Origin of the sequence: Mycobacterium sp. (assembly GCF_046330795.1) — a bacterium.
Lineage (GTDB): Bacteria > Actinomycetota > Actinomycetes > Mycobacteriales > Mycobacteriaceae > Mycobacterium.
Genome location: NZ_JAXLSA010000005.1, coordinates 170,979 through 286,321, shown reverse-complemented (window position 1 = coordinate 286,321; position 115,343 = coordinate 170,979). Strand labels below are relative to the sequence as shown.

Below are 115,343 nucleotides of genomic sequence, written 5' to 3'. Positions count from 1 at the left end.
CGCGGCCGTCCGGGAGGACCAGTTCGCCCTGCGCGACGGCGCGGTCCACGTCCCCAGACTGGTCCGCCGTACCGGCCCGGCCAACTCCGCACCACTGCAATTACGCGGTGACGCAACCTATCTGGTGACCGGTGGGCTGGGCTCGATCGGCCTGGAGATTGCCGGCCACCTGGCCGCGCGGGGCGCCCGGAGTCTGGTGCTGACCAGCCGGCGCGCCCCGGGCGAGGCAGCTCAGCAGCGCATCGACGCCCTGCGCGACCAGTATGGCGCCGACGTCCGGGCCGTGACCGCCGACGTCGCGGACGCCGATGACGTGACCCGGCTGCTCGACCTCCTGCGCGCCGAACTGCCGCCGCTGGCCGGGATCGTGCACGCCGCCGGTGAGATCGGCACCACCCCGCTGGGCGCCCTGGAGGATTCCGAGGTCGACCGGGTTCTTTCCGGAAAAGTCTGGGGTGCTTGGTATTTGAGTGAAGCAACCGCCGATCTGGAGTTGGATTTCTTCGTCAGCACCTCCTCCATCGCATCGGTGTGGGGCGGATACGGCCAGACCGCCTACGGGGCAGCCAACGCCTTCCTCGACGGGCTGACCTGGCGGCTGCGCGGTCGCAGCATCCGCGGGATCAGCGTCAACTTCGGCCCCTGGGCCACCGGCATGGCTGACGAGCAGTCCCGCGCGCGGCTGGCCGAACGCGGGATCAAGACAATGTCGCCGAGCGACGCGCTGACCGGACTGGCCGATCTGATGGCCGCCGACGGAACCGCGCAGGGAGTGCTCGCCCGGATCGACTGGGAGCGCTTCCTGCCGCTCTACCAGCAGACCGGACGTCGTTCGCTGATGACCGAGCTCGAACGCGAGATACCCGAAATCGTTTCGGCGCCAACGGCTTCGGGCAAGACCGAACTGGTGGAACGGCTCACCAACGCCCCGGTCCAGCAGCGCCGGAAGCTGCTGCTCGACCACTTGCGCAACGCGGTCGCCGACGTCACCCGCGTCGATCCCGCCGAGATCCGGGAGGACGCCGGGTTCTTCGACCTCGGCATGGACTCGCTGATGGCCGTCGAGATGCGCCGCCGCATCGAAGCGGGGGTCGGCGCCGAGATCCCGGTGACCCTGGCGATGGACCACCCCCGGCTGTCCGACGTCGCCGACTATCTGCTGGACGACGTCCTGGGGCTCGCCGAACAGTCCGCCGCGGTGCGGACCCCGCTCACCACCGCCGTCACCACCCGCACCGATGAGCCGATCGCCATTGTGGCCGTGTCGTGCCGATTCCCCGGTGCACCCGACCCCGAGGCCTTCTGGGAGGTCCTCAACGAGGGTGTCGACGCGATCCGCGAGGTGCCCGAGGACCGTTTCGATATCGACGAGTTCTACGACCCCGACCCCGACACACCGGGAAAGACCTACACCCGCTTCGGCGGATTCCTGGACGGCATAGACGGTTTCGACCCCGAGTTCTTCGGCATCTCCCCGCGCGAGGCGGTGTGGATCGAACCACAGCAGCGGCTGATTCTCGAAACCGTCTGGGAAAGCCTCGAGCGGGCCGGGTACGGGCCCTCGGCACTGCGCGGCAGCCGCAGCGGCGTGTTCGTCGGGGTGGCCGCCAACGAGTACGCGCACCTGCTCTCGGCCGAGCCGATCGACAAGATCGAGCCGTACTTCATCACGGGCAACGCGCTCAACGCCATCTCCGGGCGGGTCGCCTTCGCGCTCGGGTTCGAGGGGCCGGCCGTGGCCGTCGACACCGCGTGCAGTTCGTCGTTGGTGGCGGTGCACCAGGCGTGCCAGGCACTCAAGTCCGGCGATTGCGACCTGGCGGTGGCCGGCGGCGTCAACGTCCTGCTGTCCCCGGTGACGGTGATCGCCGCGTCGCGGGCCCGGATGCTGTCGCCGGTGGGACGGTGCAAGACATTCGACGCCTCCGCCGACGGCTACGTGCGCAGCGAGGGCTGCGGCATCCTGGTGCTCAAGCGGCTCGGCGACGCCCAGCGCGACGGCGACCGGATCTGCGCGGTGATCCCCGGCAGCGCCGTCAACCAGGACGGCGCGTCCAGCGGCCTGACGGTGCCCAATGGCGGTGCGCAGCAACGGCTCATCACCACCGCGCTGGCCCGCGCCGGGCTGGTGGGCGGCGACGTCGACTACCTCGAGGCGCACGGCACCGGCACCCCGCTGGGTGACCCCATCGAGGTGCAGGCCGCCGGCGCGGTGTACGGGGCGGCGCGCGACGCGGACCGGCCGCTGCTGATGGGCTCGGTGAAGACGAACATCGGTCATACCGAGTCGGCCTCCGGCGCCGCCGGCCTGATCAAGGTGGTGTTGTCGCTGCAGCATGAGATGCTGCCGCAGAGCCTGCATTTCGACACCCCGTCACCGCACATCCCGTGGGACTCGCTGCCGGTTCGGGTGGTGGACAAGGCAATTCCGTGGGAGCCGAGCGGCCGGCCGCGCCGTGCCGGGGTCAGTTCCTTCGGGTTCACCGGCACCAACGCGCACGTGCTGATCGAAGAGGCCCCGGCGACCGCCGACGAGCCGACGGCGGCCCCGACCGACACACCCGACGTGAATGTGCTGGCGCTGTCCGCCCGCTCACCCGAAGCACTCATCGAGCTGGCCCGGCATTACGACACCTGGCTCGAATCGCACCCGGACGCCGACCTCGCCGACGTGTGCTTCACGGCGGGGACCGGCCGGTCGCACTTCGAGCACCGCGCGGCGCTGGTGGTCGATTCGGTCCAGTCCGCCCGCGACGCCCTGTCCGACCTGACCGAGAACCGGCTGCGGCCCGGGGTGCTGCGTGGCGAGCACGCCAACCGCCCCACCACCGCCTGGCTGTTCACCGGGCAGGGCAGCCAATACCCGGGTATGGCGCGGGAACTGTTCGACTCCGAGCCGGTTTTCGCCGAGACGGTACGGCAGTGCGCCGCCGCGGTGGCCGACATCGTGGAACGGCCACTGTTGGATGTGCTGTTCGGCACCGACCGGGACACCGGCGACGATGGAAAGTCATTGCGGCACACGTCGTATGCCCAGCCGGCGCTGTTCGCCGTCGAGATGGGGCTGGCCCGGCTCTGGCAGTCACTGGGCATCGAGCCCGATGTCGTACTGGGCCACAGCGTCGGGCAGTACGCCGCCGCCTGCGTCGCCGGGGTGTTCAGCCTCGAGGACGGCGCCCGGCTGATCGCCGAACGCGGCCGGCTGTTCGGCAGCCTGCCCGAGGGCGGCCGGATGGTGGCCATCTTCACCGATCCCGAGCAGGTCGAAGAGGCCACGACCGATTTCCCCCGGGTGTCGGTGGCCGCCTACAACGGACCCAACACCGTGCTGTCGGGCCCCGGCGAGGACCTCGAGAAGATCGTCGACCGGTTCGGCGAGGACGGGATCCGCTGCACCTGGCTGGAGACCAGCCACGCCTTCCACTCCGAGCTGCTCGATCCCGTGCTCGACGAATTCGAGTCCTACGCAGCACGACTGACGTTCGCTGTGCCCACGCTGCCGCTGGTCTGTAATCGCACCGGCGCCGTGCTCACGGCCGACACCCCGCTGGATGCCCAGTACTGGCGGCGGCATTCGCGCAATCCGGTGCAGTTCGCGGAGAGTGTGCGCACGGTGGCCGCGCTGGGCTGTTCGGTGCTGATGGAGATCGGTCCGCAACCGGTGCTCACCGGGGCGGCCGTGCAGGTCTGGCCGGAACATCTGGCCGCACCGCGAGCGATCGTGTCGCTGCGCAAGGGGGTTCCGGATCGGCGCCAGATCCCCGACGCCACGGCGGCCGCCTATGTCAGCGGTCATCAGCCGAATTTCACTGCGCTGCAACAGCATCGAGCACACAAGCTGGAGCTGCCCACCTATCCGTTCCAGCGCCGCCGGTTCTGGCCGAGATCGGCCGGCATCAGCCTCGACGGTCCGGCGGTCTCGGGAATCCTGGGCGCCGCGAAGGATCTGGCCTCCGGTGACTCCGTCTACACCAGCCGGCTGTCCGTCAAGACCCAGCCGTGGCTGTCCGACCACGTCATCTACGGCACCGTGGTGGTGCCGGGTGCCACCTACGCGGCCATGGCGCTGGCTGCCGCCGGTCCACCGGCGCGGGTCAAGGATGTCTTCTTCTACGAGCCGATCATCCTGCCCGAGAAAAGTTCCCGTGAGGTGCAGCTGACGCTGCATCCGTTGCCCGACGGCAGCGGCTCGAGCTTCCAGGTGCACAGCAGGCCGTACGGGGTTCCCGACTCCGAGTGGTCGCTGAACGCCGAGGGCAACCTGGAGCAGGGCACCGGCGAGGAAACGCCCATCGAGTTCGAGGATCCGGTCGACACGGCCGTCGAGCGTCTGGAGCGGATGCGCCCGCAGGAACTGTTCGAGACGTTCGCCGACATGGAACTCTCGTGGGGGCCGAACTGGTCGGGTTCCCTGAAGTCCCTCTGGCTCGGCGAGGGCGAGGCCGTCGGCGACATCACCGTCGGCGAGGAACTGGCCGAGCACCTCGGAACCGAACCGATGCATCCCGTGCTGCTGGACCTGTGCACCGGTGTCGCGTTCCCGGCGTTCCCGGCCCTGCTGGCCGCCGAACAGGGCGTACACGATCTGTTCCTGCCGCTGCGTTACGGGCAGGTGCTGCTGCGGGAGAAGATGCCGCGGCGGTTCTATTGCCGGGCCCGCTGGCACGAGAGCGCGCTCGACAGCGAGACCCAGGTGTTCGACCTCGATTTCGTCGGCCGGGACGGTCAGTTCCTGGGCGGGATCCGCGAGTTCACGGTCAAGCGCGCCCCGCGTGAAGCGCTGCTGCGCGGCCTCGGCGGCGACGCCTCGCGACTGCTGTACACCCTGGGCTGGCACGAGGTGCCCGCGACCGCCGCCCCCGACGATGCGCCCGCGCCGCTCAGCGGCACCTGGCTGATCGCCGGGTTCGACGAACTGGCCGCGCAGGTGCCCGGGTGCATCCCGCTGGACCGCAACACCGATCCCGAACTCCTGGGCCAGGTGCTGACGGACGCGCAGCAGCGCGGCATGGGCTTCGCCGGGGTTGTGTGGCGGGCCGCCGGGGCGTCACCCGGCGAGTCCACCACCGCCGCGGCCGCCCGGCTCGAGGCCGAGGTGGCCAACCTGCTCAGCGCCGTGCACACCGTGCAGGGCGGCCAGGTGAAACTGCCCGGCGGCCTGTGGATCGTGACCGAACGCGCGGTGGCCACCGAGTCCGGTGAGCCCGTCGACCCGGTCCAGGCGGCCCTGTGGGGCCTCGGGCGCACCATCAGCAACGAGGAACCCGCGATGCGCAGCCGGCTGGTCGACACCGACGGCTCGCCGGAGGCCGCCCGCGCACTGGCCGGCCTGCTCGGCGCTCCCGTCGACGAGCCCGAACTGGCTGTGCGCCAAGGGAAGATGCTGGCCTCCCGACTACTGCCATGGGCCCGCAGCGGCCACCTCACGGTGCCCCGCACACCGGACTTCGTGCTGGCCCCGACCGAACGTGGCGCCATCGACAACCTGCGCCTGACCGAGACCGAGGTGGCACCGCCCGCCGAGGGCTATGTGCAGGTGCGGGTCGATGCGGCCGGGCTGAACTTCCGCGACGTGCTCAACGTCCTGGGCCTCTACCCCGGCGATCCGGGGCCGATCGGCGGCGACTTCGCCGGCGTCGTCACCCAGTTGGGCGACGGCGTCACGGGAGTCGAAGTGGGCCAACGCGTCTACGGCTCCATGCAGGGTGCGTTCGCCAGCCGGTTCAACGTTCCGGCCCAGTTCCTGGCGCCGATCCCGGACGGGATCAGCGCGGTCGAGGCTGCCACCATTCCCGCTGCGGCGCTGACGGTGCGGCTGGCGTTCGATTGGGCGCAGCTGAAGCCGGGCGACAAGGTACTGATCCACGCCGCCAGCGGCGGGGTGGGCCTGGCCGCGATCCAGATGGCACAGCAGCACGGCGCCACCGTGTTCGCGACGGCCAGCACGTTCAAGCGCGACACGCTGCGCAAGCTGGGCGTGAAGTACGTCTATGACTCGCGCACAACGGATTTCGCTGACCAGATACTGGCCGATACGGTCGGCTCGGGTGTCGATGTCGTCCTCAACTCCCTGACCGGCGAAGGGTTCATCGAGGCGACGCTGCGGGCCACCGCCCCCGGCGGGCGTTTCGCCGAGATCGCCAAACGCGACATCTGGACCGCCGAGCAGATGGCGCAGGCGCGTCCCGACATCGATTACGAGATCGTGGCATTGGACACGGTGATGTTCACCGAACCCGATCGCATCCGCGATCTGCTCACCGAGGTGTCCGACGGTCTGGCTCATGGCCAGTGGGCGCCCCTGCCCGCCGAGATCTACCCAGTGACCGAGGCCCGTGCGGCGTTCCGCCGCATGCAGCAGGCGCGGCACATCGGCAAGATCGTCCTGCAGGTCCCGAAACCGCTGACCCCCCAACCCGATCGGACCTATCTGATCACCGGCGGACTCGGCGCCATCGGTCTGCACACGGCGTCGCACCTGGCCCAACTCGGCGCCGGGGACATTGTTCTGACCAGTCGGCGTGCCCCCGATGCCGAGGCCGCGCAGGCCATCGCCGAGATCACCGATCGGTACCGGTGCCGCATCCATGTGTTCGGCGCCGACGTCGGCGACGAGTCCGAGGTCGCTGCGCTGCTGGACCGGATTCGTGCCGAGCTGCCGCCGCTGGCGGGCGTCGTGCATCTGGCCGGCATCCTCGACGACGCGCTGCTGGCCCAGCAGAGTGTCGAACGATTCCGGACGACGTTGGTACCCAAGGCATTCGGTGCCCAGTACCTGGACCGCCTGACCAAGGACGACGATCTGGACTTCTTCATCGTGTCCTCGTCGGTGTCCAGCGTCTTCGGCTCCCCCGGCCAGGCCAACTACTCGACGGCGAATGCACTGCTCGACGGCCTGGTCGCCCGGCGCCGGGCAGCGGGCCTGCCTGCCACCGGCATCAACTTCGGCCCCTGGGCCGACGGTGGGATGGCCTCCTCGGATGCGGCACGCGCCAATCTCGGCGCGCAGGGCCTGATTCCGCTGGAGCCGTCGGCGGCGCTCAGCGCGCTGGCCGCCGTCGTGGCCAACGGAACCGGGCAGGCCACCGTCATCAACGCCAACTGGCAGCGGGCCGCGAAACTGTTGGGCGCGTCCCGCCCGCCGATCCTGGACCTGGTGCTGCCCCGGGCCGCCGGTGAGGTCATCGGCGACAGCGAGTTGCTGAAGCAGTTGCAGGAGATCCCGGTGCCACAGCGCGCCGCCTTCGTGACCGAGTTCCTGCAGCAGGAGGTGCAGCACTTCCTGCGGCTGGCCCAACCGCCTGCCGCGACCAGCCGGTTCCTGGACCTCGGGACCGACTCCCTGATGGCGATCGAACTGCGCAACCGGTTGCACAGTCAGTTCGGTGGAGCGTTCACGATCAACGCGACGGCGGTGTTCGACTATCCGACGATCGGTGGCCTCGCCGAATATCTGGTGGCCCAACTGCCGGATGCGGGCGGGGAGACCGGGGCGGAGATCCCGCCGGAAACCCCCACCGAACCCGAGGAGTCCGATGTCGCCGGGCCTCCTGCTCGCGGAACAACACCACTCGCTGAACCCGGCGAGTCCGATGTCGCCGGGCCTCCTGCTCGCGGAACAACACCACTCGCTGAACCCGGCGAGTCCGATGTCGCCGGGCCTCCTGCTCGCGGAACAACACCACTCGCTGAACCCGGCGAGCAGGGCGCCGAATCCTCGGACTGATCCCGTGTTGACCGGTTCCACGCCGGTGTGTCGGATGTGATCTCCGTAACGGTTTGGCCTGCGTAACAGCGGCCGACCGGCGGTTTTGGCTGTGGTTCTGCCCGCCAAACCCACCGGTCGGTAGAACGACGGATGAATTCGCCGTCATGGACTTGCGTTCAAGTTACCGGCCGGTATAGTTAGGCCCAGGTTACTGGTGGGTAACTTATCTCGGTCCGTCTTCGATTCGGTCGTGGAGTACCCAACCAACCATCAATTCAGGTGGCAGTCTCATCGAGGAGGAAGTCCGTGAGCCACTACAAGTCCAACGTGCGTGACCAGGAATTCAACCTGTTCGAGGTATTGGGCATCGACAAGGCGTTCGGCCAGGGCAAGTTCGCCGACCTGGACGTCGACACGGCCCGCGAAATGCTCAGCGAGATGGCCCGCCTGGCGGAGGGCCCCGTCGCCGAGTCGTTCAGCGACGGCGACCGCAACCCGCCGGTGTTCGATCCCGAGACCCACACCGTCACGCTCCCGGAGAGCTTCAAGAAGTCGGTCCGCGCGATCGTCGACAACGGTTGGGACAAGGTGGGCCAGGACGAGGTCCTCGGCGGCACGCCGGTTCCCCGCTCCCTGCAGTGGGCGATGGTCGAGCACATCCTCGGCGCCAACCCCGCGGTCTACATGTATGCCATGGGCGCCGGGCTGGCCAACATCTTCTACAACAACGGCACCGACGAGCAGAAGAAGTGGGCCGTCATCTGTTCCGAGCGCAACTGGGGCGCCACCATGGTGCTGACCGAGCCCGATGCCGGATCCGACGTCGGCGCCGGCCGGACCAAGGCCACCCAGCAGCCCGACGGCAGCTGGCACATCGACGGCGTCAAGCGGTTCATCACCTCCGCCGACTCCGATGACCTGTTCGAGAACATCTTCCACCTGGTGCTCGCCCGCCCCGACGGCGCCGGGCCGGGCACCAAGGGCCTGTCGCTGTTCTTCGTCCCGAAGTTCCACTTCGACCATGAGACCGGCGAGCTCGGTGAGCGCAACGGTGTGTTCGTCACCAACGTCGAGCACAAGATGGGCCTCAAGGTTTCGGCCACCTGCGAACTGACCTTCGGTCAGCACGGCGTGCCGGCCCAGGGCTGGCTGGTCGGCGAGGTCCACAACGGCATCGCGCAGATGTTCGACGTGATCGAGCAGGCCCGAATGATGGTGGGCACCAAGGCAATCGCCACGCTGTCGACCGGTTACCTCAATGCGCTCGAGTACGCCAAGAGCCGCGTCCAGGGTGCTGACATGACCCAGATGATGGACAAGACCGCACCGCGCGTCACCATCACCCACCATCCGGACGTACGCCGCAGCCTGATGACGCAGAAGGCCTACGCCGAGGGTATGCGCGCGCTGTACCTGTACACCGCGTCGTTCCAGGACGAGATCTGCGCCGAGGCCGTTCACGGCATCGATGCCGATCTCGCGTTCAAGGTCAACGACCTGCTGTTGCCGATCGTCAAGGGCTTCGGCTCGGAAACGGCGTACGCGAAGCTGACGGAGAGCCTGCAGACCCTCGGTGGTTCCGGCTTCCTGCAGGACTACCCGATCGAGCAGTACATCCGCGACGCGAAGATCGACTCGCTCTACGAGGGCACCACCGCCATCCAGGCGCAGGACTTCTTCTTCCGCAAGATCGTCCGCGACCAGGGCAAGGCGCTGGGCTACGTGGCCAGCGAGATCGACACGTTCATCCAGAACAAGTCGGGCAACGGCCGGCTCAAGGCCGAGCGCGAGCTGCTCGCCACCGCCCTGGCCGACGTGCAGGCTATGGCCGCCACGCTGACCGGCTACCTGATGGCCGCGCAGGAGGATCAGGCCAGCATCTACAAGGTGGGGCTGGGATCGGTTCGGTTCCTGCTCAGCGTGGGCGAGCTGATGCTCGGCTGGCTGCTGTCGCGTCAGGCCGCGGTCGCCATCGAGAAGCTGGACGCCGGTGCCACGGGTGCCGACAAGTCCTTCTACGAGGGCAAGATCGCGGTGGCGTCGTTCTTCACCAAGAACGTGCTGCCGATGCTCACCAGCACCCGCAGCATCATCGAGAACCTCGACAACGAGGTGATGGAACTCGACGAGGCGTCCTTCTGATCGCAACCTGATCGCATCGACGAAGTGGGCCCGTGTACCTGGTACACGGGCCCACTTCAATGCGTCCGCCCGGCTTCGTTGGGCGCTAGCGGCTTCTAAAAATAATATTGACATATTATTTTTAGAAGGGAACGCTGTCTTCATGCCCTCCACCGCATCGACCCGTCGCAGCCAGGCCGAGCGCACCGCGCAGACCCGGCGCGCACTCCTCGATGCGACCTGTGAAGCCCTGGTGGACGTCGGGTTCAAGGCCACCACCACCGCCGAGGTCGCACACCGTGCGGGCGTCTCGATCGGCGCACTGCAGAGCCACTTCAGAACCAAGAACGAGCTGCTCACCGCCGCGGTTGCGCACTCGTTCGATCGTCGGATCGACGAGTTCGGGCTGTTGATGGCGAATCTGGATCCGGCCTCCGACCGGCTCGATGCGGCAATTGACCTGCTGTGGTCGATGTTCTCGCAATCGACGTTCACCGCCTGGCACGAGCTGTGGGTCGCCGCACGCACCGACCCTGGCCTGGCCCGTGCCGTGATCGACATCGATCGACAGTTCGCGGCCGCGTGCGATCGCGCTTACGCCGAGATCTTCCCGACCGGCAACGCCGACAACACCGAGACCCGCCAGCAGCTCCAAACGGGGATACACATGGTCTTCGCGCTGATGAACGGATTGGCGGTGGGGACGTCGCTGGACGGCTACGACCCCTACCCCGTCGATGAGGTGCTGTCCGCATTCAAGGCGATGGTGCGCCCGATCATTTCCAGCGAGCAATCATGAACGTCAAACCCGCCGTGCGCGCACGCCGCATCCGGTTCTCCTACCCCACCGGCTCGCTGGAGCGGCACTTCGTGCGCGGCGACCTGCTGATGAGCCACATCGTGGCGCACCTCTCCGCGACCTTCCCGGAGGGCGAAGATTTCTTCATCCGGTCGGTGCGCCGCTTCGCCGACCAGATCACCGATCCCGAACTGAAGTCGCAGATCCAGGGCTTTATCGGACAGGAAGTCACCCACGGGCGTGAGCACCGCGCGTTGAACGAGCGCCTGCATCAGATGGGCTACCCATCCCGTCGTATCGATCGGGGCACCCGCATGGACTTGGCGGCCTTCGAGCGCCGCCTCGCGCCGCTCACCTGTTTGGCGATCACCGCGGCGCTGGAACATTTCACCGCGGTGCTGGCCGAGACCCTGCTCACCGATGAACGCGCGCAGGAACTGCTGGGGCCATCCGAGGTACGGGCCATGCTGTTGTGGCACGCGATCGAGGAATCGGAGCACCGGTCCGTCGCGTTCGACGTCTACCAAGCGGTGGGCGGCAGCGAGCGTCGGCGCATCTGGACCATGCGCATCATCAGGCTCACCTTCACCTTGAACGTGGGTTTCTTCGCCACCGTCTCACTCCTTCAGGACCCCGCCAGCTACCACCCGGTCCGACTGTTCCGCAGCCTCGCTCGGCTGCGACACTCGCCGTTCCTCTCCCGTGCCGTGCTAGCTCGGCTGCGCGCGTACACCAGGCCCGGGTTTCATCCCGACGACATCGACAACACCGCGTTGCTCGAGCATTGGACGGCGGAGTTGTTCGGCGAACGCGGCGTACTGACCGACCACCTGCGGTGACGGAGCCGGACAAAAGAGGGCGGGTTCGGGAGGACAATTGAGGGCGTCTTCATTTCTCGCGCGTCCGGCTCTCGCCTCTGTGCCGGCACTTCGGATCAGTCACTCCCGAACCCGTCGTGCCGATGACTGTACGCCCGCATCGGGGCACGCACCAGAGCTTGGCGGACGGAAGTTTTCCTCAGTTGAGGGGTGCCGTCGCTGGAGCCCCCTCGCATCCAGCGACGGCTCTTCCCCCAGCGAAAAGACCTGGAGAAAGAGGATGCTCCGTGTTGCCGTCGGGTCGGGGGGTCAGACGGCAACACGGAGCTATCCGGTACATCGGATACCCGGCGGCGGGCGTTACAAACCTCAGATTTCCAGAATTGCCGTCACACCCTGACCCCCGGCGGCACACACCGAGATCAGGCCGCGCGCCGGCTTGCCGGTCTCCGCTTTCTTCTGGGCCAACTGCTTGGCGAGTTGGGCGACGATCCGCCCGCCGGTGGCCGCGAACGGATGGCCGGCGGCCAGTGACGAGCCGTTGACGTTCAGCTTGGACCGGTCGATCGGGCCCAGCGCCGCGTCCAGGCCCAGCCGTTCCTTGCAGTACTCCTCGGACTCCCAGGCGGCCAGGGTGGCCAGCACGACCGACGCGAACGCCTCGTGGATCTCGTAGAAGTCGAAGTCCTGCAGCGTCAGGCCGTTGCGCGCGAGCAACCGGGGCACGGCATACGTGGGCGCCATGAGCAGGCCGTCGGCACCGCTGACGTAGTCGACCGCCGCGGTCTCGCCATCGACGAAGTAGGCCAGCACCGGCAGGTCGTGGGCCTGTGCCCAGTCCTCGGAAGCCAGCAGCGCCACCGACGCACCGTCGGTCAGCGGGGTGGAGTTGCCGGCGGTCATGGTGGCGTCGCCGTTCTTGACACCGAACACCGGCTTGAGGGTGGCCAGTTTTTCCGGGGACGAGTTGGGCCGCAGATTGTCGTCGCGGTAGAGGCCCAGGAACGGGCTGACCAGGTCGTCGAAGAAGCCGGCGTCATAGGCCGCGGCCATGTTGCGGTGGCTCGCGGCGGCCAACGCGTCCTGGTCGACCCGTTTGATCCCCATCTTCTTGGCGGTGATCGCCGCGTGCTCGCCCATCGACAGCCCGGTCCGCGGTTCCCCGTTGGTGGGGATCTGCACGCCGATCGACGCGGGCAGCTTGCCGACCAGCTTGAGACGTTCCACATTGGATTTGGACCGGCGCAGGCCGAGCAGGGCGCGGCGCAGGTCGTCACCGAACGCGATCGGCGCGTCGGACGTGGTGTCCACACCACCGGCCGCGGCCACCTCGTAGCGGCCCCTGGCGATCCCGTCGGCGGCGGCGATGGCCGCCTGCAGACCGGTTCCGCATGCCTGCTGCAGGTCGAACGCCGGGGTGTACGGCGACAGCGAGCTCCCCAGCACACATTCGCGCATCAGGTTGAAGTCCCGGCTGTGCTTGAGCACCGCGCCACCGATGACCATGTCGAGGCGCTGCCCGGTGAGGTTGAACCGGTCCGCCAGGCCGTCGAGGACCGCGGTGAACATGTCCTGGTTCGATGCCTGGGCATAGGCGCCGTCGGAACGCGCGAACGGAATCCGGTTGCCGCCGAGGACGGCAACACGTCTGGTCTGCTTCGATGCACTGCTGGTCACGAGAATTCTCCCGTTGATTCGGTTCTGGCCGGCAGGGGTTTGAGGTCGTCCCGCCGTTTGGTTCATAATAACCACAGTTCTTACTTTCAAGTAAGTTAGTCGTTGACATCACGCCGTCCCATGAGAGGTAGCGCTGTGGCTCCCAAGCTCCCGACCGACCTGTACTCCCAGGTCGTCCTGTCCGCCCCCGGCTCATTCCTGGCCAAGCAACTCGGGATCCCCCAGCCCGAGACCCTGCGTCGCTACCGGCCCGCCGAACCCGCGCTCGCCGGCCCGCTGTTGATCGGCGGCGCCGGACGGGTCGCCGAACCGATGCGGGTGGCCCTGGCCGCCGACTACGACCTGGTCGGCGACAATCTGGGCGGCCGCTGGGCGGACCGGTTCGGTGGTCTGCTGTTCGACGCCACCGGCATCAGCGGGCCCGCGGGGCTGCGCGCGCTCTACGAATTCTTCACTCCCCTCCTGCGCAACGTCGGGCCGTCCGGGCGGGTCGTGGTGGTGGGCACCACCCCGGACCAGACCGGTTCGGTCGACGAGCGGATCGCCCAGCGCGCGCTCGAGGGGTTCACCCGGTCACTGGCCAAGGAGATGCAACACGGGGCCACCGTCTCGCTGGTCTACCTCGCCCCGGACGCCAAGCCCGGGGCCACGGGCCTCGAGTCCACCCTGCGGTTCCTGCTCTCGGCGAAGTCGGCCTACGTCGACGGACAGGTGTTCTACGTCGGCGCCGCCGACTCCACCCCGCCCGCCGACTGGGACAAGCCCCTGGCCGGCAAGGTCGCCATCGTCACCGGCGCGGCCCGCGGGATCGGCGCCACCATCGCCGAGGTCTTCGCGCGCGACGGCGCCTCGGTGGTGTGCGTCGACGTCCCGCAGGCCGCCGATGCGCTCGCCGAGACGGCAGCGAAGGTCGGCGGGACGGCACTGGCCCTCGACGTCACCGCCGATGACGCGGTCGACCAGATCACGGCGCACCTGGGCGAACACCATGGCGGCCACGCCGACGTATTGGTCAACAACGCCGGCATCACCCGGGACAAGCTGCTCGCCAACATGGACGACGCCAAGTGGGATTCGGTGATTGCCGTCAACCTGCTTGCGCCGCAACGCCTTACCCAGGGTTTGGTCGGCAACGGCGCGATCGGGGACGGCGGCCGGATCATCGGGCTGTCCTCGATGGCAGGCATCGCCGGCAACCGGGGTCAGACGAACTATGCCGCCACCAAGGCCGGGATGATCGGACTGACCCAGGCGCTGGCGCCGGAACTGGCGGAGCAGGGCATCACCATCAACGCGGTGGCACCGGGCTTCATCGAGACCAAGATGACCGAGGCGATCCCGTTCGCCACCCGCGAGGTGGGCCGGCGGCTGAACTCCCTGTTCCAGGGCGGGCAGCCGGTCGACGTGGCCGAGACCATCGCCTACTTCGCCAATCCAGCATCGAATGCCGTGACCGCCAACACCATTCGGGTGTGCGGCCAGGCGATGCTCGGGGCGTGAGGACCGAGCCATGAGTGCACTCAGTAATCTGGTCCGAGCCGCGGCGGGGGCCCTGCCGTTCATCCCGCGGGGCAGCACCCTGCCGGACCGCACCATGACGGTCGGCGAGTTGCCGATCGATCGGGAGAACGTCGCCGCCTACGCGGCGGTCACGGGGCTGCGCTACGGCGACACCGTCCCGCTGACCTATCCGTTCGCGCTGACCTTCCCCACGGTGATGGAGTTGATCACCGGATTCGACTTCCCCTTTCCCGCAATGGGTTCGGTGCACGTGGAGAACCACATCACCCAGCATCGGCCCATTGCCGTCACCGACACGGTCAGCATCCGCACCCGTGCGCAGAACATGCGCGAACACCGCAAGGGTCTGTTGGTCGACGTGCTGACCGACGTCGCGGTGGGCAACGACACGGCCTGGACCCAGGTCACCACGTTCCTGCACCAGCAGCGCACCAGCCTGTCCGGCGAACCCAAGCCGGAACCCGTCAAGCAGCCGAAATTGCCACCACCGAACGCGATCCTGCGCATCACGCCGGGCCAGATCCGGCGCTACGCGTCGGTGGGCGGGGACCACAACCCGATCCACACCAGTACGGTCGGCGCCCGGCTGTTCGGATTCCCGACCGCGATTGCGCACGGAATGTTCAGTGCCGCAGCAGTTCTGGCGAACATCGAGGGCCAGATCCCGGATGCGGTCCGCTATTCGGTCAGGTTCGGCAAACCCATCCTGCTACCGGCCAGCGCCGGGCTGTACGTCGATCGCGTGCAGGACGGCTGGGATCTGGCGCTGCGCAATATGAGCAAGGGCTACCCGCATCTGACGGGTGAGGTCCGCGCGCTCCGAGAGAGTTAGTCGGCGACCGGGACGACTTCGTCCTGGTCGTCCTGATCGCGGTCGGCCGGCCGGCCCTTCAGACCGCGCCAGAACAGGTTGATCAACAGTTCCACCGCTTCGTCGACGTCGACGTCGCCGGCGCTGACCCGGGTGGCGACCGCCTCACCGGCACCCACCAGGGCGATGGCCATCATGTGGAAGTCGGTGTCGGGCTCCGGATTTCGCGTCCCCGCGCTGACCATGCGGGACACCAGCTCGATGATGCGCTCGCGACCCTCGCGCACCGTGTGCGCGAACGCCTGTGAACTGGTGGCCTGCGTGTACAGCACGATCCAGGACGCCCGGTGGGTGTCGATGTAGTTCAGGAACGTGCCGATGGCGTTGCGCAACAGTTCCTGCGGCGCCAGGCTGAAGTCGATCTCGGTGCGGACCACCTCGATGAACCGCGCCAGTTCACGGTCCAGACACGCCCCGAACAGATCCTCCTTGGATCCGTAGTACAGGTACAGCATCGGCTTGGAGATCTCGGCCTTTGCGGCGATCGCGTCCATCGAGGTCTCGTGATAGCCGTTGATCGAGAACACCTGAACGGCGGCGTCGAGCATCTGCTGTTCGCGAACGGCCCGGGGCAGCCGCTTGGTTCCACCGGCCATCACGAAGACCTACGAACGACGATGCTCAGCAATGCGGATTCGTCCCCTTCATGCCGACCAGCTTTGTCACCGCATCCTCGACGCGCTGGGCGGACAACTCGCCGGAGTTGACCGCACTCTCGAGCCGGTCCAGCACCGCGGGCACCTCGCCGGTGCTGACCCACAGCGCGACGTCCGCGCCGGCCTGCAACGCGCGCAGCACCGCCTCCGCCACGCCGTAGCGCTGGTTGATGGCCCCCATCGACGACAGATCGTCGGTGAAGACGACCCCGCCGAACGGCGGCCCGCCGTACCCGCCGCCGCGCAGCAGGTTGTAGGCGGCCGGACTCAGGCTCGCCGGGTCGCCGTCCGTGAGCCCGGGCACCTGCATGTGCCCGACCATCACCGCGACTGGACCCTCCGTCGTCAGGGTGCGGTACGGCACGAGGTCGTTGTTCTGCAGATCGCCGACGGGCGGGGTGGTGACGCCGCCGGTGTGCGAGTCACCCGAGGCGTGCCCGTGACCGGGGAAGTGCTTGAGGACCGGCAGCACCCCGGCGTCGCGCAGACCCTGGGCGTACGCGCCGGCGTACGTGGTGACCGTCGCCGGATCCGATCCGAACGAGCGATCGCCGATCACCTCGTCATCGGACTCGGTGGTGACGTCGGCCACCGGGGCGAAGTCCACCGTGATGCCCATCCCGCGCATCTTCTGGCCGCGCGCGAAGGCGATGTCGTGGACCTGTTGCGGTGTCATGGTCTGGGCCAGCACCCGCGGCGACGGCTGGCTGCCGATCAGCCCGGCCAGCCGCGAAACCCGGCCGCCCTCCTCATCCACGCTGACCGCCAGCGCCAGCGGGCCGGCAGCTGCCGCGATATCGCCCAGTGAACCGTCGGTCAGCATCGACTTGTCGGTCCAGCTGCCGATGAAGATGCCGCCGACGTGATTGTCGGCGACCACCGCTTTCGCGTCGCCGGCGTTGCGCACTCCGACCATCAGCAGCTGGGCCAGCTTGTCCCGCAGCGGCAGCGACTCGACGTTGCACGCCGCCTGCGCCGGCGCCGCCGGAAGCTGATTGGCCAGGGGTGCGGCCGAGCCGGGCACCCCGGGCGTCGCGGCGGCTCCGGCGGCCGGTGATGCCGGCTTCGCCGAGGGGGTTTGCGCAGGTGAGCAGCCCCCCAGGGCCACGCCCAGAGCGGTGGGCAGCGTGATCGTGGCGGCCAGGGTCCGGGTCATTACGCGGGTCGATGGCATCCGTCCATGCTGTCATGCGCGCCACCGATCTGTCCCCGGTGGGCAAGATTGGGGCGTGACGGTCATCCTGATCGCCTATGACGGCACCGCGAACTCCCGCCGGGCAGTGGAATACGCCGGCGCCTACCTCAGCGTCCGACGGGCATTCGTCCTGACGGTGTGGTCGCCGATGCGGGCCGGCGCCGACCCGGTCTCCGTCGACCTTGACGGACCGCCCGACCCCGCGGATGCCGACGACGAGGACCACCTCGACATCGCCTTCGCCGACGCCCAGCGCACCAACCTCGAGGGCACCGAATTGGCCCGTTCGGTCGGGTTGTCCGCCGAACCGTTGTGCTTCCCGGTCTCCGGCACCGTCTGGCGGACCATCATCACCGCAGCCGACAACATCAACGCCGGACTGATCGTCACCGGCACCCGGGGCAACACCGGGTTGCGTTCGCTGATGCAGTCCAGCGTCGCCGACCGGGTCCTGCGGCACGGCCGGCGACCGGTGCTGATCGTGCCGCCGGGGCCCGCCTGAGCCCCGGCTCCGGGATCGCCCGTGCTACGTTGGCGCCAGTCCAGACCCGCTGCGCTGAGGAGCCCACATGACCCGGTTCGTGGTGCCGGCTGCCGTCGCCATGGTGGTTGGTCTGTTGCTCGGCGCGGCCGCGGTGTTCGGGGTGACGCTCATGGTGCAACAGGACACCAAGCCGCCGGTTGGCGCGGGCGACCCGGCGTCCTCGGTGCTGAACCGCGTCGAATACGGCAACCGCACCTGACCTCATGGGCCTGACGGCCCGTGTCGCACCGGCCCGTCCGGGAGGGCTGTCGCGCCGCTGGCTCGGGCTCGTCGGCGCCGTCGCACTGGTCCTGACGTTCGCGCAGTCGCCCGGCATGATCTCGCCGGACACCAAGCTCGACCTGACCGCCAACCCGCTGCGGTTCCTCGCCCGGGCCGGCGACCTGTGGAACAGCGCGCTGCCGTTCGGGCAGGCGCAGAACCAGGCGTACGGCTACCTCTTTCCGCACGGCGCCTTCTTCCTGGCCGGCGACCTGCTCGGCCTGCCCGGCTGGGTCACACAGCGGCTGTGGTGGGCGCTGCTGCTGACGGCGGGGTTCTGGGGGCTGCTGCGGGTGGCCGAGACGCTGGGCATCGGCAATACGCCGGCCCGGGTGCTGGCCGCGGGTGCGTTCGCGCTCTCTCCGCGCGTGCTGACGACGCTGGGCTCGATCTCGTCGGAGACACTGCCGGTGATGCTGGCGCCGTGGGTGCTGCTGCCGGTCATCCGTGCCATGCGCGGAGATTCCAGCCCGCGAGTGCTGGCCGCGCGCGCCGGTGTGGCAATGGCGTTGATGGGGGCCGTCAACGCGGTGGCCACGCTGACCGGGTGCCTGCCGGCACTGATCTGGTGGGCCTGCCATCGGCCCGGCCGCGCGTGGGCCCGGTTCAGCGCATGGTGGGTGGTGTCGGCGGCGCTGGCCGTGACGTGGTGGGTCATCCCGCTGGTGCTCCTGGGCCGGATCAGCCCGCCGTTCCTGGATTTCATCGAATCGTCCGGGGTGACGACGCAGTGGACGTCGCTCACCGAGGCACTGCGCGGGACGTCGGCCTGGACGCCGTTCGTCGCTCCGAATGCGACGGCCGGCGCGTCGCTGGTCACCGGGTCGGTGGCGATCCTGGCGACCACCCTGGTCGCGGCCGGTGGCCTGGCCGGGCTGGCCCTGCGCTCGATGCCGGCCCGCGGCCGGCTGGTGAGCATGCTGCTGGTCGGGCTCGTCCTGCTCGGGCTCGGCTACTCGGGTGGACTCGGCTCGCCGGTGGCGGCGGCGGTGCAGGCTTTCCTCGATGGCCCGGGCGCACCGCTGCGCAACGTGCACAAGCTCGACCCGGTGCTGCGGATCCCCATCGTCCTGGGTCTTGCCCACCTGTTGAGCCGCGTGCCGCTGCCCGGCAGCGTGCCACGGCCGGTGTGGATCGGCTCGTTCGCACGTCCCGAACGCGACAAGCGGGTGGCCGCTGTGATCGTGGTGCTGGCCGCCCTGGCCGCCGCGACATCGCTGGCCTGGACCGGCCGGCTCACTCCGCCGGGCAGCTTCTCGGCGATACCGGACTACTGGCACGATGCCGCCGACTGGCTGACCGAACACAACACCGGGGCACCGGCACCCGGGCGCGTCCTGGTGGCGCCGGGCGCGCCGTTCGCCACCCAGGTGTGGGGCAACAGCCACGACGAGCCACTCCAGGTGCTCGGTGAGAATCCTTGGGGGGTAAGGGATTCCATTCCCCTGACACCGCCGCAGGCCATCCGGGCGCTGGACTCGGTGCAGCGTCTGCTGGCCGCCGGACGGCCCTCGGCCGGTCTGGCCGACACCCTGGCCGGACAGGGCATCTCCTACCTGGTGGTGCGCAACGACCTGGATCCGGAGACATCGCGGTCGGCTCGGCCCATCCTGGTCCACCGCGCCGTCGACGGTTCTCCGGGACTCACCAAGGTCGCCCAGTTCGGCGATCCGGTGGGCCCCGGGACCCTCGACGGATTCATCGCCGACAGCGGGCTGCGGCCGATGTACCCGGCGGTGGAGATCTACCGCGTTGCGCCGCCCGGCAATCCGGCGGCACCCTACCTGGCCGATGCGAGCCGGCTGCCGCGGGTGGACGGCGGACCGGAAGTCCTTCTGCGCCTTGATGAACGGCGCCGGCTGTCGGGTCAGGGCCCGCTGGGGCCGGTGCTGCTGACCCAGGACGCGCGGGCGGCGGGGATCCCGCTGCCGCCGTCGGCGGGAGTGATCGTGACCGATACCCCGGTCGCACGTGAGACCGACTACGGCCGGGTGGACGACCACTCCTCGGCGATCCGGGCACCCGATGATCCGCGACGCACGTTCAACCGGGTTCCCGACTACCCGGTGCCCGGCGCCCCCCTGGTGTACGGCGGGTGGTCCGGTGGTCGCCTGAGCACGTCCAGTTCGGCGGGTGATGCGACGGCGCTGCCGAACGTCGCCCCCGCGTCGGCGGCGCCGGCGGCCATCGACGGGGACTCGGCCACCAGTTGGGTATCCAATGCGTTGCAGGCGGCGGTGGGCCAGTGGCTGCAGGTCGACTTCGACCACCCGGTGACCAATGCGACGCTGACGCTGACGCCGGCGGTGTCCACGCTGGGCGCGCAGGTGAACCGCATCGAGATCGCGACGGCCAACGGCACCGCGACCCTGATGGTGGATCAGCCGGGCCGACCGGTGGCCGTCGCACTACCGTACGGCGAGACACCATGGGTGCGGATCACCGCCACCGGTACCGAAAACGGTTCCTCCGGTGTGCAATTCGGCATCACCGATCTGGCCATCACCCAGTTCGACGCCAGCGGATACGCCCACCCGGTGAACCTGCGGCACACCGCTGTGGTCCCCGCTCCCCCGCTGGGCGCACCGGTGGCAATGTGGGATCTGGGTTCGGACACGCCGGGCCGAGGCGGCTGCGTGTCGGCCCGTGACGGCGTGCACTGCGCCTCCCCGCTGTCGCTGGCGCCCGAAGAGCTGGTCAACATGAGCCGCACTCTGACGGTGCCGCAGCCGATTTCGGTACGGCCGACCGTCTGGGTCCGGCCGCGCCAGGGCCCCGCCCTGGCCGACCTGATCCGTCAGCCGGGCACCACGCACGCCGAGGGCGATTCCGATTCGTTCGACGTCCTGGGCACCGCGTTCGCCGCCACCGACGGCGATCCGCGGACCTCCTGGACGGCGCCGCAGGGCCTCGTTCAGCACCACAGCTCGCCCACCCTGACGCTGACGCTGCCCGAACCCACCGAGGTGGGTTCGCTGCGGGTCACCCCCAGTTCGTCGGCGCTCCCCACCCATCCCACCCTGGTGGCTGTCGACCTCGGCGACGGCCCGCAGGTTCGATCCATGAAACCCGATGGGGCCCAAACACTTTCATTGCGCCCACATTTCACGAAGACGATCCGGGTCAGCCTGCTGGACTGGGACGACGTCATCGACCGGACCGCGCTCGGATTCGACCAGGTCAAGCCGCCCGGCCTGGCCGAAGTGGTAGCACTGCGGCCCGACGGGACCCCGATCGCGCCGGCCGACGCCGCCCGCAACAACGCCCGCGCCGTCACCATCGGCTGCGACGCCGGGCCGGTGCTGGCCGTCGCGGGCCGCTTCGTGCACACCTCGATCCACACCACCGTGGGCGCCCTCCTCGACGGCGGGCCACTGGCCGTCACGCCGTGCGACCCGCGTCCCGTCGACCTACCGGTGGGCTCCCAGGAACTCGTCGTCAGCCCCGGCGCGGCCTTCGTCGTCGACGGGATCCGGCTCACCGGACCGCTGGGCGATGAGTTATCCAGTGCCCCAACCACTCCCGCTGCCGTCGGCGGCTGGGGCGCCGATCGTCGGGAACTGCGATTGCCGCCCTCGCCCGTGGCGCGCGTGCTCGTGGTTCCCGAGAGCATCAACCCCGGCTGGAGCGCACGGACCCAGAACGGCATCGCGCTGACGCCGGTGCCCATCAACGGCTGGCAGCAGGGCTGGCTGGTACCGGCCGGCACATCCGGAACCGTCATTCTGACCTTCGCGTCCAACGCGTGGTACCGCGCCGGCCTGACCGGCGGTCTGGCACTGCTGCCGGTGCTGCTGATCCTGGCACTGCTCCCGGCGCGCCGGATTGCGCCCGGAGCGCCGGTGCAGCCATGGGCACCCCGCTGGCTGGCGATGGTGGCGGCCGTGACGGCCGGCGGGCTGATCTCCGGGCCGATCGGCGCGGCCGTGTTCGTCGCCGCCGTCGCGGTGCAACTGGCGCTGCGCGGGTCGCCCCGGTGGCAGCGGGTCTGGACGCTGGGCCTGGTGTCGGGCGGGCTGATCCTGGCCGGCGCGGCGCTGTCGCGATATCCGTGGCGGTCGGTCGACGGATACGTCGGGCATTCGGCGGGCGTGCAGGCGCTGGCGCTGATCAGTCTGGCCGCGCTGACCGCATCGGTGTTGTCGCCCGAACGTACGTCCGGGCGAGAAAATGCGAATGAATCGCGCCCGAACGTCGATCTCGACCCACCCGGCGCCGGCGCATAATCCGGCGCCGAACCCGACGGGCCACATGTCGCCGGGCCTCGCACTCGCGGAACCACACCGCTCGCCGAACCCGACGAATTGGCGGAATCCACTCGTACTTCTCCGCCCATACGTACGTTTGGGCGGTATGACGCAGGTTCAGACGGCGCGGGGGGCAATCGACGGCGGCGACCTCGGCGTCACCCTCATGCACGAGCACGTCTTCGTGCTGTCGCCGGAGATGATGCAGAACGATCCCGGGGTCTGGGGCGACGAGGACAACCGGGTGGCCGACGCGATCGTCCGGCTCAACGAGCTGAAGGCGCGCGGAGTGGACACGATCGTCGACCTGACGGTGATCGGCCTGGGCCGCTACATCCCACGGATCGCGCAGATCGCGGCGGCCACCGACCTCAACATCGTCGTCGCCACGGGCCTGTACACCTACAACGACATCCCGATGTACTACCACTTCCAGGGCCCGGGGACGGCACTGCAGGGCCCAGAACCGATGACCGAGTTGTTCGTCCGCGACATCACCGAGGGCATCGCGGGAACCGGGATCAAAGCCGCAATCCTCAAGTGCGCCACCGACGAACCCGGCGTCACCCCGGGCGTCGAGCGGGTGCTGCGCGCGGTCGCCCAGGCCCACCGCCGCACCGGCGTGCCGATCTCGACGCACACCCATGCCGCCACCCGGCGCGGGCTCGAGCAACAGCGGATCTTCGCCGAGGAGGGCGTCGACCTGACGCGGGTGGTGATCGGGCATTCCGGCGACAGCACCGACCTGGACTACCTCGAGGAACTGATCGCCGCGGGCTCCTACCTCGGCATGGACCGCTTCGGTGCCGACGTCTACCTGCCCACACCCGAGCGGGTGGACACCGTGGTGCGCATGTGCGAACGCGGCCACGCCGACAAGATGGTGCTCTCCCACGACGCGTCGTGCTTCATCGACTGGCTGCCCGAGGAGGCGGTCCCCGTCGTGCTGCCGAACTGGCACTACCTGCACATCCACAACGATGTACTGCCCGCGCTGCGCGAGCGCGGCGTGACCGAGGAGCAGATCACCACGATGTTGGTGGACAACCCCCGACGGATCTTCGAAACCCAGGGTGGCTACTGACATGGTGGCGGGCCTGGAGAACACCGCGCCCATCAGCACCCAGATCTCGCTGATCGCCCAGGGATTCCCCGACGCCCCGGCGATCACCTGTGCGGGCCGCACCGTCACCTGGACCGAACTGGACGCCGACACCAACCGGCGGGCCCGGGCGTTCGCCGACCGCGGGGTCGGCGTCGGCGACTACGTGACCATCGTGTTGCCGAACTCCATCGAGTTCCTGCAGTCCGCGATCGCCTGCTGGAAGCTGGGCGCGGTGCCCCAGCCGCTGCCGCCGCGGATGCCGGACATCGAGTTCGAGGGCATCCTGGATCTGCGGCCGCGCGCCCTGATCGTCGGACGCGACGACCCGCGCGGCCAGATCCCCAGCCTGGCCGCCGGATTCGAACCGGGCCCGCAGTTCTCGGCCGACCCCCTGCCCGAGGCGGTGTCGCCGGCCTGGAAGTGCATGGCCTCCGGCGGCAGCACCGGGCGCCCGAAACTGATCGAGGTGGGCGGCGACAGCCGTTATCCGGGAAAGCTTTTCGGGCAGGCACTCGGCGCGGTCGAGGGCGATGTCAGCCTGTTCTCGGTGCCGATGTCGCACAACACCGGCATGGTCGGGGCGACGGTGGCGCTGCTGATGCGCGGGCACCTGATCGTGATGCCCAAGTTCGACCCCGCCGAGTTCCTGCGGCTGATCACCGAGCACCGGGTCACCTACCTGGCCACGGCACCGACGATCCTGCACCGCGCCCTGCAGACCTACCGGGCCGACCCCCAAGCCTACGACCTGTCCTCGCTGCGCCGGGTATGGCACGTGGGCGCGTCGTGCCCACCCTCGGTCAAGGATGGCTGGATCGAAATCGTTGGGCCAGAAGCACTCTGGGAGATGTACGGCGGCACCGAGTTACAGGCGCTGGCGGTGCTCAGCGGCACCGAGTGGCTGGCGCACCGCGGCTCGGTCGGCCGGGTGGCCGTCGGCCAGATGAAAGTGCTCGACGACGACGGCAACGAGTGCGCGCCCGGCCAGACCGGTGAGATCTTCATGCGGCCCGCCCCGGGCAGCGACCCGACCTACCGCTACATCGGGGCCACCGCCAAGACGCATGCCGGGTGGGATTCCCTGGGCGACCTCGGCCACTTCGACGAGGACGGCTACCTGTACCTGTCCGACCGGCGCGTCGACATGTTCACCGTCGGCGGCAAGAACACCTACCCCGCCGAGATCGAGGGCAACCTGTGCGCCCATCCGGATGTGTTGTCCTGCTTGGTGGTCGGCGTTCCGCACGACGACCTGGGGCAGGTGCCCTATGCCATGATCCAGCTGGCCGAGGGCGCCGACCTCGACGCCGACGGGGTCCAGGCGTTCCTGCGGGAGCGCCTGGAGAACCACAAGGTGCCCCGAACCGTCGAGTTCGTCGACCGGCCGCTGCGCGACGACGCCGGCAAGGCCCGGCGCTCCGCCGTGCGGGACGAGATCATCGCACGCCAGCGCGGCTGAGCTCGCCGCCACCCGATATCACTGCGCGACAACGGGTTCCGGTGCATCGGTGACCGAACTGTCCAGCGGCGGCACCCGCTGCAGCCGGCGGTACTCCCAATTGCGCAGGGCCTGCCGGCACGGATTCTCCACCAGCGCGTAGCTGACGGCCGCCATCGCGAACCCGAAGACCAGGGTCAGCGCGAGGATCACCACCATGTCGCCGTCGAAGACGAACCGGCCGACGACGGGGAACGCCATCGCCAGCGCGGCCAGGTGCCAGACGAACAGGCCGTAGGACCACCGGCCCAGGGTCACCATCACCGTGCTGCCCAGGATGCGGTGTCCGGTGTCGGGGCGGTCGAGCACCAGCGGGGCCAGCAGCACGCCGGCCAGCACGGCGCCCATCGCGGTCCGTACCACGAACTGGCCCAGGGTGGCCGGCGTCAGCCCTTCCGGCCCGGCCAGCGGCGACGCCGCGATCAGGTAGGCCACCAGGCCGATGCCGGCCATCAGCCAACGGTTGCGCGCCCACCGGTGCACCCGGCCGACCGGGCGAACGGTGAACTCGGCCAACAGCATTCCGGCGGCGAACCACGACGCGTACGCCGGCGGCCAGTTCAGGAAGTTGATGCCCTGCGGAGTGTGGATCGGCAGCAGCCCCCACGCCAGGCTGGCGACGGCGACGACGGTGATCGCCGGAACCCGCGCGCCGACCGGCAGCCGGCGGGCCAGCAGCGCCAGCAACGGCAGCACGAGGTAGAACGTGACCTCCACCGACAGACTCCACATCTGGGTGAGTCCCGCGGTCAGCGTCAGCGGGACGTAGATCTGGGTCAGGGTGAGATTGGCCAGCCAGACCGTCGCACTGGCCCCGCGGGCATCCGGCAGCAGACACAGGATGACCACGACCGCCACCAGGTAGCCGGGCATGATGCGCACGATCCGCGAACGCAGGTAGTGCGCGGTGGGCGGGCGTTGCCGCATCCCCTGCGCGGCCGCGGCGTGACCGCGCCACAGCAGGAAACCCGACAGGGCGAAGAACACCGCGACAGCCATGTCGAACCGGCTCAACAGCCGGCCGCCGACCCCGCTGTGCTGCCCGGTCTGGAACGCCACGTGCGTGATGACCACACCCATGGCCGCACAGGCCCGCAGACCCTCGACCGCGGGCAGGAAACTGCGGGTCCCGCCGATCCGGTCCCCGTCGAGTTCGGGGGCGCGCCGCGAGTCCATGACCACAAGTGTGCCGGTAGCTGCAGCACACCGGGGCCGCGCCCAGGTTTGTCCTGTTAGGGTCGGCGGTTGAAGTCCACATCGCTGATTGCCTGGCGGACCGACGGAAGGTGCGCGCGTCTTGAACCGAGCAGTCCTGTTGCGCTACGTCGCGTGCGTCCTCCTGGGGCTCGGTGCGGCCCTCCTGATCGCCGCGCTGCTGCTGTCGACGTACACCGCCGGCAAGATCAAGCGGATCCCCCTGGACCTGGGTATGACGCTGGTCAGCAACGGCACCGGCACCGCACTGGACCCCGCGTCGCTGACCGGTGACCACTTCGTCGTCGACAAGGGAGTTCCCGTCGTCGCGCAGCAGCAGCTGACGGTCGAGGCGCCCGCCGACGCCGACGTGGTGACCTTCCAGGTCGGCTCGACGGTGCGGCGCACCGACCGCCAGCAGGACATGGGCCTGCTGCTGGCCATGGTCGACACGGTGACCCTGGACCGCTCCACCGCCCTGGCCGTGTCCGACGACACCCATCCCGGCGGGTCGGTGCAGAAGCCGCGCAGCATCGAGGACACCAAACCGCCGACGAACATCCCGCTGCCGCACGAAGGCCTGTCCTACCGCTTCCCGTTCGACACCGAGAAGAAGACCTACCCGTACTTCGATCCGATCGCGCAGAAGGCGTTCGACGCCAACTACGAGGGCGAGGACGACGTCAACGGGCTGACGGCATACAAGTTCGTCCAGAACGTCGGCTACGACGCCGACGGCAAGCTGGTCGAACCGATCAAGTACGCCTCCCTGTACAAGGACTCCGAGGACGCCGTGGTGACCGCCCGCGCCTCGCTGTGGGGCCTGCCCGGCGACCCCGACGAGCCGATCACGATGACCCGGTACTACGCGGCCAAGCGGACCTTCTGGGTCGACCCGGTGTCCGGCACCATCGTCAAGTCCGAGGAACACGCCAACCACTACTACGCCCGCGATCCGGTTCGGCCCGAGACGACCATGGCCGACTACACGGTCACGTCCACCGAGGCCACCGTCGAATCGCAGGTCGCCTCGGCCCGCGATGAACGGGACCGGATCGCGCTGTGGTCGCGCATCCTGCCCATCACCTTCACCGCCGCCGGTCTGATCGCTCTGGTGGCGGGCGCCCTGCTCGGCTCCTTCGGCGTGCGCGCCGAGGTCGCGGCCCAGGGACCGGAGTCCGACTCCGACGGCGGGGGGTTCTTCGCCGGCCGCCGCGACGCGGACACCGGGCCGATGCCGGCCGCGGAGGCCGAGACCGAGAAGCTGCCGACCCAGCGCCCGGATCTGCAGTCCGACCAGGGTTCCAGCTGACCCGGCGCCAATTGGCGGTGCCGGGGTACGCGTTCCTGCTGGCACTGATCGTCGTCGCCCCCCTGGCGGCCCCCGGCTATCTGCTCTTGCGCGACGCCGTCTCCACACCGCGCTCGTACCTGTCCGACGCCGCGCTCGGTCTCGGCGAGTCGGCTCCGCGCGCGGTCCCGCAGGACTTCGCCGTCGCGCTGGCCTCCCACGTGCTCGACGGCGGTCTGGTGGTCAAGGCGCTGCTGCTGTTCGGGCTCACCGCGGCCGGTTGGGGCGCGGCACGCCTGGCCGGCGCGGTGGCCCCCGACGCCGGTGTGCCGGGCCAGTTCGTCGCCGCGACGGTGGCGATCTGGAATCCGTACGTGGCCGAACGCCTGCTGCAGGGGCACTGGAGCCTGCTCGTCGGATACGGCTGCCTGCCCTGGGTCGCCACGGGGGTGATCCGGCTGCGCGACGGGGCCGGCGCGGCCGGCTTCTTCGCGCTGGCGTTCTGGTTGGCGCTGGCCGGGCTGACCCCGACCGGACTGATGATGGCCGCGGTGGTCGCGCTGGTGTGCATGGCCGTGCCCGGGACCGGGCGTTCCCGCTGGGTGTGCGCGACGGTCACGCTGGCGCTGGCGGTCGCGGCGGCGCTGCCGTGGCTCACCGCCTCGGCGCTCGGTGCAGCCCTGACGACGTATCAGGCCGCCGGCGCGCCGGGCTTCGAGGCCTTCGCGGCGCGGGCCGAACCGGGCCTGGGCACCCTGGGCAGCCTCGCGGGCCTCGGGGGGATGTGGAACGCCCAGGCAGTGCCGGGATCGCGCTCGACGCCGCTGGCCGTCGTCGGCACCGTGGCGCTACTCGGCGTGGTCGCGGTGGGCTTGGCGCACACGCGGCATCGGCGCGCCGCGCTGCCGCTGGTGGTTCTCGCCGTGGCGGCGGTACTGGGACCGGCCCTCCTGGCGACCGGCTGGGGCATGGGACTGCTGCGTCCGGTGGTGGAGGCGGTGCCCGGACTGGGCGTGCTGCGCGACGGACAGAAGTGGGTGGCGCTGGCGATGCCCGGCTATGCGGTGGCGGCCGCCGGGGCGGGTCCCACGCTGCGGCGGTGGGCGCCGTCGGTCCGCCCGGCGGCGATCGGCGCCGCCCTCTGCGCGGTCCTGGTGCTCGTACTGCCGGACCTCGCGTGGGGCGCGTGGGGGAAGGTGTCATCGGTCCGCTATCCGCCGGGGTGGGCCGCCGTGGCCGCCACTGTCAACGCCGATCCGCAGCCGGTCGCGGTGTTGCCCGCCGGCCCGATGCGCCAGTTCGGCTGGGCGGGAACGGCTCCCGTGCTCGATCCGCTGCCGCGGTGGGTCCGCGCCGACGTGCTGAGCACCGGCGATCTCACCATCGCGGGCGCGACGGTTCCCGGCGAGGGCGAGCGAGCCCGCCGGATCCAGGAATTGCTGCTCGCCGGCGCGCCGCCGGACCAGCTGGCCGCCGCCGGTGTGGGCTGGGTGGTGGCGCAGATCGGCAGCCGCGGCGAAATGGGCTCGGCGGCAAGGACACTCGCCGGGCTGCCGGTGACCTACCGGGACGGTGAGATCGCCGTGTACCGCGTCGGGGGTCAGTCGGCCGGCGCGTCCCCGGCGCACCGCCGCCTCGCGGTGGGCGCCCATCTGGTGTGGCTGGCGGTGCTGCTCGGCGGGGCCGCCGGCGCGGTGGCATTCCGGCGCAAAGAAGCCGGCGAGCGGGACTAGGGCCTCTGCGGGTTCAGGCCCGTCCAGTTGACGGTGGCCGCGAAGGGTTCGTCGCCGTTGCGCTGGGCCTTGACATGGCCGTAGGGGTCGATCGGTCCGCAGTGCCGGGCGATCGCCTCCATGACCGCGTTGTGCAGATCGGTACGGGCATAGTCCAGGCCGTGCCGTTGCAGTTCGTCGCTCACCATCATCTTGCGGGCAATGGGGTCGGCCATCGAATAGGCGTCGCAGGTCGGACCGGAACCCGAACTGCCACAGGCGGTTACAGCCAGCAATAGAACGGGGGCCAGGACGGCCCTGATCACCGGAGGCCGCTGACCAGGCCGCCACCGCGCACCGCCTGCAGCACCCCGAGCATGGCGTCGGCACTCTGCTGCCACGAGAACTCCGCGATGCGGGCCTGCGCCTTGCGGCCCAGTTCTTCGCGCAGCACGTCATCGGCGAGCAGTTCTGCGAGTCGCTCGGTGAGCTCATGGCTGTCGTCGACCAGAATGCCGGTGACCCCGTCGACGATCGAGTCGGTCAGGCCGCCGGAGGACCGATAGCCGATGGTGGGGACGGCGTGCTGGGCGGCCTCGACCACGGCCAGGCCCCAGCCCTCCTTGCGCGACGGCAGCAGGTGCACCCAACAACGCTGCACCACTTGATGTTTGGTGACATCGTCGACGTGGCCGTGGAACGTCACCGCATCGGCGATGCCGAGGCGTTCGGCGTGCGCGGTCAACCGGTCGTGCCACCAGCCACCGCCCACGATGTCCAGATGCAGGCCGGGGATCCGCGGCCGCAGCGCGGCGACGGCGTCCAGCGCATCCTCGATCTGCTTGTGCGGCACCAGCCGGGAGAGCACCGCCACCCGCGGCGCGGCCGCCCGCGGCGCCCGCAGGGTGACCTCCGGAGCCGGGTCCAACCCGTTGCGCACTACCGCGATCCGCTCGGGTCCGACACCGAGGACGCCAAGGTCACGCATCGACGGCAACGACACCGTGACGTACTGGTTGCGCCGGTGCAGCCGCGGCGACAACCGGGACTCCACGAACCAGCCGAACCGGCCGGTCCAGCGGCCGGCCACCGGCCACTGCTCGCGATGGCAGTGGTGCACCAGCACCACCGACCGCCGGCCGTAGGCCAACCGCGCCAGGAAGGGAATGCCGTTCTGGGCGTCGACGACGACGTCGGGACGCGCGTGCCGCAGCGGCCCCAGACCGACCCGCGCCAGCACCATCGCCAGGCCGGCCCAGAGGTAGACGGAGTAGGGGCCACCACCGCGGCTGATCCGCACGCCGTCGATGACGCCGCGCCGGGGTGCGCCCGGGTAGCGGGCGGTCCGCAGCGTCACCCGGACTCCCTGCGCCGCCAGCTGCGTGCCGATGCGCTGCAGGTAGGTCTCGCTGCCGCCGCCCTGCGGGTGGCCGGTGTCGCGCCAGCAGAGCATCAGCACCGAGCGCACGGCGCGGTCACGGTCATCAGGCATGGCGGGTCCAGCCTAACCGCGCCCGCCGAACCGGCCGCGAGTGTGCGGCCATATGCATTCGACGCACCGGAATCCACACATGGCTGCCCGTTCGGGGCATCCATAAGGTGATTCACGTGACCACCGCCGAGCCGTTCGCCCGCCGGGCGAGCCTGAGCCGGGCGGTCCGGCTGCTCGCCGAGTTCCGGTTCGAGCAGTCGGATCCGGCCCGGTTCTACGGCGCGCTGGCGCGCGACACCGCCGATATGGTCGCCGACCTGTGCCGCGGGGTCACCGGGACCGGCCTGGACGGCCGCACCGTGCTGGACGTCGGCGGCGGACCCGGTTACTTCGCCGATGCGTTCGCCGCCCGCGGGGCGCACTACATCGGTGTCGAGCCCGATCCGGCCGAGATGCACGCCGGCCCGGCGGCGCACCATTCCGGCGGGACATTCGTGCGCGCCTCCGGCATGGCGCTGCCGTTCGCCGACGCCTGCGCCGACGTCTGCCTATCCTCCAACGTCGCCGAACACGTCCGCCACCCCTGGCAGCTCGGCAACGAGATGCTGCGCGTGACCCGTCCCGGCGGCCTGGCGGTGCTGTCCTACACCGTGTGGCTGGGTCCGTTCGGCGGACACGAGATGGGCGTGACGCACTATCTGGGCGGAGCGCGGGCGGCGGCCCGCTACACCCGCCGGCACGGCCATCCGCCGAAGAACAACTACGGGTCGTCGTTGTTCGCGGTATCGGCCGCCGACGGGCTGGCGTGGGGCCGCAGCACCGGCGCGTTGGTTGCCGCTTTCCCCCGCTACCACCCACGATGGGCGTGGCCCGTGACCCGGATACCCGGGTTGCGAGAGTTTCTGGTGAGCAATCTGGTACTCGTGCTTTCGCCCTGACTGGAACCTGTTCTCGTTTGGATCGGGACTCGGTAGGGTGTGGGCCATGACACAAATTGCTGAGCCCACCACCGCGAAGACGGAATACGACAAGCTGTTCATCGGCGGACGGTGGGTCGAGCCGTCGACCTCGGACGTCATCGAGGTGCACTCCCCCGCCACCGGCGCGAAGGTCGGCCAGGTTCCGCTGGCCGCCAAGGCCGACGTCGACGCCGCCTGCGCCGCGGCCCGCAAGGCGTTCGACGAGGGCCCGTGGCCGCGGATGACGCCCAAGGAGCGCGAGGCCGTCCTGGCCAAGGCCACCGCCCTGATCGAGGCCGACGCCGACTCGTTCAAGAAACTGCTCGCCCTGGAGACCGGCCAGCCGCCGACCATCGTCGACATGATGCAGTACGGCGCCGCGATGTCGGTGCTGCAGTTCTACTCCTCGGCGGCCGACAAGTTCACCTGGAAGGACATCCGCGACGGGATCTACGGCCAGACGCTGGTGCTCAAGGAGCCGATCGGCGTCGTCGGCGCCGTCGTCGCCTGGAACGTGCCGTTCTTCCTGGCGGCCAACAAGCTGGGCCCGGCCTTGCTCGCCGGCTGCACCATCGTGCTCAAGCCGGCCTCCGAGACGCCGCTGTCCACCAACCTGATGGCGGAGAAGTTCGCCGAGGCCGGACTGCCCGAGGGGGTGCTGTCGGTGGTGCCGGGTGGGCCCGAGACCGGCCGTGCGCTGACCGACAACCCCGAGCTCGACAAGTTCACCTTCACCGGGTCGTCGGCCGTCGGCAAGGAGATCGGCAAGATCGCCGCCGAGAAGCTCAAGCCGTGCACGCTGGAACTGGGCGGCAAGTCCGCGGCCATCATCCTCGAGGACGCCGACCTGGATTCCACCCTGCCGATGCTGCTGTTCTCCGGGTTGATGAACACCGGCCAGGCCTGCGTCGGCCAGACCCGCATCCTGGCGCCGCAGTCCCGCTACGACGAGATCGTCGAGAAGATCGGCAATGCCGTCGCCGCCATGCCGGTCGGTCTGCCGGACGATCCGACGGCCGCGGTCGGGGCCCTGATCTCCGAGAAGCAGCGTGACCGCGTCGAGGGCTACATCAAGAAGGGCGTCGAGGAGGGGGCCCGCATCGTCACCGGTGGCGGCCGGCCCGAGGGGCTCGACGGCGGATGGTTCGTGCAGCCGACCGTGTTCGCCGACGTCGACAATTCGATGACCATCGCCCAGGAGGAGATCTTCGGGCCGGTGCTCGTGGTGATCCCCTACGCCGACGAGGACGACGCCGTGCGCATCGCGAACGACTCGGTCTACGGCCTGGCCGGGTCGGTGTACACCACCGACAACGCCAAGGCCCTCGAGATCGCCTCGAAGATCCGCACCGGCACCTATGGGGTGAACATGTACGCCTTCGACCCGGGCGCACCGTTCGGCGGCTACAAGAATTCCGGCGTCGGCCGGGAGTGCGGGCCGGAAGGGATCGCGGGCTACACCGAGTCCAAGAGCGTGCTGTTGCCGTTCGGGTACACCCCCGAGATCTGAGTTCTTCGCCGAGAGTCGGGTTGTTCACGCAAAACCCCAGGACGGGGTGTGAACAACTCAACTCTCGCCGATACCTAAGGCGTCTATTCAGTTAGACGTTTAACGGTATAGACTTCGGACAGCGTTACACTTAAGCCACTAGACGTAACCATAACCCTGGGAGAACACATGGCCGCCAAGAGCAAGGCCGCGATCATCGCCGCCGCCCGCAGCGCAATCGGCACCGCCCGCAAGGGCTCGCTGGCCAATATGGAACCGATCGAGGTCGCCAAGCCCATCGTGGCCGCCGCCGTCGAGCGCTCGGGCCTGGACGCCACCGACTTCGAAGACCTGATCCTGGCCGAGAGCCTGCAGGGTGGTGGCGACAGCGCCCGCTACATCGCCGTGGACCTGGGCTTCGAGAGCATCCCCGGTGCGGCCGTGAACCGGCAGTGCGCCTCCAGCCTGGCCGCAATCTCCTTCGGCGCCGGCCAGATCGCCTCGGGCATGAGCCGGCATCTGCTGGCCGGCGGCATGGAGTCGCTGTCCACCATGCCGCAGTTCCTCAAGCGCAAGGCGTTCACCACCGGCAAGGAAGCCGACGACTGGGGCCGCTGGGCGCCGATGTCCAATCCGATCACCATCGCCGACGCTCCCCCGTTCGACATGTCGATCACCGTGGCGCACAACTGCGCGGTCGAGTACGGCCTGACCCGTGAGGATCAGGACGCTTGGGCGCTGCGTAGCCATCAGCGCGCCGTCAAGGCGGTCGACGCCGGTTCGTTCGTCGACGAGATCGTGCCGATCCAGGTGCCCCAGCAGGACGGGTCCACCATCACGTTCGCCGAGGACGAGCATCCGCGCCGCGACACCTCGATGGAGTCGCTGGCCGGTTTGAAGGTGCTGCATCCCGAGATCGAGGGCTTCTCCGTCACCGCCGGCAACTCGTCGGGCACCAACGACGCCGCCGCGGTGGTCGCCCTGGCCGCCCCGGACACCCAGCAGCCCGTGCTGGCCAGCATCCTGTCCTGGGCGCAGGTGGGCGTTGCCCCGAAGCGCACCGGCAGCGGACCGATCTACGCCATCCCGAAGGCACTCGACCTGGCCGGCCTGAAGATCTCCGACGTCGCGCTGTTCGAGATCAACGAGGCGTTCGCGGCGCAGGCCGTGGCCTGCACCCGGCAGCTCGGCCTCGACGAGGAGATCGTCAACGTCTACGGCTCGGGCATCAGTCTGGGCCACCCGATCGCGGCCACCGGCGCGCGCATGGTCACCTCGGCCATCCACGAGCTGCGTCGCCGCGGCGGCGGCATCGGCGTGCTGTCGATGTGCGCCGGCGGCGGCATGGGCGCCGCGATGGTCATCGAGGTCGGCTGACGATGCAGGAGCGCAGCGACTGAGGAGGAGGCCGACAGTCCGGCCGAGGTCGGGTAGGCCCAGCCCCGCCCTCTTCCCGATCTGCTCAGCGGCCACTGCGCGAGTCACTCGCACAACGTCGCAGTCACCGCAGAGCAGATGGGATAGGGGGTCACCGTCCTAGACTGGCCCCCATGGGCCACTACAAGAGCAACATCCGCGACCTGGAGTTCAACCTCGTCGAGGTGCTTCACCTGGAGAAGGTGCTCGCCAGTGGCGAATTCGGCGACCTCGACGTCGACACCGTCCGCGAGATGCTCAGCGAGGCCGCGCGTTTGGCGGAGGGCCCGGTGGCGGAGTCGTTCGCCGAGTCCGACCGCCATCCGCCCACCTTCGATCCGGCCACCCATTCGGTGACCCTTCCGGAGCCGTTCACCGAGTCCCTGCAAGCGTGGGTCCGGGGCGAGTGGTTCCGGATCGGCCTCGACGAGGCGGTCGGCGGCGTGCCGGCACCGGCGATGGTGAGCTGGGCGCTGAACGAGCTGCCGCTGGGCGCGCAGCCCGCGGTGTTCATCTACCTGGCCGGCCCCGTCCTGGCCGACATCCTGTACCACGTCGGCAACGAAGAGCAGAAGCGTTGGGCCACAACGGCTGTCGAACGCCTGTGGGGCGCCACCATGGTGCTCACCGAACCCGATGCGGGCTCGGACGTCGGCGCCGGCCGCACCAAGGCCATCGAGCAGCCGGACGGCACCTGGCACATCGACGGCGTCAAGCGGTTCATCACCAGCGGCGACGCGGGTGACATGTTCGAGAACATCCTGCACCTCGTCCTGGCCCGGCCCGAGGGCGCCGGACCCGGCACCAAGGGCCTGAGCCTGTTCCTGGTGCCCAAGTTCCTGTTCGACCCCGAGACCGGCGAGCCCGGCCAACGCAACGGCGTGTTCGTCACCAACGTCGAACACAAGATGGGGCTGAAGGTTTCGGCCACCTGCGAGCTGACCTTCGGCCAGCACGGCATTCCCGCGGTGGGCTACCTGGTGGGCGACTCCCACAACGGCATCGCACAGATGTTCAAGGTCATCGAATACGCGCGAATGATGGTGGGCACCAAGGCAATCAGCACACTGTCCACCGGCTATCTCAATGCCCTCGAGTACGCCAGGACGCGCGTGCAGGGTGCCGACATGACCGAGATGTCCGACAAGACCGCGCCGCGGGTGACGATCATCCACCATCCGGACGTGCGCCGCGCGCTGATGACGCAGAAGGCCTACGCCGAGGGCCTCCGGGCGCTGTACCTCTACACGGCGGCGCACCAGGACGAGACCGCCGCGGCGGTGATCTCCGGGGCCGACGCCATGATGGCCGGCCGCATCAACGACCTGCTCCTGCCGATCGTCAAGGGCGTCGGCTCGGAGCGGGCCTACCAGTGCCTGACCGAATCGCTGCAGACGTTCGGCGGGTCGGGCTATCTGCAGGACTACCCGATCGAGCAGTACATCCGCGACGCCAAGATCGACTCCCTGTACGAGGGCACCACCGCGATCCAGGCCCAGGACTTCTTCTTCCGCAAGATCGCTCGCGATCAAGGGGCCGCGCTGAGTTTTCTGCTGGGCCAGATCGGCGAGTTCCTCGCGCTGGAGCCGGCCTCGGCGGAGCTGGCGGACGCCCGGGACCGGCTGCGCACCGCCGTCGACGACGTCACGGCGATGGTGGGCACACTGACGGGGTATCTCATTGCCTCCCAGGAGAACTCGCGGGAGCTCTACCGGGTGGGCCTGGAGTCCGTCCGGTTCCTGATGGCCGTCGGGGATCTGCTGATCGGGTGGCTCCTGCTGCAACAGGCGCACATCGCTTACGGGGCCCTGGCCCCGGACCAGAAGGCAGCGGCCGAGGCCGATCGCGACTTCTACGAGGGCAAGATCGCCGCGGCGGTCTTCTTCGCCACCACGGTGCTGCCCCGGCTCACCGCCGACCGGCACATCGTCGAGAACACCGACGTGGCGCTCATGGATGTGCCCGAGGGCGCGTTCTGACCCTTCCGACGAACCGGGTCAGTCCGATGCGGGCAGCGGCTTGGCATCCTTGAGCGACAGCGGGGTCTCGCCGACCGTCAGGGTGCCCTGGCCGGCCTTGGTCACCAGTAGTTCGGCGCCACCCTCGTCGACGTAGCGCTTGCCCATCACGGTGCCGTCGCTGAACTTCGGGTCGATGTCGGCGGGAGACTTCTCGGCATCCAGCGCGATCATCGCGGTGCCACCACAACGCAGATCGTCCAGGGAATCGGCCGACTTGACCACGATCACCTGGGTGTCGTCGACCTGGCTCTGCAGGCGGGTGCCGTTCTTCACCATGATTGTGTCCTCACTGACTGTCGTCGTCGGCGGTCTGGTTCAGGCTCGAGACGATCTCCCGCCGCAGCACCTTGCCGGTGGCATTGGTGGGCAACTCGTCACGGAACACTACTCGGTCAGGGGTGCGCGAACCCCGCAGTGCGCTGCGCACATGCTCGCGAAGTTCGTCGGGGTCCGGGTCGATGCCCGCGACGGGCACCACCACGGCGACGATCTCCTGACCCCACTCGGGGTGCTCGGCACCGACCACGGCGACCTCATGCACATGGGCGTGTTCGACGAGCACGTCCTCGATCTCGGCGGGGGCGATGTTCTCGCCACCGCGGATGATCGTGTCGTCGGACCGGCCGCCGAGGAACAGATAGCCGTGCTCGTCGAGCATCGCGATGTCGCGCGTCGGGAACCAGCCGTTCTCGTCGAGCACCGAACCGATCCCGGTGTAGCGGCCCGACACCTGTTCGCCGCGCACGAACAGCTCCCCCGTCTCACCGGGGCCGAGCACGTTGCCGGCCTCGTCGCGGATCTGCACCTCGATCCCGGCCACGGGCTGGCCCACCGAACCGAGCCGCCGCGCGACGTTCTCGTCGGCGTGGCCATGCGCTGTCCGGTGATCGTCCGGGCCGAGGACCGCGATGGTCGAGCTGGTTTCCGTCAACCCGTAGGCATTGACGAAGCCGACATCCGGCAGCAACTCCAGCGCCCTGCGCACCAGTGGCAATCCGACCTTGGACCCGCCGTAGGCCAGGTTGCGCAGCGACGGCAGCCGGGGCCCCTCGGTGTGGTCGGCGTCGAGCACCTTGACGATGCGGTCCAGCATGGTGGGTACGACGGTGGCCGTGGTGACGGCCTCCTCGTTGACCAGCCGGACCCACTCGCTCGCGTCGAAGTTGGGCAGGTACACCATCTTTCGGCCCGCGTACAGATTCGACAGCGCCGCGCTGACGCCGGCGATGTGGTACGGCGGGACGCAGATCAGGGCCGCATCGGTGGGCTCGGCCGCACTGAACTCCACCGTGCCGGTGACGTAACTGGTCAGGTTGTTGTGGGTCAGTTCGACGGCCTTGGGCGCGGAGGTGGTGCCGGAGGTGAACAGCACCACGCCGACGGCGTCGGGGTCGGGGAACTCCGCGGCGGGTTCGGCGGTCCGGGCGGCGGCCAGGAACTCCTCGGAGTCCAGCACCGTCTTGCCGGCCGACCCGATCATGTCGCGGTAGCGGGCGTCGACGATGACCAGCGGTGCGGGCAGACGCTCGATCAGGGCCTGGATGCCGTCGGCCGAGAGCCGGTAGTTGATCGGGGTGAACGCCCGGCCCGACCGGGCCGACGAGAACAGCAGCAGGGGGAGCATCGCGCCACCGGCGCCGACGTAGGCGACGTGCTCGCACCCGGACGCCTCGATGACGCCGGCGCCGCCGTCGGCCAGATCGGACAACTCCTGGGTGGTCAGCCGCACGTCGCCGGAGACGATCGCGAGCCGGTCGGGGTCGCCGGATACGGCCATCTCGAGCAGTAGTGAGATGCTCATCGAGCCTCAATCAGTCGGGTCGGGACAGTGTCTGAAAACACTATATAGTTAGCTGTTTTCAATCGGCCAGCTGGTGCAGGAAATCCCGTCCGAACTGCCCAATATCAATGCAGCCGGGACGATGAGGCCGTCCGACAGCGCCACCGGCGGGGCTGTCGTCAGCTAATCTGTAAAACAGTTAGGTAATTCGAGAAACCCCTCCCCGATCTGTTCAGCGTCCACGGCGACGGCCACTCGCACAACGTCGCAGCCACCGCTGAACAGATCGACGACGCTGAGGAAGTTGATGGAGGTCACCAGCCTTCGCGAGCCGAAGATGGCCGATCGCGTCGCCACCGTGCTGCGCAAGATGTTCATCCGCGGCGACATCCCGGTCGGCACCATGCTGCCGCCCGAGTCGGAGTTGATGGAACAGTTCGGGGTGTCCCGGCCGACCCTGCGGGAAGCGTTCCGGGTGCTCGAGTCCGAATCGCTGATCGAGGTGCAGCGCGGAGTCCGCGGCGGCGCGCGGGTCACCAGCCCCACCAAGCAGACACTCGCGCGCTATGCCGGCCTGATCCTCGAATACGAGGGCGTCACGCTCAAGGACGTCTACGACGCCCGCGCCGCGCTGGAAGCCGACATGATCCGCAAGCTCGCCGGCGAACGCGATCCGCAGACCATCGCCGCGCTCGAGGCGGCACTGACCTCCGCCGACGCCGACATCAGCGACGAGCAGTCCCGGGTGGCGCTCGCCGAGTTCCACATCGCCATCGCCGAACTGTGCGGCAACAAGACCCTGCGAATGATCAACGAGATGCTGTACCACCTCATCGCCCGGGCCACCCGGTCGATGCGCCCCACCGGCAATCGGGCCGAGCAGGCGTGGAAGCGCTCGATGAAGGCGCACGCACAGGTGGTCGACCTGATCAAGGCCGGCGACGCCGACGGCGCCGTCACGTTCTGGCGCAGTCACCTCGAGCGCACCGAGAAGGACGCGCTGACGGGACCCGCGCTCTCGACGGTGGTCGACCTGCTGGAGTGAGGGTCACGTTCCCGACCCCCACGTCGATCTGTTCAGCGCTGCCTGCGGCGCCTACTCGCACAAGTTCGCAGCCACGGCGGAACAGATCGGCGCCGGGGAGCCGGCTCGGCTCAGGTACCGGTCCACTTCGGGGCGCGCTTCTCGGCGAAGGCCACCGCACCCTCCTGGGCGTCCTTCGACATGAACACCGGCGCGAGGATCTTCATCTGCTCGGTCCACTGTTCCTCGTCGCCCCAGTAGCGGGACTCCACAACGATCTTCTTGGTGGCCGCGACCGCCAGCGGGCCGTTGGCGCCGATCTTCTCGGCCAGCGCGATCGCGCCGTCCAGTGCGCCGCCGGCGTCGGTGAGCGCACTGACCAGCCCGAGCTCATGGGCCCGCTCCGCCGACAGGTTCTCACCGGTGAGCGCCAGCTCCATCGCAATGGCGTACGGAATGCGCTGCGGCAGCCGCAGCAGACCGCCGCCTCCGGCGACCAGCCCACGCTTGACCTCGGGGATGCCGAACGCGGACTCGCGCGAGGCCACGATCAGATCGCAGGACAGCGCCACCTCGGTGCCACCGGCCAGGGCATAACCCTCGACCGCGGCGATCAGCGGCTTGGCCGGCGGGCGCTGGGTGAAGCCCAGGCCGCGGCCGTCGATGTCGCAGCGCTCGCCGCGGGCAAAGGCCTTGAGATCCATTCCGGCGCAGAACGAGCCGCCCGCGCCGGTGACGATGCCGACCGACAGGCCGGGGTCGCCGTCGAGGCGGTCCATCGCGTCCGCCAGGCCCTGGCTGACCGCCAGGTTGACAGCGTTCTTCGCCTTCGGGCGGTTGATGGTGACAATGAGGATGCGGTCGCGCTGTTCGACCAGGACTGCCGGTTCGGTGGTTTCGTCGCTCACGGGGACAACTTAAGCACACGAAGCGACCCGTAAGCGGCACGGTATCCCCTACGGGAAGGTGGCTGGCGATTACCGTCCGGGCAGAGTGGGTACCATCGAACTAGAACACGTTCCAGTTTCAGGACAGGGGGCTCGGGTGAGCACGAAGGACTCCGGCGACGCGGCCGACATCACTTCCGACTTCACCTCCGGTGAGGTCACCAAGTGGGATCCCGAGCTGACCCAGCGGGTGATGGAGGTCATCCGGCCGCTGATGAAGGTCTGGCACCGCTCCGAGGTGCGCGGACTCGACACCTTCCCGCACGGCGGGGCCCTGGTGGTGTCCAATCACTCCGGCGGAATGTTCGCGATGGACGTCCCGGTGTTCGCCACCGGATTCTACGAGAAGTTCGGTTTCGACCGGCCGATCTACACCCTGACCTTCGACCTCGTGCTGGCCGGACCCACCGGCAGCTTCTTCCGCAAGACCGGATTCATCAAGGCCAACCACGAGAACGCCGACGAGGCGCTGCGCTCGGGCGGCGTGGTCGTGGTGTTCCCCGGCGGCGACTACGACGCCTACCGGCCCAGCACCGCGCGCAACACCATCGACTTCGACGGCCGCACCGGCTACATCCGGGCCGCGATCAACGCCGGGGTGCCGATCGTGCCGGTGGTGGGCATCGGCGGGCAGGAGAGCCAGATCTATCTGACCCGGGGGACCGAGGTGGCCAAGCTGCTCCGGCTGGACAAATTGTTCCGGGCCAAGATCCTGCCGGTGAGCTTCGGCTTCCCGTTCGGGCTGTCGGCCGTGCTCCCGGTCAACGTGCCACTGCCGACCAAGATCGTGCAGCAGGTCCTCGAGCCCATCGACATCGTCGCCGAGTTCGGCGAGGACCCCGACGTCGACGAGGTCGACGCCCACGTCCGCCGGGTCATGCAGACCGCCCTCGATGAGCTGGCCGCCGAGCGGCGCCTGCCGGTGATCGGATAGCGGCAGGTCGGTGCGCCCCAACCGGACGCTGGTGCGAGCACTGGCGGAACTTCTCAACGCCGCCAACGGAGTTCGGCCGCTGGGGCGCCAGGGCTACCGCACCGTGGCCAACTTCGCCTTCGGCTGGCCCACCACCGAACTGACGCCGTTGTATTTGGCGGGCTCGACCCTGTCCGCGCTGCGGCGTGGGATCCGCGGCGACTTCACGGGCCGGCGCGGCCGAATCGCCTTGTTGATCCACGTGATCGGCTGGGCGCTGCTGGTACTGCTCATCCGCCGCAACGTGCGGTCCGAACCGTACTTCGAGGCCGGGCTGGGCGCGGAACTCGGGCCCGGCTACCGCGAACTGGCCGCCACGTCGGCACCCATCCTGGCACCCGCCCTGGCGGCCGCGCGCGACCACGGCGGAATCTTCGCCACCGGATGGTCGCGCCACAGATACGTCGAGAAGGGAATTGTCCGCTACGGTCCGCACGGCCGCGCCAATATGGCAGACATCTGGCGGCGTGCCGATCTGCCTCGCGACGCCAGAGCGCCTGTGCTGCTGCAGGTTCCGGGCGGCGCCTGGTCGATCGGGATGCGCCGCCCGCAGGCGTATCCGTTGATGAGTCATCTGGCCGAGCGGGGCTGGGTGTGCATCTCGATCGCCTACCGGGTGAGCCCGCGGCACACCTGGCCCGACCACATGGTCGACGTCAAGCGTGCACTGGCCTGGGTGAAGGCCAACATCGCCGACTACGGTGGCGATCCCGAGTTCGTCGCGATGACGGGCGGTTCGGCCGGTGGCCACCTGTGCGCGCTGGCCGCCCTCACGCCGAACGACCCGAAATTCCAGTCCGGGTTCGAGGACGCGGACACCTCGGTGGTGGCGGCCGTCCCGGTGTACGGGCGATACGACTGGTTCAGCACCGAGGGCGCCGGGCGCCCGGAGTTCATCGGCCTGCTGGAGCGCTTCGTCGCCAAGACCGGCCGCGACGAGCACCCCGAGGTGTACCGCGACGCCTCACCCCTGTTCGAGGTGCGCGCCGACGCACCGCCGTTCTTCATCCTGCACGGCACCGACGATTCGTTGATCCCCGTGACCGAGGCGCGCGAATTCGCGGACCGGTTGCGCGACGCGTCCGACGACGTGGTGGCGTATTCGGAGATCCCGCACGCCCAGCACGCCTTCGACTTCTTCGGCTCACCGCGCGGGCACTACACCGCCGAAGCGGTGGACCGGTTCCTGTCCTGGGTACGCGCCCGCGGCTAGATACCTCGCGTCGCCGGAGACATAGCTTTCTCGACCACCGTCAGCTTCTCGGAAAGCCCTGCGGCTCTACGTATTTCGACGAGCTCATCGACCATCGCGGTGGTGATCTCGTGCGCGTCGTCCACGGACTTCAGGTCGGTGATGACCGAGATGTTCAGTTGGTCGACGTAACTCCACACGGTGATGTTGATGCCACTGCCCGTGGTGGCGGGGCCCACCGAGTAGATCTCCGTGACCAGCGCACCCCCGACCCTGCCGTACTTGCGCGGCCCGGGCACATTGGAGATGTTCAGGTTGAGCACCTTGTTCTGACCGTCCTTGCGGGACAGGCGTCGGAACAGCGCCTCCATCGCGGCCGGGGGCATGTAGTTCGACCAACGGCTGACCAGTTCCGGCCCGATCAGCAGATTGGTCTCCTTGGCCAGAACGGCATCCTCGTGTGTCCGGCGCACCCGGTCGAGCGGATCCGCCAGGTCGATGTGCACCGGCATCATCACGCCGGTGAACCGGTTGCCCGAGATGCGTTCCGAGGAGAAGTCGAAACTGACCGGCACCGAGGCCAGCAACGGATGGTCGGCATGCCCGTCGTAGCGCAGTGAGGCCTTGCGCAACGCGCCCGCCGACATCGCCAGCACCAGATCGTTGATCGACACCCCGAGGGCGTTCTTGGTTTCCTTGATGTCGTCGAGCGACAACGACGCCGTCGCGAACCGGCGTTCCGGGGTCAGCATGTGGTTCATGAAACTCGGCGGCGGCGTGAACGGCATGGTCAGGTTGGGCCCCAACTTGCGCGAGCTGCGGCGCACCCGGTTGATCCCCGCAACGGTGTAGCCGATGGTCGACGGAATCTCGGCGGCATGCCGGAAGTGGTCCCGGAACGCCGACCGGACCAACTCGAAACTCGTTGGCGCAGGATCGGTTTCGTAGCTCTCCTGGTCGGCCCCGTCGTCTCCGGGGGTGGACTGCTGCAGATCCATGCCCAGCGCCAGCAGGTTGGCGGCCGCCACTCCGTCGGCCAGCGCGTGGTGCACCTTGTTGACGACGGCGATGCGCCCGTCGGCCAGCCCGTCGATGAAGTACATCTCCCACAGCGGGCGGCTCCGGTCCAGCGGCGTGCCGGCGATCTGGCCGATCGCATCGTCGAGTTCACGGCGCCCACCCGGCGCCGGCAACGTCAGCGGCCGAATGTGGTAATCGAGGTCGACGTGGACGTTCTCGCGCCACATCGGATGGTGGAACTTGAACGGGATGTCGACCAGTTCGTAGCGCAGCGGATACAGCTTGTGCAGCCGGGCGTTCAGCACCCGCCGGAAATCCTCGACACCGAAGGAACGGCCACCCATGTCGACCAGTTCGATGATCGCGATCTTGAGGGTGTGCATGTGCACATTGGGCGCCTCGCTGTAGAGCAGGAACGCGTCCCATCCGGTCAGTCGCTTCATATTGCCTGCATCACCACCTCACACCTCCCCCAACCGGGAAGGCTACCGACCGGCGGCGGATCAGATGACCTGTTTGGCGGCCATCGCCGGGCGAATCCGGTGAATCTGGTTGAGGAACAACCCGATCGCGGTCGCCATGGGTCCGGTCCGGGTGCCGTCGAGCATGTCGAAACCGTGTCCGGCGCCGGGGAGTTCGACATAGCCGACAGGCGACCGGGACACCTCCTGCAGCCGATCGACGAAGCTGCGGGCCTGTTCGACCGGGATGACGTTGTCGGCGCTGCCGTGGATCACCAGGAACGGCGGCGCATCCTGGTGCACCCGGGCGATCGGCGAGGCGGCGCGGAACGTCTCGGGGGTGTCCTCGATCCGGCGCTTGACGACGATGCGCTCCAGGAACTCCACGAAGCGTTCCCGCTCCGTGGTCGAGCGGTCCTCCCAGTCGTAGCGGCCATAGATACCGACGACCGCGTCGACCGAGGTGTCCGACCCCGCCGGCAGGTGTGCGTCGTACTCCGGATCGCCGGCGGTCAGGCCGGCCAGCGCGGCCAGGTGCCCGCCCGCCGAACAGCCCGCGATGGTCACGAAGTCCCGGTCGCCGCCGAAGCGGTCGACGTTGGCCCGCGCCCAGGCGATGGCCGTCTTCACGTCGTCCAGGTGGCGCGGCCACGGGTTGTTGGGCGACACCCGGTAGTCCACCGACAGACACACCCAGCCGTTGGCGGCCAGGTGGGCCATCAGGGCGTAGCCCTGCAGGATCCGGCTGCCGTGCACCCATGCGCCGCCGGGCACGAAGATCATCACCGGCGCGTGCGAGGGCAGGTCGTCGCGGCGCCAGACGTCCAGCAGCTGCGACGGATGGTCGCCGTAACGCACCGAGGTCCGGTGCACGTGCTTGCGGTGCTGCAGCGCCCTGAATACCGGTGCGGTGCGATCCGGTGCGGGCCACTCGATCGCGAGGTCGGCGTCGGGCACGACACCGCGCAGGCCGGTCCGCGAGACGTGGTGCGTCTGTTCGCGCTCCGCGCGCCGCGCGTCGCCGGAGCCGGGCCGCAGCCAGGACTTCGCGGCGCCGGCGAGCAACTCCGGGACCACCCGGTAACCCCAGACCCCCATCGCCGTGTACGCGCCGACCGGTTCCAGATGTTTGCCCACCACCGGCAACGACGCCGAGGCCGTCGCCATCGCGAGGAGATAGTCGGCGGGCCTGGCCCGGAGCATCCACCGCACGCCATCGAGGGTCATTGGCGCACGATACCCCGCCGCTACCAGCGGGTAACCCCCAATTGTGGGCAAATTCCGCAAACTGTTCACAACTTCCCCAGCGAAGGTGTGTCGGACCAGGACACGCCGGGAAAATTCGGCGGCGGTCCCGTCCGTTCCGGCGTGTCGGACGGCCGCTCCAGCCGCCGCCGAGCACGCCCGTAAGGTCAGCCCGGTGAGCCTTGTCGAATTCCATCCCGAGCTGCGATCCCGGGCACGGGTGATCCCGAAGGCCCCGATCCGCCCGCTGACGTTGCCGTTCTTCCGGATCGCCACCCGGCTGCAGGCCCGCAAGCCGGCCCGCGGCGTCGAGCAGCTGAGAATCAGCGACCACGTCGGTATCCGGCTGTACCGCCCCGAGAACGCCGTCGGCCCGGGCCCCGCACTGCTCTGGATCCACGGCGGCGGCTACGTGATGGGCACCGCCGCGCAGGACGAGGTCGCGTGCCGCCGGTACGTCCGCGCGCTCGGCGTGACAGTGGCGGCGGTCGAATACCGGCTGGCGCCCGAGAACCCCTATCCGGCCTCCCTCGAGGACTGCTACACCGCACTTCAGTGGCTGGCCGGACTGCCCGCGGTGGACCGCGGCCGGATCGTCATCGCCGGGGGCAGCGCCGGCGGCGGGCTGGCGGCCGCCCTGGCCTTCCTCGCTCGTGACCGCGGTGAGGTGGACGTCGCGGCCCAGATCCTGGCCTACCCGATGATCGACGACCGCACCGGTGACCGGGCCCACCGCGACGATCCGGGCTTCCGGCTGTGGGACCGCCGCAGCAACAACTGGGGCTGGCGGGCGTATCTGGCCGGCGCCGACCGCGACGTCGCCGTACCCGCCCGGCGCACCGACCTGGCCGGACTTCCGCCCACCTGGATCGGCGTCGGATCGCTGGACCTGTTCCACGACGAGGACATCGCCTACGCCGACCGGCTGCGCGCGGCCGGCGTGCCCTGCGAAACCCTGGTCGTGCCAGGCGCTTTCCACGGCTTCGACACCGTTGCCCCGGACACCCGGGTGGCCCGCGCGTTCTTCGAGAGCCAGCGCGCGATGCTCGAGCCCCTGCTGGCGGTGGCGCGATGACGGCCGAACACCGCGCCCTGCGGGAAGCGGTCGCCGGGCTGCTCGAGAAGCGCTCGCCGGAATCGCGGGTGCGCGACCTGATGGCCACCGACACCGGCCACGACGAAACGATCTGGCGCGAGCTGGCCGAGATGGGCCTGCTCGGTCTGGCCATCCCGGAGGCCCACGGCGGGACCGGCGCCGGGCACGTCGAGCTGGGCATCGTGATGGAGGAAATGGGCCGCGCGCTGCTGTGTGCGCCGTTCCTCTCGACGGCGGTGCTGGCCCCGGCGCTGCTCGCGGCCACCGACGACCACACCGAACAGGCTTGGGTGCTGCCGCGGATCGCCGCCGGAACTGCGATCGTCACCCTGGCCCACGCCGAGGGCGGGTCGGCCGCGCTACCGGACCAGCTGTCGACCCGCGCGCACCGCGGCACCGACGGCTGGACGCTGTCCGGCGCCAAGAACTACGTCCTCGACGGTGCGGCGGCCGACCTGATCTACGTGCTGGCGGACACCGACGACGGACCAGGGGTGTTCGCGGTGGACCGGGACGCGCACGGGCTGACGGCAACCACCTTGACCACCGTCGACGCCACCCGCAAGCTGGCCGCCCTCGACCTCGCCGGTACCCCGGCCCGGCTGGTCGGCCAGATCGGCTCGGGCCGTGCCGCTTTCGAGGCCGCTTTGCAAGCGGGCGGCGTCGCACTGGTGTCCGAGCAGGCCGGCGGTGCGCAGCGCGTGGTCCGGATGGCCGCCGACTACGCCGGCGCCCGCTTCCAGTTCGCACGCGCCATCGGCAGCTTCCAGGCTGTCAAGCACATGTGCGCCGACATGCTGGCCGAGGCCGAATCGGCCATCTCGGCGGCCCGGCACGTCACGGCCGCCCACGATGCCGCAGCCCCCGACCGGGCGGCGGATCTGGCCCTGGCCCAGGCGTTCTGCGCCGACGCGTTCGTCTTCGTCGCCGCCACCAACATCCAGGTGCACGGCGGCATCGGATTCACCTGGGAGCACCCAGCCCACCTCTACCTGCGCCGCGCCCGCGCCGACGCGCACCTGCTCGGCGAACCCGCCGAACACCGGGAACGCTACCTGCGACTGAAGGGAGCCTGAGATGTCCGATCCGATCGACGACATCCGCACCGAGGTCCGGCAGTGGCTGGCCGAGAACTGGACCCCCGGCATGGACCGCGACCGCTGGGCGGACCTGGTGCTCGACGGCGGCTGGTCGGCGCCCTCCTGGGAGACCCAATGGTGGGGCCGCGGGCTCTCCGACCCCCAATCCCGCGCCGTGGCAGCCGAATTCAACGCGGTCGGCGCCCCGGGCACCGGCCACGACCGCGCCAACCTGTTCGCCTGCACGCTGCACGACGAGGGCACCGACGAACAGAAGCAGCGCCTCATCCCGCCGTCGCTGCGCGGGGAATCCAAGTGGTGCCTGCTCTACAGCGAACCTGGTGCCGGGTCCGACCTGGCCGGTCTGCGCACCCGCGCCGACCGCGACGGCGACCGCTTCGTCATCAACGGCCAGAAGGTGTGGACGTCGTTCGCGGCCACCGCCGACTACGGGCTGCTGATCGCCCGCACCGACTGGGATGTGCCCAAGCACAAGGGAATCAGCTTCTTCATGTTGCCGATGCGCCAGCCCGGCGTCGAGGTCCGGCCGATCCATCAGATCACCGGTGAGTCGGAGTTCAACGAGGTGTTCCTCACCGACGCCGTCGTCCCGGCCCAGAACATGGTGGGCGCGCCCGGGGACGGCTGGCGGGTGCTGCAGACCGCGTTGGGCTACGAGCGGCGGTTGATGGGCGATCTGGCGCGTACCACCCGGGGCGCCCGCAAACCGCAGGAGCAGGAGGATCCCCTGATCGCGCTGGCACGTGAATACGGTCGGATCAGCGACGGTCACACCCGCCAGCAGATCGCCCGCATCCACGAGCTCAACGCCGTCAACAAGTGGAACACGCAGCGCGCCAAGATGTCCGGCAAGATCGAGGCGGCCACGCTGTTGTCGTTCGGCAAGCTGTCGATGTCGCGGATACTGCACGACACGGCACGCGTCCAGACCGACATCATCGGCGCCGCGGCCATGCTGGCCGGACCCGACCATGCCGACGGCGACGCCGTCACGTTCCGTGCACTCAACGCCTACTTCACCTCGATCGGCGGCGGCACCGACCAGATCCAGCGCAACATCGTCGGCGAGCGGGTGCTCGGGCTGCCCAAGGAGCCGGACCCCTACCGGGACACCGCGTTCCGCGATCTACCGCACTGACTCAGACGATCCGGCCGTCGATCACAGCCGCGGCCACCAGGTCGGCGTCGAGTTCCCCGAGCACGTCCCGCGGTGGCCGGGACAGCACACACAGATCGCCCGGCTCGCCCGGGGCGACGCGGCGCAACACCGCCGGACGGTCGGGCCGGCCGAGGAATCCCCGCAGGGCGTCCGCGGATGAGATCCGTTCGGCCGCACCGAGCACCGTGCCACCGGGGGCCCGGCGACGGACCGCGGCCCGCATCGCCGCCCACGGGTCACCGTGACCGAACGGCGTGTCGGTCGACAGCGCGACCGGGATACCGGCTTCCCGCAGGCTGGCCAGCCGCCACAGTTGATCATGCTGTGACGCTGGAACTTCGGCGAGATACTCGTCGCCACGCTCGGCGACGAAGTTCGGCTGCGTCACCACCGTGACCCCGAGCTCGGCCAGGCTGGCGATGCAGTCGCCGGGCACCACGGCCGCGTGTTCCACCCGGTCGCCCGGCAACACACCGGCAGTGGCCAGCGCAGCGAGGGTCACCACCAGCTGGGCGTCGGTGACGGCATGTACGGCCACGGGATGGCCCGCGGCGTGATTGAGGACCACCCATTCGGTCAACGCATCCAGGTCCAGCGCCGGGTCGTCCAGGATCATCTTGGCCGGGCCGATGCTGACCAGGTCCGATGGGCTGGTGCCCGCTACCGCCATGCAGTGCAGGTGCTGTCGGAGTTCGCCGAATCTCCTTTCCTGCGTGAACTTTTCGATATCGAGATCGGTGTAGCCGGGCGTTGCGTCGGTGACGCCGGTGACCCCGTACGCCGCCAGCCGGGCGCTCAGTTCGCCGAAGGAGGGGGTTTCGGTCCGGGCCAGCGCGACGTCCTCCCGGAACAAGCGGCCATCGGGGTGGTGGGCGACCCCGACCCGGTTCAGGGCCGCCGAGTTCAGGATCCACAACGCGCCGCTGCGGTGCTGCACGCGGACCGGTGTGCGCGGCGAAAGCTCGTCCAGCCGAGCACGATCCAGCTCGCCGGCGACGCTGTCGTGGTAGCCGACCGCCCGGATCCAACCGTCCGGCCGGGGCGAGGCCTGGTGCAGCACGGTCCGCATCGCCTCGGCGGTCCGCACGGCGGGCGGGCCGACGTGCACGGAACCCAGCGCCGCGGCGGCGGCCCGCAGATGTACGTGGTGATCGTGCAGGCCGGGGATCACCGTGCCGCCGCCGGCGTCCAGCACGTCCTCCCCGGGCCGGGGCGTCAGCTCGCCGACATCGGTGATGGTCGCGCCCACCCGGACGTCGGCGGCGGTGCCGTCGAGCAACCGCGCCCCGGCGATCAGCATCTGGCCCGCTCGACGAGCAACCGCCGGACCGCCCGTTCGTCGGCCCCGAGCGCCGATGCCCGGCCGGTGACGGCGGGCCGTACCGGTTCAGCTTCCTCGGCGGCACGGTCGGGCAGCGCCGCATAGGTCGCGGCCACCTCGGACATGGCGATCTCGATCAGCTCGCCGCCGCCGCGGGCCAGCGACGCGACCACGGCTGCGGCGGCCTCGAGCCCGGTGAGGGGATCCGCGATGGCGTCGCCCACGAAGACCGGGGCACCCTCGTCGTCGCGGCCGACCAGCCCACCGGCCACCGCGGCGTCGTCACCGAACGCGGGCCGGCCGTCGGTACCCGCATATCCGCTGAGCCGCAACCACACCCGGCCGGGGCGCCCCGGCCGCAACGGCCCCAGACCGCGACGGGCCAGCGCCGCCGGCCGCGCACCGTCGAGGACCACGTCGGCCGCGGCGAGCAGCGCTTCCAGATCCGCCCGGTCGCGGTCGAAATCCATTGCACAGCTCAGCTTTCCGCTGTTCATCCAGTCGAAGAAGCGTACGTCACCGGCGCGGGTTCCGTCCGGCCGTGACGGGCTCTCCACCTTCACCACCGTGGCACCGGCACGCGCCAGCAATTGGCCGCACAGCGGGCCGGCCCACATCGAGGTCAGGTCGACGACCAGCAGACCGGCCGGCGTCCGGGGCGCCATCGCCGTCCCGCACGCCGACACCCGCGCAGGCACCGCCGCCGCCTCGCCCAAACGAGCCCCCGGCAGATCGAGCAGGACTGCGCGTTCAACCACCTGCGCCGCGCCGCGGGTCCGGGCCCAGTGCGCGACGTCGGACCACATGTCGCCGAGCTCGTCGACCTCCAGCAGAGCGGGAACCGCGTCGACGTCCGCGGCCCGCGACAGCGTCAGGGCGCACCAGCCGTCGGCCGCCGGCAGTAGCCGCGTCGCACCGCCGGCGGACAGCTGCCCGGCGGGGCGCAGCCCGAGCAGAGCGGCACGGCCCGTGAGCAGCTCCGTCCCGTCGGCGCCGAACGGCCGGGCGATCTCGGCGGCGCGCCGCAGCACGCCACCGGAAATGCCCAGCACGCTCATCGTCGCCTCAGAACATCAGCGCCGTGAACCGCCAGTCCAGCACCTGCCGGTCGGGCTCACCCACCGCGTGGACCAGCGAGCGCAACCCCAGCCTGTTGCCGGCGGCCGAGTCGACGTGCAGCTCGCTGTAGAGGGTGTCACCCTCGTGCACCGGACCGGTGTGGTCACACGATTCCCAACCGAGCACGGTCACCAGGTTCGGCAGCAGCCGGGTGGCCTGCGCCAGCGCCAGCCCGATGGTGTGCCCGCCGTACACCAGCCGCTGTCCACCAACCCGTGAATCATGGTGGGTGGCAGCGATGTTGAGGCTGAGCCGGGCCAGCTCCGGTGCACTGCTGACCACGTCCGCGGTGCTGTGCAACACGGCACCCTCCAACGCGGTGTCGAAGTTCGGGCCCGGCACGCGCTGCCGGAACACCTCGGCGTCCCAGCCGGCGGTGGGATCCGGTGCGGGCGGCAGGTCGGCGCCGATGGACGATAGATCGTCGTCGTGGCCGGTGTCGGGTGCATCCGGGCTCAACGGCAGCATCGCGCACCGGTAGAAGTCCAGGACCAGCCGGTCGACCTGGTCGATGGTGATCATCCGCAAGGCGGCCAGCCCGGTGGGTGCCCGGCCCGGCTTGGCCGAATTCTGTTTCAGCCCAACCACTTCGGTCCGGGTGTAGAGGGTGTCGCCGATCACCGGGAAGTGGTGGAACGTCAGCCCGCGATAGAACAGGTTGGCCTTGACCCGCTGGGTCACCAGCGTGGACTGCCCGATGGCCACATCGCAGACCAGTGCCGGATGCGCCAGCGCCCCCGGCACACCGGTGACGGCGTGGGACAGCGTCGCGTCCAACGGCAGGCGCATCCGGTCGCCGAGGATCGACTGGTGCGCCGCGGCCGCGCCGGAGGTCAGTGTCATCGAGGGAGCGGCGTCGAACACCTGCCCGACCGTCAAATCGTCGAAGTAGGGGATCACAGCGGTGACCCTACTACCCTGCGATTTCGGTGCATTTCCCGTCGCCTGGCGACGGTGTATGCGCCGAAATCACTCGGTGAGGCTGTCGACCAGGCCCCAGGTCAGGGCCGTCGCCGGCGCGATCGTCCGGCCGGAGAGCACCAGGTAGGCCATCCGCCACCGGCCGATGCGCCGGGTGATGCTGACCGTCCCGCCCGCACCGGGGATCAGGCCGAGCTCCAGTTCCGGCAATCCCAGCGTCGCCTCCGGATGGCAGGCGACGTGCCCACAGAAGGCCGCCATCTCGAGGCCGCTGCCGAGCACCTGGCCGTGGACCTCGGCCCGGCAGGACGCGCCGAGACGCTGCCGCAGCGTGTCCAGGGCCAGCGCCGGGGAATACCGGGTGCGAGCCAGGTGTCCGGCGGCCGGATCCGCCAGGGCGCCAAACTCGGCGAGATCTCCACCGCTACAGAATGATTCACCGTTCCCGCCCAGCAGCACGCGGTCGATTCCGGGGTCCACCAGCGCCACGGTCAGTGCTTCCAGCAGCGCCGCGCGGGCGTCGGTGGAAAAGGCGTTGTGCCGCTGCGGCCGGTTGAATCGGATCTCGAGCGTGTTCCCGTCGCGCCGGGCGAGCACGGGATCGGGGATCTCAACGGGCCGCGCCGGGCCGCGTTCGTCGAGCCAGCGCGCGAACTCCGGGCCGCCCTGCAGGGTCGAGTAGGCCAGCGACTCGGTGATCACCCCGGGCAGGGCCGGACCCTCGACGTCCACCGTTCGCAGTACGTCGTCACAGACGGACGCGGCGTGCGGCCAGCGTCGGCACCGCTCGGTCAACATGGCCAGCGTATCGGTCACCGAGGCGACCGACACCGTCCGCCGGTCGTCGCAGTCATGCTCGCTGAGGGTGAAAGTGGCCTTCTGGAGCCAATATTCGGCCGCCGGATCGTTCGGGTCACCGGTGGCGACGACGATCCGGTCCGGCGCGACCCGGTCCGGCCCGTCGGGCGGGTCGGTGAGGTCGACGACCCGCAGCGGACCCACTAGCCGGAGTACTTGTCGATCAGCGTCTGCTTGTACAGCTTCCCGGTGTCGGTGCGCGGCAACTGCGCCTCGAACGAGATCGACCGTGGGCACTTGTAGTGCGTCAGGTGCTCACGCAGCCAGGCCAGCAGTTCTTCGGCGAACTCGTCGGTGGCGTCGGCCTGATCGACCGTCTGCACCACCCCCTTCACCGACTGGCCCATCTCGTCGTCCGGGATGCCGAACACCGCGGCATCCATCACCTTCGGATGGGTGACGAGCATGTTCTCGGCTTCCTGCGGGTAGATGTTGACCCCGCCGGAGATGATCATGTGATGGCGGCGGTCCGTCAGGTACAGATACCCGTCCTCGTCGAGATATCCGATGTCGCCCACCGTCTTCCAGCCCTGCGCGCTGCGGGCCTTTGCCGTCTTCTCCGAGTCGTTGAGGTACTCGAAGTCGAAACCGCCCTCGAAGTAGATCTCCCCGGCCTGCCCGGCGGGCAACTCGGTGCCGTCCTCCCCGACGATGTGCAGCGTTCCGGTCATCGCCCGGCCGACCGACCCCGGATGCGCCAGCCATTCATCGGCGGTGATGAGCGTCGAACCGATGGCCTCCGAGGACGCGTAGTACTCGTCGACGATGGGACCCCACCAGTCGATCATCTGCTTCTTGATGTCCACCGGGCACGGGGCGGCGGCGTGCATGACGCGTTGCAGGCTCGAGACGTCGTACGAATTACGCACGGATTCAGGCAGTTTCAGCATCCGGGTGAACATCACGGGAACGAACTGACCGTGCGTCACCTGATGCTTGGCGATCGCGTCCAGGCAGCCCTCGGCGTCGAACTTATCCAGGACCACCACCGGGATGCCGGCCGCCTGCGTCTGCATCGACCACACCGAGGGCGCGGTGTGATAGAGCGGCGCCGGGCTGAGATAGACGGCGTCGGGATTCATCCAGAACCCCACGAGCGCGGACATCAGGCCGGGCGCCTCGGACGGATGCACATGCGGCAGTTCACGTTTGATGCCCTTGGGCCGGCCGGTGGTGCCCGACGAGTACTGCAGCAGATCGCCCTCGATCTCGTCGTCGATCGGTGTGGTGGGCTGATCGGCGACGCACTCGGGGTAGCGCAGCCAGCCGTCGAGATCGTTGTCGGCGATCATCCGGACCGCGGGCAGGCCCTGCGGCAGTTCGGCTTCCAGACCCTCGAGCGTCGCACGCAGTGCGGCGGAGCCGATCACCGCCTTGGCATTGCTGTTGTCGATGATGTAGGCGGCCTCGGCGGGCGCCAGGTGGGTATTGATCGGGACGTAGTAGAGGCCGGCGCGGCGCGCCGCCCACATGACCGCGTGGATGTGCGCGTTGTTTTCCATCAGGATCGCGACCGCGTCACCTTCGACCAGACCGGCCCGGCGGAAGTAGTGCGCCAGCTGGTTGGCGCGGGCCTCCAGTTCGTCGAAGGTGACCACGGTTCCGGACGGGTACAGGATGACGGCCGGTTTACCCGTTCCGGTGTGTTCACGAATCTGCATGCGCTGACTCTACGATGCCCGGTTTTGACAGGTGTCAAGTGGGGTCATGGCGCCATGCCAGGTGAGCGTGCGAAAAAGTACTCCGCGAGCGGCGTGTCGGCGGACCAACGCGCACGCTCGCGGAGAAACGGGCGTCAGCTCAGGCGCTGCTTCAGCGCGTCGAACTCGTCCTTGATGCCGGTGGGCAGCTTCTCGCCGATGAACTCGAACCACTCGGCCATCTGCGGCAGCTCCTCGCGCCACTCGTCGGCGTTGACCGCCAGCGCGGCTTCCACGTCAGCGCGGTCGATGTCCAGACCCGTCAGGTCGAGGTCGTCGACCTGCGGCACCACACCGATCGGGGTGGTCTCACCGGACGCGGTGCCCTCGATGCGCTCGATGACCCACTTGAGCACCCGGCTGTTCTCGCCGAAGCCGGGCCACAGGAAGCGGCCGTCGTCACCGCGGCGGAACCAGTTGACGAAGAAGACCTTCGGCAGCTTGGACTCGTCGGCGTTCTTGCCGATGTTGATCCAGTGCTGGAAGTAGTCGCCGACGTTGTAGCCGATGAACGGCAGCATGGCCATCGGGTCGCGACGGACCGCGCCGACCTTGCCCTCGGCGGCAGCGGTCTGCTCGGAACCGATGGTGGATCCGATGAAGACGCCGTGCTGCCAGTCGGTGGCCTCGCTCACCAGCGGGACGGTGGTCTTGCGGCGACCGCCGAACAGGATGGCCGAGATGGGCACACCCTGCGGGTCATCCCACTCCGGGGCCAACGTCGGGCACTGCGAGATCGGGGTGCAGTAACGCGAATTCGGGTGCGCGGCCTTGTCCTCGGACTCGCGGTACCAGTCGTGGCCCTTCCAGTCGATGAGGTGGTCGGGATCGCCCTCGAGGCCTTCCCACCACACGTCGCCGTCGTCGGTCTTGGCGACATTGGTGAACACGGTGTTGCCCTTGGCGATGGTTTTCATCGCGTTGGGGTTGGAGTCCCAGTTGGTGCCCGGCGCGACGCCGAAGAAGCCGAACTCGGGGTTGGTGGCGTACAGCCGGCCGTCCTTGCCGAACCGCATCCAGGCGATGTCGTCGCCGACCGTCTCGGCCCGCCAGCCCGGCAGGGTGGGCTGCAGCATCGCGAGGTTGGTCTTGCCGCAGGCCGACGGGAACGCCGCCGCCACGTAGTACGCCTTGTTCTCCGGGCTGATCAGCTTAAGGATCAGCATGTGCTCGGCCATCCAGCCCTCGTCGCGGGCCATCGCCGAGGCGATGCGCAGCGAGTAGCACTTCTTGCCCAGCAGCGCGTTGCCGCCGTAACCCGAGCCGAAGCTCCAGATCTCGCGGGTCTCCGGGAAGTGGGTGATGTATTTGGTGTCGTTGCACGGCCATGGCACGTCCTGCTGGCCGGGCTCGAGCGGCGCGCCGATCGAGTGCAGCGCCTTGACGAAGAAGCCGTCGGTGCCCATCTTGTCGAGCGCGGCCTGGCCCATCCGGGTCATGGTGCGCATCGAGACGACGACGTACTCCGAATCGGTGATCTCGACGCCGAGCTTGGGATCCTCGGCGTCCAGCGGGCCCATGCAGAACGGGACCACGTACATGGTGCGGCCGCGCATCGACCCGCGGTACAGGTCGGACATCAGCGTCCGCATCTCGACCGGGTCCATCCAGTTGTTGGTGGGGCCGGCGTCGATCTCACGCTCGGAGCAGATGAACGTCCGTGACTCGACGCGGGCCACGTCGGAGGGATCGGACATCGCCAGGTAGGAGTTGGGCTGCTTCTCCGGGTCGAGTTTCTGGAAGGTGCCGGCCTCGACGAGGTGCGCACACAACCGCTGGTACTCCTCCTCGGAGCCGTCGGCGAACACCACGCGGTCGGGCTGCGTCAGCTCGGCGACCTCGGCCACCCAGGCCAGCAGGCCCTGGTGCTTCGTCGGCGCGGCATCCAGGCCCGGAACGGTCGCTGCGGTCATGAAACTCTCCTACCCAAGTGATTCTGGGAATACTCCCACCGAGATCGATCCCATACGCCCGGTAATCCCTGGTAAGAGGTTAACGCGGGTGACATTGCCACCGTTAGTCAAGGCTATGTCCGTTAACTCACAGGATCGATTCAGCTGGCCTCACATGCGCAAGTACATCGATTCAGAAGGCGCAGCCGGCCGGTCTGATCCTCGGGCAGCCGTGCTCCACGCCCGTTCGGCGGCCATGATGCGCAGCGCCACCGCCTCGTCGACGGCGCCCCGCCACGCGTCCACCGCCGAGGCCGCCCAGCGCTGCATCGCGACCCGCTCGGCCAGCAGTCGCCGGGCGGACACCATCCACCCGGTCAGACCGGCCCCGACGAGAAGGCCGGGCAACGCGCCGAGCGCCGCGTGATCGGGCAGGAGGTCGGCGACGAACCGGCCGAACGTCACCGCGACGCCGAACCCGAACCCGGCTCCCAGCAGCACCGTCAAGCGGGACTCGAGGGCGCCGGACGCCGCGGCGGGACCGGCGGGCAACGGCGGGTCGATCGACGGTGGGGAGGGCTCGTCCGGCAGAGCCAGCTCGGCGGCCAGGGCCCCCAGGTGTTCGGTCACGGCATCGTCGACGTCGGCGGCGGCGCGTTCGAGCCTCAGCTGCACGATCGCGGGGAAGTCGGTGCGACGATCCCGGGTCAGCGCCGCGCCCGCATCGGTCAGTTCGCCGCGCAGTTCCGCGGACCGGCGGCGGACGAGCGCGCCGAGTTGCACGCGTGCCTGCTGGGTGCGGCCGCGCAACGGCGAGCCACGCGGTGGTAGGGATTGAGCACCGATTAGTTTGCCCGGCAACATCTTTGGCGGCTCGGACAACCGCAACCGCACCGCGTCGACGAGCTCGCCGATCCGCCGTTCACCCAGCTGCGGCGCCGCGGTAACGCCCAGCCAGCTCAGCGTGGGATAGCGGCTCCGGCTGGCGACGACGGTGTCGCGCCACGCCCGATGCGCGTCCACCTTGGACACCACCCCCACTACCCGATCGGCGGACACCGCATCGAGCACGCCGTCGAGCACCAGGCAATCCGAGGTCGCCAGCCGGGCGGCCGCAGAGACCACGAACACCACCACCGCCGGTGCGTTCCCGGGCCGCAGACCGGCGGGTTCGACGACGTCGACCCCCGAGAGCGCATCCCGCAACGCGTCGGCCACCGCGGTCACGCCCGCCCGCGGCGGACCACACACCAGCACGATCACCGCAGCGCCCAGCGCGCCAAATCGGCCGCGCAAGCCCGCTGCAACGCGGTCACCGGGCCGTCGGCGTAGCGCCGCCACCGGGTCGCCTCCGCCAACCCGGGCGAACCGACCGACATGCCCACGGCCTGTACGACGGCGCCCGCCGCGGCCGTCCGCGCCGCCACGGTCCGCTGGTCGCGCAGCAGCTCACCGACATCCGGGGCGGTACCGGCCAGCGCCTCCAGTTCCGCGGCCACCCCGAGCAGCCGCCGGTAGCGCACCTCCGCGACAGCCACCTCGAGTTCGCTGAGCACCGCGTCGATGCCGCTGACCTCGCGCAGCACCCGGCGCAGCGCGACGGCCCCGATACCGGGCGCCGCCCGCAATTCGAGGACCGCGCGCGCGATCCCGAACAGGTCCAGGCTGTCGAGCAGGCGTTGCCGCTGATCGACCGGGATGATGTGCGGGGCGGTGACGAACGCGTCGACCGAGCTCAGATCCGCCGGTGCCGTGGTCAGCGTGCGCAGCGCGGCCAGCATCGGGTCGTCGAGCACCGCCGGATCCAGCCCGGCCACGGCCAGCAGTCCGCGCAGCGGCACCGCGTTCGGCCCGGGTTCGGCGGGGCCGAGCAGATCGGCCTTGGCCAGTACGACGACGGTCGGTCCGCCGGTCCAGCGCAGGGCTGCCTGGTCCTCCGGCTTGGCCGCCTCGGCGAGGACCCGGATCCGTACGTCACCGCCGTCACCGCCGACGCTGATCCCGGCGCCGCTCAGGGCGCGCACGACCGTGCTGACGCCAACACCCGGCCGACCGCTGACCGTGAACGTCACTGCGGCCGCCAGTTGCCGCCCGTGCTCCGCCCAGCGGGGCCCGAGCCGGCCGAGGGCGCCGGCGAGTTCGTTGCACGCGTCAGGGATGTCCGGGTTCATGTCGGCGTCATCGTGACAGCGCGGCCGTCGTCCGGTGTGCAGCCGGGGACGGTCCTGTGGATAAGCCCAATCCCCTGATCTGTTCAGCGGTGACTGCGAGATCTACTCGCACAACGTCGCAGGCACGGCTGAACAGATCGCCCAGGGAGAGTCGCCGTTGAGGGCGAGGTCTCTACTGGGTATCAATCTGCATCACGATGCGGGCCTCGTCGCGATCATGCGGGACGATGGGGGGATGCGTGCGCACTGTGGGGCCGAGTCGGCGGAATCACCCGCCGACACCGACCCACCCACCGGCGCCGAGCAGGCCTTTTCGCGTCGTATCACCAGCTTTCGGTCCCGCCGCTCGACCCTCAGCGACGCCCAGCAGCGCACCTGGGAGCGGCTCTGGTCCCAGCTGGGGACCGAGGCCCGCTCCGGGGAGTCCCCGGCCGAGCCGCTCGACGCCGAAGCATGGTTCGGCCGCACGGCACCGCTGGTGCTCGAGATCGGCTCCGGAACGGGGACGTCGACCCTGGCGATGGCCCAGGCCGAACCCGGCGTCGACGTCGTCGCCGTCGAGGTCTACCGGCGCGGGCTGGCCCAACTGCTGTCGGCGATCGACCGGGCCGGCGTCACCAACATCAGGATGATCCGCGGTGACGGGCTCGACGTCCTCGAGCACATGATCGGGCCAGACTCGCTCACCGGCGTCCGGGTGTTCTTCCCGGACCCGTGGCCCAAGTCCCGCCACCACAAACGCCGACTGCTCCAGCCCGACACCGTCGCGCTGATCGCCGACCGGCTGCGCCCGGGTGGCATCCTGCACGCCGCGACCGACCATGCGGACTACGCCGAACAGATCGCGCAGGTCGGCGACGCCGAGCCCCGGTTGCGCCGCGTCACCGGCTCGCCCGAGCTGCCGATCTCGGTGCACCGGCCGACGACGAAGTACGAGGGCAAGGCGCACACCGCCGGCAGCGCCATCGCCGAACTGGTCTGGGAGCGCCGGTGAGCCTGACCGACATCGAACCGGGAACGAATCCGGACGCCAACGCGGAAACCGGCGGCGATTCCGAGGTGCCGGCCCCGATCACACCCACCCCGGAGGTACGGCGGGTGCTGCTGGTGTGGGATGCGCCCAACCTCGACATGGGTCTCGGATCGATCCTGGGCGGTCGCCCCACCGCCGCGCACCGGCCGCGCTTCGACGCGCTGGGCCGCTGGCTACTCGGCCGTACCGCGGAGGTGTCCGCCTCGCCGATCGGGGCCACCGGCCCGATCGAGCCCGAAGCCACCGTGTTCACCAACATCGCGTCGGGCAGCGCCGATGTGGTGCGGCCGTGGGTCGAAGCCCTGCGCAATGTCGGATTCGCCGTCTTCGCCAAACCGAAGGTGGACGAGGACAGTGACGTGGACAGCGACATGCTGGACCACATCGCGCTGCGCCGCCGGGAAGGCCTGGCAGCAGTGGTGGTGGCCTCGGCGGACGGGCAGGCGTTCCGGCAGCCACTGGAGGAGATCGCCCGCGATGACGGCACCCCGGTGACCGTCCTCGGATTTCGCGAACATGCCAGCTGGGCGTTAGCGTCGGATAGCTTGGAGTTCGTCGATCTGGAGGACATCCCCGGCGTGTTCCGGGAGCCGCTCCCGCGGATCGGCCTGGATTCGCTGCCCGAGCAGGGGGCCTGGCTGCAGCCGTTCCGGCCGCTGTCCTCCTTGCTGACGTCGCGAACTTGAACTCGAGAATGACGAACGAGGCCGCGCCGCCGAACGGTGCGCCCCGACGAGAACGTGAAGAGCGTTAGGAGCCGCCGTGTTCGCCTGGTGGGGTCGAATGGTGTACCGCTTCCGGTACATCGTCATCGGTGTGATGGTCGCGATGTGCCTCGGTGGCGGGATCTACGGCAGTTCGCTGGGCCAGCACGTCACCCAGAGCGGCTTCTACGACGACACCAGTGAATCGGTGCGCGCCTCCGTCCTGGCCGACGAGGTCTACGGCCGCGACCGCACCAGCCACATCGTCGCCATCCTGACTCCCCCGGACGATCAGAAGGTCACCGACAAGGACTGGCAGGCGAAGGTCGCCGGCGAACTGGATCAGGTGGTCAAGGATCACCCCGACCAGATCGTCAACTGGATCGGCTGGCTCAAGGCGCCGGACAACGCGGCCGTTGCCAACATGAAGACCGAGGACCTGCGGCACACGTTCGTCAGCATCCCGCTCAAGGGCGGCGACGACGACACCATCCTGAAGAACTACCAGACGGTCGAACCCGACCTGCAGAAGGTCAACGGCGGCGATATCAAACTTGCCGGGCTGAACCCGCTGGCCAGCGAGCTCACCGGAACCATCGGCACCGACCAGAAGCGCGCCGAGATCGCCATCATCCCGCTGGTGGCCATCGTGCTGTTCTTCGTGTTCGGCGGCGTCGTGGCGGCCGCACTGCCGGCCATCATCGGCGGCCTGACCATCGGTGGCGCACTGGGCATCCTGCGATTCACCGCCGAGTTCGGCCCTGTGCACTTCTTCGCCCAACCCGTGGTCACGATGATGGGCTTCGGTATCGCCGTCGACTATGGCCTGTTCATCGTGAGCAGGTTCCGGGAGGAGCTCGCCGAAGGCTACGACACCCCGGCCGCGGTACGCCGGGCCGTGATGACGTCGGGGCGCACGGTGGCGTTCTCGGCGGTGATCATCGTCGCGTCGTCACTGCCGCTGTTGCTGATCCCGCTGGGCTTCCTGAAGTCGATCACGTACGCGATCATCGCCTCGGTCCTGCTCGCGGCCTTCCTGTCGATCACCGTGCTGCCCGCGACCCTGGGTGTGCTGGGCGCCAACGTCGACGCCCTGGGCGTGCGGACCCTGCTCAAGGTGCCATTCCTGGCCAACTGGCCGTTCTCGCGCAGGATCATCGACTGGTTCGCCGAGAAGACGCAGAAGACCAAGACCCGCGCCGAGATCGAGAACGGCTTCTGGGGCCGGCTGGTCAACGTCGTGATGAAACGGCCGATCGCGTTCGCGGCGCCGATCCTCATCCTGATGACGCTGCTGGTCATCCCGGTAGGTCAACTCGCGCTCGGCGGATTGAGCGAGAAGTACCTGCCGCCGGACAACCCCGTGCGGGTGGCCCAGCAGCAGTTCGACAGCCTGTTCCCCACGTTCCGGACCGAGCCACTGACCATGGTGATCCGCTCCGAGGACGGCAAGCCGGTGACCGACGACCAGCTGGCGGAGATCCGGGCGAAGGCCGAAGCGATCCCCGGGTTCACGGTCCCGGACAACAACCCGGACAAGATGTGGCAGGAACGTGCCGTTCAGGACGGCGCGACCAAGGATCCGTCGGTCCGGGTCGTGCAGAACGGCGTGGTCGACGCGAGCGACGCGCCGAGCAAGATCGACGCACTGCGGGCCATTCAGGCGCCGCACGGGCTCCAGATTCTCGTCGGCGGAACCAGTGCTCTGGCGCAGGACAGCATCCACAGCCTGTTCGACAAGCTGCCTCTGATGGTGACCATCCTGGTGATCACCACGACGATCCTGATGTTCCTGGCGTTCGGTTCGCTGGTTCTGCCGATCAAGGCCGCGGTGATGAGCGCGCTGACGGTGGGCTCCACGCTGGGCATCCTGACCTGGATGTTCGTCGAGGGCGGCCATGGTTCCGGGCTGTTCAACTACACCCCGCAGCCGCTGCTGGCGCCGATGATCGGCCTGATCATCGCGGTCATCTGGGGCCTGTCGACCGACTACGAGGTCTTCCTGGTGTCGCGCATGGTGGAGGCCCGCGAACGCGGCATGTCCACCCAGGAGGCCATCCGCATCGGCACCGCCACCACCGGCCGGCTGATCACCGGCGCAGCCCTGGTGCTGGCCGTCGTGGCCGGATCGTTCGCCTTCTCCGATCTGGTGGTGATGAAGTACCTCGCGTTCGGCCTGCTGATCGCGCTGCTGCTGGACGCCACTGTGATCCGGATGTTCCTGGTGCCCGCCGTCATGAAACTGCTCGGCGACGACTGCTGGTGGGCGCCGCGCTGGATGAAGCGGGTGCAGGAGAAGATCGGGCTGGGCGAGGTCGAACTGCCCGACGAGCGCAAGATCTCCGTGGCATCCACCGACGAGCCGGTTCTGGTCGGCGCGGGCGCGCCGGCGGCCCGTCAGTTGCCGCCGCATGATCCGACGCATCCCGGGGCTGCGGGCGCCGCCCATTCGGGCACGCCCCAGTTGGCACCCCGGCCCGCCCCGCTCGCCGACGAGAGCACGGTCCGGATGACGCCGGGTCCGCAGCGTGCGGTCGTCGAAAGTGAGGCGCCCACAACACGTTTCGCGTCCGCTCGCAATGTCGTCCGCTCGGCGGTCAGCAGCGCGACCAACGCGGTCACCCAGCGCCAGCCGGCCCAACCCGCCCAGCCGGCCCCGCCCGCCGGCGAGCGGGAGATCGAGTCCTGGCTCGGCGATCTGCGCGGGTCGGCGCAAACGGCTGCGCCACAACAGCATTCACCGTCGAGCGAGCGGACCGAAGCCATCTACCCGGCCGGCGGACAGCCCGACAGCGAAGCCACCACCGCCATCCCGGTACAGCGGGCCAAGCCCACTCCCACTCCTGAGGGCGACGATGACGCCACCCGGGCGATCCCGGTGTCGAAGGCCGCCAACGAAACGAATGACTCGAAGGCCGCCACCAACCGGATCAATGCCCGCGGCGAGAATCAGCCGGACCAGACGGGCCGGCCGCAGCGCAGTGGCGACAGCGTCAGCGCGCAGGACCTGCTGCGTCGCGAGGGGCGCCTCTGACGTTCAGTCGGAGGGCTCGTCGGCGGTCGCCTCGATCACCGGGCCGTCCTCCTCGGCGAGCAGTGCCTGCTCGGCATCCGGGTCGTCGGCGACCAACACCCGGACCGCATTGTTGAGGAACGCGATCACCGGGACCGCCAGCAGCGCACCGACGATGCCGGCGAGCACGCCACCGGCCGCGATGCCCAGCACCACCGCCAGCGGATGGATCGACACCGCACGTCCCATCACCAGCGGCTGCAGCACATGGGCCTCGATCTGCTGCACCGCGATGATCAGGCCGAGGGTGATCAGGGCGTAGATGAAGCCCTTGGTGAGCAACGCGACGACGACCGCCAGGAATCCGGTGACAACGGCACCGACGAGCGGGATGAAGGCGCCCAGGAACACCAGCGAGGCCAACGGCAGTGCCAACGGCACCCCCATGATCGCCAGGCCGGCGCCGATACCCACCGCGTCGACGAGCGCGACCACGAACGTCGCGCGCACGTAGCCGATCAGCGAATGGAACCCCGACGAACCCGCGTCGTAGACCCGGGTGCGCACATTCGCCGGAACGATCCCGGTGACGAACGCCCAGATGTTGCGGCCGCCGTGCAAGAAGAAGATGAGGGTGAAGAACACGAGCAACGCGCCGGTGACCAACTCGGTGACGGTGGCCGCCGTCGACAAGGCTCCGCTGGTCAGCTTCGCCTGATTGTTCTGCATCGCCGTGATCACCGAGTCGCCCGCGTGGTCGATCTGTTCCCTGCTCAGATGGGCGGGCCCGTTGATCAGCCAGTTGCGCAGCGAGTCGACGCTGTGGGTGACCTGCTCGGTGAGCCCCGGCAAGCCGGTGACGAACTGGCTGACCACGAAGGTCAGAATTCCGCCGAGGATCGCGAAACTGCTGAGCAGGACCAGTGCGACGGCCCCGCCGCGCGGCGCACCACGACGGTCCAGCCAATCCACCACCGGCAGGAGCAGCGCGGCCAGCATCGTCGCCAGGGCGACGGGCACCAGGATCAGTTCGAGTTTGGCCGTGACCCACAGCAGCGCGACCGCCAGCGCCAGGATCGCCAACAGCCGCCAGGACCAGGCCGCTGCCTTGCGTACCAGTGGGCTGACCGACTCGTCCGCGGCAACGGGGCGCGATGACATAGCGTCAGAGTAACGTTCCGGTTCCGACGTCGTGGCGCACCGCGAACGTGTCCCGGCCACCGTGATGACCGGCCGTTATCCTGGAGCGCGTGTCCCACGACGCACAGGCTGCCAACGCCGGCGCGCCCCCGACGACGACCGTCCGGGGCCGATATTGGTGGGTGCGCTGGGCGGTGTTCGCGGTGGTCGCGATCGTCCTGACGGTCGAGGCGATCCTGGTCTGGGATCAGCTGGCCAAGGCCTGGCGCAGTGTCCTGGCCGCGAACTGGTGGTGGGTCCTGGCGGCCATCGCCGCGGCGATGCTGTCGATGCACAGCTTCGCCCAGATCCAGCGCAAGCTGCTGCGGTCGGCGGGCGTCGAGGTACACCAGTGGCGATCCGAGGCGGCCTTCTACGCGGGCAACTCGTTGAGCACCACGCTGCCCGGCGGACCGGTGCTGTCGGCCACGTTCATGTACCGGCAGCAGCGGATGTGGGGTGCCTCGCCGCTGGTCGCCTCATGGCAGCTGGTGATGTCCGGCGCACTGCAGGTGGTGGGGCTGGCGCTGTTGGGGCTCGGCGGCGCGTTCCTGCTCGGCGCCAAGAACAATCCGTTCTCGTTGCTGTTCACCATCGGCGGGTTCATCCTGCTGCTGCTGCTCGCGCAGGCGGTGGCCTCCCGGCCCGAGCTGCTCGACGGTGTCGGCGTGCGGGTGCTGGCCCTGGTCAACCAGGTGCGCGGCAAGCCCGCCGACACCTGGCTGGATGCCTGGCGCAAGATCCTCGGCCAACTCGAATCGGTGAGCCTCACCAGGCGGCAACTGGGCTCGGCGTTCGGTTGGTCGCTGTTCAACTGGATCGCCGACGTCGCATGTCTGGCCTTTGCGGCACATGCCGCCGGCGGGGCTCCCTCGCTGGCCGGCCTCACCGTCGCCTACGCCGCGGCCCGGGCGGTGGGATCCATCCCGTTGATGCCGGGCGGACTGTTGGTGGTCGAGGCGGTGCTGGTCCCCGGCCTCGTTTCCAGCGGCATGACGCTGCCCGGGGCGATCTCCGCGATGTTGATCTACCGGCTGGTCAGCTGGATCTTCATCGCGGCCATCGGCTGGGTCATCTTCTTCTTCATGTTCCGTGCCGAGAACCAGCTGGACCCCGATCTGCTCGAGGATTCCGCACCGCGTCAGGATCCACCGGACTCGCAGCGGGTCTCGTGACAGGATCGGCGGATGCCGACGCTGTCACGTTCACTGGCGGTGCTGTCCGCCGCCGTACTGCTACTGGCGGGTTGTTCGTCGAGGTCGACCCCCGAGCCGACCACCACCCCCGGACCACCACCGGCGGCCACCGCACTGATCGGCTCGGCGCTGGCCGAACCGGTGCCCGTACCGGCCACGGACGGACGCACCCACCTGGCCTATGAACTGCTGTTGACCAACACCCTCGGCGGCAATGCCACGCTGCGTTCGTTGACGGTTGCGGCAGGTGATCGTCAACTGCTCACCCTGTCCGGTGACAACGTGAAGTACTGGACCCGCGCACTGGGCAACCCCGCCACCCCGACCAACGTGATCGGACCCGGCCAGAGCGTCATCGTCTGGCTCGACGTCGCCATCGACGGCGGTGCCCAGGTACCGGCCGATCTGACCCACTCCGTGGCGCTGACGGTGGCCAAGCCCCTACCGGGACTGATCAACGGTGACACCACCCAGAACGTCGCACCCGTCCGGGTGTCCGACCACAAGATGGTGTCCATCGCCCCACCCCTGAGCGGCCCGAACTGGTTGAACGCCGACGGTTGCTGCGACATGACCGCGCACCGGATGGCCGCCAACCCGATCAACGGAAAGCTCTATGTCGCACAACGATTCGCCATCGACTACGTCCAACTGACCGACAACTTCCGGCTGTCCGACGGTGATCCGACCAAACCCGAGAGCTACCACTACTTCGGCGCGCCGATACACGCGGCCGGAAACGGCAAGGTGGTCTCGGTGGTGAACGATCTACCCGAACAAGTACCCACCAAAGACCCCACCGGGCTGCCGCTGGACCAGTACGCGGGGAACCATATCGTCCAGGATCTCGGCGACGGCAATTACGCCCTGTATGCGCACCTGCAACCCGGCAGCGTCACGGTCAAACCCGGCGATGATCTGACTACCGGTCAATCCATTGCCGCCCTGGGTAATTCGGGCAACAGCAGCGCGCCGCACCTGCATTTCCATGTGATGGACGGACCGGACCCGTTGGCGGCCAACGGCCTGCCGTTCGTCGTTTCGTCGTTCCGGCTCGATCAACGAGTCGGCGGGGAACCGGCACTGGACAAACTGTTCGCCGGGCAACCCGCACCCGTGCAGCCCGGGTTCGCCGCACGCGACGTCAGCGGGGTCATGCCGCTGGTCTACGACATCATGAATTATTCTGCTGGACAATGACTTCCATGACTTCCAAATGGACGCCTCTGGCAGTGGCCGCCGACGTGGCGTGTGTTCTGGTGTTCTGCGCTGTCGGCCGGCGCAGCCACGCCGAGGGCATCACCGTTTCCGGGTTGGCCGAGACCGCGTGGCCGTTCGTGACCGGTACCGCGGTCGGCTGGTTGCTGGCCCGCGGATGGCACCGGCCCACCGCGCTCTCACCGACCGGACTGATCGTCTGGGTCGCGACCGTTGCCGTCGGAATGGCACTGCGGAAGCTCTCGGGGCAGGGTGTCGCGGTCAGTTTCATCGTGGTGGCATCCACCGTCACTGCCCTGTTGCTGCTGGGCTGGCGGCTGGCGCTGCGGCTGCTGGACCGCACCCCGATTTCCTGATCTGTTCTGCATCCTCGGCGAACTCCACTCGAACAATGTCGCCGAGGATGCAGAACAGATCACGAGGGGGGTAGGCCGCTGGCGATCCGCAACGTCGCACGCAACCCACCCAGCGGGCTGTCCGACAACTCGATCCGACCGCCGTGCAGGGCGGCCTGCTGGGCGACCAGCGCAAGTCCCAGACCGGATCCGCCCGAGGCCGCGGTACTGCCGCGCGAGAACCGCCCGAGGACCGCGGAGTGCTCCGCGGCCGGCAGTCCGCATCCGTTGTCGTCGACGGTGATCTCCAGCCCGCTTGGATCGGGCCGGTACGCGGTCAGCACAATGCGGTGCGCGCGGCCGTGGGTGATGGCGTTGCGCACCAGGTTGTCCACCGCCAACCGCAGTCCGCCCGACCAACCGAACACGATGCCGGCCTCGTCGGCGTGCACCTCGATCGACACATCCGACGAACGCATGTTCTCGCGGGCAACGCGATCCAGCAGCTCCTCGATATCAATCGGTTCACGGTCCTCGTCCCGGGCCAATTGCCCCGACGCCAGCTGACCCAGCGCGGTGATGGTGGATTCGATTCGGCGCTGCGCGCGGGACAGGTCGGCCACCACCTCGTCGCGCTCCTGCGGGGGCAGATCGTGGATGCGCAGCGTGTCCAGGTCCGCCCGCATCGCGGTCAACGGGGTCCGAAGCTCATGGGCGGCGTTGGCGGCGAAATCCTGCGCGGCCTGCAGTGACCTGGTCGTGGCCTCCCGCGCGGCCGCCAGCCGGACCAGCATCAGGACCATGGCCTCGGACAGGTCCTCGGCCTCCTTGACCCCACGCACGGGAACGATCTGATCGCCCGGCGACCCGTCGCCCGCGCCGAGCCGGCGGGTCTGCTCGGTCAGTCGACGCAACGGACGGGTGGCGACCCCACCGAGGAACCAGCCCAGCCCGGCCGCGATCAGCAGGGCCACCAGACCGATGGACACATAGAGCGGGATGCGGGCCGGCGTCAGCAGGATGCTGTCGGCCCGGATTCCGATCGAGACCAGGAGGTCCTCCCCGGCATCGCGCGGCACGGCCACCGTACGCACCCGGTAGTCGACGCCGTTGACCGCCACGGTGTGAGTGCCCGGCGGCAGCTGGGGCAGCTGGAATCCGCGCTGGAACATCACCTGACCGGTGTTCGCCGCCCGCCCGGTGGAGAGCACGTCGTGCGCAGGGTCACGCGGGTCAGCGGTGCTGACGCTGGCGTTCACGATCGCGTCGAGCCGCCGATCCAATTGGGCCACATCGTTGTTCGCGAGCACTATCGAACTCAGCACGACCAGTGCGCCGACCACCACCGCAGCGGCCACCGCGGCCGCGATGGCCACCCGGGTGCGCAGCGACGCGGTGAACCGGGCACGCGTGGGCGGAGCCGTCACGGATCGGCCCGCAGCACGTACCCGATCCCGCGAACCGTGTGGATCACCCGCGGCACACCATCGCGTTCCAGCTTGCGCCGCAAGTAGCTGATGAAGACGTCGGCCACATTGGTGTCGACGTCGAAGTCGTAGCCCCACACGAGCTCGAGCAGTCGCTGCCGGCTCAGCACCACGCCGGCGTTCTCCACCAAGACCGACAGCAGATCGAATTCCCGCTTGGTCAGCTCGATCCGCTCGCCGTCGACGAACACCAGGCGCCGTGCCGTGTCGATGGTCAGCGGGCCCACCGTCATCGCGTCGAACTGCTCGTCGGAATGTGCGGCGCGGCGCAACAGCGCGTGCAGGCGCGCCACCAACTCGCCGAGGTCGAACGGTTTGGTCAGGTAGTCGTCGGCGCCCGCTTCGAGGCCGGCGATCCGGTCGTTCACGGTATCCCGCGCGGAGAGCACACAGATGGGGATGTCGTTGCCCAGCGCCCGCAACGCCGTCACCACCGCGACGCCGTCCAACTCGGGCATCTGCACGTCGAGCACCAGTGCGTCGTGATCCTCGTTGGACAGCAGCCGCAGGGCCTCTTTCCCGTTGGCCGCCACCCGGACGTCGAAACCGGAGTGCCGCAGACCACGGGCCACCGAGGTGCGCACGTCGGGGTCGTCGTCGACCATGAGCACCGTGTGGGCGGCGTTCTCACGCACGTGCGACCCCGCGCCTGTCGGGACTAGTTGCCGGGGCCGCCGGCGATCCCGTCCCCCAGGGGGGCACCGCAGCGGTTGCGGATATCGACCAGCGGCTGGCGGATGCCGGTCAGCTCGTCGCGCACCTGCGGGTTGGCATCCATGTACGACTTGACGTCGGTGCGCATCTGCTCGCGCGACTTACCCTGCAGCCCGCTGAAGAAGTTGTTGACGTCCGGGTGGGTGAACAGGTACGCCGACGTGGCGGCGGAGACGCCGGAGGCGACCCCGGCCAGATCCGCGGCCGTGCAGTTCGGCGGATCCGCGAGTGCGGATCCGGCGCTGACGGACAGCATCGCGGCGGCGACGGCACCCGATCCGATCACACCGATGGCCACACGCGCTGCCAGGCGATGGGCAACAACGAACATCTTCAGGCTCCTTCTGCCGCGACACTGGATCACGAACATTCCTACCCCGCGCCGTGCGGATTCGCCAGGAGACCGGGCATCAACTCGCCGATAACACCTGTGCGGGCGCCTGCGGTGCAGTTTGTTGGACACCCTGCATGAGCCCCAACACCTGCGGGAGGCTGATCGGCAGCTTGCATCTGGAGGTCAGCGCGGTGACCGGTCGCTGGATCACCTGCAGATCGGTGGCGGCCTGCGGATTGGCGTCGAAGTAGGCCTTGAGCGTCGCCAGTGACTGCGGACCTGCCGGCTGCGCCGCCACCGCCGTCAGCACCTGATTGGTCTGCGGGTGCGAATCCAGATACATGCTGGCGTTGATCGAGGCGTTGCCGACGGCCTTGGCGATCTCACTGGCCGCGCACGGGTCCGGTGCCGCGCCGGCCGCCGGAGTGTTCAGGACGGCGACGGACACCAGGCCGGCGGCGACGACGAAGACGGCGCGTCGGTGGATGGGTGTCATGGGGACTCCTCACATCGAACGGCCGCCGGCAACCTGCACTGCCTGGCGAACCTGGGACCCCGACCCGACGATCGCGTCATCATCCTGCCACCTGCGCGGGGCGGCCCGCCAATCCGCTCAGCGAGATTCCACCAGCGAACTCGCGATCGGGCCAGTTCAGCGTGCCCGCGAGACCCCGGCGGACTAAGGTCGCTGCGGTACGCTTCCGGGACCGCCCTCGGTACAGAATGCGGGGAGACCGCCATCCAGCAGTTCATGATGCGCCTGAGCAGCAGCCTGCGCAGAGCCCGCTGGCTGGTGTTCGGGGCCTGGTTGCTCACCCTGATCCCGGCCGTGTGGTTGGCACTCACCCAGTCCGGCCACCTCACCGGCGGCGGGTTCGAGGTCGCCGGTTCGCAGTCGCTGAACGTCCAGTACCAGCTCGAGGACCATTTCCCCGGCGAGGGCGCCTCGCCGCTGGCGCTGGTCGCCGCACCGCGGCCGGACGCGACGTATGCCGATATGAACTCGGCCGTCGACCTGCTCCGGCAGGTGGCCGGTGACGTACACAGCGTGACGCTGATCCCCGACCCCCGCCAGCCGGCCCCGCAGCCCGACCGCCCCTACGTGGTGTCGCTGCGCCTGGACTTCAACAACACCGGCGCCGTCGACGTCGCCCGGCAGTTGCGCGAGAAGGTCGGCGTCACCGGCGACCAGCCGGGCCAGACGACCAACGGCAAGGTCCGGCTCTACGTGATCGGCCAGGGCGCGCTGGGCGCAGCGGCCTCGGAGGCCACCAAACACGACATCGCCGAGGCCGAGCGCTGGAATCTGCCGATCGTCCTGATCGTGTTGCTGGCGGTGTTCGGATCGCTGGCGGCCGCGGCCATCCCGCTGGCGCTGGGCGCCTGCACGGTCATCGTGACCATGGGCGTCGTCTACCTGCTGTCGACCGTCACCCAGATGTCGGTGTTCGCGACCACCACGGTGTCGATGTTCGGCATCGCCCTGGCCATCGACTACTCGCTGTTCATCCTCATGCGGTTCCGTGAGGAACTCCGGGCCGGTCGTGACCCGGCCCAGGCCACCGACGCCGCGATGGCGACCTCGGGTCTGGCGGTGGTGTTGTCGGGACTGACCGTGATCGCGTCGGTGTCGGCGATCTACCTCATCAACACCCCGGTGTTGTCGTCGATGGCCACCGGCGCGATCCTGGCCATCGCGGTCGCGGTGTTGACATCGGTGACCATGACGCCGGCGGTGCTGGCGACGTTCGGGCGTTCGGCCGCCAAGCGTTCCTCGCTGCTGCGCTGGTCGCGGCGGGGTGAGACCACGGAGTCGCGGTTCTGGACCCGTTGGGTGCGCTGGGTGATGCGCAGGCCATGGCTGTCGGCACTGGCGGCGACGGCCTTTCTGCTGACGCTGGCCGCGCCGGCGTTCTCGATGGTCCTGGGCAACAGCATGCTGCGGCAGTTCCCGGCGGCACACGAGATCCGCGGCGGCGTGGGCGCGGCGGCCGAGGCGCTGGGCCCCGGCGCGCTCGGCCCGGTCCGGGTCCTGGTCGCCTTCCCCGACGGGGACGCGTCGTCACCGGCGCACACCGGCGTCGTCGACGCCGTGTCGCAGGAGATGGCCCGGGCGGTGAACATCGTGTCGGTGGCGCCGCCGGTGTTCTCCGAGGACAACCGCTCCGTGCTCCTCAGCGCCGTGCTGGCGGTGGACCCCGAGGACATGGCCGCCCGCAACACGGTCGACTGGATGCGCGTGGCGCTCCCGAAGACAGCTGCGGCCAGCGGCGCGACCATCTCGGTGGGCGGGCCCACGGCACTGATCAAGGACTTCGACGATCGCGTCGCAAAGACGCAGCCGCTGGTGTTCGCGGCCGTCGCACTGATCGCGTTCGTCATGCTGCTGATCGCCATCCGGTCGGTCTTCCTGGCGTTCAAGGGCGTACTGATGACGGTCCTGTCGGTGGCCGCCGCCTATGGAAGCCTGGTGATGATCTTCCAGTGGGGCTGGGGCGAACGACTGGGCTTCGCACCGATCTCCTCGATCGACAGCACCATCCCGCCGCTGGTTCTGGCGTTGACGTTCGGGCTGTCGATGGACTACGAGATCTTCCTGCTGACCCGCATCCGGGAACGCTTCCTGCAGACGGGCGACACTCGGGACGCCGTCGCGTACGGCGTGTCGACCAGCGCCCGCACCATCACCAGCGCCGCGCTGATCATGATCGCGGTGTTCATCGGCTTCGCCTTCGCAGGCATGCCATTGGTCGCCGAGCTCGGGGTGGCCTGCGCGGTCGCGATCGCGGTGGACGCCACCGTGGTGCGCCTGGTGCTGGTGCCGGCGTTGATGGCGATGTTCGACCAGTGGAACTGGTGGCTGCCGCGGTGGCTGGACCGGCTGCTCCCGTCGGTCGATTTCGAGAAGCCGCTGCCCGACGTCGACATCGGCGACCTGGTGATCATCCCCGACGACATCTCGGCCCTGGTGGCTCCCGGCCCCGATCTGCGCATGGTGGTCAAGTCGGCGGCGCGGCTCAAGAACCTTGCTCCCGACACCATCACAGTGGCCGACCCGCTGGCGCTGCGCGGTTGTGCCGGCCTGGGCGATCTGCTCGAACGGCGGCCAGGATCCAACCAGCTGACCGACGTGAGCGCCACCGCGCAGACCGTGCGGATCCGGACGTCCGGCGCCGAGCACGCGTATTCCGCGCGCCACGGCGGCCCCCGGCCGGTGCACCCGGTCACGGTGTGGCGGGGCCGGCTCGAGCTGGCACTGGATGCGCTCGAGGCCGCGGCACAGATCGAGAACGGCACCACGGCGCCGGCGGTGCGCCGGCTGGCCCCGATCGAGACCACCAATGTGCAACTGCCGACCGGTGACCGGTTGCAGATCCCGACGGGCGCCGAGACACTACGCCTCAAGGGCTTCCTGCTGCTGACGCGCAACAGCAAGCGGGACTATCAGGAATTCGCCGACCTGGTCGACACGATGCAGCCATCCACCGCAGCGGTGGTGCTGGCCGCCCTGGACAGGTACTACTGTGTGCAACCGTCCGCCGGAGGATCCGGGAACGGTCGCAGGTGGGTCGCCACCGATCTGGTTCGCCGGCTCGCCGACCCGCAACCCGCCGACGCGCAACCCTGCGGGTCCGAGACGGATCTGGATTGGGAGAATGTCCGGGACCGCTGCCTGGCGGTAGCCGTGGCAATGCTGGAGGAATGAGGTGACGTTGACCGCTAACACCGGTGACGCACCCCTCTCCGACCCCGGCCGGGCACCCGCTGACCGACCGGTCGAGTACTGGCCCACGACGGCCATCCGATCCGCGCTCGAGGTCGGCGACATCTCGGTGTGGCAGAAGATCGTCGTCGCGATCAAGCGCGACCCGTTCGGGCGCACGGCCCGCCAGGTCGAGGAAGTTCTGCAGAACGCGCCACCCCAGGGCATCACCAACGCCCTGTCCGAGGTCCTGGTGCGCAGCCGGCAGCACCTCGAGGCCGGCGAGCGCGCCGAGGCGGCCCGCCACATCCGGTCGCTGGTGGCCCGGTCGGGGTTGTCCCACCATGAGTTCGCTTCCCGGATCGGAGTGCCGGTCGAGGATCTGGTGCTCTACCTGGAGGGCCGGGTGAGCCCGCCAGCGTCCCTGGTGATCCGGATCCGCAAGCTGTCGGACCGGTTCGCGCGGATGCGCGCACAACGCGAGGAAGGCACACCCTGAGCGGCCCGCTGCCGCCGTCGCCGGACCTGCCGCCGTCGCCGGACCTGCGGCAGATCGTGCGGGACACCACCACCATCGCCGTCGTCGGCGCATCGGCGAACCCGGACCGCGCCGGCTACGAGGTGTACAGCTACCTGGTCGGCACGGGCGACTACCGGGTGTATCCGGTTAATCCCACCATCACCGAAATCGACGGTGCCCCAACGTATCCGTCGCTGGCTGATCTGCCGGAGCCCGTGGACCTGGTGGATGTGTTTCGCCGGTCGAGCGAGCTGCCCGCCGTCCTGGCCGATGTGCTGGCAATGCCGGTGCGTCCCAGGACCCTGTGGCTGCAGCTGGGGCTCTCCGACCAGGACGTGGCCCAGCGGGCCGAGGCGGCGGGCATCACCGTCGTGATGGACCGCTGCCTGAAGGTCGATCACCAGCGCTATCGCTGACCCGGCGGCACCTGGTTTATCGGCACGACGTCATAGACCAGCCAGCGGCCTTCCTTCTTGGCCAGCGTTACCCGCAGCGCGAGCACCGCCCGGCTGGGCGGCTGGCCGGGTGTCTGCTGGGTGCCGCGCATGACGACGGCGACGCTGGCCGCCGCGGGGCCCAGGGCCTCGATCCCGGCCGAGATCGTCTGCGCCTGTGCCGAAATGTTCTTGCGGGCCAGGTCCTGTGTCGACCTGCCGAAGTTCGCCCGGAATGCCGCACCCTGCTCGGGGGCCATCATCGAAGCGGCCCGTTCGATCGAGGACGTCGGGTCCTGCGGCGAGAACGTGGCCGTCGCCTCCGAGACGGCGGTCGCCAACCGAACCACCTCACCGGTATCGGCGCGCAGGTCCCGATCGGGCACCGTCCACCGGGTGTATCCCACGGCCACCGCGGCCACCAGCAGCGCGGTCACCAGACCGACCAGGGCCAGGCGCAGTCGTGGACCGTCATCGTCGGTGCCGAAACTGACCCGGTCGCGACGCACCAGGTAGAGGTTGAGCAGCACACCCTCGACCACCAGCAGCGCCAGCATCGAGGCCACCGCCACCCACCACAGCGGCCAGCCCAGGAACAGGCCCATCAACGCGAGCGCGACCAGCACCGCCACGGGGACGACGACGTCGATGAGCAGCACCCGCACGAAGTTCCTCATCGCAACGATTCCAGCCGCGAGATCAGCAGCTGTCCGTCGACGTCGGAGACGTCCAGGCGCAGGTTCCAGCGCACCGTTTGCGGTTGACCGCCCGCGTTCTGGCTGACCGAGGTGGCCACCACCAGCACCGTGTCGGTGCGCGCAGCCATGCCGGCAGGCAATTCCGACGGCGGGTTGGACGTGCCGGGCGGTGCGTCGAGGTCGTGGTGGACGTTCTCGATCGCCACCGCTTCGATCTGACCGGTGGTCTGGGACTGCAGTGTCCGGACGACGTCGCGGTAGGGCTGGACCGAGGCCTCGAAGTCCGTGTTGAGCTGGCCGACGGTGCCGTCGTGCAACTTCTGCAGGCTGGTCTCGACGTTGTCCTTGGTCATGTTGATCAGCACGCCGGTCCAGTCGATCGCGGCCTGCATGGCCGCGGTCTGATGGGTGCGTTCGGCGACGTCGCTGCGGTGGTGGACCCAGGTCAGCGCCAGGAGTGCCGCCGCGGCGACGCAGATCAGCCCCAACAGCGCCGACACCACGCCGTGCCGGGAGAAGGTGGTCTGCTTCACCGCCGGCGCTCCGGCATCCTGGGCGTCCTCGGGCATGGCGGTGAGGGTACCCGGCGGTCTCTGGTAAGGATGGTGGCGTGGCCACCACGACAGTTCGCTCGGGCCTGGACCTGAGCCACGTAGACCCGCAGACCCGCCCGCAGGACGACCTGTTCGGACATGTCAACGGACGCTGGCTGACCGAGTACGTGATACCCGCGGACCGCGCGACCGACGGCGCGTTCCGCTCGCTGTTCGACCGCGCCGAGGAGCAGGTGCGCGACCTGATCACCGAAGCCGCCGCAGCGGGCGCACCGGTGGGCACCGACCAGCAGCGCATCGGCGACCTGTACGCCAGCTTCCTCGACGAGGCCACGGTGCAGTCACGCGGCACGCAACCGCTGCGCGACGAATTGGCGCTCATCGACGCCGCGGCCGACGCCGGCGCCCTGGCCGCGGTGGTGGGGCAACTGCAGCGCACCGGCGTGGGCGGTGGCGCCGGCGTGTACGTCGACACCGACTCGAAGGATTCGACGCGCTACCTGGTGCACCTGACGCAGTCCGGCATCGGCCTGCCCGACGAGTCGTACTTCCGCGATCCGCAGCACGCCGAGATCCTGGCCGCCTACCCCGGCCACATCGCGCGGATGTTCGCACTGGTGTACGGCGGCGAGCCCGCCGATCACGCGACCACCGCCGAACGCATCGTCGAACTGGAAACCCAGCTGGCCCAAGCACATTGGGACGTGGTTAAACGGCGTGACGCCGAGCTGAGCTACAATCTGCGCACGTTCGCCGAGTTGTCCGCGCAGGCACCAGGATTCGACTGGGCCGGCTGGATCGGCGCGCTGGGCGCCTCGCCGCAGCTCGCAGGCGAACTGGTGGTGCGCCAGCCCGACTACCTGAGCGCGTTCGCGGCACTCTGGTCGAGTGCGGACCTGGGCCAGTGGAAGGACTGGGCCCGCTGGCGCCTGATCCACGGCCGCGCGGCGATGCTCACCGATGAGATTGTGGCCGAGGACTTCTCGTTCTATGGAAAGCTCCTGTCGGGCACCGAGGCGATCCGCGAGCGCTGGAAGCGCGGCGTTGCGCTGGTGGAGAGCCTGATGGGTGACGCACTCGGAAAGCTGTACGTGGAGCGCCATTTCCCGCCGGACCACAAGGCGCGGATGGATCAGTTGGTGGCCAACCTGCGAGAGGCCTACCGGGTGTCGATCACCAGTCTGGCGTGGATGACGCCGGAGACCCGCGAGCGGGCCCTGGCCAAACTGGACAAGTTCACGCCCAAGATCGGCTACCCGAAGCGGTGGCGGGACTACTCGGAACTCGTTGTGCGCCGCGATGATCTGTACGGCAACTACCAGCGCGGCCATGCCCTCGAGTACGACCGCGAGTTGGCCAAGCTCGGCGGTCCCGTCGACCGCGACGAATGGTTCATGACACCGCAGACCGTCAACGCGTACTACAACCCCGGCATGAACGAGATCGTGTTCCCCGCGGCCATCCTGCAGCCGCCGTTCTTCGACGCCGACGCCGACGACGCCGCCAACTACGGCGGCATCGGCGCGGTGATCGGTCACGAGATCGGGCACGGTTTCGACGATCAGGGCGCCAAGTACGACGGGGACGGCAATCTCGTCGACTGGTGGACCGATGCCGACCGCAACGAATTCGGCTCCCGCACAACGGCTCTGATCGCCCAATACGATGATTTCGTGCCTCGGTCGCTGGACGACGGGCATCACGTCAATGGCGCGTTCACCGTCGGGGAGAACATCGGCGACCTGGGCGGCCTCTCGATAGCGCTGCTCGCATATCAACTCTCACTGGGCGGCGCGGAGGCCCCGGTGGTCGACGGCCTGACCGGCGTGCAACGAGTGTTCTTCGGCTGGGCACAGGTGTGGCGGACGAAATCGCGTGACGCCGAGGCGATCCGGCGTCTTGCCACCGACCCGCACTCACCGCCGGAGTTCCGCTGCAACGGCGTCATCCGCAATATCGACGCCTACTACGAGGCCTTCGACGTGGACCCCGCCGACGAGCTGTACCTGGCGCCGGAGCACCGCGTACACATCTGGAACTGAGCCGTCCTCCCCCGGGACCTGTTCAGCACCGGCTGCGACGAAGTGCGATCAGGCGCCGCAAGGACCGCTGAACAGATCGAAAGGTGTTGGATCTCTAGAACATCTGCCAATCGGAGGCGCCGTCGGGCGTGTTGTACCAGCCACCGCCGGTGCCCTTGACGACCACCGGGTCGCCGCTGCCGAAGTTGTCGTAGAACCACTGCGCATTGGCGGGACTGAGGTTCACGCAGCCATGGCTGACGTTGCGCTTGCCCTGATCGCCCACCGACCACGGCGCGCTGTGCACGAAGGCACCGCTGTTGTCGATCCGGACCGCGTCCTGCACCTTGAGCTTGTAACCCTCGGCCGAATCCACCGGAACACCGTAGGTGGAGGAATCCATCACGATCTCGGGGAACTTCTCCAGCACGTAGTAGGTGCCGTTCTTGGTCTCATGCTTGCCGTCCGGTCGGCCCATCGACACCGGGAACGTCTTCTCGAGCTTCCCGTTGCGCATGACCTCCATCTGGTGGGCCTTGTCGTCGATGGTGGCCACCAGATAGTCACCGGTGCGGAAGGTGGACTTGGTGCCCGCCGCGTCGATGTTGACGACGGTGTTGGCCGGCCAGAAGTCCTGCGGACGCCAGCGCAGCTGGGTGTCGGTGACCCAATAGAACCGGCCCGGCACCGGAGGCACCGACGAGATGTGGATGGAGTCCTGGGCCAGCTGCCGGTTGGCGATCGGCACCGCGAAGTTGATGTAGATCGGCTTGGCCACCCCGACCATCGACCCGTTGGACGGGTTGAAGGTGGGCGGGCGGAACGGCGCGGTGCCCTCGAAGGGCAGCGGGTTCTGGCCGGCCGGGGTGCCCGGCGGGATCTGCGTCACCGGCTGCGGCTGCTCCCACGGCATCACCGGGGCGGGCGGCGGGATCTCGATCGGCTGGGTCCGGGGGTCGCCGGCCGCGAACGGATAGTTGTTCGGCACCACCGGCGCGGCCGGTGCCGCGGGAGCGGCAGGATCGACCGGAGCGATGTTCGGATCCGGGTCGGCCAGCGCCGGGGCAGCCCCCAGCACCATGGCCGCCGACAGGCCCATGGCCCCCAGCATCGCCGTCAGCGTGCTCATCGCGCGCCCTCGCATAACCAACCTCCACACGTCAGAAACTCCGTCCAGTCTGACACAGCCGACTGGGTAACCCTTGCCGCCAGCGGCGGCCGACCAGCGGGTTCACCGCTGTGACCAGCGCCTTCAGTTGTGAGGATGATCGCAGTGGCCGCCCTTTTCGTTACCACTCTCAACCGATTCTCAGGACCTCACCAGCCGCGCGATGGCCGCCGACGCCTCCGCGAGGCAGTCCTGGACCACGAGAAGCCACTCACATTGGAGTGCCACGGTCCGCGCCTGGCCGCAAGAACAGGCGATCGTCATGTTCTCGACGTCGACAGCCCTCAACGAAATCGAGTGCCGCACCCCCATCCGCGAGGAATTTTTGGTACTCGGCGTCACTTATTCTATACGCCTCGACATAGTCGACCATTTGGTTACTCACGGGAATTGCGGCAAAATGCTCACCTGACTCGGTTTCGATTCCAAGCCAGTAACGATGTTCTCGCGATAGAAATGTGTTCTCAAATTTCATTGTGTTCCCTCTGGGTCTTTAGACAAGTCTGTCACTGTGTAGTCGCTCCGCGGGACTTCGCCACCGTCGATTACCGCCTCGGGCATCCCCTCAGGAAGGTACCCGCCCGGAAGCCACTTATCATTGGCACCTGCTTCGTTTCCTGAGGGCACGCGGAGGTTGTAGTCACGCGGATCCACGATATCCACGCGCACAACGTTGTAACTCGAAAAATAGCCCTCCGGCAAGCCCAGTGCTCTTTCGAGTCGAGCCTTATCGCCTCCCGTAGCATTCATGAGGCCGTCCAACTCGTCTTTTGGGAATACAAAAGTTGTGCCATCGCGCTGCCCGATCCCGAATGCATCCAGATTGTCCGCGGTCATGAATCGCGTTACGCCGCCGTCGAACCGGCCGAGGTGCTGCTCAATAAATTCCGGAGGTAGATATTCACTGGGATCAGGTCGATCACCTTTGTCCAACGCCAGAATTTCGTCGCGCTGCTGGTCCGTCAATCCGTTGAATTCCCCATGCTCCGGGGGCGAACCGTCGTCGGGTCCTTCGCCGTGGAGCACTCGCTCACCCTCCTCACCTTGACCTCCACGGTCCGCAAGTCCCACGTGCCCATTGCCCGGTTCAACGTGACCGTGCTCCGCCACATCAGCCACGCCTCCACCGCCATGGCCACCACCACCGGCCGGCGCATGCTCAGCACCCCGACCGAGGTCCGCCACCACACCCGGCGCGTGACTCCCCGCACCGAGACCGTCAGCCACTCCCCCGAGACTCTTGCCCAGCCCGGAAACCACTTGGGCACCCGAAGATGCCACGCTCTCAACGGGTTTGAGCACATCACCAACACCGCTGAGCGGAGTCATCATCGCCGATGTCGTAGGTATCTTCTCAGCGGCACCGACAGCCGCCGGTTCGGCAGCCGGTGCCGGACGCACATCCGCGGGCACTGAAGCCCGTTCTGCCGCAGGCACCTTCGCCGCGGCCACCTCACCCGGCTGTGCCACCGGAGGTGTACTCCGCACGGGCTCCTTCGTCACCGCTGGAACACCGCGCTCCGCTGTTTCCGGCAAAGACGCCGGTCGTCCGCCGGGGACCTCAGGAGCAAGCGGCTTCTTGGCGATGTCGTCGAACTTTTGGGCAATACCGGCGCCTTCCTTGCCGACATCGGCCAAAGCTCCAGCACCCCGGCCTATTTCACCCAGCCTGCCCGTGGTTCGCGCGACGCCGCCAACCTCGTCGGCCACATCTGCGACACGCGCCACACGGCCGGCAGCCGATGCCGCATCCGCTGCAGCACCGCCCTCGCCGACACCCGGTATCGCCAGCGTCGCCACATCGAGGACGTTCTGGGTCAGGCCGAGCATGGGACGGTCCTTGCTCCACTCATCAGTGCGCGCAAGGCCTTTCAGGATTGCCTTGACCCCCTCGGGGTCCCTGGCGTACGTGCCCGCCGGGTCCATCACCAGGTTGCCCAGTTCCGCGATGCTTCCCCAGGTCTGCGCCGCACCCTTGGGGTCGTAGGCGAACCGCGCCGGGTTCAGCGCTGACAATCCCTCTGCCGTGCTGACCAGCCAGCGGAACCCACCCTCCTCGCTGTCGATGAACATGTTGAAGTCGGTCGCCAGAACCCTGCCGACATGCTCACCGAAGAAATCGACGAACTTGCGGTCCGCCCACGATTCGAGTTGCAGCGCCCACCGGCCGACATCCGCCTTACCCTGCGTGATGATCTGCGACTTGGCGTCGGCTTCGGCCTTCAGGTGGTGCAGCACCGTCTTGATATCCTCGGCGATCTCGTGCAGTTCCTCTTCGCCGTGACCCTTGACGAATTCGAAGAACGTGCCGACGATTCCGCCGATGGAACCCAGCTTGTGCAGCAGGTCGCGGATGGCCTGCTGGGTCTGCTGAACGTCGGAGGCGAACTGTTCCAGCGCACCGGCCAGCTTTTCGCCACTGAAAGCGACGTCGGAGAACGCGGTGCCGATGTCGCGGATCGGCTTCTGGATCAGCTCGGCCTCGTCCATGTGCTGGGCGCCGATCGCGTTGTAGGCGCCTGACATGTCCACGCTGACGTGGTGCAATGGACTGGCGAAGGCACGCCACGCCGCCGCGGCTGCCCGCATCGCAGACGGGTCGCCGTTCGGCCACAGATCCCCGATCAGTGCCTCGACAACACACCACAAGATTGGCTCGGCGACACCGCCGCCGGTGGCACTCGGCGAACCGGGCGCAGATAGCGGTGCCGGACACGGCGGCGGAGACAATGGCTGGCTGCGGCCGCTGATATCCGAGTTCGCCTCGGCGCGTGAATAATTCGTTGCGCTGACCTGCACCCCGTAACCGATGTTGCGGCATGCGTTGACCCCGGAGCTGACGGCTTTGAGGAGTTCGCCCGCGGCTTTCGTGTACTGCTCGCCGAACAGCAGACCGGCCGAGTCCTGGCCAGTGTTGGCGTTGAACGTGGCCGTCAACGTCGACATCGCGGCGGCCAACCCGTCGCCGACCGCACCGACGGAAACCCCCGCACCCGATAGTGCATTGGGGTCGACGGTTATCGGAGCCATGACCGCACCGCGCTAGGACCACATCGTCCGATTGGCCGCGGCCGCCTGCGTGTAGTTGGTGTGTGCGCCCGTGCCCGTTCGATGCAGCGCGTTGACCGCGTGGTCCATCTGCTCGGTACCGTGCGTCCACTTCTCGTGCGCCTGGACGTGCGCGGCCGCGGCTTCGCCGTGCCAGCTGATGTGCAGGTCCTTCACGGTGCGGTCGATCTCCTCGAGCAATGCCCGCGACAGCTTCTGGAAGCTCTGCATCCGCTCCAGCGCATCGGCCAGAGCCTCGGGATCCACGCTGAACGGCTCAGCCATTGCCAAGACTCCCCAGACCCGCTGCGGACTGCTCGTCGCCCTGTGCGTAGGCCTTGCCGGCCTCGCCGAGGAGTCGCGCCATGGTGGACAGCGCTGACTCCACCTCGTGAGCGCCGTCCAGCCATTGCCGGTAGGCGGCGCCGTAAGCACTACCGGAATTGCCCTGCCAACCGGCGAGCATCCCTGACACGGTCGCGTCCAGCGACGTGAGCTCATTCAGCAAATGCTGTGACGCACCCGACAACGACTCGCACGCATCCGCCATCACGGCGGGGGCCACATTCAATTTTCCGGAAGAAGCCACCAGCAAATGCTATCGGCGATCCGGCTGGTGACAATTCACCGGTAACCCCTAGAGCATGGGCTTACGAGCGCACCAACCGGGCAATCGCCGCCGACGCCTCGGCCAGCTTCTTGTCGGCCTCGTCGCCACCCTGCGCCACGGCATGGCTGACGCAGTGGCCGAGATGCTCCTCGAGCAGGCCGAGCGCCACCGACTGCAGCGCGCTGTTGACCGCGCTGATCTGCGTCAGGATGTCGATGCAGTACTTGTCCTCGTCGATCATCTTTGCGATGCCGCGGACCTGACCTTCGATGCGGCGCAGCCGCTTGGCGTAATTCTCCTTGTTCGCCGAGTACCCGTGGGCGCCGTGTTCCTCGGTCACGGGTTGCCCGCCAGCATCTTCTGCATCTGGTCGATCTCACCCTGCTGGGCGGTGATGATCTGCTGGGCCAGCGTCTTGGCGTCGACGTTCTGCCCGTTGGCCAGCTCGGCCTTGGCCATCTCGATGGCCCCTTGGTGGTGGCCGATCATCGAGTTCAGCCACAGGGTGTCGAACTCCGTCCCCTGCAGTGTCTGGAGCTTGGCCATGGTGGCGTCGTCGACCATTCCGGCCATATCGCCGTGGTCCGTCATGGCGCCGTGGCCGTCATGACCGCTGCTGTCCTGGGGGTTCTCGTTCCATTGCACCAGGAAGGCTTTCATGGTGTCGATCTCGGGCTGCTGGGCTCCCGAGATCTGGCTGGCGAGCGCCACCAGCTGCGGGTTCTTCGAGCGGTCCGGAACCATCGCCGCGAGCTCGATGGCCTGCTGGTGGTGCGGGATCATGTTGGTGGCGAAGGTGACGTCATCGGTGTCGAAGCCGGCCGGGGCGGCGCTGATCACGGCCGTGTCCGAGGCCGGGTGATCGGTGTGCGCATCCTTGGTGGCGGCGCCGCAGCCGGACAGGAACAGCGCGGTCGCCACGGCGGCAAGTGCGGCCGGAATCTTGTTGGTGGTCATACCGGCTACCCTACCGGATACCCCCAAGGGGTATTGGTGGCGTCGGATCGGAGAGGGATTTTGGGCGCCAAATGCTCGGAGTTCATACTTGAACGCATGCCCTCAGGTTCTGAGAAGAAATCCGTTCCCGACATGAAGCCCCGCAGCCGCGACGTCACCGACGGCCTGGAGAAGGCCGCCGCCCGCGGCATGCTCCGTGCGGTCGGCATGGGCGACGACGACTTCGCCAAGCCGCAGATCGGCGTCGCGTCGTCGTGGAACGAGATCACGCCCTGCAACCTGTCCCTGGACCGCCTGGCCAAGGCCGTCAAGGAAGGCGTGTTCGAGGCCGGTGGCTTCCCGATGGAGTTCGGCACCATCTCGGTGTCCGACGGCATCTCGATGGGCCATGAGGGCATGCACTTCTCGCTGGTGTCGCGCGAGATCATCGCCGACTCCGTCGAGACCGTGATGCAGGCCGAGCGGCTGGACGGCTCCGTGCTGCTGGCCGGCTGCGACAAGTCGCTGCCCGGCATGCTGATGGCCGCCGCCCGCCTGGACCTGGCGAGCGTCTTCCTCTACGCCGGCTCGATCCTGCCCGGGCGCGCCAAGCTGTCCGACGGCACCGAGAAGGACGTCACGATCATCGACGCCTTCGAAGCGGTCGGCGCGTGCGCCCGCGGACTGATGAGCCGCGAGGACGTCGACGCCATCGAGCGCGCGATCTGTCCCGGCGAAGGCGCCTGTGGCGGCATGTACACCGCCAACACCATGGCCAGCGCCGCCGAGGCGCTCGGCATGTCGCTGCCGGGTTCCGCGGCTCCCCCGGCCACCGATCGCCGCCGCGACGGGTTCGCCCGCAAGAGCGGCATCGCCGTGGTCGAATTGCTGCGCCGCGGCATCACCGCACGCGACATCCTGACCAAGGAGGCGTTCGAGAACGCGATCGCGGTGGTGATGGCCTTCGGTGGCTCCACCAATGCCGTGCTGCACCTGCTGGCCATCGCCTACGAGGCCAACGTCAAGCTCACGCTGGCGGATTTCACCCGGGTCGGCGCCAAGGTGCCACACCTGGCCGACGTGAAACCCTTTGGCTCCTACGTGATGAACGACGTCGACCGCATCGGCGGGGTGCCGGTGGTCATGAAGGCCCTGCTGGACGCGGGCCTGCTGCACGGTGATTGCCTGACGGTCACCGGCCGGACGATGGCCGAGAACCTGGCGCACATCGCCCCGCCGGATCCCGACGGCAAGGTGCTGCGCGCGCTGTCACAGCCCATCCACCCGACGGGCGGCATCACGATCCTGCACGGCTCGCTGGCGCCCGAGGGCGCGGTGGTCAAGTCGGCCGGCTTCGACTCCGACGTGTTCGAAGGCACCGCAAGGGTTTTCGAGCGGGAGCGGGCTGCGCTGGACGCGCTGGAGGACGGCACCATCACCCACGGTGACGTCGTGGTGATCCGCTACGAGGGACCCAAGGGCGGTCCGGGCATGCGCGAGATGCTGGCCATCACCGGCGCCATCAAGGGCGCCGGCCTGGGTAAGGACGTGCTGCTGATGACCGACGGCCGGTTCTCCGGTGGCACCACCGGGCTGTGCGTCGGGCACATCGCTCCCGAGGCCGTCGACGCCGGGCCCATCGCGTTCGTGCGCGACGGCGACCGCATCCGTCTCGACGTCGCCAACTGCACCCTCGATCTGCTGGTCGACGCTGACGAACTGGAGGTCCGCAAGAAGGACTTCGAGCCGCTGCCGCCGACCTACACCACCGGCGTGCTGGCCAAGTACACCAAGCTGGTCGGTTCGGCCGCCGTCGGCGCCGTCTGCACGTAGGAAACTAGGAGACGGTCAGTTTCGCACCGTCCGCGGTGACGGTCTTCGCCGCCAGCGACGCGGTGGCCGGACCGTGCTCGACCGATCCGTCAGAAGCGCTGAAAGTGCTTCCGTGACAAGGGCATTCGATGAGTCCATCGGCGACCTTGTTGACGGTGCAGCCCTTGTGCGTACACACCGCACTGAAGGCGTGGAACTGACCGGCCGTCGGCTGGGTGACCACGATCTTCACATCCTCGAGCACCCGCCCACCGCCGACCGGGACCGTCGACGCATCGATCTGGGTGCCGGCCGGTTTCGTCGACGTGCTCTCGGCACCGGCCGACGCTTCGGACGTGGTCGCCTCGGACGCGGTCGGTTCGGTCTTGGTGGAGCTGCTGCAGGCGGCGATGACCGCTCCCGCACCCAGCGCGCCCGCCCCGAGGAGCACGCCGCGTCTGTCGAATCCGCTCATGTGTCGCCCTTTCCGCCACGTTCCATGGTGACAGAAGCACGCGGCGGGAGCGGGAAAAGTTCGATCACGAATCGCCGAGCGCGCCGTGCAGTTCGGGCAGGAACCCCGCCAGGTGGTTCATCTCCTGCGCACAATGCACCAGCAGGTCCCGTGGGTCGGGGAGCATCCGTGCGGCGACGGGACGAACCACCTTGTCCACCAGGCGAATACCAGTGCCGTTCGCGCGAACGGCGACGTGCCGCCCGCCCATCCAGAATCGTGACCGCATCTGCGATCCATCGGCGCTCGGGCGGACGAGATGGATCAACCAGCCAACGTCGACCGGCAGATCGGGTGAGCCGAGTCGGGCGCAGATCGCCGCCTGGTCGGCGGGCACCGACAATCCCAGTTCGGCGGGCTCGACGAAGCGGATGGCCGCCCGGGCCCGGGCCGATCCCAGGTACTCGGTCACCAGCGACGTGCGGCCGACGTACCAACCGTCGGCACCACTGTCGGACCACTGTGCCGACACGTGCGCCCGCGGGTGCCACAGCTTGTACCGCCGCGCGTCGCTGCCGTGCCAGCCGAACCACCATTCCCACATCGCCGGGGTGACTCCAGGCATGTCGGTGCGAACCGAGACCTGCAGCCCGCCGTCGCTCAGCCGGCCGTAGCCGTTCTCGGTCTGCTGGTCTTCGTGATCGAGGAGCGTTGCCGCCGAATCGAATTCGGGCAGCACCGGATCGGCCTGCGGACCATGCTCGAGTGCCTCGGCGACGTGGCGCGGGAGCGGCGCCATCCTCGGTTCGTAGAAGCGGCCCCACGGAGTCTGCGCGTCGCCGTCGCGGTAGCCGAGGTAGTTCACCATGGCCGGCCCATCCAGCTGTGGAACCGCCCCTCGGGGTCGTAGTGGGCACGGATGCGGTCCAGGCGCGTCAGCGCTTCGTCACTGACGAACGGCGCCGGGCGTTCGCCCAGGTTCTCGTCGGCAAGTTGCACGCCGGTGGCCAATTCGGACATCGCAGCCATGTTGGACCGGGCCCAGTCGTGGTACCGCTCGTCATCGGACTCGGCCTGCCAGGCGGTGTAGAGCGCGAGGTAGATCTCGTCCTCGAGGCTGTAGGCCATGTCCTGCCGCTGCGGCGACGGCCCCCAGTTGAGCCACAGGAAATGGGCCGGGTGCGGCGGCATGGTGTCGATGATGCGCCGGATTCCCGGCAGCAGCGCCTCCGCGGACGCCGACGTCCACATGTTGTCGGTCGCGTAGCGATGTCCGGACGGATAGTTCGTCATGACCGCGTCGTACCAACCCGCCAGATCCAGCGGCGCGAACGGCACCGCCACCAGGGCCTTCTCGCGCACCGGGCAGGTGCCCAGGAGTTTCAGCGCGTCGGCGGCCTCGGTCTCGTCATCGGCGAACACCGGTGACGCCATCACGATGCCGGGAGTGTTCAGTCCCGCGCCGGGCACCTCCCGCGAAGTGACGATCTGCAACTCGACCCGGCGGTCCACCTCGGCACTGATCGACCGGGCCCAGCTGAATATCTCGTCGGCGTACTCGACCGGATAGATGTAGAGACTGCTGCCCGTCACGCCCGGTCGCGGATACAGGCGCAGGTGGAAGGCGGTCACCACAGCAAAGAACCCGGGTCCTGATCCCCTTGCCGCCCAATATAATTCGGGGTCATTGTCGGCATCGCAGTACCGCCGCTCGCCGTCGGCGGTAACCACCTCCACCCCGATGACGCTCTCGCACGCCGGGCCCAGCACCCGGCTGTTCCAGCCGTACCCGCCCTGCAGCAGATACCCGCCGATGCACACGCCCTTGCAGTGGCCGACCGGGAAGAACAGGCCGAGCGCGTCGAGTTCGGCCGCCAGCACGCTGCCGCCCTTGCCGGGGCCGACGACCGCGACCATGCGGTCGGGGTCGATGCGGCAGTCGTCGAGTCGGCTGACGTCGATCAGCATGCCACCGTCGCGGACGTGGTTGGCGGCCCAACTGTGCCCGCCCGACCGCATCCCGACTGTCAGCCCGTGCTGCTTGGCATGCCGTATTGCGGCCACCACGTCGTCGGCGTCCCGCGCCTGGACGATCAGGTCGGGGAAGCGATCCGGCAACCGGGCATTCCAGACGGTGGCTGCGCGCGCGGCTTCGTAGTCGGCGTCAGAACGCTGAAAGTATCGACCTGCAGGTAGAGCCATCGCGATCTCCCGAAGATTCGCATTCCGGATCATTGTGTTCCGTTATCCGGCTCAATATAGTGGCAGAATGCCGAACAGGGAAGACGGCATCCAAGTGCTCCGCCGAGCCGCCGCGGCACTCGACGAGATCGCCACCGCACCCGGCGAACTTCGCCTGGTCGACCTCGGCGCCCGGCTCGGCCTGGCCAAATCGACCGCCCGCCGGCTCCTGGTGGGCCTGGTCGAAGTCGGGTATGCCGCGGTGGACGACGGCGGTCGCATCCTGTTGGGCGATCGGCTCCTGGGCCTCGGCACCGCCGACGCCACGCACCTGGCCGCGCAGTTCCGGCCCGCGCTCGAGGCGATCGCCGCAGCTACCGGGGAAACGGTGGACCTGTCGGTGCTGCGCGGTAACCAGATGTGGTTCATCGACCAGATCGAGTCGGTGCACCGACTGCGGGCGGTGTCGGCGGTCGGCATCCGGTTCCCGGTGCGCAACTCCGCCAACGGCAAGGCCGCCCTGGCCGTGCTCGATGAGGCGGAGCTGGCCCGGGTCATCCCCGCCGGCGATGCGCTGCACCGTGAGATCGACGAGATCCGCCGCAGCGGAATCGCTTTCGACCACGACGAGCACACGCCGGGAATCTCGGCAGCGGGTGTGGCCGACCGCGTCACCGGCGGGCACATCGTCGCGATCTCGGTTCCGGCGCCGACGGGTCGATTCACGGAGAATCACACGGCCATCGAGGCCGCCCTCCGGGAGCATGCGTTCAGCGAACCAGCGCCACGGCGAAGCCGTCCCACCCCTTGATCCCCACCGTCTGGATCGCCGCCGTGTCCAACTCGGGGTGCCGACCCATCATCTCGAGCATGTCGCGCACCGCGCGGGCCTGATGGTCGTCCGGTTCGGGCGCCACGATCCGCCCGTCGCGCACCACGTTGTCGACCACGATCACGGTTCCCGGTCTGCTCAGCCGGATCGCCCAGTCCACGTAGGCCGAATTGTTCTCCTTGTCGGCGTCGATGAATACGAAGTCGAACCGGCCGGTCAGCGTCGGCAGGGTGTCCAGGGCCGCGCCGACGACGACCTCCACCCGGTCGGCCACCCCGGCGCGACGCAGGTTGGTCGCGGCGATCTCGGCGTGCCGCGGCTCGTATTCGAGGGTGACGACGCTGCTCTCCGGGCCGGCCGCACGGGCCAGACAGATGGTGCTGTAGCCGCCGAGGGTGCCGATCTCGAGGATGCGGCGAGCGGCGGCGATCCGGACCAGCAGGCCCAGGAAGTGCGCTGCCTGCGGGGACACCTCGATGGGCGGTAGTCCGGCTGCGGCGCTGTCGGCCAGTGCGGCGGCGAGCGCCGAATCATCCTCCAGGAGCAGCGTATCCAGCAATTCGTCGACGGTCGCCGGGGTGGGATCGCTCATCGCCCTACCCTAGCCGCACGCCCTCCTTGGCGTAAACGACTCGAAGGACATGCTCCACCTCGACGCCCATGACGATCCCGGCGAGTTCGCTGAATGTCGACGCGAACCGGCCACCGTGCGCGGGTTCGACCGGGCACAGGTGGTGTGCGATCTCGTGGAGCACCACGAGCTCGCGCAGGGCCCACCGCTCCGCTCCGTCCGGCACCGCGATAGTAGGTGCACCGGAACGGATTTCGTAGTGCGCGGACGTGACGCCGCGCCGGCGCCGGACCTCGACGCCGGACACCGGCCACCGCTGCGCGACCGCCGGCATCGCCAGCACCCGGTCGACGTAGTCGCCGACGTCGCGGACCGAACCAAAGAGCCCCTCCGGCGGAAGTGTCAGCTGGGTGCCGAAGAAGTCGATACTGCGTGAATTGTGCTGTGCGGCACGATCGAACAGGGTGCGCACGAATGTCTCCGCGGCATACACCGCGGACCGCTGATCGTCCCTCGCCGTCACCCGGCCTCGCGCGGCAGCCGGGCGCGCGCACCGGGAAGCTCGGGCGAGGCACCCAGCCTGGCCTGCTTGCCCGCTCGGTCACCGGCCCGCCGGGCCGCCGACGAGTACCCCGCCGAGGCGCTGGTGGCCCGCCAGGTCCCCCGCGCCCTCGACTCGCTGCGGTAGTGGTCCCGCAGTTCTATCTCCTTGTTACGCAGAGCGATTGCAGTTCCCGGAGCCCGCACCTTGTCCCGGGTCGCCTCCTGGCGGGCCTGCTCGCGGGCCTCCGCCAGGCGCTGCGCGACGCGGGCACCGAAGGCCAACTGAAAATTGAGCCGCGCGGTGATGGTCGGCGTGGGACGGTGTGCACCGGTGGCCAGGTAGGTGTCGCAGGCCCGCACCATCTGCACCACCAGGCTGGCGTAGAGGGCGTGCGTGGCGTTGATGTCCTCGGTGAAGCCGTATGCGTAGACGAACGTGGAATTGGACGCCACGTCGCAGCGCACGTCGTTGGCGTTGGCAATGCCGGAGAACAACGCCACGTAGGTCCGTAGGCCCCGGGACCCCGCCTCGCCGATGGTGATGGTGCGCTGGGTCGGGGTTTGCGCCCCTTCACGTTTCGCCGAATGCGACCTGGCGACGGCAAGGTCGATCGAGGTGGCGGTGGCCAATCGCTGGGCCGCGGTCATGAAGGCTTCGGCCTCGTGCGGGTTGTCGGTGCCCTCGGCCTGGCGCAGCAGCGCGGCAATGCGCGCCAGCATCTTGTCGTCACTCATCATGCGATCCGTTCCGGTCCTGGCTGGATATCGTTGGCCGCCAGATTAGGCCAACACCATGACGATCCCCTCCGGGCGCGGACCAGAACCCGCCGGTTGTGCACAGACTCGCCTCCATCAACACCCTACTTGGTCAGGAAGGTGTCCAACGCCGAGATCAGTTGCGGCGAAAGGGGATCCTTCTTCGCATAGTTGGCGACGTTGTCGGTCGGGTCATCGCGCAGCACATGGTTGACGCCCCGGAGTTCGACAACGGTCAGATCGGTGTGCGCCAGCGCGGCCCGCAACGGCTGCAGGTCCGCGCACGCCGCCTGCGCATCGGAGTCCGAACACGTCAACAGCACATGGGTGCCCGCCGGCACCCGGGCCGCCTCGGCCACCGGGTCGATCCGGTCGGCCTCGACGACGGCCTTGACGTTGCCCGGGTTGAGGATCGCACTGAGGCCGTCGGGCAGCGGGGCCTTGGGCACCGTGCCGGTTGTGCGGGCCTGCGCGACGGCCGCGGCCCACGCCCCGACGACACCGTCGGCCTGCTCGGCGGTCTTGCCGCCGGCCCGGACGGCCGCGGCGGTGTCGCGCTCGACCCGCGCGGTGATCAGGTCCAGGTACCGGCCCGTCAAGGGTTGCAGCAGGCCCAGCCCATGGATCTGCGGCGCGCCCGCCGCGGTGTCCGTCGCCAGCGCCATGGCATGCGTGGTGCCCTCGCCGATCCCGTAGACCGAGATGCGGCCGGCGTCGGTGCGCGACTGGCCGGCCAGGAACCGGATCGCCGCCCGGGCGCCGGAGGTCAGGACCGCGCTGCCGACGTCGGCGGGCCGGCCGGCGAACGGTCCCAGCCCGGTCGCACCGGTTCCCACCTTGTCATAACGCAGGCTGGCCACGCCGCGGCCGGAGAGGTACTCGGCGAGCTGGCGCATGTTGCCCACCGGGCCGGCCACCGCGTTGTCCCCGTTGCGATCGGTCATGCCGCTCTCGGAGATCAGCAGCGCCGCGGGCGCGGGCGTCTCGGCGGCCGGGTGGCGGTAGGTGCCGTGGATGGTCAGCCCGTCGGCGACGAAGGTCACTTCCTCTTCCACGTACTCCGCCGAGGACGGTTTCCCGTGTCCACAGCCGAGCAGCGCCGCCAGCAGAAGTGCAACGGCGGCAAGGACTCTCGCGATCCGGGTCAAATCCGCGCGCCGATCCAGGAGACGACGTCGTCGAGCACCTGGTCGCGCTCGGGTTCGTTGAACACCTCGTGGTAGAGACCGGGATAGATCTCGAGGCGCACATTGTCGGAGCCGAACTCGCCGGCCATCCGTTCACTGCCACGCGCCGGGATCAGCCGGTCCTCGGAGCCGTGCACCACCAGCACCGGCCGTGTGATGGCGTGGGCGCGCCGGGGCATGGACTCCCCGACCAGCAGCAGTGCCCGGGCCACCCCGGCGGGCACCTTGCCGTGCCACACCAGCGGATCCTCGTTGTAGGCCTTGACCACGGCCGGGTCCCGGGACACCGCGTTGGCGTCGAGCTGTTGCACCGGGACGCCGGGCAGCAGCGCACCGAGCCGCTTGCCCACCACCGCCAGCATCGGCGAGACGCCGTCCTGGGCGGCCACCGCGGGGCCGGACAGCACCATCAGGTCGTAGTCGGCCGGGTGATCGGAGCCGTAGGCGAAGACGATGCCGCCGCCCATGGAGTGGCCCAGGACGATCAGCGGAATACCCGGATGCTCCCGTCGTGCAATGCCGACCAGGGTGGCGAAGTCGCCGGTGTACTCGGAGATGTCGCGGACGTACACGCGCCTGCCCCCGGAGCGGCCGTGCCCACGGTGGTCCAGTGCGTGGGTCACCAGCCCGGCCGCGCCGAACCGCTGCGCGACGTGGTCGTAGCGGCGGGCGTGTTCACCGAAGCCGTGGGAGAGCACGACCACGCCTTTCACCGCACCCGGACCGTCGCTCTCGGGTGTCCAGGTGTCGTAGACGATCCGGACCCCGCCGACGCCATCGAAGCTGCGCTCGGTGCGGGAGGCGGTGGGTTCAGCGGGCCCAGACGGCGTAACCATGGTGAGCAGCGTAACGATCGGTTGTCGGGGCCCTGCGTAAGCTCGGTCGGGTGAGTGTGCTCGCCCAGGAGGCACCCGACGGCCCGGACGTGTTCATCGCCGACGCACAGCGTTACCGGCGCGAACTGCTGGCGCACTGCTACCGCATGACGGGCTCGCTGCACGACGCCGAGGATCTGGTGCAGGAGACCTACCTGCGGGCCTGGAAGGCCTACGACCGGTTCGAGGGCAAGTCGTCGGTGCGCACCTGGCTGCACCGCATCGCCACCAACACCTGCCTGACCGCACTCGAGGCCCGGAAGCGCCGGCCGCTGCCCACCGGGCTGGGAGCGCCCGATTCGGATCCCACCGCCGAACTCGAGTCGCGTCCCGAGGTGCCGTGGCTGGAGCCGCTGCCCGACCACGATGATTCCGCCGATCCGTCGAACGTCGTCGGCACCCGGGAGTCGGTCCGGCTGGCGTTCATCGCCGCACTACAGCATCTGTCCCCGCGTCAGCGCGCGGTCCTGGTGCTGCGCGATGTGCTGCAGTGGAAGGCCGCCGAGGTCGCCGACGCCGTCGGGGCCAGCACCGCCGCGGTCAACAGTCTGTTGCAGCGGGCCCGCGCCCAGCTCGACAGCGTCGGACCGAGCGTCGACGACGTTGTGGCCGCGCCCGATTCGCCGGAGGCCCGCCAACTGCTGGCCCGGTACATCGCCGCGTTCGAGGACTACGACATCGACACCCTCGAGACGATGTTCACCGCCGACGCCATCTGGGAGATGCCGCCGTTCACCCGCTGGTATCGGGGCCCGCGCACCATCGGCACACTCATCCACCACAACTGCCCGGCCGAGAAGGCCGGCGATATGCGGCTGCTGCCGGTGAGCGCCAACGGCCAGCCCGGCGCGGCGATGTACATGCGGAATCCGCAGACCGGTCGGCACGAACCGTTCCAGTTGCACGTGCTCGACGTCGTACCGGCCGGCATCTCACACGTCGTGGCGTTCCTCGACACGACGGTGTTCCCGAAATTCGGTCTGCCCGAACAGCTCTAGCGCAGCGTCAGGCTCCCTGCACCGCGCCCCACGCGTCGTGCAGGGTCTGCGCCGAGGCCTGCAGGCCCGCCAGCTCGGCGTCGGACAGCGGGATCTCCAGCACCTTGCCCGCACCCTCGGCGGTGACCACGGTGGGCAGTGACAGGCACACGTCATCAATGCCATAGGCACCGGTCTGCAGCGTCGAGACCGGCAGCACCCGGTGCTGATGACCGCGGATCGCTTCGATGATGCGAGCCGTCGACAGCCCGATCGCCAGGTTGGTGGCGCCCTTGCCCTCGATGATCTCGTAGGCCGCATTCACCACGTCGTGCGAGATCTGCGACTGGGTTTCCTTGTCGAACAACGGCTTTCCGTCGATCTGGAACTCATCGGCGGGCACGCCACCGATCGACACGCTGGACCACAGCGATATCTCGGAGTCCCCGTGCTCGCCCACGATGAAACCGTGCACGTTGGCGACCGACAGGTCGGCCCGCTCGGCGATCAGGTAGCGGAAGCGGCTGGAGTCCAGGACTGTTCCCGACCCGAAGATGCGGCCCGGCGGCAGGTCGACCGATCTGACCGCCGCGTAGGTGATGACATCGACGGGATTCGTGACGAACACGATGACCGCGTCGGGCGACAGTTCGAGCAGCTTGGGGGTGAGGTCCTGCGCCATGGCGACGTTGGTGGCCGCCAGGTCCAGGCGGGTCTGGCCCGGCTTCTGTTTGGCCCCGGCGGTCACGACGATGATCTGCGAGCCCGCGGTGACGGCGAGGTCGTCGCCGCCGTCCACCGGGCAGTGCGGCACGAACTGCGCGCCATGGTTGAGGTCGAGCACCTCGGCCCGCACCTTCTTGGCGAAGATGTCGTAGAGCGCCAGGGAGCCGGCCGAGCCGCGGATCAGGCAGGCGTAGGCGATCGCGGTCCCGACGCTGCCCATGCCGATGATGGATACCTTGCCGGTGCGATGGGGTTCAGTAGGCACCCGGTCATTGTCGCCGCACCGGGTCACCCGTGCTGACGAACAGACGCAAAAGCCCCCGAATCCGCGACGGGTCAGGGGCTCCTGCGTCTGTTCGGCGGGTTACTTGGGGGGCATCCGGATGCCGCCGTCGACGCGGACCACCTCGGCGTTCATGTACGAGTTGGTGATCAGTTCGACGACCATCGATGCCAGTTCCTCGGGCTTGCCGAGGCGGTGCGGGAAGAGCACCGACTCACCGAGCTTGGCCTTGAACGCCTCCGACGCCTCGCCCTCGCCGTAGATCGGGGTGTCGATCAGGCCGGGTGCGACGGTGTTGACGCGCACGCCGACGGCCGACAGGTCGCGGGCCACCGGCAGGGTCAGCCCCACCACGCCGCCCTTGGACGACGAGTACGCGGCCTGCCCGATCTGGCCGTCGAAGGCCGCGACGCTGGTCATGTTGACGATCGCACCGCGCTCGCCGGTGTCGGTCAGGTCCAGCCGGCTCATGGCGGTGGCCGCCAGCCGGATGCAGTCGAACGTGCCGACCAGGTTGATCTCCAGCACCTTCTTGTAGGCGTCGAGGTTGTGCGCCGAGGCGAACTCGCCGTCCTTGCCGATGGTGCGCTGGGCCCAGCCGATGCCGGCGGAGTTCACCAGCGCGCGCAGCGGGGCCAGCGACATCGCGGTGTTGACCGCGTCCTCGATCTGCTCGGTCTTGGTGACGTCGACGGTGACGAAGGCGCCGCCGATCTCCTTGGCCAGGGCCTCACCCTTGTCGGCCTGCAGGTCGGCGACCACGACCGTGGCGCCCCGGTCGGCCAGTTTGCGGGCGGTTGCCGCGCCGATTCCCGACGCGCCGCCGGTGACGATTGCACTTGTTCCGTTGAGATCCATGAGCGCCAGCCTACGAAGCGCCCACTGCAGGCGCGCAAGCACCCGGGCCATCCGGCTCCGCACCGTCAGCCACGTAGGCTCGGGCCCAAGTCAAGGAGTGATCGACATGACCGCACCCGTGATCGACATCCGGCGCGCCGACGACCGGTTCAAGACCGCGATCGACTGGCTGGACTCCAAACATTCGTTCTCGTTCGGCCACCACTACGACCCGGCCAACACCCACCACGGACTGCTGCTGGTCAACAACGACGACGTCGTCACTCCGGGCCGCGGTTTTGACACCCACCCGCACCGCGACATGGAGATCGTCACCTGGGTGCTACGGGGCTCGCTGGTGCACCAGGACTCCACCGGTCACTCCGGGGTGATCTATCCCGGACTGGCCCAACGGATGTCGGCCGGCCGGGGCATCCTGCATTCGGAGAGGAACGACAGCTGGACCCTCGCCGGTGACGGCAGCCGGATGGCCGAAAAGCACACCGAGCCTGTGCATTTCGTGCAGATGTGGGTGGCTCCCGATGAGTCCGGCATCGACCCGGGCTACCAGCAGCTCGAGATCGACGACGAACTTCTCGACGGCCGGCTGGTGACCATCGCCTCCGGCCTGCCCGACCATCGCGGCGAGGCGGCCATCACCATCGCCAACCGCTACGCCGCGCTGCAGGGCGCGCGGCTGCAACCCGGGCAGTCGATCGAATTGCCGGAAGCGCCGTATCTGCACCTGTTCGTGCCGCGCGGCGAGGTGACCCTCGAGGGCGCCGGCCCGCTGTCCGAGGGCGACGCGGTCCGGTTCACCGCCGGCGGCGGGCACCGGGTCACCGCGGTCGAACCGGCCGAGATCCTGGTCTGGCAGATGCACGCCGGTCTGACCGCCTGAAGTCCCCCTACCGGAAAGTGTCAGCGCCCACCACGAGACACCGAACGTAAGGAGCGCCACGATATTCACGTCGCGGGGCCGATCGGGCATAGCCTCGCTGCGGTACGAACAGGAGCCCCGATGAATCAGCCCGCCCCGCCGCCGACGCCCCGGCATGCCGCCCCGGACCAGCTGTCCATTCCGCATGCACCCCGGACAATCCGGTTCTGGGCGATCCCGGTCGGTGTCACGCTGACCCTGCTGGCCGCGCTCGCCGGGCTGTATCTCGGCGGAATCCTCAACCCCACCACCAACATCCGGCACTTCCCGATCGCGGTGGTCAACGAGGACGCCGGCCCTACCGGTCAGCAGCTCATCGACCAGCTGACCGCCTCGATGGACCAGACGAAGTTCGACCTGCGGGAGTTGCCGGCGGCCGATGCGGCCACCCAGCTGGACACCGCAAAGGTCTACGGGCAGTTGACGATTCCCGCGGACTTCTCCGCGCAGCTCGACGCGTTCGGACGTTCGGCGCTGCAGCCGGGCACCGCAGTGCGGCCGACGGTGACGATGTCGACCAATCCACGGGCCGGGACACTGGCCGCCAGCATCGCCGGCCAGGCGCTGACCCGCGCCACCACGGAGGTGAATGCCGAACTGGGCAAACGCCTTTCGGCCCAGGTGAGCGCGCAGGCCGGCGACACGTTGCCCGGCGGGGTGACGCTGGCCCTGGCCAACCCCGTCGACGTGCACACCGACGTGCACAACCCACTGCCCAACGGAACCGGCAACGGGCTGTCCGCCTTCTACTACGCACTGCTGCTGCTGTTGGCCGGGTTCACGGGCAGCCTGGTGGTCAGCACCCTGGTGGACTCCATGCTGGGCTACATCCCGGCCGAGATCGGCCCGGTGTACCACTTCGCCGAGCAGACCGTCATCTCCCGATTCCGCACGCTGCTGCTGAAGTGGGCGATGATGACGCTGCTCGGGCTGATCGCCTCGGCGGTGTATCTGGCGATCGCCCACGGCCTGGGCATGCCCATCACGCACGGCTGGCAGCTGTGGGCCTTCGGCGCATTCGCCATCACCGCGGTCGGAGTGACCGCGTCGTCGGTCATCGCGGCGCTGGGGAGCATGGGTCTGCTGGTGAACCTGCTGGTGTTCGTCATCCTCGGCCTGCCGTCGGCGGGCGCCACCGTTCCGCTGGAAGCCGCACCGCGGGTGTTCGGCTGGCTGGCCACCTTCGAGCCGATGCACCAGGTGTTCCTGGGGGTCCGCTCGCTGCTGTACTTCGACGGACGCACGGCCGCCGGCCTGGGCCATGCGCTGCAGATGACGACGGTCGGCCTGCTCGTCGGTCTCCTACTCGGCGGCATCATCACCCGCAGCTACGACCGGCGGGGCTACCACCGGATCCAGGGGGCACTCGAGGCGGCGCGTCCCGCCGCGCCCGAGGCGTGATGGAATCGTGAGATGACCCCGGATGTGATCACCCGCTGGCTGAGCTTCCTGGAGTCCGGCGACACCACCCTGCTCGACGACCTGCTGGCCGACGACGTCACGTTCCGGTCGCCGGCCGTGTTCACCCCGCAGGAGGGCCGGGCCAAGACCAGGGCCTACCTGCTGGCCGCCGAGAAGATGTTCGCCGACAGCGGTTTTCACTACGTCGAGCACTGGTACAACGACCGGTCGGCGATCCTTTGGTTCCGCGCGGACCTCGACGGCGTCAAGGTCGAGGGCATCGACATGATCGCCTGGTCCGACGCCGGCAAGATCACGTCGTTCACCGTGATGATCCGGCCCCTGAAGGCCCTGCAGTCCGTCATCACGCGAATGGGTGAGTTGCTGGCGGCCCAGTCCGGCTAGCTCGTCGGCGAGGGATGTCAGGGGCGCAGGGGTGGCGCCGTGACGGACACCGAGAGGGCGACGCCCGTCGGCCTGCACGGCCTCGAGGTACATCCGCCCGCCCGGTGTCCGCCCCCGACCTACGGCGCCGTCGATCCCCCGAGATCCGAACGCCGGGGCTGTTGTGAATGCGGGGCGACGGAAGGCCGGTGACGCCCCCGCCGCGTCGCTGACCTGCCCGTCGACCACGAACTTGCACAGCTCCGAGAAGAAATGTACACGACTGTGACCAGTCTATTAACGGAATGGTAAAGCCGATTCGGACCCTTTGCTGAGCAACGCGTCGGTGTCGGCCGACAACACGGCCGCCATCAACGTCTCCATCGCGGCGCTGACGCCCGCGGTGGTGTCCGGGTGGCGCGCCAGAGCGCCCACGTCGACGGCGACCGCGAAGGCCGCCTGCACCATGAACCGGGCGTCCCGCCCGGACAGGTCGGGACGCGCCGCGGTGAGCACGCCCACCCAGGTGTCGATGGTGCCGCGTTGCATGTTGCGCAACAGCACCGAGTCGGTGGGCGAGAGGCTCGGCCGTTCGGTGAAGTAGAGCGAATCGATCCCGGGGTACTCCAGCGACCGGAGTACATAACTGTGGATCAACTCCTCCAGAGCACCGGCGGGATCAGCATGGGCGGCCAGGATCACGGCCGTGTCGGCCGACAGCCGATCTGCCGCGCGGCGGAACAGGGCGGTCAGGATGTCGGCCTTACCGGGGAAGTACCGGTAGATCCCTGATGTCGGCATGCCGACCGCCCGCGCGATGTCGTCCAGGGTGGTCTGGCGGTATCCGTCCCTCAGGAACAGTCGCATCGCCTCACGCAGCACCGCTTCGAACCGCCCCGCGGTGGCGCGGTTCCCTGGTGCGTGCGGAGCGGGACCGTGGACGGGGTCGACGGACACCGGCGCCCACAGGAGCGCGCGCGCCATACCGCCGAACAGTCGGTGCACGCGGCCGGCCGAGAGCGTCGCGCGATGCTCGACGATCGACCCGATGGCGGCGAGCACCCCGATCGACAGGGTCCAGCGCTGTTGGGAGCCCAGTTCGGGCCGCAGGATGCGGATGGGCTCCTGCAGTCGCGTATTGACCAGCCGCACGTGGGAGGTCAGGGTCGCCAGATCCTCGTCCACGAGATAGCGGCCGCCCCACCGGTACACCCCGCCGCGAGTGCGGTTGGCCAGCGCGGCGTCGACCAGGGCCGAAACCAGGCGGTCGTACGTCTGCACGGCGTCCTGGTCGGTCACGGGCGGATCGTCCGACAGCGCGGTGGCGTCGACCAGTTGTTGACTCAGGGCCAGCACCGCGGTCCGGAACATGTCGTACTTGCTCGGCGAGTGCCGGTACAGCGCGGCAGCCGAAACGCCCACGCGGTTGGCGATATCGTCCATGCTCACCGCGTGATAGCCCTGTTCGCTGAAAGCCTCGGCGGCGATGCTCGCGATCTGCGCTTTGCGGTCCTTGGGGCGCCGCCGCGGCTCGGCCATGCCCAAACGATAGTGCAAAAAGTGCCGAAATTGTCACTAACTTAAATTCGTCTGGACGATACCGCCCTCGGCCGTATGCACTGGTCGTTAACATCGCCAAATGATTGACGGCTACCGATCGGCCAAGGTCCGTCCTGCGGCCCGAAGCCTCGGAACTGCTGTTAACTTGAAGCCTTGCGCCGCCGCACCGGGTTGTGACACGCTTCACAGCGTGCCATGTCCGCCCCTGCAAATCTTCAGAACGGAGCCAGTGACTTGATCCGCAGTCAAGCGCACCGGCCGCGAACGGGGCCGTGACGTGACCGACGTCGTCAACGATGCGGCCCCCGCGCAAGGCAACGGAGGTTCCAGCGGCCTTGCCGCGATCGAGAACTGGACCACCGGTTACGTCGACCGGCACCCCAAGGCCGCCATCGCCACGGTCGGCGAACAGTTCGTGCTCGGGGTGCGCACCCTGCAGTGGTTCTTCATCGACCTGTTCACCGGCCGCTTCCAATGGCAGGAGTTCGTCCGGCAGGGCGCGTTCATGGCCGGCACCGCGGTGTTGCCGACGATCCTGGTGGCGCTGCCCCTCGGCGTGACGCTCTCGATCCAGTTCTCGATCCTGGCCGGGCAGGTGGGTGCGACGTCGCTGTCCGGCGCCGCCAGCGGGCTGGCCGTCGTCCGGCAGGCCGCGTCGCTGGTCGCCGCCATGCTGATGGCCGCCGCGGTCGGATCGGCCATCACCGCGGACCTCGGCTCCCGCACCATGCGCGAGGAGACGGCGGCCATGGAGGTCATGGGCGTCTCGGTGGTCCGCCGACTGGTGGTCCCGCGGTTCGCCGCGGCCATCATGGTGGGCTTCGCCCTGACCGGTCTGGTGTGCTTCGTCGGCTTCCTGGCCAGTTATCTGTTCAACGTCTACTTCCAGAACGGCGCGCCCGGCAGCTTCGTCGCCACCTTCGCGTCGTTCGCCACCACCGGGGACATGATCCTGGCCCTGCTCAAGTCCGTCGTCTACGGCGCCATCGTGTCCGTGGTGTCATGCCAGAAGGGGCTGTCCACCAAGGGCGGCCCCACCGGCGTCGCCAACTCGGTGAACGCCGCGGTGGTCGAGTCGATCCTGGTGCTCATGGTCGTCAACGTCGCCATCAGCCAGCTGTACATCATGCTGTTCCCGAGGGTGGGGCTCTGAGATGACCGCAAGCACCGTCCGCCCGATCCCCCCGATCCTCGAACCGCTGCGGCGGCTCTCCAAGCGTGCCGTGCAACCGGTCGTCCGGATCGGGCACATGTTCGCGTTCTTCGTCCGGGCCGTCATGGGCATCCCCATCGTCCTGAAGAACTACCGGGCCGAGTTCGTCCGCCTGCTCTCCGACATCGCCTGGGGCAACGGCTCATTGGTGGTCGGTGGCGGTACCGCCGGCGTCACCATCGTGCTCGGCGTGACGGTGGGCGCACTGGTCGGCATCGAGGGCTACAACTTCCTCAACATGCTGGGGCTGGGGCCGGCCACCGGGATCATCTCGTCGCTGGCCAACACCCGGGAGCTGGCGCCCATCGCCGCCTCACTGGCCTTCGCGGTGCAGGCCGGCTGCCGGTTCACCGCCCAGCTCGGTTCGATGCGGATCGCCGAGGAGATCGACGCCACCGACACCCTGGGCATCCGGCCCATCCCCTACCTGGTCACCACCCGGCTGATGGCCTCGGCCATCGCGATCGTGCCGCTCTACGTGGCCTGTCTGGCCGCCAGCTACCTGACCACCCAGGCGGTGGTGATGCTGGTCAGCGGTGGCTCCACCGGGTCGTACCTGCACTACTTCACGATGATGCTGTCGCTGCGGGACATTCTGCTGTCCGTCCTGAAGGCCATCATCTTCACGGCCATCGCCTCCACCATCCAGTGCTATTTCGGGTTCTACGCCAGCGGCGGCCCGGTCGGCGTCGGCGTGGCCGCCGGGCACGCGATGCGCGCGGCCATCACCGTGGTGATCATCGTCAACATGCTGCTCACCATGGCGTTCTGGTCGGTCGACGCCGGCGCAAGGTTCGGTGGCTAGATGTCCAACGCCTACGAGACCGACGGACGCGGACCCACCGAGCGCCAACTGTTGTTCGCCGGTATCGGCGTGATCCTGGTCGCCGCACTGATCACCGCGTTCCTGATGCTCAAGTCGACCGGCCGGCTCGACCCTCACGTTCCGGTGGTCGCCGAACTGACCAACGTCGGCGACGGCCTGCCCCAGAACTCCGACGTGAAGTACCACGGCCTGCTGGTCGGCACGGTCCGCGACGTCTCCCCCGGTACCGACGGCCGGCCCAACACGGTCGCCATCAACCTGAAACCCGAATTCGCCAAGTCGATCCCGGCGACGGTGACGGCGCGCGTGGTGCCCAGCAACATCTTCGCGGTGTCGTCGGTCCAGCTCGTCTCCGAGAACAAGACCGGCCCCGCGATCGGCCCGGGCGCACGCATCCCCGAGGACACCGCACTGCCCACGGTGATCTTCCAGACCACGCTGAACAAGCTCCGCGACATCCTCGCCGCCACCGGGCGAAATCCGCGGGAGGACAACAGCATTGGCATCATGGCCGCGATCAACGAGGCCACCGAGAGCCGCCGGCCCGAACTGCTCCAGGCCGGCGCACAGCTCAACCGGCTGCTCGACCAACTCGACCAGATCGTCGCCACCGATCCCGCCGGGCCCACCACCGTGTCCGCTCTCCTCGATGCCACCCGCGGTCTGCAGCAGACCGCTCCGGAACTGGTCGACGCCCTCCATCAGGCCGTCGTGCCCATGCAGGTGTTGGCCGAACAACGCGCGCAGCTGAACGCCCTGGTCAGCGGCGGCATGAACACCCTGGGCACCACGCAGACCGCGCTGGACAATCACATCGACCAGCTGGTCTCCATCACCGGTCAGCTGACGCCCGTACTGGGATCGCTGGCCATGAACGCCCACAACTTCGTGCCCGCGTTCAACAAGATCGGCGGACTCACCAACAGGTTCTTCGACAACGTCTGGCTGCCGGAGCGCGACATCGGCAACTTGCGGGTCAACCTGTCCTTCACGCCGTCGTACTCCTACACGCGGGCCGACTGCCCCCGGTACGGCGAGCTCAAGGGCCCCAGCTGCTACACCGCACCGCTGGTCGCGGTCCGGCCGGACATCCCCGAGGTGCTCCTGCCGCAGAACTACCAGCCCCCGAAGAACCTGACGCCGCCGCGCGGAACGGTGTTGGGGCCCAACGGGAATCTGGTTGCCGTCGGCCCGCCGCTGATCAACCCCTACCCCAACCTGACCGACCCCAACCCGCCGCTGCCGGCGGGGATGACGCCCGCGCCGCCGGTCCCCGGCACCGCCAACCCGGACCTGGCGCCCATCACGCACCCGACGCCGCTGCTGTCGCCGCCCGCACCGGTGGCCCAGCCCGGTTACCCCAACGCGCCGCTGCCCGGTCCCCCGCCGGCCCCCCCAGGAGCTCCAGCGCCACCGGCCGCACCGGCACCCCCGGCGCCCGCCAGCCCGCTGCCCGCCGAGGCCGCACCCGCATCGTTCGGCGGAAACGTGGGCCCCGTGGGTAGCGCGCAGGAACGCGCCGCACTGAGCGTCGTGACCGGCCAGCCGGCCACCACCGCCACCCAGCTGCTGCTCGGTCCCGTCGCACGCGGGATGACCGTCTCACTCGCATCAGCTCCCGGGGAAGGGGGTCCCCGATGAAGTTCCGTGGCCCGATGATCGGCCTGTCCGTGTTCATGGTCGTCGCGCTGACCCTGACGTGGCTGGTGTACAGCACGCTGCGTCGTGACGTCACCGGACACACGCAGCCGTACGCGGCGGTGTTCACCGACGTCTTCGGCCTGCGCGAGGGCGACGACGTCCGGATGGCCGGCGTCCGGGTCGGGCGGGTCCAGAAGATCGAACTCGAGGGCACCCGGGCCAAGGTCGATTTCGTGGTGCAGTCGAACCAGAACCTGTACCAGAACACCGTCGCCTCGGTGGTCTACCAGAACATCGTCGGGCAGCGTTTCCTCGGGCTGTCGCTGGGGCATGTCGGCGATTCGACCAAGCTGTCCCCCGGCGCCACCATTCCGGTGGAGCGCACCGACCCGTCGTTCGACGTCGGCCAGATGATCAACGGTTTCGAGCCGCTGTTCAGCCTGGTCAATCCCGACGACCTCAACAACCTCACCGAGGGCGCCATCAAGTCGCTGCAGGGTGACCAGTCGTCGTGGGCGGTCCTGATCGACCAGACCAGCAAGTTGACCAACGCCTTCGCCGGCCAGGACAACGAACTCGGGGATGTCATCACGAACCTGAACTCGATGGTGGGAAATCTGGCCCAGCACAACGCCGATCTCGACCACGTCATCACCCAGACCCGCGGGATGGTGTCGACGTTCAACGCGCGGCGCCCCGAGCTGGTGGACTCGATGGGATCGATCAAGCGGGTGGTGAACCAGCTGGCGACCATCAGCGACAACGTCTACCCCTCGCTGAACGAGATGATCAATCGCCAGCCCGGCTTCTCATCGCATCTGCTCTCGATCGAACCGCAGCTCGCCTTCACCGGCGCCAACCTCCCGTTGCTGCTCAAGGCACTGGCGCGGATGACCAACGAGGGTGCGTACGGCAACACGTACTCCTGCGACCTCAACGCCACGGGATTCTTCCCCGGCCTCAACGACGTGACACCGATCATCGTCAACGCGGCCACCCCGGGGAACAAGGCGCAGTACAGCCCACGATGCAGGAACATGGCCAATGGCTGACCAGAGCGCGGCGCAGACGCCGCCGAGGACGAGGACACAGGGGCCGCGCAAGACGCCGCTCGAGGAGCGCAGCAAGATCCTGCTCGGCGTGATCGCCATCATCGTGGTCGGCGCGCTCGTCGCGACGCTGCTGGGCGTCAAGGCCGCCAACTTCGGCTACCGGCACGTCAAGGCCCAGTTCCTGCAGGCCGCGGCGCTGACGGACGGCAACGCCGTCACGGTCGCCGGCATCCAGGTCGGGACCGTGTCCGGTATGAAACTGATGGGCGACCACGTCGAGGCCGAACTGCGGGTGCGCGACGACGTGCCGCTGGGCGACCAGTCCCGCGCCACCATCAAGGTCCTCACCATCCTGGGCTCGCGGTATCTGTCGCTGGAGCCGGCGGGCTCGGGTTCGTTGCCCAACAACACGATCGATCTCGCGCACACCGAGGTGCCCTACGACCTGCAGCAGGCGCTGACCGATGCGACGGGCACCTACGAGCAGATGGACTTCACCAATTTCGGCCAGTCGCTGGGCGCACTGGGGACCCAGCTCAAGGGCCTGCCCCCGCTGATCCCACAGGCGATGGAGAACCTGCGCCGGCTCGCCGACATCGTCGGAACCCGCCGGGATCAGATCGGCTCGCTGCTGAAGACCACCGAGACCGTCACCAACACCCTGCACAGCCAGCAGGCCACTGTCGGAAGCCTTGTGCGGCAGGGGAATTCGCTGGTGGGCGAGTTCGTCGAACGACGCGCGGCCTTCCATGCCATGCTGGCGTCCCTGACGGATCTGGTCCAGACGCTGAACAACATCGTCGTCAATGACCGACCCCAACTCGAACAGACGCTGCGCGATCTGCGCCATCTGTCCGACCTGCTGGCCCAGCACGACGACTTGTTGCGCTCCATCCTGCAGGCCGCCCCGGTGGCGCTGCGCGGCCTGGCCAACGCCACCGGCACCGGCAACGCGGCCGACCTCAACGTGCCCAACGGCCTGCTCGCGGACTCGTGGATGTGCGCCATCAGCGGACGGGCCAAGCAGTTCAACTTCGTCCAGTACTTCCAGGACTGCAAATGACCAGAACTCGTAAGCGCATGATCGCCCTCACGGCCCTCGGACTGGCCGCGCTACTGGTGGCCGGTGCCATCGGCTGGAAGTTCCTGCAAGAGCGGGTCAACGTACTGCACGTCACGGCCCAATTCGACAGCGCCGCAGGGCTTTACGTCGGTAATAAGGTGGCGGTGCTCGGGATGCCGGTGGGTACGGTCAGCAGGATCACCCCGAAGGGCGGCTACGTCGAGGCCGAGTTCACCGTCGACAAGGACGTCAAGCTGCCGGCCGACGTGCACGCGGTGACCATCTCCAACTCGATCCTGACCGACCGCCAGGTGGAGCTGACCCCCCCGTACAAGGGCGGCCCGGTGCTGGCCGACCACGCGACCATCGGCCTGGCCCGCACCAAGACCCCCATCGAGTTCGCCCGCACCCTGGACCTGGTCAACAACCTGTCGAAGTCACTGCACGGCGACGGGCACGGAAACGGCCCACTGGCCGACGTCGTCAACTCCGGCGCGGCCATCGCCGACGGGAACGGCGAGCTGATGAAATCGTCGCTGGGCGACCTGTCCGATGCGCTGCGACTGTCCGCCGACCGCGGGACCATCACCCGCGAGCAGCTGACCACGGTCATCAAGAACGTCAGTTCGATGTTCGACGCGGCGGCCAAGAACGACGCGACGCTGCGGGAGTTCGGCGGCAACATCCGCGCACTGAGCGACATCGTGGCCGACGAGGACCTGGGCTCGGGCACCACCGGCCGCAAGATCAACCAGGTGGTCGAACAGCTCAGCAAGGTCCTCGACGACAACCGCGACAACATCAAACAGGTTGTGCTCAACGGCAACAAGTCAGTGGGAACCCTCGTCGACAAGCAGCGCGACACGATGGAACTCCTCGACGTCCTCCCCATGACGCTGGACAACATCTACAACTCGATCGATCAGAAGAACGGCGCCCTGCGGGTGCACGTGCTGACCGACAAGGTGCTGTTCGACACCCAGACGCTCAAGGAGGTCTGCAACATGATGGGGTTGCGGCAGCTCGGGTGCAGCACCGGCACACTGCAGGACTTCGGGCCCGACTTCGGGCTCACCTCCGTCCTGGACGGCATGGCGGCGATGGGACAGCGATGAGGCCCATCGGACGAACCCTGGCACTGGCGGTGGGCACCTGCCTGACCGCCTCGGCCTGCGCGGGCGGCGGGCTCGCCAGCCTGCCGTTGCCGGCTCCGGGCAATCACGGCTCCGGGGGCTACACGCTGACGGCGGTGTTCACCAACGCACTCAACCTGCCCGACCGGGCCAAGGTGAAGCTCGGGGGCGCCGATGTCGGCGAGCTCCAATCGATGGAGGCGCACAACTACACCGCCGTCACCCGGCTGCGGATCATGGGTGGCGTGCAGTTGCCCAAGGGCAGCACGGCCGAACTTCGGTCGGCCACCCCTCTGGGCGACGTGTTCGTCTCCGTCCGGCCGCCGGAAAAGGTCGCGCCGGGCACCCCGCTGTTGAAGGACGGCGACACCCTCGGGATCGATTCGACGTCGTCGGCCGCCACCATCGAGGCGCTGCTCAGCTCGGCGGCCATCGTGGTCAACGGTGGCGCGGTGCGGAACCTGACCAACCTGGTCAACGGCATCGGCAAGGCGACCGGTGATCAGGGACAGGCCTTCGGCGACCTGATCGCCAAGACCAACCGCACGCTGGGCACCCTCAACGCCCGGTCGGACCAGATCTCCGAGGCGATGAAACAGACCTCGCAGCTGGCCACGAAGCTCAACGACAAGAACGACGAACTCAGCGCCCTGATGGCCGCGGCCAACCCGGCGACGGACACGCTGGCCGAGAACACCAGCCAGATCGCCGATCTGGTGACCCGGGTCGGCTCGGTCAGTGACCAGCTGCAGAAGTTCCCGTCGGTCGCCGGCACGGATACCAGCGGCCGCAGTGTCATCGGCGACCTGAACACCATCGCCGGATCCTGGAACGATGTCGTGCTGGCCCCCGATGCCCGGCTCTACCACCTGAACCGGTTGATGCCGCCGTTCGTGAAGATGTTCCCGAGCAGCGCGTGGTCGGTGAACACCAGCATCGACCGGCTGATCCTGGGACACATCCCGGACATCGGATTCGCCGGTGACGACGGCCTGCACGGCCCGAAGTGGTCCAACTTCAACCAGATCATCGGGTCGTTCAAGTACACGTTGTTCCGGTTGCAGGAGCGGATCGTGGGACAGGGCCAGGGCGTGCCGCAGGTGCCGGTGATCCCGAGTCCGACCGAGCCGGGTCAGTTGGCGGTCGCCGGTCCGCCGGAGGGCCCGCCGACACCGCCGCTGCCCCTGCCGGTGGCACCGCCCGCCGTCTCCAATCCCGGGCAACCGAGCGGCCCGCCACCGGGTCCCGCACCCGCCGCCGTCCCGGCACCCGCGCCCGCCGGGCCCCTCCCCGCGGAGGCACCGCAGTGAGCAACCCGATTCACAAGACCGCCGACGGCATCGTCGGCGTGGTCCGCTACGGCTACCACCATCGCGCGTGGCTGTCCGCGCTGGCCCTCGTCGCCGTCATGGTGGTCGCGGTCGGCTACCTGCTGTTCGGCGCGCTGCGGGTCAACCCGTTCGCCTCGACCTACCGGGTGACCGTCGAGCTGCCCGAGTCGGCAGGCCTGCTGCCCAACCAGGACGCCACCATCCGCGGCGTCCCGATCGGGCGGGTGGACTCGCTGCACATCACTCCGTCCGGCGTCGACGCGGTGCTGCGTCTGGAGTCGCGGATGAAGATCCCGTCGGCGAGCCAGGTTCGCGTGTCCGGGTTGTCGGCGGCCGGCGAACAGTACGTCGATTTCGTGCCCGAGTCGGAGTCGGGCCCGTTCCTGTCCGACGGCAGCCGGATCAAGCTCGGTCACGCGACGGTGCCGATCAGCCTGGCGGACATGCTCGCCAACTCGGACAGCACCCTCGCACAGGTCGACCCGGCCAAGCTCGACGTGCTCAAGAAGGAACTGAGCATGACCAAGGCCGGCCCGCAGAAGCTCGCCGACGTCGTCGACGGCGGCACGTTCATGTTGTCGACGCTGGATTCGGTACTGCCGGAGACCACCAGCCTGCTGCGGACCAGCCGCGTGGTGTTCGACCTCGTGGCCGACAAGAACGCCGGCATCGTCGTCGCCACCGACAATCTGAGCCGCAGCTTCGCCGGCATCGACCGCATGGTCAACGGTTACCGGACCCTGACCAATCAGACGCCCGACGCCCTGACCAAGGTCGACAACCTGTTCACCGACAACTCCGACACCATGGTCCAGTTGCTCGGCAGCATGGCCACCACGTCCCAGTTGCTCTACCAGCGGGTGCCCGCGCTGCAGGCGTTGTTCCCCACCTACCGCACGTCGGTGCTCGACGCCATCGGCGCCACGATGCACGACCAGGGGCTGTGGGCCACCGGCGACATCTACCCCCGCTACTCCTGCGACTACGGCACACCGCGGCGGCCACCGGCCTCCGCGGACTATCCCGAGCCGTACATGTACACCTATTGCCGCGACGAGGATCCCGCGGTGCTCATCCGCGGGGCCAAGAACGCGCCGCGGCCGGCCGGGGACGACACCGCCGGGCCCCCGCAGGGCGCCGATCTGGGGCAGACCACCGACCCAACGCCCAAGGGGCGGTACACGATTCCCACTCCGTACGGTGGACCGGTACTGCCCATCGAACCGCCGCACTGAACCACCGACGCACGCGCCTACCCCGCCTGCGACCCGCTAGGAGATGATGTTGTCCGTGACGTCCGAGAAAGAAACCGCTCCCGACACCGAGGCCGATCCCGCGGTCGATCTCGAGGTCGACGCGGACTCCGCGGTGACGGAGGACGGCTCGGAGGCCACGGAGATCACCGACTCGGAGGCGGAGGTCACCGAACCCGAGGCGGAAGCCGAGGCCGACGAAGCCGCCGCGACCGCCGAGCCCCGGTCGCGGCGGGGACTCGTCCCCCGGCTGCTCGTAGCCGCCGTGCTGGTCGCGGCGCTCGCGGCGTCGGGTTTCCTCGGCTGGAAGCTCTGGCAGCAGGATCAGGTGACCCGCGCCGGCGAGCAGGCCCGGCAGGCCGCCGTCGCGTATGCCCAGGTGCTGACCAGCATCGACTCGAACAAGGTCGACGACAACTTCGCGCAGGTGCTCGATGGCGCCACCGGCGAGTTCAAGGACATGTACAGCCAGTCCAGCATGCAGTTGCGCCAGCTGCTGATCGACAACAAGGCCACCGCGCACGGCGTCGTGCTCGAGTCGGCGGTGCAGTCGGCCACCAAGAACAAGGTTGTCGTGCTGCTGTTCGTCGATCAGTCGGTGTCGAACACCAACGTGCCCGATCCTCGCATCGACCGCAGCCGGATCAAGATGACCATGGAGTACGTCGACGGCCGTTGGCGCGCCAGCAAGGTCGACCTGCCCTGACGTATCGGAGACCGTGACCCATCGGAGAAGGCCCATGAAACTCAGCGCACTCGCCGGCACCGCCCTCACCGTGGCCGCGCTGGCATGGTCGGTCCCAGCGCCCGGGAACATCGCCACGGCCACGGCGTCGGTACCGGACTTCTGTGCCGAGGTCGGCGGAAACTGGGACGGCGCGAATTGCGTTGCCACGGTGGAGTCCGAGCGCAATGCGACCCGCACCATCACGATGGCGCTGCCGGACGGCCTGATCGACAACCCGACCATCCATGACTATCTGCGCACCCTGATGAACAACTGGAAGACCGCCGCCGTCCACATGGCCGCCGACAGTTTCGCCGAGGAGCATTTCGAGGTCTTCAACCACGGCGGCACCATGACAGCCGCGTTCCACGAGGTGTACTCGGCCACCTACGGCACGGACGCCGGCACCCACCCGAACGCACCGGTACTCAACAACGCCTACCGCACCTTCACATTCGGTGGCGGCCGGCAGTTGCAGCTGGCCGATCTGCTGCGGCCCGGGACCGATATCGGCGCCATCTCGTCGCTGGGCGCCGAATACATCCAGCAGGCGCTGGACCAGGCGCCCCCCGCGCATCAGGCCAACACCTACCCGTTCATGCTCGACCGGTGGACGCCGGACAAGGTCTACTCCGGCGGCTACAAGGCGTGGGCGCTCACCCCGGACGAGCTGATCCTCTACATGCCGGATTACCCTGTGGGACATGATGTTCCGATCGACTACACGATCGGTCGCATGCAGTGGTACATGGACGGCGGCACCGTGCAGGCGCACATCCCGCTGAGCGCGCTGAGTTCGATCCTGCGACCGGAGTACGGCGGCGCCGGCTGACGAAATCGCGCATGACGGCTGCGCAACGCACACTCACCCGCTAGCGTTTCTTCCTGCTACCGGCGCCTCGTCCTGACGGTGGCACGGACGGCTGAAAGGCACGCACATGGCGTCTGATCCACCCGCCACCGCTCACCTCGGGCGCTCGCTCGGACTGTGGGCGATCGTCGGCCTCGGTCTGGGCTACATGACGCCGATGACGGTATTCGACACCTTCGGGATCGTCTCCGGCGAGACCGACGCGGTGGTTCCGCTGGCCTACATCGTCGCACTGGTCGCCATGGTGTTCACCGCCATCAGCTACGGCCGCATGACGCGGGTCTTCCCGTCGGCGGGCTCGGCCTACACCTACGCCTCCGAGGTGATCCACCCCAACATCGGCTTCCTGGTCGGATGGTCGTCGCTGCTGGACTATCTGCTGCTGCCGATGGTCAACGCGGTGATCGCGCGGATCTACTTCGAGTCGTTCTTCCCCGACTCGCCGTCGTGGTACTTCGTGCTCGGCTACGTCGCGATCATCACCGCGCTCAACGCGTGGAGCATCAAGGGCACGTCCAACATCAACGGCATCCTCGTCGTCTTCCAGGTGGTCCTGATCGCCGTTTTCGTCGTGCTGGCCTGGGTCTCGATCAACAACGGCCTGGGCCAGGGCACCATCTTCACCCTCGAACCGCTCTACCACGAGGGCGTTCAGATGGGCGCCGTGATCGCCGGCGCCACCGTGGTGTGCTTCTCGTTCATCGGTTTCGACGCGATCACGATGTACAGCGAGGAGGCCAAGACACCCAGCACGGTCCCGAAGGCGATCGTGCTGGCGCTGATGATCGGCGGCGCGATCTTCTTCCTCGGCGCCTGGTTCGCCCAGGCCGCCTTTCCCACCCTGGACGGCTTCGAGGTCACCGATGACACGCTGCCCGAACTCGCCCTCAAGGTCGGCGGGCAGCTCTTCAAGATCCTGTTCGTCTCGGCCGCGCTGGCCGCCATGGTCGCCTCCAGCCTGGCCTCGCACGCGAGCGTTTCCCGGATGATCTATGTGATGGCCCGCAACGGCACCGGCCGGATTCCGCGCTTCCTGTCCTACATCCACCCGAAGTTCCTGACGCCGCTGCACGCGGTGCTGATCGTCGGCGCGGTGTCGCTGCTGGCGGTGCGGTTCACGCTCGAATTCGTGTCGGCGATGATCAACTTCGGTGCGCTGATCGCGTTCACCGTGGTCAACCTGACCGTGTTGCTGTACTACGCGGTGCGCCTCAAGCAACGAAACACCCCTGTCCAGATCGTGATCAACATCGTGCTGCCGATCATCGGCATGTGCCTGACCGCGGTGCTGTGGATCAACCTGCACCGCGACGCGTTGGTCTACGGCGCGATCTGGTTCGTTGTCGGCCTGACACTGCTGGTGTACGTCACCCGAGGACTGCGCAGGCCGCTCACCATGAAGATCGAGGAGGAAACGCTGGCCGAGGAGGGCACGCCCATTCCACACATCGAACACGCTCGGCACGTCGAACATGACCGGGCCGGTGAGCACTGATGAAGCTGGTGGTCGGGTATCTCGCCACGCCCGGTGGGGCGGATGCGGTTGCGTTGGGGGTACGGCTGGCCCGAACGCTCGGAGCGGAGCTGGAGCTGCGCCTGGTCGTGGAGGCCGACGACGTCACGACTCCCCGGGTGACGGTCGAGAAGTTCCAGGATGTCCTGGCCGATCAGACCCGGGTCTGGCTCGACGAGGCCCTGAAGCTGGTGCCCGAGGACGTCACGGCACATGCCGAGGTGGTGGTCGCGGAATCGGTGACCGAGGCGCTCAGCGCAGAAGCGGTGCGCCTGGACGCCCTGGCCATCGTGGTGGGCGGATCCGGTGGCGGCCTGATCGGCAGGTACTGGCTGGGTTCCGATGTCGATCACCTGCTGCATTTCGCCCCGGTGCCGGTCGCAGTGGCTCCGCGCGGCACCCGCCACAGCGACGTCGCACGCGTCCGCACGGTCACCTGCGCCATCGGCTCGCGCCCCGGGGCCAAGCTGCTGCTCGACACGGCGGCGCGGTTGAGCGCGGCCGCGGGAGTTCCGCTACGGCTGGTCTCGTTGGTCGCGCTCGACGCCCACCCAGGGCCGGACGTCGAGGTTGCGCGCGAAAAGGCCGGGGCGGCAATCGAATCCGCGAAGGCGTCGCTTCCGTCGGACCTGCAGGTCACCACCGCAGTGGTCGAGGGCGCCAGCGTGGAGGAGGCGGTCGAGAAGCTCACCTGGCGCGACGGCGACCTGCTGATGCTCGGGTCCAGCCGGCTGGCCCCACCGCGGCGCCTGTTCATCGGTTCCACGGCCGCCAGGATCCTGCGGGTGTTGGACGTACCCATCGTGGTCACCCCGCGGGGCGACGACTAGGACTGCCGGCTACTCCGCCGGTTCGGCGTACTGCTTGCGCAGTTCGGTCTTGAGCACCTTGCCGGCGGGGTTGCGCGGCAGCGCCTCGACGATCTCCAGCACCTTCGGGTGCTTGTACCGGGCCAGCCGTTCGTCGAGGAACGCGTCGAGGTCCTCGATCCGCAGCTGTTCCGACGAAATCGCAACGACGGCAACGGGAATCTCGCCCCACTTCTCGTCGGAGCGGCCGATGACGGCGGCCTCGACGATCTCCGGGTGCGCCGCCAGCGCGTTCTCCACCTCGGCGCAGTAGATGTTCTCTCCGCCGGAGATGATCATGTCCTTCTTGCGGTCGACGACCCAGACGTATCCCTCGTCGTCCATCTTGACCAGGTCACCGGAATGGAACCAGCCGCCGGCGAACGCCTCCGCGGTGGCGGTCGGGTTGTTCCAGTAGCCGGCCATCAATGTCGGTGCGCGATAGACGATCTCGCCGATCTCGCCGACCGGCACATCGTTCATGTCCTCGTCGACGACGCGCGCCGAGACCGTCGGGATCACCCGGCCGACCGAGCCGAGCTTGCGCAGTGCGTCGTCGCCGAGCAGCATGCACGTCACCGGCGACATCTCGGTCTGCCCGAACGCCGCCAGGATCTTGCTGCCCGGGAACGTCTCGGCCATGGTCCGCAACAGGGTGTCCGACGCGGGGGCCGCACCCCAGGAGATGACCCGGAGCTTCAGTGCGCGCGGCTGGGCCTGCTGGACCGCGCAGACGGCCTGCCACTGCGCGGGCACCAGGAAGATGCCGGTCACGTTCTCCGCCTCGAGCACGTCCAGCAGGGCGCCGGGGTCGAAGGCGCCGAGCGGGTGGATCACCGTCGGGATGCCCAGCGTCAGACCGACCAGCAGGTTGCCGATCCCGGCGATGTGGAACAGCGGGACGCCGATGAACCCGACGTCGTTGTTCAGGTCGGCGCCGTTGGTGTACAGCATCGTCATCGTCTGGCCGGTCATGTTCGTGTGCGTGAGCACCGCGCCCTTGGGCCGGCCCGTGGTGCCCGAGGTGTACATGATCAGCGCGGGGCTGTCGTTGGGAACATCAGCCGGCTCGTGGGACGGCCCCTCTTCCGCGAGCAGGTCCTCATAGCCCACCACGCCGTCCTCGGTGGCCCCACCGGCCACCACGATGGTCTCCAGCAGCGGTGCGATCTCGCGGACGGCGCCGGCCACCCCGGCCAGCACCGGTTCGGTGATGACGACCCGCGACTCACAGTCCTCCACCAGGAACGCCAGTTCCGGCGCGGTGAGGCGGAAGTTCACCGGCACCGCGATGGCACCGAGTCGGTTGGCGGCCAGGAAGGACTCGACGAACTCGGTCCGGTTGAGCATCAGGATCATCACCCGGTCACCGACGCCGATGCCGCGGCGGGCCAGCGCGTCGGCCAGCGCGGTGACCCGGCGGTCCAGTTCGCCCCAGGTGACCGTGCTGCCCTGATAGCGCAGGGCCGGGGTGTCGGGCTGCATCAGCGCGTGCCGGGTCAACTGGTTCACCCAGTTCTGCCGTCGGGCCAGGTAGGGCTGGGTGAGGGGCGCGTCAGTGGCGGTGCTGGTCTGTCCGGTCAGCTGTGCGGTCAACGATCGGGTCCTTAATCGATCCGGGATGTCCGGGAGAACGTCCGGGAGAACTGTGGGAGCAATTTGCGTAGATCTTACATTTGATCAAATATGATGTACGCCAGACAAGCCCCGCCCGACGGAAGGAGTGCCATGAACGCACCGGCCGAAGTCAGGCACACCCGCCGGCCCGGGCTCCGGCGCGCACAACTGTCGGACGAGGTCGCCACCCACCTGCGCGCGGCGATCATGACCGGGGCGCTGCGCGCGGGCACCTTCATCCGTCTCGACGAGACCGCCGCACAGCTCGGTGTCAGCATCACGCCGGTTCGCGAAGCGCTCCTCAAGCTCGGCGGCGAGGGCATGGTGACCCTCGAGCCACACCGCGGGTACGTCGTTGTTCCGTTGAGCCGCAACGACATCGAGGACATCTTCTGGCTGCAGAGCACCATCGCGAAGGAACTCACGGTGACGGCGGCCCGCAATGCCTCCGATGACGACCTCGCCGAGCTGAGCACCCTCAACGAGGAGTTGGCCGCGGCCGTCGACCGCGGTGAGC

96 protein-coding genes (2 of these 96 cut by a window edge) are annotated in these 115,343 nt (G+C 68.7%); 52 read left to right on the top strand and 44 right to left on the bottom strand.

Annotation, left to right across the window (positions count from 1 at the left end; translation table 11 throughout):
• The 4 genes from U0R18_RS18180 to U0R18_RS18165 all read left to right on the top strand — a co-directional run.
• On the top strand, positions 1–7,726 hold the 3' portion of the coding sequence (locus U0R18_RS18180) for a type I polyketide synthase (RefSeq protein ID WP_526370951.1). Its footprint begins 3,401 nt before the window's first position; only the last 7,726 of its 11,127 coding nucleotides appear in the window; the start codon falls outside the window, past its left edge; the stop codon is at positions 7,724–7,726.
• 288 nt (positions 7,727–8,014) lie between these two features.
• Positions 8,015–9,850: an acyl-CoA dehydrogenase C-terminal domain-containing protein gene (locus tag U0R18_RS18175; RefSeq protein ID WP_526370949.1), complete on the top strand. Its 1,836-nt coding sequence runs from the start codon at positions 8,015–8,017 to the stop codon at positions 9,848–9,850.
• Between the two features lie 142 nt (positions 9,851–9,992).
• On the top strand, positions 9,993–10,628 hold the full coding sequence (locus tag U0R18_RS18170; RefSeq protein ID WP_526370947.1) for a TetR/AcrR family transcriptional regulator: 636 nt from the start codon (positions 9,993–9,995) through the stop codon (positions 10,626–10,628).
• Positions 10,625–11,467, top strand: coding sequence for a metal-dependent hydrolase (locus U0R18_RS18165; protein WP_526370945.1), 843 nt, complete (start codon positions 10,625–10,627; stop codon positions 11,465–11,467). Before U0R18_RS18170 ends, U0R18_RS18165 begins: the two co-directional genes overlap by 4 nt.
• Positions 11,468–11,815: 348 nt before the next feature.
• On the opposite strand, the gene U0R18_RS18160 is transcribed toward U0R18_RS18165, so the two are convergent.
• A complete protein-coding gene (locus tag U0R18_RS18160) occupies positions 11,816–13,123 on the bottom strand; it encodes an acetyl-CoA C-acetyltransferase (protein ID WP_526370943.1) in 1,308 nt (435 codons plus the stop codon).
• Positions 13,124–13,258: 135 nt separating this feature from the next.
• Between U0R18_RS18160 and U0R18_RS18155 the strand changes: the two genes are divergently transcribed.
• Both U0R18_RS18155 and U0R18_RS18150 read left to right on the top strand, forming a co-directional pair.
• Entirely contained in the window at positions 13,259–14,623 is a 1,365-nt protein-coding gene (locus tag U0R18_RS18155) for a 3-oxoacyl-ACP reductase (protein ID WP_526370941.1), read from the top strand.
• Positions 14,624–14,633: 10 nt separating this feature from the next.
• Positions 14,634–15,476: a MaoC/PaaZ C-terminal domain-containing protein gene (locus tag U0R18_RS18150; RefSeq protein ID WP_526370939.1), complete on the top strand. Its 843-nt coding sequence runs from the start codon at positions 14,634–14,636 to the stop codon at positions 15,474–15,476.
• On the opposite strand, the gene U0R18_RS18145 is transcribed toward U0R18_RS18150, so the two are convergent.
• Both U0R18_RS18145 and U0R18_RS18140 read right to left on the bottom strand, forming a co-directional pair.
• A complete protein-coding gene (locus U0R18_RS18145) occupies positions 15,473–16,111 on the bottom strand; it encodes a TetR/AcrR family transcriptional regulator (RefSeq protein ID WP_526370937.1) in 639 nt (212 codons plus the stop codon). The genes U0R18_RS18150 and U0R18_RS18145 overlap by 4 nt on opposite strands.
• Before the next feature lie 25 nt (positions 16,112–16,136).
• Positions 16,137–17,345, bottom strand: a complete 1,209-nt coding sequence (locus tag U0R18_RS18140) for a glycoside hydrolase family 3 N-terminal domain-containing protein (protein ID WP_526370935.1) — start codon at positions 17,343–17,345, stop codon at positions 16,137–16,139.
• 55 nt (positions 17,346–17,400) lie between these two features.
• Between U0R18_RS18140 and U0R18_RS18135 the strand changes: the two genes are divergently transcribed.
• The 5 genes from U0R18_RS18135 (at position 17,401) to U0R18_RS18115 (ending at position 24,982) form a co-directional block, all read left to right on the top strand.
• Positions 17,401–17,868, top strand: coding sequence for a universal stress protein (locus U0R18_RS18135; protein WP_526370933.1), 468 nt, complete (start codon positions 17,401–17,403; stop codon positions 17,866–17,868).
• Between the two features lie 67 nt (positions 17,869–17,935).
• The gene (locus U0R18_RS18130; protein WP_526370931.1) at positions 17,936–18,109 is read left to right on the top strand and encodes a DUF2613 family protein; all 174 of its coding nucleotides are present in this window, start codon (positions 17,936–17,938) and stop codon (positions 18,107–18,109) included.
• Positions 18,110–18,113: 4 nt separating this feature from the next.
• Positions 18,114–22,397, top strand: a complete 4,284-nt coding sequence (locus U0R18_RS18125) for an alpha-(1->3)-arabinofuranosyltransferase domain-containing protein (RefSeq protein ID WP_526370929.1) — start codon at positions 18,114–18,116, stop codon at positions 22,395–22,397.
• Positions 22,398–22,524: 127 nt separating this feature from the next.
• Complete coding sequence (locus U0R18_RS18120; RefSeq protein WP_526370927.1) at positions 22,525–23,502, top strand: phosphotriesterase family protein; 978 nt, start codon at positions 22,525–22,527, stop codon at positions 23,500–23,502.
• A gap of 1 nt (position 23,503) precedes the next feature.
• Positions 23,504–24,982, top strand: a complete 1,479-nt coding sequence (locus tag U0R18_RS18115) for an AMP-binding protein (RefSeq protein WP_526370997.1) — start codon at positions 23,504–23,506, stop codon at positions 24,980–24,982.
• A gap of 18 nt (positions 24,983–25,000) precedes the next feature.
• On the opposite strand, the gene U0R18_RS18110 is transcribed toward U0R18_RS18115, so the two are convergent.
• Positions 25,001–26,197, bottom strand: a complete 1,197-nt coding sequence (locus U0R18_RS18110; protein WP_526370925.1) for an acyltransferase family protein — start codon at positions 26,195–26,197, stop codon at positions 25,001–25,003.
• A gap of 121 nt (positions 26,198–26,318) precedes the next feature.
• Here U0R18_RS18110 and pgfA point away from each other — a divergent pair, with 121 nt between their 5' ends.
• Both pgfA and U0R18_RS18100 read left to right on the top strand, forming a co-directional pair.
• A complete protein-coding gene (pgfA, locus tag U0R18_RS18105; RefSeq protein ID WP_526370923.1) occupies positions 26,319–27,527 on the top strand; it encodes a cell envelope lipid trafficking protein PgfA in 1,209 nt (402 codons plus the stop codon).
• 17 nt (positions 27,528–27,544) lie between these two features.
• A complete protein-coding gene (locus tag U0R18_RS18100) occupies positions 27,545–29,239 on the top strand; it encodes an MmpA family trehalose lipid delivery protein (protein ID WP_526370921.1) in 1,695 nt (564 codons plus the stop codon).
• Here the strand turns inward: U0R18_RS18100 and U0R18_RS18095 are convergent.
• Positions 29,236–29,454, bottom strand: coding sequence for a hypothetical protein (locus U0R18_RS18095; protein ID WP_526370919.1), 219 nt, complete (start codon positions 29,452–29,454; stop codon positions 29,236–29,238). The two genes, U0R18_RS18100 and U0R18_RS18095, sit on opposite strands and share 4 nt — an antisense overlap.
• Positions 29,455–29,540: 86 nt before the next feature.
• Positions 29,541–30,710 (bottom strand): glycosyltransferase family 4 protein, encoded by a 1,170-nt coding sequence (locus U0R18_RS18090; RefSeq protein WP_526370917.1) that lies wholly within the window; start codon positions 30,708–30,710, stop codon positions 29,541–29,543.
• A 116-nt stretch (positions 30,711–30,826) separates the two neighbouring features.
• Here U0R18_RS18090 and U0R18_RS18085 point away from each other — a divergent pair, with 116 nt between their 5' ends.
• The 4 genes from U0R18_RS18085 (at position 30,827) to U0R18_RS18070 (ending at position 36,493) form a co-directional block, all read left to right on the top strand.
• Positions 30,827–31,588: a class I SAM-dependent methyltransferase gene (locus tag U0R18_RS18085; RefSeq protein ID WP_526370915.1), complete on the top strand. Its 762-nt coding sequence runs from the start codon at positions 30,827–30,829 to the stop codon at positions 31,586–31,588.
• A 46-nt stretch (positions 31,589–31,634) separates the two neighbouring features.
• A complete protein-coding gene (locus U0R18_RS18080) occupies positions 31,635–33,119 on the top strand; it encodes an aldehyde dehydrogenase (RefSeq protein ID WP_526370913.1) in 1,485 nt (494 codons plus the stop codon).
• 168 nt (positions 33,120–33,287) lie between these two features.
• A complete protein-coding gene (locus tag U0R18_RS18075; protein ID WP_526370911.1) occupies positions 33,288–34,475 on the top strand; it encodes a thiolase family protein in 1,188 nt (395 codons plus the stop codon).
• 173 nt (positions 34,476–34,648) lie between these two features.
• Positions 34,649–36,493: an acyl-CoA dehydrogenase C-terminal domain-containing protein gene (locus U0R18_RS18070; protein WP_526370909.1), complete on the top strand. Its 1,845-nt coding sequence runs from the start codon at positions 34,649–34,651 to the stop codon at positions 36,491–36,493.
• An 18-nt stretch (positions 36,494–36,511) separates the two neighbouring features.
• Here the strand turns inward: U0R18_RS18070 and U0R18_RS18065 are convergent, their stop codons facing one another.
• Positions 36,512–36,811, bottom strand: a complete 300-nt coding sequence (locus U0R18_RS18065; protein WP_526370907.1) for a hypothetical protein — start codon at positions 36,809–36,811, stop codon at positions 36,512–36,514.
• 10 nt (positions 36,812–36,821) lie between these two features.
• Positions 36,822–38,336 (bottom strand): class I adenylate-forming enzyme family protein, encoded by a 1,515-nt coding sequence (locus U0R18_RS18060; RefSeq protein ID WP_526370905.1) that lies wholly within the window; start codon positions 38,334–38,336, stop codon positions 36,822–36,824.
• A gap of 286 nt (positions 38,337–38,622) precedes the next feature.
• On the opposite strand from U0R18_RS18060, the gene U0R18_RS18055 reads away from it, so the two are divergent.
• Positions 38,623–39,360, top strand: a complete 738-nt coding sequence (locus U0R18_RS18055) for a FadR/GntR family transcriptional regulator (protein WP_526370903.1) — start codon at positions 38,623–38,625, stop codon at positions 39,358–39,360.
• A gap of 110 nt (positions 39,361–39,470) precedes the next feature.
• Here the strand turns inward: U0R18_RS18055 and U0R18_RS18050 are convergent, their stop codons facing one another.
• Positions 39,471–40,247, bottom strand: a complete 777-nt coding sequence (locus tag U0R18_RS18050) for an enoyl-CoA hydratase/isomerase family protein (RefSeq protein WP_526370901.1) — start codon at positions 40,245–40,247, stop codon at positions 39,471–39,473.
• 232 nt (positions 40,248–40,479) lie between these two features.
• Between U0R18_RS18050 and U0R18_RS18045 the strand changes: the two genes are divergently transcribed.
• Both U0R18_RS18045 and U0R18_RS18040 read left to right on the top strand, forming a co-directional pair.
• Positions 40,480–41,220: a 1-acyl-sn-glycerol-3-phosphate acyltransferase gene (locus U0R18_RS18045; RefSeq protein WP_526370995.1), complete on the top strand. Its 741-nt coding sequence runs from the start codon at positions 40,480–40,482 to the stop codon at positions 41,218–41,220.
• 10 nt (positions 41,221–41,230) lie between these two features.
• Entirely contained in the window at positions 41,231–42,472 is a 1,242-nt protein-coding gene (locus tag U0R18_RS18040; protein WP_526370899.1) for an alpha/beta hydrolase, read from the top strand.
• On the opposite strand, the gene U0R18_RS18035 is transcribed toward U0R18_RS18040, so the two are convergent.
• The gene (locus U0R18_RS18035) at positions 42,469–43,914 is read right to left on the bottom strand and encodes a WS/DGAT/MGAT family O-acyltransferase (RefSeq protein ID WP_526370897.1); all 1,446 of its coding nucleotides are present in this window, start codon (positions 43,912–43,914) and stop codon (positions 42,469–42,471) included. The two genes, U0R18_RS18040 and U0R18_RS18035, sit on opposite strands and share 4 nt — an antisense overlap.
• Positions 43,915–43,974: 60 nt before the next feature.
• A complete protein-coding gene (locus U0R18_RS18030; protein WP_526370895.1) occupies positions 43,975–45,159 on the bottom strand; it encodes an alpha/beta hydrolase in 1,185 nt (394 codons plus the stop codon).
• 193 nt (positions 45,160–45,352) lie between these two features.
• Between U0R18_RS18030 and U0R18_RS18025 the strand changes: the two genes are divergently transcribed.
• Genes U0R18_RS18025 through U0R18_RS18015 form a run of 3 tightly spaced genes read left to right on the top strand, consistent with a single transcriptional unit; the run spans position 45,353 to position 48,511 of the window.
• Positions 45,353–46,252: an alpha/beta hydrolase gene (locus U0R18_RS18025; RefSeq protein ID WP_526370893.1), complete on the top strand. Its 900-nt coding sequence runs from the start codon at positions 45,353–45,355 to the stop codon at positions 46,250–46,252.
• Entirely contained in the window at positions 46,249–47,349 is a 1,101-nt protein-coding gene (locus U0R18_RS18020; RefSeq protein WP_526370891.1) for an acyl-CoA dehydrogenase family protein, read from the top strand. The genes U0R18_RS18025 and U0R18_RS18020 overlap by 4 nt, the downstream gene beginning before the upstream one ends.
• Before the next feature lies 1 nt (position 47,350).
• Positions 47,351–48,511, top strand: coding sequence for an acyl-CoA dehydrogenase family protein (locus U0R18_RS18015; protein WP_526370889.1), 1,161 nt, complete (start codon positions 47,351–47,353; stop codon positions 48,509–48,511).
• A 1-nt stretch (position 48,512) separates the two neighbouring features.
• Here U0R18_RS18015 and U0R18_RS18010 read toward each other — a convergent pair whose 3' ends face one another.
• The 8 genes from U0R18_RS18010 to U0R18_RS17975 form a co-directional block, all read right to left on the bottom strand.
• On the bottom strand, positions 48,513–49,832 hold the full coding sequence (locus U0R18_RS18010) for an amidohydrolase family protein (protein WP_526370887.1): 1,320 nt from the start codon (positions 49,830–49,832) through the stop codon (positions 48,513–48,515).
• The gene (locus U0R18_RS18005) at positions 49,826–50,911 is read right to left on the bottom strand and encodes a CoA transferase (RefSeq protein WP_526370885.1); all 1,086 of its coding nucleotides are present in this window, start codon (positions 50,909–50,911) and stop codon (positions 49,826–49,828) included. Before U0R18_RS18005 ends, U0R18_RS18010 begins: the two co-directional genes overlap by 7 nt.
• Positions 50,912–50,918: 7 nt before the next feature.
• The gene (locus U0R18_RS18000; protein ID WP_526370993.1) at positions 50,919–51,815 is read right to left on the bottom strand and encodes a hotdog family protein; all 897 of its coding nucleotides are present in this window, start codon (positions 51,813–51,815) and stop codon (positions 50,919–50,921) included.
• 126 nt (positions 51,816–51,941) lie between these two features.
• Complete coding sequence (locus U0R18_RS17995; RefSeq protein ID WP_526370991.1) at positions 51,942–52,886, bottom strand: enoyl-CoA hydratase/isomerase family protein; 945 nt, start codon at positions 52,884–52,886, stop codon at positions 51,942–51,944.
• 8 nt (positions 52,887–52,894) lie between these two features.
• Positions 52,895–54,412 (bottom strand): fatty-acid--CoA ligase FadD4, encoded by a 1,518-nt coding sequence (gene fadD4 / locus U0R18_RS17990; protein WP_526370883.1) that lies wholly within the window; start codon positions 54,410–54,412, stop codon positions 52,895–52,897.
• Positions 54,413–54,546: 134 nt separating this feature from the next.
• Positions 54,547–56,364 carry a phosphoenolpyruvate carboxykinase (GTP) gene (locus U0R18_RS17985; RefSeq protein ID WP_526370881.1) on the bottom strand — a complete coding sequence of 606 codons (1,818 nt, stop codon included), beginning with the start codon at positions 56,362–56,364 and terminating at the stop codon, positions 54,547–54,549.
• A gap of 150 nt (positions 56,365–56,514) precedes the next feature.
• Complete coding sequence (locus U0R18_RS17980; protein WP_526370878.1) at positions 56,515–57,639, bottom strand: hypothetical protein; 1,125 nt, start codon at positions 57,637–57,639, stop codon at positions 56,515–56,517.
• Positions 57,603–58,514 (bottom strand): hypothetical protein, encoded by a 912-nt coding sequence (locus tag U0R18_RS17975; protein WP_526370876.1) that lies wholly within the window; start codon positions 58,512–58,514, stop codon positions 57,603–57,605. Before U0R18_RS17975 ends, U0R18_RS17980 begins: the two co-directional genes overlap by 37 nt.
• Before the next feature lie 217 nt (positions 58,515–58,731).
• Here U0R18_RS17975 and trmB point away from each other — a divergent pair, with 217 nt between their 5' ends.
• From trmB to mmpL3, 3 genes are all read left to right on the top strand, one after another.
• On the top strand, positions 58,732–59,508 hold the full coding sequence (trmB, locus tag U0R18_RS17970; RefSeq protein ID WP_526370874.1) for a tRNA (guanosine(46)-N7)-methyltransferase TrmB: 777 nt from the start codon (positions 58,732–58,734) through the stop codon (positions 59,506–59,508).
• A 65-nt stretch (positions 59,509–59,573) separates the two neighbouring features.
• Positions 59,574–60,233 (top strand): NYN domain-containing protein, encoded by a 660-nt coding sequence (locus tag U0R18_RS17965; RefSeq protein WP_526370989.1) that lies wholly within the window; start codon positions 59,574–59,576, stop codon positions 60,231–60,233.
• Between the two features lie 76 nt (positions 60,234–60,309).
• Entirely contained in the window at positions 60,310–63,285 is a 2,976-nt protein-coding gene (mmpL3, locus tag U0R18_RS17960) for a trehalose monomycolate exporter MmpL3 (RefSeq protein ID WP_526370872.1), read from the top strand.
• A gap of 3 nt (positions 63,286–63,288) precedes the next feature.
• Here mmpL3 and U0R18_RS17955 read toward each other — a convergent pair whose 3' ends face one another.
• A complete protein-coding gene (locus U0R18_RS17955; protein ID WP_526370870.1) occupies positions 63,289–64,425 on the bottom strand; it encodes an AI-2E family transporter in 1,137 nt (378 codons plus the stop codon).
• Positions 64,426–64,514: 89 nt separating this feature from the next.
• Between U0R18_RS17955 and U0R18_RS17950 the strand changes: the two genes are divergently transcribed.
• The 3 genes from U0R18_RS17950 to U0R18_RS17940 are packed head-to-tail and all read left to right on the top strand — an operon-like array spanning position 64,515 to position 67,213.
• A complete protein-coding gene (locus tag U0R18_RS17950; protein ID WP_526370868.1) occupies positions 64,515–65,618 on the top strand; it encodes a lysylphosphatidylglycerol synthase transmembrane domain-containing protein in 1,104 nt (367 codons plus the stop codon).
• Between the two features lie 12 nt (positions 65,619–65,630).
• On the top strand, positions 65,631–66,839 hold the full coding sequence (locus tag U0R18_RS17945) for a M23 family metallopeptidase (protein ID WP_526370866.1): 1,209 nt from the start codon (positions 65,631–65,633) through the stop codon (positions 66,837–66,839).
• Between the two features lie 5 nt (positions 66,840–66,844).
• Positions 66,845–67,213 (top strand): DUF3054 family protein, encoded by a 369-nt coding sequence (locus U0R18_RS17940; RefSeq protein ID WP_526370864.1) that lies wholly within the window; start codon positions 66,845–66,847, stop codon positions 67,211–67,213.
• A 59-nt stretch (positions 67,214–67,272) separates the two neighbouring features.
• On the opposite strand, the gene U0R18_RS17935 is transcribed toward U0R18_RS17940, so the two are convergent.
• From U0R18_RS17935 to U0R18_RS17920, 4 genes are all read right to left on the bottom strand, one after another.
• The gene (locus tag U0R18_RS17935) at positions 67,273–68,619 is read right to left on the bottom strand and encodes a HAMP domain-containing sensor histidine kinase (RefSeq protein WP_526370862.1); all 1,347 of its coding nucleotides are present in this window, start codon (positions 68,617–68,619) and stop codon (positions 67,273–67,275) included.
• Positions 68,616–69,284: a response regulator transcription factor gene (locus tag U0R18_RS17930; RefSeq protein WP_526370987.1), complete on the bottom strand. Its 669-nt coding sequence runs from the start codon at positions 69,282–69,284 to the stop codon at positions 68,616–68,618. The genes U0R18_RS17935 and U0R18_RS17930 overlap by 4 nt, the downstream gene beginning before the upstream one ends.
• A 53-nt stretch (positions 69,285–69,337) precedes the next feature.
• Complete coding sequence (locus tag U0R18_RS17925; RefSeq protein WP_526370860.1) at positions 69,338–69,724, bottom strand: hemophore-related protein; 387 nt, start codon at positions 69,722–69,724, stop codon at positions 69,338–69,340.
• Between the two features lie 79 nt (positions 69,725–69,803).
• Positions 69,804–70,223 (bottom strand): hemophore, encoded by a 420-nt coding sequence (locus U0R18_RS17920; protein WP_526370858.1) that lies wholly within the window; start codon positions 70,221–70,223, stop codon positions 69,804–69,806.
• A gap of 255 nt (positions 70,224–70,478) precedes the next feature.
• Here U0R18_RS17920 and U0R18_RS17915 point away from each other — a divergent pair, with 255 nt between their 5' ends.
• The 3 genes from U0R18_RS17915 to U0R18_RS17905 are packed head-to-tail and all read left to right on the top strand — an operon-like array spanning position 70,479 to position 74,366.
• Complete coding sequence (locus U0R18_RS17915; RefSeq protein WP_526370856.1) at positions 70,479–73,433, top strand: MMPL family transporter; 2,955 nt, start codon at positions 70,479–70,481, stop codon at positions 73,431–73,433.
• A 1-nt stretch (position 73,434) separates the two neighbouring features.
• A complete protein-coding gene (locus U0R18_RS17910) occupies positions 73,435–73,929 on the top strand; it encodes a helix-turn-helix domain-containing protein (RefSeq protein WP_526370854.1) in 495 nt (164 codons plus the stop codon).
• A 56-nt stretch (positions 73,930–73,985) separates the two neighbouring features.
• Positions 73,986–74,366 (top strand): CoA-binding protein, encoded by a 381-nt coding sequence (locus U0R18_RS17905; RefSeq protein WP_526370852.1) that lies wholly within the window; start codon positions 73,986–73,988, stop codon positions 74,364–74,366.
• Here U0R18_RS17905 and U0R18_RS17900 read toward each other — a convergent pair.
• Complete coding sequence (locus U0R18_RS17900) at positions 74,357–75,061, bottom strand: hypothetical protein (protein ID WP_526370850.1); 705 nt, start codon at positions 75,059–75,061, stop codon at positions 74,357–74,359. The two genes, U0R18_RS17905 and U0R18_RS17900, sit on opposite strands and share 10 nt — an antisense overlap.
• Complete coding sequence (locus U0R18_RS17895) at positions 75,058–75,651, bottom strand: Rv1363c family protein (RefSeq protein ID WP_526370848.1); 594 nt, start codon at positions 75,649–75,651, stop codon at positions 75,058–75,060. Before U0R18_RS17895 ends, U0R18_RS17900 begins: the two co-directional genes overlap by 4 nt.
• A gap of 41 nt (positions 75,652–75,692) precedes the next feature.
• Here U0R18_RS17895 and U0R18_RS17890 point away from each other — a divergent pair, with 41 nt between their 5' ends.
• On the top strand, positions 75,693–77,678 hold the full coding sequence (locus U0R18_RS17890; protein ID WP_526370846.1) for a M13 family metallopeptidase: 1,986 nt from the start codon (positions 75,693–75,695) through the stop codon (positions 77,676–77,678).
• A gap of 94 nt (positions 77,679–77,772) precedes the next feature.
• Here U0R18_RS17890 and U0R18_RS17885 read toward each other — a convergent pair whose 3' ends face one another.
• From U0R18_RS17885 to U0R18_RS17860, 6 genes are all read right to left on the bottom strand, one after another.
• On the bottom strand, positions 77,773–78,801 hold the full coding sequence (locus tag U0R18_RS17885) for a L,D-transpeptidase (RefSeq protein ID WP_526370844.1): 1,029 nt from the start codon (positions 78,799–78,801) through the stop codon (positions 77,773–77,775).
• Between the two features lie 495 nt (positions 78,802–79,296).
• On the bottom strand, positions 79,297–81,855 hold the full coding sequence (locus U0R18_RS17880) for a WXG100-like domain-containing protein (RefSeq protein ID WP_526370842.1): 2,559 nt from the start codon (positions 81,853–81,855) through the stop codon (positions 79,297–79,299).
• 12 nt (positions 81,856–81,867) lie between these two features.
• Positions 81,868–82,158: a WXG100 family type VII secretion target gene (locus U0R18_RS17875; RefSeq protein ID WP_526370840.1), complete on the bottom strand. Its 291-nt coding sequence runs from the start codon at positions 82,156–82,158 to the stop codon at positions 81,868–81,870.
• Positions 82,151–82,462 carry a WXG100 family type VII secretion target gene (locus tag U0R18_RS17870; protein WP_526370838.1) on the bottom strand — a complete coding sequence of 104 codons (312 nt, stop codon included), beginning with the start codon at positions 82,460–82,462 and terminating at the stop codon, positions 82,151–82,153. Before U0R18_RS17870 ends, U0R18_RS17875 begins: the two co-directional genes overlap by 8 nt.
• Positions 82,463–82,523: 61 nt before the next feature.
• Positions 82,524–82,823, bottom strand: coding sequence for a copper-sensing transcriptional repressor RicR (ricR, locus tag U0R18_RS17865; RefSeq protein ID WP_526370836.1), 300 nt, complete (start codon positions 82,821–82,823; stop codon positions 82,524–82,526).
• A complete protein-coding gene (locus U0R18_RS17860; protein WP_526370834.1) occupies positions 82,820–83,440 on the bottom strand; it encodes a DUF305 domain-containing protein in 621 nt (206 codons plus the stop codon). Before U0R18_RS17860 ends, ricR begins: the two co-directional genes overlap by 4 nt.
• 96 nt (positions 83,441–83,536) lie before the next feature.
• Here U0R18_RS17860 and ilvD point away from each other — a divergent pair, with 96 nt between their 5' ends.
• Positions 83,537–85,252: a dihydroxy-acid dehydratase gene (ilvD, locus tag U0R18_RS17855; RefSeq protein WP_526370832.1), complete on the top strand. Its 1,716-nt coding sequence runs from the start codon at positions 83,537–83,539 to the stop codon at positions 85,250–85,252.
• Positions 85,253–85,256: 4 nt separating this feature from the next.
• On the opposite strand, the gene U0R18_RS17850 is transcribed toward ilvD, so the two are convergent.
• The 3 genes from U0R18_RS17850 to U0R18_RS17840 form a co-directional block, all read right to left on the bottom strand.
• Positions 85,257–85,706 (bottom strand): Rieske (2Fe-2S) protein, encoded by a 450-nt coding sequence (locus U0R18_RS17850; RefSeq protein ID WP_526370830.1) that lies wholly within the window; start codon positions 85,704–85,706, stop codon positions 85,257–85,259.
• Between the two features lie 64 nt (positions 85,707–85,770).
• Entirely contained in the window at positions 85,771–86,553 is a 783-nt protein-coding gene (locus U0R18_RS17845; protein WP_526370828.1) for a DAPG hydrolase family protein, read from the bottom strand.
• On the bottom strand, positions 86,547–87,887 hold the full coding sequence (locus tag U0R18_RS17840) for an FAD-binding oxidoreductase (RefSeq protein WP_526370826.1): 1,341 nt from the start codon (positions 87,885–87,887) through the stop codon (positions 86,547–86,549). The genes U0R18_RS17845 and U0R18_RS17840 overlap by 7 nt, the downstream gene beginning before the upstream one ends.
• 67 nt (positions 87,888–87,954) lie before the next feature.
• On the opposite strand from U0R18_RS17840, the gene U0R18_RS17835 reads away from it, so the two are divergent.
• On the top strand, positions 87,955–88,677 hold the full coding sequence (locus U0R18_RS17835; protein WP_526370824.1) for an IclR family transcriptional regulator: 723 nt from the start codon (positions 87,955–87,957) through the stop codon (positions 88,675–88,677).
• Here the strand turns inward: U0R18_RS17835 and U0R18_RS17830 are convergent.
• From U0R18_RS17830 to U0R18_RS17810, 5 genes are all read right to left on the bottom strand, one after another.
• The gene (locus tag U0R18_RS17830; protein ID WP_526370822.1) at positions 88,637–89,290 is read right to left on the bottom strand and encodes an O-methyltransferase; all 654 of its coding nucleotides are present in this window, start codon (positions 89,288–89,290) and stop codon (positions 88,637–88,639) included. The genes U0R18_RS17835 and U0R18_RS17830 overlap by 41 nt on opposite strands.
• A 4-nt stretch (positions 89,291–89,294) precedes the next feature.
• On the bottom strand, positions 89,295–89,792 hold the full coding sequence (locus U0R18_RS17825; protein WP_526370820.1) for a TIGR04338 family metallohydrolase: 498 nt from the start codon (positions 89,790–89,792) through the stop codon (positions 89,295–89,297).
• Entirely contained in the window at positions 89,789–90,547 is a 759-nt protein-coding gene (locus U0R18_RS17820; RefSeq protein ID WP_526370818.1) for a DUF2786 domain-containing protein, read from the bottom strand. The genes U0R18_RS17825 and U0R18_RS17820 overlap by 4 nt, the downstream gene beginning before the upstream one ends.
• A gap of 125 nt (positions 90,548–90,672) precedes the next feature.
• Positions 90,673–91,716, bottom strand: coding sequence for an alpha/beta hydrolase family protein (locus U0R18_RS17815; RefSeq protein WP_526370816.1), 1,044 nt, complete (start codon positions 91,714–91,716; stop codon positions 90,673–90,675).
• Positions 91,713–92,591, bottom strand: coding sequence for an alpha/beta hydrolase (locus U0R18_RS17810; RefSeq protein ID WP_526370814.1), 879 nt, complete (start codon positions 92,589–92,591; stop codon positions 91,713–91,715). Before U0R18_RS17810 ends, U0R18_RS17815 begins: the two co-directional genes overlap by 4 nt.
• A 50-nt stretch (positions 92,592–92,641) precedes the next feature.
• Here U0R18_RS17810 and U0R18_RS17805 point away from each other — a divergent pair, with 50 nt between their 5' ends.
• Entirely contained in the window at positions 92,642–93,628 is a 987-nt protein-coding gene (locus U0R18_RS17805; RefSeq protein WP_526370812.1) for an RNA polymerase subunit sigma-70, read from the top strand.
• Positions 93,629–93,635: 7 nt separating this feature from the next.
• Here the strand turns inward: U0R18_RS17805 and U0R18_RS17800 are convergent, their stop codons facing one another.
• On the bottom strand, positions 93,636–94,598 hold the full coding sequence (locus tag U0R18_RS17800; RefSeq protein WP_526370810.1) for an L-lactate dehydrogenase: 963 nt from the start codon (positions 94,596–94,598) through the stop codon (positions 93,636–93,638).
• A gap of 99 nt (positions 94,599–94,697) precedes the next feature.
• Positions 94,698–95,474 (bottom strand): SDR family NAD(P)-dependent oxidoreductase, encoded by a 777-nt coding sequence (locus U0R18_RS17795; protein WP_526370808.1) that lies wholly within the window; start codon positions 95,472–95,474, stop codon positions 94,698–94,700.
• A gap of 106 nt (positions 95,475–95,580) precedes the next feature.
• On the opposite strand from U0R18_RS17795, the gene U0R18_RS17790 reads away from it, so the two are divergent.
• The 3 genes from U0R18_RS17790 (at position 95,581) to U0R18_RS17780 (ending at position 98,199) form a co-directional block, all read left to right on the top strand.
• Positions 95,581–96,354 (top strand): pirin family protein, encoded by a 774-nt coding sequence (locus tag U0R18_RS17790; protein ID WP_526370806.1) that lies wholly within the window; start codon positions 95,581–95,583, stop codon positions 96,352–96,354.
• Between the two features lie 120 nt (positions 96,355–96,474).
• The gene (locus tag U0R18_RS17785) at positions 96,475–97,794 is read left to right on the top strand and encodes a YhgE/Pip domain-containing protein (RefSeq protein WP_526370804.1); all 1,320 of its coding nucleotides are present in this window, start codon (positions 96,475–96,477) and stop codon (positions 97,792–97,794) included.
• Positions 97,795–97,806: 12 nt separating this feature from the next.
• On the top strand, positions 97,807–98,199 hold the full coding sequence (locus U0R18_RS17780) for a nuclear transport factor 2 family protein (RefSeq protein WP_526370802.1): 393 nt from the start codon (positions 97,807–97,809) through the stop codon (positions 98,197–98,199).
• 276 nt (positions 98,200–98,475) lie between these two features.
• On the opposite strand, the gene U0R18_RS17775 is transcribed toward U0R18_RS17780, so the two are convergent.
• Complete coding sequence (locus U0R18_RS17775) at positions 98,476–99,717, bottom strand: TetR/AcrR family transcriptional regulator (RefSeq protein ID WP_526370800.1); 1,242 nt, start codon at positions 99,715–99,717, stop codon at positions 98,476–98,478.
• A gap of 364 nt (positions 99,718–100,081) precedes the next feature.
• Between U0R18_RS17775 and U0R18_RS17770 the strand changes: the two genes are divergently transcribed.
• From U0R18_RS17770 to U0R18_RS17715, 12 genes are all read left to right on the top strand, one after another.
• Positions 100,082–100,891 (top strand): MlaE family ABC transporter permease, encoded by an 810-nt coding sequence (locus U0R18_RS17770; protein ID WP_526370985.1) that lies wholly within the window; start codon positions 100,082–100,084, stop codon positions 100,889–100,891.
• Between the two features lies 1 nt (position 100,892).
• On the top strand, positions 100,893–101,756 hold the full coding sequence (locus U0R18_RS17765; protein WP_526370798.1) for an MlaE family ABC transporter permease: 864 nt from the start codon (positions 100,893–100,895) through the stop codon (positions 101,754–101,756).
• Complete coding sequence (locus U0R18_RS17760) at positions 101,757–103,418, top strand: MlaD family protein (protein WP_526370796.1); 1,662 nt, start codon at positions 101,757–101,759, stop codon at positions 103,416–103,418.
• Positions 103,415–104,470 (top strand): MCE family protein, encoded by a 1,056-nt coding sequence (locus U0R18_RS17755; RefSeq protein WP_526370794.1) that lies wholly within the window; start codon positions 103,415–103,417, stop codon positions 104,468–104,470. The genes U0R18_RS17760 and U0R18_RS17755 overlap by 4 nt, the downstream gene beginning before the upstream one ends.
• Complete coding sequence (locus tag U0R18_RS17750) at positions 104,463–105,533, top strand: MCE family protein (RefSeq protein WP_526370792.1); 1,071 nt, start codon at positions 104,463–104,465, stop codon at positions 105,531–105,533. Before U0R18_RS17755 ends, U0R18_RS17750 begins: the two co-directional genes overlap by 8 nt.
• Positions 105,530–106,648 (top strand): MlaD family protein, encoded by a 1,119-nt coding sequence (locus U0R18_RS17745; protein ID WP_526370790.1) that lies wholly within the window; start codon positions 105,530–105,532, stop codon positions 106,646–106,648. The genes U0R18_RS17750 and U0R18_RS17745 overlap by 4 nt, the downstream gene beginning before the upstream one ends.
• A complete protein-coding gene (locus tag U0R18_RS17740) occupies positions 106,645–107,976 on the top strand; it encodes an MCE family protein (protein ID WP_526370788.1) in 1,332 nt (443 codons plus the stop codon). The genes U0R18_RS17745 and U0R18_RS17740 overlap by 4 nt, the downstream gene beginning before the upstream one ends.
• Positions 107,973–109,232 carry an MlaD family protein gene (locus U0R18_RS17735; protein WP_526370786.1) on the top strand — a complete coding sequence of 420 codons (1,260 nt, stop codon included), beginning with the start codon at positions 107,973–107,975 and terminating at the stop codon, positions 109,230–109,232. The genes U0R18_RS17740 and U0R18_RS17735 overlap by 4 nt, the downstream gene beginning before the upstream one ends.
• Before the next feature lie 43 nt (positions 109,233–109,275).
• A complete protein-coding gene (locus U0R18_RS17730) occupies positions 109,276–109,956 on the top strand; it encodes an Rv1363c family protein (RefSeq protein ID WP_526370784.1) in 681 nt (226 codons plus the stop codon).
• A 34-nt stretch (positions 109,957–109,990) separates the two neighbouring features.
• Positions 109,991–110,809, top strand: coding sequence for a DUF3298 domain-containing protein (locus tag U0R18_RS17725; protein ID WP_526370782.1), 819 nt, complete (start codon positions 109,991–109,993; stop codon positions 110,807–110,809).
• A 106-nt stretch (positions 110,810–110,915) separates the two neighbouring features.
• The gene (locus U0R18_RS17720; protein ID WP_526370780.1) at positions 110,916–112,343 is read left to right on the top strand and encodes an amino acid permease; all 1,428 of its coding nucleotides are present in this window, start codon (positions 110,916–110,918) and stop codon (positions 112,341–112,343) included.
• A complete protein-coding gene (locus tag U0R18_RS17715; protein WP_526370778.1) occupies positions 112,343–113,191 on the top strand; it encodes a universal stress protein in 849 nt (282 codons plus the stop codon). Before U0R18_RS17720 ends, U0R18_RS17715 begins: the two co-directional genes overlap by 1 nt.
• A gap of 9 nt (positions 113,192–113,200) precedes the next feature.
• Here the strand turns inward: U0R18_RS17715 and fadD5 are convergent, their stop codons facing one another.
• Positions 113,201–114,805 (bottom strand): fatty-acid--CoA ligase FadD5, encoded by a 1,605-nt coding sequence (fadD5, locus tag U0R18_RS17710; protein ID WP_526370776.1) that lies wholly within the window; start codon positions 114,803–114,805, stop codon positions 113,201–113,203.
• 132 nt (positions 114,806–114,937) lie between these two features.
• On the opposite strand from fadD5, the gene U0R18_RS17705 reads away from it, so the two are divergent.
• Positions 114,938–115,343, top strand: the 5' portion of a protein-coding gene (locus U0R18_RS17705) for a GntR family transcriptional regulator (protein ID WP_526370774.1). Its footprint extends 290 nt past the window's final position; the window shows 406 of its 696 coding nt (coding positions 1–406); its start codon is at positions 114,938–114,940; its stop codon lies off the right edge, out of view.

Excerpts from the sequence above, each read along its gene's own strand:
- U0R18_RS17885 (WP_526370844.1), bottom strand. The coding sequence starts at position 78,801 with ATGCGAGGGCGCGCGATGAGCACGCTGACGGCGATGCTGGGGGCCATG.
- U0R18_RS17850 (WP_526370830.1), bottom strand. The coding sequence starts at position 85,706 with ATGAGCGGATTCGACAGACGCGGCGTGCTCCTCGGGGCGGGCGCGCTG.
- U0R18_RS17975 (WP_526370876.1), bottom strand. The coding sequence starts at position 58,514 with ATGAACCCGGACATCCCTGACGCGTGCAACGAACTCGCCGGCGCCCTC.
- U0R18_RS18060 (WP_526370905.1), bottom strand. The coding sequence starts at position 38,336 with ATGAGCATCTCACTACTGCTCGAGATGGCCGTATCCGGCGACCCCGAC.
- U0R18_RS18170 (WP_526370947.1), top strand. The coding sequence starts at position 9,993 with ATGCCCTCCACCGCATCGACCCGTCGCAGCCAGGCCGAGCGCACCGCG.
- U0R18_RS18075 (WP_526370911.1), top strand. The coding sequence starts at position 33,288 with ATGGCCGCCAAGAGCAAGGCCGCGATCATCGCCGCCGCCCGCAGCGCA.
- U0R18_RS17875 (WP_526370840.1), bottom strand. The coding sequence starts at position 82,158 with ATGGCTGAGCCGTTCAGCGTGGATCCCGAGGCTCTGGCCGATGCGCTG.
- U0R18_RS18150 (WP_526370939.1), top strand. The coding sequence starts at position 14,634 with ATGAGTGCACTCAGTAATCTGGTCCGAGCCGCGGCGGGGGCCCTGCCG.
- U0R18_RS17940 (WP_526370864.1), top strand. The coding sequence starts at position 66,845 with ATGACTTCCAAATGGACGCCTCTGGCAGTGGCCGCCGACGTGGCGTGT.
- U0R18_RS18140 (WP_526370935.1), bottom strand. The coding sequence starts at position 17,345 with ATGCCATCGACCCGCGTAATGACCCGGACCCTGGCCGCCACGATCACG.
- U0R18_RS17785 (WP_526370804.1), top strand. The coding sequence starts at position 96,475 with ATGAATCAGCCCGCCCCGCCGCCGACGCCCCGGCATGCCGCCCCGGAC.
- U0R18_RS17725 (WP_526370782.1), top strand. The coding sequence starts at position 109,991 with ATGAAACTCAGCGCACTCGCCGGCACCGCCCTCACCGTGGCCGCGCTG.
- U0R18_RS17945 (WP_526370866.1), top strand. The coding sequence starts at position 65,631 with ATGCCGACGCTGTCACGTTCACTGGCGGTGCTGTCCGCCGCCGTACTG.
- U0R18_RS18130 (WP_526370931.1), top strand. The coding sequence starts at position 17,936 with ATGACCCGGTTCGTGGTGCCGGCTGCCGTCGCCATGGTGGTTGGTCTG.
- U0R18_RS17925 (WP_526370860.1), bottom strand. The coding sequence starts at position 69,724 with ATGTTCGTTGTTGCCCATCGCCTGGCAGCGCGTGTGGCCATCGGTGTG.
- U0R18_RS17900 (WP_526370850.1), bottom strand. The coding sequence starts at position 75,061 with ATGAGGAACTTCGTGCGGGTGCTGCTCATCGACGTCGTCGTCCCCGTG.
- U0R18_RS17985 (WP_526370881.1), bottom strand. The coding sequence starts at position 56,364 with ATGACCGCAGCGACCGTTCCGGGCCTGGATGCCGCGCCGACGAAGCAC.
- U0R18_RS17930 (WP_526370987.1), bottom strand. The coding sequence starts at position 69,284 with ATGGTCGACGACGACCCCGACGTGCGCACCTCGGTGGCCCGTGGTCTG.
- U0R18_RS18115 (WP_526370997.1), top strand. The coding sequence starts at position 23,504 with ATGGTGGCGGGCCTGGAGAACACCGCGCCCATCAGCACCCAGATCTCG.
- U0R18_RS18145 (WP_526370937.1), bottom strand. The coding sequence starts at position 16,111 with ATGGCCGGTGGAACCAAGCGGCTGCCCCGGGCCGTTCGCGAACAGCAG.
- U0R18_RS17955 (WP_526370870.1), bottom strand. The coding sequence starts at position 64,425 with ATGTCATCGCGCCCCGTTGCCGCGGACGAGTCGGTCAGCCCACTGGTA.
- fadD4 (WP_526370883.1), bottom strand. The coding sequence starts at position 54,412 with ATGCAGATTCGTGAACACACCGGAACGGGTAAACCGGCCGTCATCCTG.
- U0R18_RS17835 (WP_526370824.1), top strand. The coding sequence starts at position 87,955 with ATGCCGAACAGGGAAGACGGCATCCAAGTGCTCCGCCGAGCCGCCGCG.
- U0R18_RS17780 (WP_526370802.1), top strand. The coding sequence starts at position 97,807 with ATGACCCCGGATGTGATCACCCGCTGGCTGAGCTTCCTGGAGTCCGGC.
- U0R18_RS18030 (WP_526370895.1), bottom strand. The coding sequence starts at position 45,159 with ATGACCCTCGATGGCGTGCGGTGGATGCTCCGGGCCAGGCCCGCCGAC.
- U0R18_RS17895 (WP_526370848.1), bottom strand. The coding sequence starts at position 75,651 with ATGCCCGAGGACGCCCAGGATGCCGGAGCGCCGGCGGTGAAGCAGACC.
- U0R18_RS18110 (WP_526370925.1), bottom strand. The coding sequence starts at position 26,197 with ATGGACTCGCGGCGCGCCCCCGAACTCGACGGGGACCGGATCGGCGGG.
- ilvD (WP_526370832.1), top strand. The coding sequence starts at position 83,537 with ATGCCCTCAGGTTCTGAGAAGAAATCCGTTCCCGACATGAAGCCCCGC.
- U0R18_RS17745 (WP_526370790.1), top strand. The coding sequence starts at position 105,530 with ATGACCAGAACTCGTAAGCGCATGATCGCCCTCACGGCCCTCGGACTG.
- U0R18_RS17775 (WP_526370800.1), bottom strand. The coding sequence starts at position 99,717 with ATGGCCGAGCCGCGGCGGCGCCCCAAGGACCGCAAAGCGCAGATCGCG.
- U0R18_RS17760 (WP_526370796.1), top strand. The coding sequence starts at position 101,757 with ATGTCCAACGCCTACGAGACCGACGGACGCGGACCCACCGAGCGCCAA.
- U0R18_RS18010 (WP_526370887.1), bottom strand. The coding sequence starts at position 49,832 with ATGCTGATCGCCGGGGCGCGGTTGCTCGACGGCACCGCCGCCGACGTC.
- U0R18_RS18165 (WP_526370945.1), top strand. The coding sequence starts at position 10,625 with ATGAACGTCAAACCCGCCGTGCGCGCACGCCGCATCCGGTTCTCCTAC.
- U0R18_RS17915 (WP_526370856.1), top strand. The coding sequence starts at position 70,479 with ATGATGCGCCTGAGCAGCAGCCTGCGCAGAGCCCGCTGGCTGGTGTTC.
- U0R18_RS17720 (WP_526370780.1), top strand. The coding sequence starts at position 110,916 with ATGGCGTCTGATCCACCCGCCACCGCTCACCTCGGGCGCTCGCTCGGA.
- U0R18_RS17730 (WP_526370784.1), top strand. The coding sequence starts at position 109,276 with ATGATGTTGTCCGTGACGTCCGAGAAAGAAACCGCTCCCGACACCGAG.
- U0R18_RS18080 (WP_526370913.1), top strand. The coding sequence starts at position 31,635 with ATGACACAAATTGCTGAGCCCACCACCGCGAAGACGGAATACGACAAG.
- U0R18_RS18045 (WP_526370995.1), top strand. The coding sequence starts at position 40,480 with ATGGAGGTCATCCGGCCGCTGATGAAGGTCTGGCACCGCTCCGAGGTG.
- U0R18_RS17820 (WP_526370818.1), bottom strand. The coding sequence starts at position 90,547 with ATGAGTGACGACAAGATGCTGGCGCGCATTGCCGCGCTGCTGCGCCAG.
- U0R18_RS17755 (WP_526370794.1), top strand. The coding sequence starts at position 103,415 with ATGAAGTTCCGTGGCCCGATGATCGGCCTGTCCGTGTTCATGGTCGTC.
- U0R18_RS18095 (WP_526370919.1), bottom strand. The coding sequence starts at position 29,454 with ATGGCCGACCCCATTGCCCGCAAGATGATGGTGAGCGACGAACTGCAA.
- U0R18_RS17765 (WP_526370798.1), top strand. The coding sequence starts at position 100,893 with ATGACCGCAAGCACCGTCCGCCCGATCCCCCCGATCCTCGAACCGCTG.
- U0R18_RS17795 (WP_526370808.1), bottom strand. The coding sequence starts at position 95,474 with ATGGATCTCAACGGAACAAGTGCAATCGTCACCGGCGGCGCGTCGGGA.
- U0R18_RS17845 (WP_526370828.1), bottom strand. The coding sequence starts at position 86,553 with ATGGTGAACTACCTCGGCTACCGCGACGGCGACGCGCAGACTCCGTGG.
- U0R18_RS17840 (WP_526370826.1), bottom strand. The coding sequence starts at position 87,887 with ATGGCTCTACCTGCAGGTCGATACTTTCAGCGTTCTGACGCCGACTAC.
- U0R18_RS18120 (WP_526370927.1), top strand. The coding sequence starts at position 22,525 with ATGACGCAGGTTCAGACGGCGCGGGGGGCAATCGACGGCGGCGACCTC.
- U0R18_RS17830 (WP_526370822.1), bottom strand. The coding sequence starts at position 89,290 with ATGAGCGATCCCACCCCGGCGACCGTCGACGAATTGCTGGATACGCTG.
- U0R18_RS17715 (WP_526370778.1), top strand. The coding sequence starts at position 112,343 with ATGAAGCTGGTGGTCGGGTATCTCGCCACGCCCGGTGGGGCGGATGCG.
- U0R18_RS17750 (WP_526370792.1), top strand. The coding sequence starts at position 104,463 with ATGGCTGACCAGAGCGCGGCGCAGACGCCGCCGAGGACGAGGACACAG.
- U0R18_RS17880 (WP_526370842.1), bottom strand. The coding sequence starts at position 81,855 with ATGGCTCCGATAACCGTCGACCCCAATGCACTATCGGGTGCGGGGGTT.
- U0R18_RS17860 (WP_526370834.1), bottom strand. The coding sequence starts at position 83,440 with ATGACCACCAACAAGATTCCGGCCGCACTTGCCGCCGTGGCGACCGCG.
- trmB (WP_526370874.1), top strand. The coding sequence starts at position 58,732 with ATGCGGGACGATGGGGGGATGCGTGCGCACTGTGGGGCCGAGTCGGCG.
- U0R18_RS17810 (WP_526370814.1), bottom strand. The coding sequence starts at position 92,591 with ATGGTTACGCCGTCTGGGCCCGCTGAACCCACCGCCTCCCGCACCGAG.
- U0R18_RS18015 (WP_526370889.1), top strand. The coding sequence starts at position 47,351 with ATGTCCGATCCGATCGACGACATCCGCACCGAGGTCCGGCAGTGGCTG.
- U0R18_RS18125 (WP_526370929.1), top strand. The coding sequence starts at position 18,114 with ATGGGCCTGACGGCCCGTGTCGCACCGGCCCGTCCGGGAGGGCTGTCG.
- U0R18_RS17920 (WP_526370858.1), bottom strand. The coding sequence starts at position 70,223 with ATGACACCCATCCACCGACGCGCCGTCTTCGTCGTCGCCGCCGGCCTG.
- U0R18_RS17740 (WP_526370788.1), top strand. The coding sequence starts at position 106,645 with ATGAGGCCCATCGGACGAACCCTGGCACTGGCGGTGGGCACCTGCCTG.
- U0R18_RS17790 (WP_526370806.1), top strand. The coding sequence starts at position 95,581 with ATGACCGCACCCGTGATCGACATCCGGCGCGCCGACGACCGGTTCAAG.
- U0R18_RS18065 (WP_526370907.1), bottom strand. The coding sequence starts at position 36,811 with ATGGTGAAGAACGGCACCCGCCTGCAGAGCCAGGTCGACGACACCCAG.
- U0R18_RS18090 (WP_526370917.1), bottom strand. The coding sequence starts at position 30,710 with ATGCCTGATGACCGTGACCGCGCCGTGCGCTCGGTGCTGATGCTCTGC.
- U0R18_RS18000 (WP_526370993.1), bottom strand. The coding sequence starts at position 51,815 with ATGACACTGACCTCCGGCGCGGCCGCGGCGCACCAGTCGATCCTCGGC.
- U0R18_RS18055 (WP_526370903.1), top strand. The coding sequence starts at position 38,623 with ATGGAGGTCACCAGCCTTCGCGAGCCGAAGATGGCCGATCGCGTCGCC.
- U0R18_RS18005 (WP_526370885.1), bottom strand. The coding sequence starts at position 50,911 with ATGAGCGTGCTGGGCATTTCCGGTGGCGTGCTGCGGCGCGCCGCCGAG.
- U0R18_RS18035 (WP_526370897.1), bottom strand. The coding sequence starts at position 43,914 with ATGAAGCGACTGACCGGATGGGACGCGTTCCTGCTCTACAGCGAGGCG.
- U0R18_RS18070 (WP_526370909.1), top strand. The coding sequence starts at position 34,649 with ATGGGCCACTACAAGAGCAACATCCGCGACCTGGAGTTCAACCTCGTC.
- U0R18_RS18020 (WP_526370891.1), top strand. The coding sequence starts at position 46,249 with ATGACGGCCGAACACCGCGCCCTGCGGGAAGCGGTCGCCGGGCTGCTC.